This window comes from Paucibacter sp. B2R-40 (assembly GCF_025717555.1).
GTDB lineage: Bacteria > Pseudomonadota > Gammaproteobacteria > Burkholderiales > Burkholderiaceae_C > Paucibacter_A.
Map to the genome: position 1 here is coordinate 343,576 of NZ_JAJIRP010000004.1, position 97,824 is coordinate 441,399.

100 protein-coding genes, 1 tRNA gene, 1 other RNA gene and 1 riboswitch (1 of these 103 only partly in view) are annotated in these 97,824 nt (G+C 61.9%); of the genes, 55 read left to right on the top strand and 47 right to left on the bottom strand.

All coding sequences use genetic code 11. From position 1 onward, the window contains the following. Positions 1–4, top strand: the 3' portion of a protein-coding gene (gene recN / locus LNV09_RS10730) for a DNA repair protein RecN (RefSeq protein WP_263557082.1). 1,697 nt of this gene lie to the left of the window's left edge; 4 of the gene's 1,701 nt are visible here — the last part of the coding sequence; its start codon lies off the left edge, out of view; the stop codon is at positions 2–4. Then, a complete protein-coding gene (gene rapZ, locus LNV09_RS10735) occupies positions 1–912 on the top strand; it encodes an RNase adapter RapZ (RefSeq protein WP_263557083.1) in 912 nt (303 codons plus the stop codon). Before recN ends, rapZ begins: the two co-directional genes overlap by 4 nt. Before the next feature lie 4 nt (positions 913–916). Here the strand turns inward: rapZ and LNV09_RS10740 are convergent, their stop codons facing one another. From LNV09_RS10740 to mutM, 3 genes are read right to left on the bottom strand one after another with little or no spacing between them, the layout of a single operon-like run. Further along, positions 917–1,225: a hypothetical protein gene (locus LNV09_RS10740; protein ID WP_263557084.1), complete on the bottom strand. Its 309-nt coding sequence runs from the start codon at positions 1,223–1,225 to the stop codon at positions 917–919. A 15-nt stretch (positions 1,226–1,240) separates the two neighbouring features. Next, positions 1,241–2,272, bottom strand: coding sequence for an A/G-specific adenine glycosylase (gene mutY / locus LNV09_RS10745; protein ID WP_263557085.1), 1,032 nt, complete (start codon positions 2,270–2,272; stop codon positions 1,241–1,243). Then, positions 2,257–3,090 (bottom strand): bifunctional DNA-formamidopyrimidine glycosylase/DNA-(apurinic or apyrimidinic site) lyase, encoded by an 834-nt coding sequence (gene mutM, locus LNV09_RS10750; RefSeq protein ID WP_263557086.1) that lies wholly within the window; start codon positions 3,088–3,090, stop codon positions 2,257–2,259. The genes mutY and mutM overlap by 16 nt, the downstream gene beginning before the upstream one ends. 86 nt (positions 3,091–3,176) lie before the next feature. On the opposite strand from mutM, the gene LNV09_RS10755 reads away from it, so the two are divergent. The 24 genes from LNV09_RS10755 to LNV09_RS10870 all read left to right on the top strand — a co-directional run bounded on the left by LNV09_RS10755 (position 3,177) and on the right by LNV09_RS10870 (position 27,597). Continuing rightward, positions 3,177–4,967, top strand: a complete 1,791-nt coding sequence (locus LNV09_RS10755; RefSeq protein WP_263557087.1) for a tetratricopeptide repeat protein — start codon at positions 3,177–3,179, stop codon at positions 4,965–4,967. After that, complete coding sequence (locus LNV09_RS10760) at positions 4,964–5,503, top strand: outer membrane lipoprotein LolB (RefSeq protein WP_263557088.1); 540 nt, start codon at positions 4,964–4,966, stop codon at positions 5,501–5,503. The genes LNV09_RS10755 and LNV09_RS10760 overlap by 4 nt, the downstream gene beginning before the upstream one ends. A gap of 25 nt (positions 5,504–5,528) precedes the next feature. After that, complete coding sequence (gene ispE / locus LNV09_RS10765; RefSeq protein WP_263557089.1) at positions 5,529–6,521, top strand: 4-(cytidine 5'-diphospho)-2-C-methyl-D-erythritol kinase; 993 nt, start codon at positions 5,529–5,531, stop codon at positions 6,519–6,521. 101 nt (positions 6,522–6,622) lie between these two features. Continuing rightward, positions 6,623–6,699: transfer RNA gene (locus tag LNV09_RS10770), tRNA-Gln, on the top strand. 93 nt (positions 6,700–6,792) lie between these two features. After that, positions 6,793–7,755, top strand: coding sequence for a ribose-phosphate pyrophosphokinase (locus LNV09_RS10775; RefSeq protein ID WP_263557090.1), 963 nt, complete (start codon positions 6,793–6,795; stop codon positions 7,753–7,755). A gap of 180 nt (positions 7,756–7,935) precedes the next feature. Then, positions 7,936–8,556, top strand: a complete 621-nt coding sequence (locus LNV09_RS10780) for a 50S ribosomal protein L25/general stress protein Ctc (RefSeq protein ID WP_263557091.1) — start codon at positions 7,936–7,938, stop codon at positions 8,554–8,556. 99 nt (positions 8,557–8,655) lie between these two features. Beyond that, the gene (pth, locus tag LNV09_RS10785) at positions 8,656–9,321 is read left to right on the top strand and encodes an aminoacyl-tRNA hydrolase (protein WP_263557092.1); all 666 of its coding nucleotides are present in this window, start codon (positions 8,656–8,658) and stop codon (positions 9,319–9,321) included. A 59-nt stretch (positions 9,322–9,380) separates the two neighbouring features. After that, positions 9,381–9,803 (top strand): hypothetical protein, encoded by a 423-nt coding sequence (locus tag LNV09_RS10790; RefSeq protein WP_263557093.1) that lies wholly within the window; start codon positions 9,381–9,383, stop codon positions 9,801–9,803. Beyond that, positions 9,800–10,034, top strand: a riboswitch (cobalamin riboswitch). Its footprint overlaps the gene before it by 4 nt. 160 nt (positions 10,035–10,194) lie before the next feature. Further along, positions 10,195–12,024, top strand: coding sequence for a TonB-dependent receptor domain-containing protein (locus LNV09_RS10795; RefSeq protein WP_263557094.1), 1,830 nt, complete (start codon positions 10,195–10,197; stop codon positions 12,022–12,024). Positions 12,025–12,049: 25 nt separating this feature from the next. Further along, positions 12,050–12,613: a bifunctional adenosylcobinamide kinase/adenosylcobinamide-phosphate guanylyltransferase gene (gene cobU, locus LNV09_RS10800; RefSeq protein WP_263557095.1), complete on the top strand. Its 564-nt coding sequence runs from the start codon at positions 12,050–12,052 to the stop codon at positions 12,611–12,613. Beyond that, entirely contained in the window at positions 12,610–13,524 is a 915-nt protein-coding gene (locus tag LNV09_RS10805) for an ABC transporter substrate-binding protein (protein WP_263557096.1), read from the top strand. The genes cobU and LNV09_RS10805 overlap by 4 nt, the downstream gene beginning before the upstream one ends. 10 nt (positions 13,525–13,534) lie before the next feature. Then, on the top strand, positions 13,535–14,539 hold the full coding sequence (locus tag LNV09_RS10810) for a FecCD family ABC transporter permease (RefSeq protein ID WP_263557097.1): 1,005 nt from the start codon (positions 13,535–13,537) through the stop codon (positions 14,537–14,539). Further along, positions 14,536–15,408: an ABC transporter ATP-binding protein gene (locus LNV09_RS10815; RefSeq protein WP_263557098.1), complete on the top strand. Its 873-nt coding sequence runs from the start codon at positions 14,536–14,538 to the stop codon at positions 15,406–15,408. The genes LNV09_RS10810 and LNV09_RS10815 overlap by 4 nt, the downstream gene beginning before the upstream one ends. Continuing rightward, entirely contained in the window at positions 15,405–16,706 is a 1,302-nt protein-coding gene (locus LNV09_RS10820; protein WP_263557099.1) for a cobyrinic acid a,c-diamide synthase CobB, read from the top strand. Before LNV09_RS10815 ends, LNV09_RS10820 begins: the two co-directional genes overlap by 4 nt. 17 nt (positions 16,707–16,723) lie before the next feature. Beyond that, entirely contained in the window at positions 16,724–17,293 is a 570-nt protein-coding gene (cobO, locus tag LNV09_RS10825; RefSeq protein ID WP_263557100.1) for a cob(I)yrinic acid a,c-diamide adenosyltransferase, read from the top strand. Between the two features lie 32 nt (positions 17,294–17,325). After that, positions 17,326–18,261, top strand: a complete 936-nt coding sequence (gene cbiB, locus LNV09_RS10830) for an adenosylcobinamide-phosphate synthase CbiB (protein WP_411969263.1) — start codon at positions 17,326–17,328, stop codon at positions 18,259–18,261. Continuing rightward, positions 18,258–19,271 (top strand): aminotransferase class I/II-fold pyridoxal phosphate-dependent enzyme, encoded by a 1,014-nt coding sequence (locus LNV09_RS10835; protein WP_263557102.1) that lies wholly within the window; start codon positions 18,258–18,260, stop codon positions 19,269–19,271. The genes cbiB and LNV09_RS10835 overlap by 4 nt, the downstream gene beginning before the upstream one ends. Further along, positions 19,268–20,809 carry a cobyric acid synthase gene (locus LNV09_RS10840; RefSeq protein ID WP_263557103.1) on the top strand — a complete coding sequence of 514 codons (1,542 nt, stop codon included), beginning with the start codon at positions 19,268–19,270 and terminating at the stop codon, positions 20,807–20,809. Before LNV09_RS10835 ends, LNV09_RS10840 begins: the two co-directional genes overlap by 4 nt. Continuing rightward, positions 20,806–21,606 (top strand): ABC transporter substrate-binding protein, encoded by an 801-nt coding sequence (locus tag LNV09_RS10845; protein ID WP_263557104.1) that lies wholly within the window; start codon positions 20,806–20,808, stop codon positions 21,604–21,606. The genes LNV09_RS10840 and LNV09_RS10845 overlap by 4 nt, the downstream gene beginning before the upstream one ends. Next, positions 21,594–22,631 carry a nicotinate-nucleotide--dimethylbenzimidazole phosphoribosyltransferase gene (gene cobT / locus LNV09_RS10850; protein ID WP_263557105.1) on the top strand — a complete coding sequence of 346 codons (1,038 nt, stop codon included), beginning with the start codon at positions 21,594–21,596 and terminating at the stop codon, positions 22,629–22,631. Before LNV09_RS10845 ends, cobT begins: the two co-directional genes overlap by 13 nt. A 150-nt stretch (positions 22,632–22,781) precedes the next feature. Beyond that, a complete protein-coding gene (locus tag LNV09_RS10855) occupies positions 22,782–24,332 on the top strand; it encodes a DUF3369 domain-containing protein (RefSeq protein WP_263557106.1) in 1,551 nt (516 codons plus the stop codon). A 73-nt stretch (positions 24,333–24,405) separates the two neighbouring features. Next, positions 24,406–25,203, top strand: coding sequence for an adenosylcobinamide-GDP ribazoletransferase (locus LNV09_RS10860; protein WP_263557107.1), 798 nt, complete (start codon positions 24,406–24,408; stop codon positions 25,201–25,203). Next, positions 25,193–25,735 carry a histidine phosphatase family protein gene (locus LNV09_RS10865; protein WP_263557108.1) on the top strand — a complete coding sequence of 181 codons (543 nt, stop codon included), beginning with the start codon at positions 25,193–25,195 and terminating at the stop codon, positions 25,733–25,735. Before LNV09_RS10860 ends, LNV09_RS10865 begins: the two co-directional genes overlap by 11 nt. Before the next feature lie 119 nt (positions 25,736–25,854). Then, positions 25,855–27,597: an SUMF1/EgtB/PvdO family nonheme iron enzyme gene (locus tag LNV09_RS10870; protein ID WP_263557109.1), complete on the top strand. Its 1,743-nt coding sequence runs from the start codon at positions 25,855–25,857 to the stop codon at positions 27,595–27,597. Between the two features lie 112 nt (positions 27,598–27,709). On the opposite strand, the gene LNV09_RS10875 is transcribed toward LNV09_RS10870, so the two are convergent. Then, complete coding sequence (locus tag LNV09_RS10875; protein ID WP_263557110.1) at positions 27,710–28,339, bottom strand: PEP-CTERM sorting domain-containing protein; 630 nt, start codon at positions 28,337–28,339, stop codon at positions 27,710–27,712. Positions 28,340–28,458: 119 nt separating this feature from the next. Next, a complete protein-coding gene (locus LNV09_RS10880; protein ID WP_263557111.1) occupies positions 28,459–28,926 on the bottom strand; it encodes an Lrp/AsnC family transcriptional regulator in 468 nt (155 codons plus the stop codon). 164 nt (positions 28,927–29,090) lie between these two features. Between LNV09_RS10880 and LNV09_RS10885 the strand changes: the two genes are divergently transcribed. The 7 genes from LNV09_RS10885 to kce are packed head-to-tail and all read left to right on the top strand — an operon-like array spanning position 29,091 to position 35,976. Further along, on the top strand, positions 29,091–30,305 hold the full coding sequence (locus LNV09_RS10885) for a KamA family radical SAM protein (protein WP_263557112.1): 1,215 nt from the start codon (positions 29,091–29,093) through the stop codon (positions 30,303–30,305). Positions 30,306–30,320: 15 nt separating this feature from the next. Further along, positions 30,321–31,361 (top strand): L-erythro-3,5-diaminohexanoate dehydrogenase, encoded by a 1,041-nt coding sequence (kdd, locus tag LNV09_RS10890; RefSeq protein WP_263557113.1) that lies wholly within the window; start codon positions 30,321–30,323, stop codon positions 31,359–31,361. Continuing rightward, positions 31,354–32,466 (top strand): lysine 5,6-aminomutase reactivase subunit KamB, encoded by a 1,113-nt coding sequence (gene kamB, locus LNV09_RS10895; protein WP_263557114.1) that lies wholly within the window; start codon positions 31,354–31,356, stop codon positions 32,464–32,466. The genes kdd and kamB overlap by 8 nt, the downstream gene beginning before the upstream one ends. Then, entirely contained in the window at positions 32,447–33,997 is a 1,551-nt protein-coding gene (gene kamD / locus LNV09_RS10900; protein WP_263557115.1) for a lysine 5,6-aminomutase subunit alpha, read from the top strand. The genes kamB and kamD overlap by 20 nt, the downstream gene beginning before the upstream one ends. Before the next feature lies 1 nt (position 33,998). Further along, entirely contained in the window at positions 33,999–34,769 is a 771-nt protein-coding gene (gene kamE, locus LNV09_RS10905; RefSeq protein WP_263557116.1) for a lysine 5,6-aminomutase subunit beta, read from the top strand. Beyond that, a complete protein-coding gene (kal, locus tag LNV09_RS10910; protein WP_263557117.1) occupies positions 34,766–35,161 on the top strand; it encodes a 3-aminobutyryl-CoA ammonia lyase in 396 nt (131 codons plus the stop codon). The genes kamE and kal overlap by 4 nt, the downstream gene beginning before the upstream one ends. Beyond that, on the top strand, positions 35,158–35,976 hold the full coding sequence (gene kce / locus LNV09_RS10915) for a 3-keto-5-aminohexanoate cleavage enzyme (RefSeq protein ID WP_263557118.1): 819 nt from the start codon (positions 35,158–35,160) through the stop codon (positions 35,974–35,976). The genes kal and kce overlap by 4 nt, the downstream gene beginning before the upstream one ends. Positions 35,977–35,979: 3 nt before the next feature. On the opposite strand, the gene LNV09_RS10920 is transcribed toward kce, so the two are convergent. The 12 genes from LNV09_RS10920 to LNV09_RS10975 form a co-directional block, all read right to left on the bottom strand. Then, entirely contained in the window at positions 35,980–36,438 is a 459-nt protein-coding gene (locus LNV09_RS10920; RefSeq protein ID WP_263557119.1) for a DoxX family protein, read from the bottom strand. A 238-nt stretch (positions 36,439–36,676) separates the two neighbouring features. Beyond that, positions 36,677–38,557, bottom strand: a complete 1,881-nt coding sequence (locus tag LNV09_RS10925) for a sensor histidine kinase (protein ID WP_263557120.1) — start codon at positions 38,555–38,557, stop codon at positions 36,677–36,679. Positions 38,558–38,678: 121 nt separating this feature from the next. Next, positions 38,679–38,930 carry a YfhL family 4Fe-4S dicluster ferredoxin gene (locus LNV09_RS10930; protein ID WP_263557121.1) on the bottom strand — a complete coding sequence of 84 codons (252 nt, stop codon included), beginning with the start codon at positions 38,928–38,930 and terminating at the stop codon, positions 38,679–38,681. A gap of 10 nt (positions 38,931–38,940) precedes the next feature. Beyond that, the gene (gene coaD, locus LNV09_RS10935; protein ID WP_263533826.1) at positions 38,941–39,441 is read right to left on the bottom strand and encodes a pantetheine-phosphate adenylyltransferase; all 501 of its coding nucleotides are present in this window, start codon (positions 39,439–39,441) and stop codon (positions 38,941–38,943) included. A 42-nt stretch (positions 39,442–39,483) separates the two neighbouring features. After that, entirely contained in the window at positions 39,484–40,032 is a 549-nt protein-coding gene (rsmD, locus tag LNV09_RS10940; protein ID WP_263557185.1) for a 16S rRNA (guanine(966)-N(2))-methyltransferase RsmD, read from the bottom strand. A 71-nt stretch (positions 40,033–40,103) separates the two neighbouring features. Beyond that, positions 40,104–40,883: an imidazole glycerol phosphate synthase subunit HisF gene (gene hisF, locus LNV09_RS10945; protein ID WP_263557122.1), complete on the bottom strand. Its 780-nt coding sequence runs from the start codon at positions 40,881–40,883 to the stop codon at positions 40,104–40,106. 14 nt (positions 40,884–40,897) lie between these two features. Further along, positions 40,898–41,641, bottom strand: a complete 744-nt coding sequence (hisA, locus tag LNV09_RS10950) for a 1-(5-phosphoribosyl)-5-[(5-phosphoribosylamino)methylideneamino]imidazole-4-carboxamide isomerase (RefSeq protein WP_263533823.1) — start codon at positions 41,639–41,641, stop codon at positions 40,898–40,900. Between the two features lie 22 nt (positions 41,642–41,663). Continuing rightward, positions 41,664–42,311: an imidazole glycerol phosphate synthase subunit HisH gene (gene hisH, locus LNV09_RS10955; protein ID WP_263557123.1), complete on the bottom strand. Its 648-nt coding sequence runs from the start codon at positions 42,309–42,311 to the stop codon at positions 41,664–41,666. 2 nt (positions 42,312–42,313) lie between these two features. Continuing rightward, on the bottom strand, positions 42,314–42,913 hold the full coding sequence (gene hisB, locus LNV09_RS10960) for an imidazoleglycerol-phosphate dehydratase HisB (protein ID WP_263557124.1): 600 nt from the start codon (positions 42,911–42,913) through the stop codon (positions 42,314–42,316). Next, complete coding sequence (hisC, locus tag LNV09_RS10965; protein ID WP_263557125.1) at positions 42,910–44,073, bottom strand: histidinol-phosphate transaminase; 1,164 nt, start codon at positions 44,071–44,073, stop codon at positions 42,910–42,912. Before hisC ends, hisB begins: the two co-directional genes overlap by 4 nt. Further along, a complete protein-coding gene (locus LNV09_RS10970) occupies positions 44,070–44,513 on the bottom strand; it encodes a PIN domain-containing protein (RefSeq protein ID WP_263557126.1) in 444 nt (147 codons plus the stop codon). The genes hisC and LNV09_RS10970 overlap by 4 nt, the downstream gene beginning before the upstream one ends. Next, positions 44,510–44,734 carry a CopG family transcriptional regulator gene (locus LNV09_RS10975; protein ID WP_318023287.1) on the bottom strand — a complete coding sequence of 75 codons (225 nt, stop codon included), beginning with the start codon at positions 44,732–44,734 and terminating at the stop codon, positions 44,510–44,512. Before LNV09_RS10975 ends, LNV09_RS10970 begins: the two co-directional genes overlap by 4 nt. Before the next feature lie 179 nt (positions 44,735–44,913). Between LNV09_RS10975 and LNV09_RS10980 the strand changes: the two genes are divergently transcribed. Further along, complete coding sequence (locus LNV09_RS10980) at positions 44,914–46,479, top strand: methyl-accepting chemotaxis protein (protein ID WP_263557127.1); 1,566 nt, start codon at positions 44,914–44,916, stop codon at positions 46,477–46,479. Positions 46,480–46,532: 53 nt separating this feature from the next. Here LNV09_RS10980 and LNV09_RS10985 read toward each other — a convergent pair whose 3' ends face one another. From LNV09_RS10985 to LNV09_RS11010, 6 genes are read right to left on the bottom strand one after another with little or no spacing between them, the layout of a single operon-like run. Continuing rightward, entirely contained in the window at positions 46,533–47,402 is an 870-nt protein-coding gene (locus tag LNV09_RS10985; protein WP_263557128.1) for a substrate-binding periplasmic protein, read from the bottom strand. Then, positions 47,399–48,727, bottom strand: coding sequence for a histidinol dehydrogenase (gene hisD, locus LNV09_RS10990; RefSeq protein WP_263557129.1), 1,329 nt, complete (start codon positions 48,725–48,727; stop codon positions 47,399–47,401). Before hisD ends, LNV09_RS10985 begins: the two co-directional genes overlap by 4 nt. 12 nt (positions 48,728–48,739) lie before the next feature. Then, positions 48,740–49,378, bottom strand: a complete 639-nt coding sequence (gene hisG / locus LNV09_RS10995) for an ATP phosphoribosyltransferase (RefSeq protein ID WP_263557130.1) — start codon at positions 49,376–49,378, stop codon at positions 48,740–48,742. Between the two features lie 57 nt (positions 49,379–49,435). Continuing rightward, positions 49,436–49,702 (bottom strand): BolA family protein, encoded by a 267-nt coding sequence (locus LNV09_RS11000; RefSeq protein WP_263557131.1) that lies wholly within the window; start codon positions 49,700–49,702, stop codon positions 49,436–49,438. A gap of 37 nt (positions 49,703–49,739) precedes the next feature. After that, entirely contained in the window at positions 49,740–50,513 is a 774-nt protein-coding gene (locus LNV09_RS11005) for an ABC transporter permease (protein ID WP_263557132.1), read from the bottom strand. After that, entirely contained in the window at positions 50,510–51,427 is a 918-nt protein-coding gene (locus LNV09_RS11010) for an ABC transporter ATP-binding protein (protein ID WP_263557187.1), read from the bottom strand. Before LNV09_RS11010 ends, LNV09_RS11005 begins: the two co-directional genes overlap by 4 nt. A gap of 171 nt (positions 51,428–51,598) precedes the next feature. Here LNV09_RS11010 and LNV09_RS11015 point away from each other — a divergent pair, with 171 nt between their 5' ends. The 3 genes from LNV09_RS11015 to LNV09_RS11025 all read left to right on the top strand — a co-directional run bounded on the left by LNV09_RS11015 (position 51,599) and on the right by LNV09_RS11025 (position 53,597). Then, the gene (locus LNV09_RS11015; RefSeq protein ID WP_263557133.1) at positions 51,599–52,252 is read left to right on the top strand and encodes a TetR/AcrR family transcriptional regulator; all 654 of its coding nucleotides are present in this window, start codon (positions 51,599–51,601) and stop codon (positions 52,250–52,252) included. Positions 52,253–52,269: 17 nt separating this feature from the next. Further along, positions 52,270–53,043, top strand: coding sequence for a hypothetical protein (locus tag LNV09_RS11020; protein ID WP_263557134.1), 774 nt, complete (start codon positions 52,270–52,272; stop codon positions 53,041–53,043). Between the two features lie 203 nt (positions 53,044–53,246). Next, on the top strand, positions 53,247–53,597 hold the full coding sequence (locus tag LNV09_RS11025) for a hypothetical protein (RefSeq protein ID WP_263557135.1): 351 nt from the start codon (positions 53,247–53,249) through the stop codon (positions 53,595–53,597). A gap of 8 nt (positions 53,598–53,605) precedes the next feature. On the opposite strand, the gene LNV09_RS11030 is transcribed toward LNV09_RS11025, so the two are convergent. After that, the gene (locus LNV09_RS11030; RefSeq protein WP_263557136.1) at positions 53,606–55,024 is read right to left on the bottom strand and encodes a wax ester/triacylglycerol synthase family O-acyltransferase; all 1,419 of its coding nucleotides are present in this window, start codon (positions 55,022–55,024) and stop codon (positions 53,606–53,608) included. Between the two features lie 116 nt (positions 55,025–55,140). Here LNV09_RS11030 and LNV09_RS11035 point away from each other — a divergent pair, with 116 nt between their 5' ends. Further along, entirely contained in the window at positions 55,141–55,392 is a 252-nt protein-coding gene (locus LNV09_RS11035) for an acyl-CoA-binding protein (RefSeq protein WP_263533809.1), read from the top strand. Positions 55,393–55,445: 53 nt separating this feature from the next. Here LNV09_RS11035 and LNV09_RS11040 read toward each other — a convergent pair whose 3' ends face one another. The 3 genes from LNV09_RS11040 to LNV09_RS11050 are packed head-to-tail and all read right to left on the bottom strand — an operon-like array spanning position 55,446 to position 58,868. Further along, a complete protein-coding gene (locus LNV09_RS11040; RefSeq protein ID WP_263557137.1) occupies positions 55,446–55,766 on the bottom strand; it encodes a polyhydroxyalkanoic acid system family protein in 321 nt (106 codons plus the stop codon). 4 nt (positions 55,767–55,770) lie between these two features. Continuing rightward, the gene (locus LNV09_RS11045) at positions 55,771–56,829 is read right to left on the bottom strand and encodes an aminopeptidase (protein ID WP_263557138.1); all 1,059 of its coding nucleotides are present in this window, start codon (positions 56,827–56,829) and stop codon (positions 55,771–55,773) included. Continuing rightward, positions 56,826–58,868 carry a molybdopterin-containing oxidoreductase family protein gene (locus LNV09_RS11050; RefSeq protein ID WP_263557139.1) on the bottom strand — a complete coding sequence of 681 codons (2,043 nt, stop codon included), beginning with the start codon at positions 58,866–58,868 and terminating at the stop codon, positions 56,826–56,828. The genes LNV09_RS11045 and LNV09_RS11050 overlap by 4 nt, the downstream gene beginning before the upstream one ends. A gap of 167 nt (positions 58,869–59,035) precedes the next feature. On the opposite strand from LNV09_RS11050, the gene LNV09_RS11055 reads away from it, so the two are divergent. The 5 genes from LNV09_RS11055 to LNV09_RS11075 all read left to right on the top strand — a co-directional run bounded on the left by LNV09_RS11055 (position 59,036) and on the right by LNV09_RS11075 (position 65,088). Continuing rightward, entirely contained in the window at positions 59,036–60,232 is a 1,197-nt protein-coding gene (locus LNV09_RS11055) for a M20 aminoacylase family protein (protein ID WP_263557140.1), read from the top strand. Beyond that, positions 60,229–61,317 (top strand): M14 family metallopeptidase, encoded by a 1,089-nt coding sequence (locus LNV09_RS11060; RefSeq protein ID WP_263557141.1) that lies wholly within the window; start codon positions 60,229–60,231, stop codon positions 61,315–61,317. Before LNV09_RS11055 ends, LNV09_RS11060 begins: the two co-directional genes overlap by 4 nt. Then, positions 61,310–61,879, top strand: a complete 570-nt coding sequence (locus tag LNV09_RS11065; protein WP_263557142.1) for a DUF1415 domain-containing protein — start codon at positions 61,310–61,312, stop codon at positions 61,877–61,879. The genes LNV09_RS11060 and LNV09_RS11065 overlap by 8 nt, the downstream gene beginning before the upstream one ends. Positions 61,880–62,012: 133 nt before the next feature. Next, positions 62,013–64,322, top strand: a complete 2,310-nt coding sequence (locus LNV09_RS11070) for an ATP-binding protein (protein WP_263557143.1) — start codon at positions 62,013–62,015, stop codon at positions 64,320–64,322. 31 nt (positions 64,323–64,353) lie between these two features. Next, entirely contained in the window at positions 64,354–65,088 is a 735-nt protein-coding gene (locus LNV09_RS11075) for a substrate-binding periplasmic protein (RefSeq protein WP_263557144.1), read from the top strand. Positions 65,089–65,108: 20 nt separating this feature from the next. Here the strand turns inward: LNV09_RS11075 and LNV09_RS11080 are convergent, their stop codons facing one another. Next, positions 65,109–66,113: a carbonic anhydrase gene (locus LNV09_RS11080; RefSeq protein WP_263557145.1), complete on the bottom strand. Its 1,005-nt coding sequence runs from the start codon at positions 66,111–66,113 to the stop codon at positions 65,109–65,111. 75 nt (positions 66,114–66,188) lie between these two features. Next, positions 66,189–67,394, bottom strand: coding sequence for a multidrug effflux MFS transporter (locus LNV09_RS11085; protein ID WP_263557146.1), 1,206 nt, complete (start codon positions 67,392–67,394; stop codon positions 66,189–66,191). Between the two features lie 104 nt (positions 67,395–67,498). Here LNV09_RS11085 and LNV09_RS11090 point away from each other — a divergent pair, with 104 nt between their 5' ends. After that, complete coding sequence (locus tag LNV09_RS11090) at positions 67,499–68,503, top strand: Gfo/Idh/MocA family protein (RefSeq protein ID WP_263557147.1); 1,005 nt, start codon at positions 67,499–67,501, stop codon at positions 68,501–68,503. 53 nt (positions 68,504–68,556) lie between these two features. Here LNV09_RS11090 and rnpB read toward each other — a convergent pair. Continuing rightward, positions 68,557–68,934, bottom strand: an RNA gene (gene rnpB, locus LNV09_RS11095) — RNase P RNA component class A. A gap of 50 nt (positions 68,935–68,984) precedes the next feature. Between rnpB and LNV09_RS11100 the strand changes: the two genes are divergently transcribed. Together LNV09_RS11100 and cysK are read left to right on the top strand one after the other, a co-directional pair. Next, positions 68,985–69,284, top strand: a complete 300-nt coding sequence (locus tag LNV09_RS11100) for a helix-turn-helix domain-containing protein (RefSeq protein WP_263557148.1) — start codon at positions 68,985–68,987, stop codon at positions 69,282–69,284. After that, positions 69,274–70,191: a cysteine synthase A gene (gene cysK, locus LNV09_RS11105; RefSeq protein ID WP_263557149.1), complete on the top strand. Its 918-nt coding sequence runs from the start codon at positions 69,274–69,276 to the stop codon at positions 70,189–70,191. The genes LNV09_RS11100 and cysK overlap by 11 nt, the downstream gene beginning before the upstream one ends. 4 nt (positions 70,192–70,195) lie before the next feature. Here cysK and LNV09_RS11110 read toward each other — a convergent pair whose 3' ends face one another. From LNV09_RS11110 to LNV09_RS11150, 9 genes are all read right to left on the bottom strand, one after another. Further along, complete coding sequence (locus LNV09_RS11110; protein WP_263557150.1) at positions 70,196–71,212, bottom strand: FHA domain-containing protein; 1,017 nt, start codon at positions 71,210–71,212, stop codon at positions 70,196–70,198. Further along, positions 71,179–72,567, bottom strand: coding sequence for a S1 family peptidase (locus tag LNV09_RS11115; protein WP_263557151.1), 1,389 nt, complete (start codon positions 72,565–72,567; stop codon positions 71,179–71,181). Before LNV09_RS11115 ends, LNV09_RS11110 begins: the two co-directional genes overlap by 34 nt. Positions 72,568–72,599: 32 nt before the next feature. Further along, positions 72,600–73,322, bottom strand: coding sequence for a DUF3025 domain-containing protein (locus LNV09_RS11120; RefSeq protein WP_263557152.1), 723 nt, complete (start codon positions 73,320–73,322; stop codon positions 72,600–72,602). A 32-nt stretch (positions 73,323–73,354) separates the two neighbouring features. Next, on the bottom strand, positions 73,355–74,413 hold the full coding sequence (gene pyrC / locus LNV09_RS11125; RefSeq protein ID WP_263557153.1) for a dihydroorotase: 1,059 nt from the start codon (positions 74,411–74,413) through the stop codon (positions 73,355–73,357). Between the two features lie 63 nt (positions 74,414–74,476). Continuing rightward, on the bottom strand, positions 74,477–75,211 hold the full coding sequence (locus LNV09_RS11130) for an amino acid ABC transporter ATP-binding protein (RefSeq protein ID WP_263557154.1): 735 nt from the start codon (positions 75,209–75,211) through the stop codon (positions 74,477–74,479). A gap of 22 nt (positions 75,212–75,233) precedes the next feature. Further along, positions 75,234–75,899, bottom strand: a complete 666-nt coding sequence (locus LNV09_RS11135) for an amino acid ABC transporter permease (protein WP_263557155.1) — start codon at positions 75,897–75,899, stop codon at positions 75,234–75,236. Beyond that, positions 75,899–76,642, bottom strand: coding sequence for an amino acid ABC transporter permease (locus LNV09_RS11140; RefSeq protein ID WP_263557156.1), 744 nt, complete (start codon positions 76,640–76,642; stop codon positions 75,899–75,901). Before LNV09_RS11140 ends, LNV09_RS11135 begins: the two co-directional genes overlap by 1 nt. A 95-nt stretch (positions 76,643–76,737) precedes the next feature. Further along, positions 76,738–77,634: a transporter substrate-binding domain-containing protein gene (locus tag LNV09_RS11145; protein WP_263557157.1), complete on the bottom strand. Its 897-nt coding sequence runs from the start codon at positions 77,632–77,634 to the stop codon at positions 76,738–76,740. Positions 77,635–77,751: 117 nt separating this feature from the next. Beyond that, positions 77,752–78,663 (bottom strand): LysR substrate-binding domain-containing protein, encoded by a 912-nt coding sequence (locus LNV09_RS11150; RefSeq protein ID WP_263557158.1) that lies wholly within the window; start codon positions 78,661–78,663, stop codon positions 77,752–77,754. A 160-nt stretch (positions 78,664–78,823) separates the two neighbouring features. On the opposite strand from LNV09_RS11150, the gene LNV09_RS11155 reads away from it, so the two are divergent. Next, positions 78,824–79,528 carry a hypothetical protein gene (locus tag LNV09_RS11155; RefSeq protein WP_263557159.1) on the top strand — a complete coding sequence of 235 codons (705 nt, stop codon included), beginning with the start codon at positions 78,824–78,826 and terminating at the stop codon, positions 79,526–79,528. Between the two features lie 91 nt (positions 79,529–79,619). Here the strand turns inward: LNV09_RS11155 and LNV09_RS11160 are convergent, their stop codons facing one another. Beyond that, positions 79,620–81,437 carry an ABCB family ABC transporter ATP-binding protein/permease gene (locus LNV09_RS11160; RefSeq protein ID WP_263557160.1) on the bottom strand — a complete coding sequence of 606 codons (1,818 nt, stop codon included), beginning with the start codon at positions 81,435–81,437 and terminating at the stop codon, positions 79,620–79,622. 118 nt (positions 81,438–81,555) lie between these two features. Here LNV09_RS11160 and LNV09_RS11165 point away from each other — a divergent pair, with 118 nt between their 5' ends. Next, entirely contained in the window at positions 81,556–81,930 is a 375-nt protein-coding gene (locus LNV09_RS11165) for an acyl-CoA thioesterase (protein ID WP_411969265.1), read from the top strand. On the opposite strand, the gene LNV09_RS11170 is transcribed toward LNV09_RS11165, so the two are convergent. The 7 genes from LNV09_RS11170 to LNV09_RS11200 all read right to left on the bottom strand — a co-directional run bounded on the left by LNV09_RS11170 (position 81,914) and on the right by LNV09_RS11200 (position 90,147). Further along, positions 81,914–82,678, bottom strand: a complete 765-nt coding sequence (locus LNV09_RS11170) for an enoyl-CoA hydratase (protein WP_263557162.1) — start codon at positions 82,676–82,678, stop codon at positions 81,914–81,916. The genes LNV09_RS11165 and LNV09_RS11170 overlap by 17 nt on opposite strands. Positions 82,679–82,728: 50 nt before the next feature. Then, a complete protein-coding gene (locus LNV09_RS11175; protein ID WP_263557163.1) occupies positions 82,729–83,259 on the bottom strand; it encodes a DUF1569 domain-containing protein in 531 nt (176 codons plus the stop codon). A gap of 83 nt (positions 83,260–83,342) precedes the next feature. Beyond that, on the bottom strand, positions 83,343–84,557 hold the full coding sequence (locus tag LNV09_RS11180; RefSeq protein WP_263557164.1) for an acetyl-CoA C-acyltransferase: 1,215 nt from the start codon (positions 84,555–84,557) through the stop codon (positions 83,343–83,345). Between the two features lie 66 nt (positions 84,558–84,623). Then, on the bottom strand, positions 84,624–87,020 hold the full coding sequence (locus LNV09_RS11185) for a 3-hydroxyacyl-CoA dehydrogenase/enoyl-CoA hydratase family protein (protein ID WP_263557165.1): 2,397 nt from the start codon (positions 87,018–87,020) through the stop codon (positions 84,624–84,626). Positions 87,021–87,079: 59 nt separating this feature from the next. Next, positions 87,080–87,517 carry a DUF2147 domain-containing protein gene (locus LNV09_RS11190; RefSeq protein WP_263557166.1) on the bottom strand — a complete coding sequence of 146 codons (438 nt, stop codon included), beginning with the start codon at positions 87,515–87,517 and terminating at the stop codon, positions 87,080–87,082. 55 nt (positions 87,518–87,572) lie between these two features. Continuing rightward, complete coding sequence (locus LNV09_RS11195; RefSeq protein ID WP_263557167.1) at positions 87,573–89,363, bottom strand: acyl-CoA dehydrogenase C-terminal domain-containing protein; 1,791 nt, start codon at positions 89,361–89,363, stop codon at positions 87,573–87,575. A gap of 28 nt (positions 89,364–89,391) precedes the next feature. Next, positions 89,392–90,147, bottom strand: a complete 756-nt coding sequence (locus LNV09_RS11200; RefSeq protein WP_411969261.1) for a TetR/AcrR family transcriptional regulator — start codon at positions 90,145–90,147, stop codon at positions 89,392–89,394. A gap of 283 nt (positions 90,148–90,430) precedes the next feature. On the opposite strand from LNV09_RS11200, the gene LNV09_RS11205 reads away from it, so the two are divergent. From LNV09_RS11205 to LNV09_RS11235, 7 genes are all read left to right on the top strand, one after another. Further along, on the top strand, positions 90,431–90,988 hold the full coding sequence (locus LNV09_RS11205; protein ID WP_263557168.1) for an HNH endonuclease: 558 nt from the start codon (positions 90,431–90,433) through the stop codon (positions 90,986–90,988). 90 nt (positions 90,989–91,078) lie between these two features. Continuing rightward, positions 91,079–91,600 carry an outer membrane lipoprotein gene (locus LNV09_RS11210; RefSeq protein WP_263557169.1) on the top strand — a complete coding sequence of 174 codons (522 nt, stop codon included), beginning with the start codon at positions 91,079–91,081 and terminating at the stop codon, positions 91,598–91,600. 557 nt (positions 91,601–92,157) lie between these two features. Then, positions 92,158–92,664, top strand: a complete 507-nt coding sequence (locus LNV09_RS11215) for a hypothetical protein (protein ID WP_263557170.1) — start codon at positions 92,158–92,160, stop codon at positions 92,662–92,664. Positions 92,665–92,701: 37 nt separating this feature from the next. Next, a complete protein-coding gene (locus tag LNV09_RS11220; protein WP_263533773.1) occupies positions 92,702–93,064 on the top strand; it encodes a response regulator in 363 nt (120 codons plus the stop codon). A 39-nt stretch (positions 93,065–93,103) separates the two neighbouring features. Continuing rightward, positions 93,104–93,478, top strand: a complete 375-nt coding sequence (locus tag LNV09_RS11225; protein WP_263557171.1) for an STAS domain-containing protein — start codon at positions 93,104–93,106, stop codon at positions 93,476–93,478. After that, positions 93,469–95,709 (top strand): chemotaxis protein CheA, encoded by a 2,241-nt coding sequence (locus LNV09_RS11230; protein WP_263557172.1) that lies wholly within the window; start codon positions 93,469–93,471, stop codon positions 95,707–95,709. The genes LNV09_RS11225 and LNV09_RS11230 overlap by 10 nt, the downstream gene beginning before the upstream one ends. Before the next feature lie 18 nt (positions 95,710–95,727). Further along, on the top strand, positions 95,728–97,824 hold a 2,097-nt coding region (locus tag LNV09_RS11235; protein ID WP_263557173.1), incomplete at its 3' end, for a methyl-accepting chemotaxis protein.

Sequence of the window (97,824 nt, forward strand, 5' to 3'; positions counted from 1 at the left end):
ATGAGCAGCACCTCGGCCCAGCCCCATGAGCCAGTGACAAAGAGCAATGTCGTGCTGGTCACCGGCATGTCCGGTGGCGGCAAATCAGAGGCCATGCACGCGCTTGAAGATGCCGGGTTCTTCTGCGTCGATAACCTGCCCGCCGACTTGCTGATGGACTTCTTGCGTCTGGAGCAACAGCGCGGCGAGCGGCGCGTTGCCATTGCAGTGGATGTACGCAGCGCCGGCTCCTTGCCGCTCTTGTTGCCGCTATTCAAACAATTGCGCGCCGACGGCGTCGCGGTACGGTCGATCTTTTTTGACGCAAATACCGAGACCTTGATGCGGCGCTTCTCCGAGACGCGCCGGCCTCACCCCTTGCGCCAAGATCAATCACCGTCGAGCGACGACGACGGGCACCGGGCTCTATTGGAAGCCATCACGCTGGAACGCGAGCTGCTGGCCGCGCTGCGGGTCGAGTCCACGGTATTGGATACCAGCCAACTGCGCCCGGCTCAACTGCGCGCCTGGGTGCGTGACTTGGTGGTGGTGGAGGGGCATTCGCTGACGCTGGTGTTTGAGTCCTTTGCTTTCAAGCATGGCGTGCCCAGCGACGCGGACTTTGTATTTGACGTGCGCGTGCTGCCCAACCCCTATTACGACCGGGCATTGCGCCCACTCAGTGGCCGCGACCAGCCAGTTGCCGACTATCTCGTCGCGCAGCCCGAGGTCGGATTGATGTTGAGCCAGATCAGTGCCTTCTTGACCCAGTGGCTACCGAAATTTGCCGCCGATCAACGCAGTTATTTGACGGTGGCCATTGGCTGCACTGGCGGTCAGCATCGCTCGGTCTATCTGGTGGAAGCTTTGGCGCGCCATTTCGCTCATCATGGCCAGGTGCTCAAAAGGCACCGCGAGTTGGACGCCAAATAGGGGCTCAAGCCTGCGGCTGCTTGTCTTCAGCCGAGTACAGCAGCACCAAGAGCGCCACACTGCCCAGCGGAGCGAGCAGCACCAAGGCCAACATCCAAGGTAGCAAGCCGCGGCCGCTGCGCTTCAAAGCTTGGCCCATGAAGACCCAGTGCGCCATCAAGCCGGCAGCGATGCCCAGGCTCAAAAAAGTCAGCAGCGCAGCCGAGGGTTCGCCTTCGGCATTGGCCGCCGAAATCAAAAACCACAGGCAGCAGGCCGCTGCCAAAAGGGCAACCAGCGCGGATTCGACAGCATTTTTGGTAGCAGCATTCATAGCGTCAAGCTTGGTTCAAGCAATCATTTTTTTCAACGGCGCCGGCAAAGCGTACTCGGCCAAACGCTCACGTGCCACCCACACACCCCCAGGCCCGGCTTCGCCGGCCTCGGTGAGCACATCGGCTCGGCGGGTGTGCAGTATCCAATCAAAATGGGTCAAGGCATGCGCGATCCGCGGCATCACTTCCAACTTGGCGCCCAAGCGCTCGGCGGCCACTTGCAAGGCTGCCTCGTCGTCATAAAGAGGCAGACTCCACAAGCCCGCCCACACGCCAGTCGACGGGCGCTGCTGCAACAACACATGACCCTCGCGCTCCAGCCAGAGCCACCAGTTCTCGCGCCGGCCGCGCTTGAGCTTGCGGGTCTTGATGGGGTAGCGCGTGGGCTCACCTTCCATTCGGCCCGCGCACAAATCGGCCACTGGGCAGAGCAGGCATTGCGGCGAGCGCGTGCTGCAAATCGAGGAGCCCAGGTCCATCAAGCCCTGCGTGTAAGCAGTTATGCCCTCGGCAGGAGCCAACTCGGTGGCCAAGGCCCAGAGGCGCTTTTCTTCGGCGCTGCTGGCCAGGTCGCCATCAAAAGCCAGCAAGCGACCCAGCACTCGCTTGACATTGCCGTCCAGAATTGCCACACGCTCACCGAAGCAAAACACCGCCACCGCGGCCGCTGTCGAGCGACCGATGCCGGGCAGGGTCTGCAGCGCGGCCGCATTGCCTGGAAATTGCCCGCCATGCAACTGCACCACCGCCTGCGCGCAAGCATGCAGATTGCGCGCTCGGCTGTAATAGCCCAGGCCGGCCCACAGTGCCAACACCTCGTCCAAGCTGGCCGCAGCAAGATCACCGACCTCTGGAAAGCGCTCCAAAAACCGCTGGTAGTAGCCCAGCACCGTCGTCACCTGCGTTTGTTGCAACATGATTTCGGAGAGCCAGACGCGGTAGGGGTCGCGGGTGTTTTGCCAAGGCAAGGCATGGCGGCCATGGCTGCGCTGCCAAGCGACCAGGGTGGGCGCGAACTGCTGAGGAAGAACTATCGCTTTTGACATTGAGGGCAGAAAAAAGTGGAACGCTGGCCTTGCACGATGCGCCGGATCGGCGTGCTACAGCTCAGGCAGGGCTGACCCTCGCGGCCGTAGACGCGCGCTTGCATCTGAAAGCTACCGGCCACGCCATGCGCATCTTTGAAATCTCGCAAGGTCGTACCGCCCGCCTCCAAGGCCTGTGCCAGCACCGAGCGGACCGCTTGAGCCAAGCGTTCGGCTCGCGGGCGGCTCAGCTTGGCGGCAGCCAGACGCGGATCGATGCCGGCCAGAAACAAGGCCTCGCACGCATAGATATTGCCAGCGCCGACGACGATATCGCCGGCCAGCAAGGCCAGCTTGACGGCAACCCGCCGCCCATGCAAACCTGCGTGCAGATGCGCGCCGTCGAAACGCGGATCAAACGGTTCCAACCCCAAGCCACTCAGCAGCTTGGCCGCCGGGTTGGCCGCCACAGCCTCGGACCAGACCACCGCCCCGAAGCGGCGCGGGTCGGTCAGGCGCAGCAGGCCGCGGTCGGTCTGCAGGTCGAAATGATCATGAATACCGGCTGCCGGGGTCGCTGAGCCGGGCGTAAAGGCCAGCGAGCCCGACATACCCAGGTGCAAGAGCAGGCCCCCGCTGACAGCAGGCCGCGACAAGGGCAACCACAAATATTTGCCACGCCGGCTGACCGCGCCGACGCGCGCGCCTACCAAACGCTCTGGACTCAAGCCCAGCGGCCAGCGCAGCGGCTTGCCCAGGCGCGCCTGCAAGACAGTGGCGCCCTCAATGGCGTCGGCAAAACTGCGGCGGGTGACTTCGACTTCGGGGAGCTCAGGCATGGCTTGCATGATATCGGGGCAGAATGTCCCCTCACCGCCTCGGTTGTTCAGCATTGTTCGGGGTTTGTATTCATGCAGGAGCCTTCATGCCCGAGAAATTTCGCCGCAAGCTAGCCGGGGCACTCGCCGTCGGCGCCGCGGTGCTGCTAGCCAATCTGGCGATAGCCGGCCCTACAGCCGCTGCGGCAGAGGGCACACCCCTCAACTCGCAGATGGATGCGCCGCTGTTCTACCAATTATTGGTCGGCGAGATGGAGCTCAATACCGGCCAGCCCGGTGTCGCCTACCAAGTGTTGCTGGACGCGGCACGCCGCACCGGTGACGAAGCCTTGTTCCAGCGCGTCATCAATATCGCCCTGCAAGCACGCGCCGGCGACCAAGCCTTGATTGCGGCCAAGGCCTGGCGTGAGTCGCAGCCAAACTCCGCCGCCGCGCATCAAATGGTGGTCCAACTGCTGGCCTTGTTGAACCGCCCGGCCGATGCCGTGGAGCCGCTTCGTTCGCTGCTGGCCATCACGCCGCCGGCGCAGCAAGCTGTTGTGCTGGAGTCGCTGCCCCGGCTGTTTCAACGCGCCGCCGAGCCCAAGCGCGTGCTGGCCGCCCTTGAACCTATCCTGAACACCGCCACACAACAAGCCGAAACCAAATTGGCCGCAAAAATGGTCTTGGCCAGACTGAGTTTTGCGGCCGGCGACAGCCAAAGCGCGCTTGTGCTGGCTCAGGAAATCGAAGCGTTTGCCCCCGAGTCCGATGAGGCCATGCAACTGGCCTTGGAGCTATTGCCGCAGCAGGCCGAGGCCGAAGCCTTGATCACCCGGCGCCTGCAATCCAAGCCCGACAACTTAGGCCTGTGTCTGGCCTACGGCCGTGCGCTGGCTCGCGCCCAAAGGCCGGCCGAAGCAGCGCGTGAGTTTCGCGCCATCACCTTGGCGTCACCCAACACCAGCAGCGCCTGGTTTGCGCTCGGCACCTTGGAGCTGGAGTTACGACACGCAGAGGCGGCCGACGCGGCCTTGCGCGAGTATTTGAAGCAACTCGACAACAGCACATCTGCCCAAGCAAACACACGCAGCGATGGCGAAGACGAAGGCGAGCAACAAACCAACAACGAAGCCCGGCAACAAACTTGGCTCTTGCTGGCCCAAGCGGCCGAATTGCGCGGTGACTTGAACGCGGCGCAAGCATGGTTGCTCAAGGTGGACTCGCCGCAACGGCAACTAGAGGCTCAGTTCCGACGCGCCTCCTTGATGGCCCGCCAGGGCAAATTGGCCGAGGCACGCAAGCTGCTGCAGACGCTTCCTGAAACCAGTCCGGAAGAATTGCGCTCCAAACTGCTGGCCGAGTCGCAATTGCTGCGCGATGCGCAGGACTGGCAGGCCGCACATCAGGTACTGGCAAAAGCCAACGAACGCCTGCCAAACGACCCCGACCTCATCTACGAACAGGCCATGATGGCCGAGAAGCTCGACCGACTCGACGAGATGGAGATCCTCTTGCGCCGGGTGATCGCGATCAAGCCCGACCATCATCACGCCTACAACGCGCTGGGCTACTCGCTGGCCGAGCGCAATCTGAGGCTGGATGAAGCCAAGGCCTTGATCACCAAGGCGCTCAGCTTCGTGCCCTCGGAACCCTTCATTCTTGACAGCTTGGGTTGGGTGGAATATCGCCTCGGCAACAACGCCGAAGCCTTGCGACTGCTAGGTCAGAGTTATGCGGCACGACCCGACGCCGAGATCGCCGCGCACTTGGGCGAGGTACTTTGGATCAGCGGCCACCGCACGCAAGCACAGCGCATCTGGGGCGAAGGCTTGACGCGTGATCCCAAGAACGAGGCCCTGCGCGAAACCATGCACCGCTTGAAAGCCCAACCATGAGAAGCCTGCTCTACTTGTTTTTGGCGGCGGCCTCATTGTTGCTGAGCGGATGCACCAGCGTGGCACCCAGGCCCACCGAGATCAGGGCCGAAGGCGATGTACGCATCAGCGGCAGACTCAGCGTACAGGTCGCCGGCAGCACCGGCCGCGCCTCGGGCGGCAATGCTGGCTTCGAGCTCAGCGGCAACCCACGCGCCGGTCAACTTGAACTGAGCACGCCGCTGGGCAGCCTGCTCGCCCGTGCGACTTGGGGGCCGGCCGAAGCAGTACTGCAAACCCCAGGCGCCGAGCGCAGCTTTGCCGACCTCGACGCCCTGACACGCGAACTCTTGGGCGAAGCCATTCCCGTGGCGGCGCTGTTTGATTGGTTGCGCGGCCGCCCTTGGCCACAGACACCCAGCGACACCTGGCAAGACGGTGTCGGCTTCAGCCAGCTCGGGTGGCGTATTGACCTGGCCGGCCTCCAGGACGGCCTGATCGTGGCAACCCGTTCGGCCGAGCCTGCGGTGACGCTGCGCGCCCGGGTCGAGCCCTGAACAGAACCCCCTCACTTTTTCTTTCATGCAAGCCATCTACGACGTCCTCGCCCCTGCCAAGCTCAATCTCTTCTTGCATGTCGTGGGCAAAAGGCCGGATGGCTACCACCTCTTGCAGTCCATCTTCGCGTTGATCGACTGGGCCGACACCCTGCATTTCGAGCGCCGCAGCGACGGCCAACTGCTGCGCCACGACCACGGCGCCGCCCTTCCCCCCGACGACTTATGCCTGCGCGCAGCGCGCCTGCTGCAGGCCCAAAGCGGCTGCACTTATGGCGTCGACATACAAATTGAAAAACGCGTGCCGGCAGGAGCCGGCATGGGCGGCGGCTCAAGTGATGCGGCCTCTACCTTGCTCGCCTTGAACCGGCTTTGGGGGCTGAATTGGCCGCTCGCCAAGCTCCTGCCGCTGGGGCTCAAGCTCGGCGCCGATGTGCCGTTTTTTCTCGGCGGCAGCCATGCCTTCGTGGAAGGCATCGGCGAAATCCTGCATCCGATCGAGCTGCCACCGCTGACATTTGCGGTCCTCAAACCGAGCCAAAGCATCTCCACGCAAGAAATTTTTTCGAGCCCCCTCTTGGCAAGATCAAAAAACGTGGCTATAGTAGCGGGCTTTCCTGCAAACAATTCTTCAGGCGAAAAAACGGGCGAAAGCTCGCTGAATCACCAAAAGGTGAGCCACGAAGAATTGATAAGTTTGGACAGCGAAGGCATTGCGAAGTTACTCGGCGGCTCACCAAGAAGTTTCGGTAGAAACGACTTGCAAAAACCAGCCGAAGAAAATTGCACCGAAGTTGTTCAAGCACTGCACATATTGGAATCCGAGTTTGGCAATAGTCGAATGACGGGCTCCGGAAGCGCAGTATTCGCTAGAGTTAAAACTCCAGCGAATGAACAGGAAGAAAATCTGTTAAATCAGATAATTTTTTCGAAGTTGCAGGGTTTACCTGCAGATTGGTCTGGTAGAATTTGCCGCAGCTTAGATAGGCACCCACTGCAAGGTTGGGCAGCCGATTGAAAGATAAGCTGAAGTAGTTTCTTAGATTGATTTTCGAAGAAATTACTGGTAAGCAAGTACAGACAAGTTATAGGGTGCAGCAGCTCTGCTGTGTCCTGTGTAGGGGAGTCGCCAAGTTGGTTAAGGCAACGGATTTTGATTCCGTCATGCGAAGGTTCGAATCCTTCTTCCCCTGCCAAAGTTATTTGCACTGAGACGCTAAGACGCTGCGTCGTAAAGATATTACCCGGACACGCTGGCTGGCCACGGGTCCTTTTAAAAAGGATGGCTCGTGCTACTCAATACCGTCCTCTTCACCGGCAACGCAAACCCGGTTCTCTCCCAAGAAATTGCAACGCACCTGGGCCTCGATCTCGGCAAAGCGCTGGTCGGCCGCTTCTCCGATGGTGAAGTCACCGTCGAGATTCAGCAGAACGTTCGCGCTCGCGACGTCTTCGTCATTCAGCCCACCTGCGCGCCGACGAACGAGAACCTGATGGAATTGCTGATCATGGTTGATGCCCTGAAGCGCGCCAGCGCTCGCCGCATCACCGCCGTGATCCCCTACTACGGTTACGCCCGCCAAGACCGCCGCCCACGCTCGACCCGTGTGCCGATCAGCGCAAAGGTGGTGGCCGACCTGCTGGAAAAAGTCGGCGTCGAGCGCGTCTTAACGATGGACTTGCACGCCGACCAGATCCAGGGCTTCTTCAATATCCCGGTCGACAATATTTATGCCTCGCCAGTGCTGCTGTCGGACCTGAAGGCGCGCAATTATTCGAACCTGGTGGTCGTCAGCCCCGACGTTGGCGGCGTGGTCCGTGCGCGCGCCCTAGCCAAGCAACTCGGTTGCGATTTGGCCATCATCGACAAACGCCGTCCGGCCGCCAATGTGTCCGAAGTGATGCATGTGATCGGTGAGATAGACGGCCGCAACTGCGTGATCATGGACGACATGATCGACACGGCAGGCACCTTGGTGAAAGCCGCCGAAGTGCTGAAGGATCGAGGCGCCAAGAGCGTATTCGCTTATTGCACCCACCCGATTCTGTCGGGCCCGGCGATCGAGCGCATCTCCAAGTCCATGCTCGATGAAGTCGTCATCAGCAACACGATTCCGCTCAACGATGCGGCCAAGGCCTGCGGCAAGATTCGCCAACTGTCGGTGGCCTTCTTGTTCGCCGAGACGATCCGCCGGATTTCGGACGGTGAGTCGGTGACGTCCTTGTTCTCGGAGCAAAACAACAACTTTTGAACTGGGCTCCGCGCGCTAAAAGCGCGAACGGAACAAAACAACAACTTCTAAACCGCCGCCAAGTTTAGCCTTGGCGAGGGTTTGAATCGCAATCGCAAGATTGCACATGCCGAGCAGCCTGGTCGCGGGCGCTCAAAACCATGAACACCCACGAGGGTGTTCAGCCTTTTTGGAGTCACTATGAAATTCACAGCTTTTGACCGCAAGTTGCAGGGGACCGGAGCGAGCCGCCGCCTGCGAGTTGCTGGCCGCGTCCCAGGTATCGTGTTTGCCGCCGGCGAACCAGCGATGATCGAAATGGATCACAACGCCTTGTTCCACGCCTTGAAGAAGGAAGCCTTCCACAGCACCATCCTCGAGATGGAACTGAACGGCGCCGTTTCGCAAGTGCTGTTGCGCGATTTCCAGATGCACCCGTACAAGCCGCAAGTTCTGCACGCAGACTTCCAGCGCGTTGACAACACGACCAAGATCACCAAGAAGGTGCCTTTGCACTTCGTGGGCGAAGAGACCTCGGCCGCTGTCAAGACCGACTCTTGCACCGTCAACCACGTGATCACCGAATTGCTGATCACTTGCTTGGCCCAGCAGTTGCCTGAGTTCATCGAAGTGAACCTGTCTGGCCTGACCAAGGGTCACTCGGTGCACGTCAATGACTTGACACTGCCAGCCGGCATCAAGGTCGTCACACACGGCAAGCCAAACCCAGTGGTTGCTACGCCGGTTGATCCAGCCGCCGAAGAAATCATCGTCGTCGCAGCAGCGCCTGTGGATGACGGCAAGAAGAAGAAGAAGAAGTAATTCTTCCTCCTCCTTGTGTGTTCAAAAGGCCCTGCTCTGCGGGGCCTTTTTGCATTGAAAAACTCGTCAAAGGCTTGGCTACGGCCATAAACTCGCACCATGATTCGACTCTTTGTTGGCCTTGGCAATCCAGGCAGTGAATACGAGCACACGCGCCACAACGCCGGCTTTTGGTGGGTAGATGAGTTGGCCCGCAAGCTCGGCGCATCGATGCAGGTCGAGCGCAATTACTACGGCCTGTGCGCCCGCGTGAACAACGCACCCGGTGCGCCGGGGCCGATCTGGCTGCTGCAGCCGATGACCTTCATGAACCTATCCGGCAAGTCGGTCGCGCCCTTGGCCAGATTTTTCAAAATTGCCCCCGAAGAAATTCTTGCCATCCATGACGAGCTTGACCTGGAGCCGGGCCAGATGAAGTTCAAGCAAGGCGGAGGCAACGGCGGCCACAACGGTTTGAAGGATATGCAGGCACAGCTAGGTTCGGCCAATTTCTGGCGCCTGCGTCTGGGTATCGGGCATCCGGGGCACAAAGACGAGGTCGCCGGCTATGTGCTGCGCAAGCCGCCATTGGCAGAACGACAAATGCTGGAAGACTGCATAGATAAATCGATGCAGTCGGTGGAGCTGATGCTGTCGGGCCAAATGGACAAGGCGCTGACCAAGATTCACGCCAAACCGCCCCGGCCAAAAGCCGAGAAGCCGCCGCAACAAGAAGCCAAACCGGTCAGCTCTGAGCTTCCAGCCAGCGCGCAAGAAAGCAGCTGATGAAGTTTGCGCCGACACTGCTTTTGACAGTCGTGATCACGGCTTATGTCGGAGCAAGCTTGGCCCAAACAAAGCCTCGAACCATACCCATCTACCGTTGCGGCCCAGATGGCCGCGATCTGCGCGACTCCCCTTGCCCAAGCCAACAGCCGGCGAGCGCGTCACCGCTGGTATTTGACCAGCCCAGTGCCGGTCAAGCCCAGGCCAGCAAGGACAATGCGATAGCCGACGCCAAGCGCGCCAATGAGCTGGAACGAGACAGGCTGAAGAAAGAGGCCGAGGCCGGTCGGCGCAATAGCAAGGTCGTCGGCATAGACGGGCTCAAGCCCATCGGACCAGCGCCGGTGGCAGCAAGTGCAGGCAAGGCACACGCGCCAGATTCGGTCAAAGCACCGAAGGCGCCCAAGCAGCCCAAGCCCCCCAAAGCTCCCAAAACGCCGGCAAGTCCAAAGCCAGCCAAGACTGCTGCGCAAGCCGGTTAGAATCCTGCGCTGTTGGTGCTCGTGCAGAACCTCAAATCTGCACAGTTAAACGGGAATCAGAACGGCAAGCTCCCACGGAGCAAGCCCAAACTGAGCTGTCCCCGCAACGGTAAGTGGACGAAACGCATCCGCGTTTCAAGACCTGTCATTACTCCACTGGTGCTTTTGCACTGGGAAGGACACAGGCCTCGTTCCACCAGCCCGGATACCGGCCAACAACGTGGAGAGCCGCGACCTTTTTTTGGTCAAGGCATTCCGTTCCACAGGTAATCAGCGGGTGAGCTGATGCCTGGTTGTTTTGTTTGGCCTATCCCTGATGACTTCTTCTGCACGGCGTCTTGCACGCCCCGCCTTTCACGCGACCTACTGCTCCGTGAAGGCTCCCTTCGCCATGGCTGCACTGGCCACTGCAAGCTCCCTCCTATCGACCAGCGCCATGGCACAAATGGCCGGCCCAAGCAGCAAGCTTGAGCCCATCGTCGTGTCAGCCACTCGCACTGCCAGCCGGGTCGACCAGTTGGTCGCCGATGTAACGGTGCTGAGCCGCTCCGATATCGAAAAGACCGAAGGCCGCACCCTGGTTGAGCTGCTGTCGCAACAGCCCGGCATTCAGTTTTCCAGCAATGGTGGCCTTGGCAAGAGCGCATCGCTCTTCATTCGCGGCCTGGAAGCCCGGCACACCCTGCTCTTGATTGACGGTGTACGCGTCAGCTCAGCGACCGTCGGCACAGCTTCGCTCGATAACTTGCCGATGGAAATCATCGAACGCATCGAGATCGTGCGCGGCCCGATGTCTGCGCTCTACGGCAGCAATGCGATGGGCGGCGTGATCCAGATCTTCACCCGCAGCGGCCGCGCCGGCCTGCACCCCAATGCCAGCGCGGTGGTCGGCACCAACGCCTATGGCAAATTATCCGGCGGCTTGGCCTATGGTCATCAAGGCCTGGATGTCGCAGTACAGGTGCAGCACACCGACACCGATGGCTTTTCGACCACCAATGAAAGCGCCCAGTTCGGCAACTACAACTCAGACAAGGACGGCTTTCGCCAGACCGGCGGTAGTCTGAATGTCGGCTGGCAAATCGCGCAGGGCTGGCGCCTGGAAGGTCTCGCCATCAGTTCCACCGGAAACACGGCTTTTGACGATGGTCCCAAGGTTGACTCGCGTGCCAAGCTCAGCAACAGCTTGCAAAGCCTGCGCCTGCAAGGCCAGCTGATGCCGACTTGGCAAAGCAAACTGTCGGCGTCCAGGTCCACCGACAAGTACGACACGCTTTCCAGCGCCAGCGAATTCACTCAGCTTGGCGCGATCGAAACCGAACAGCGCCAGTTCAGCTGGGAAAACTCGCTGGACACGCCCGTGGGCACGGCACTCGCGCTGCTCGAGCGACTGGAGCAAAAGGTCAGCCGCCCGGGCGACGCCTTCACAGTCAGCGAGCGCAATATCAATGGTCTGGGCCTGGGCCTGAATGGCAGCAGCGGCGACCACAGCTGGCAAGCCAGCTTGCGCATGGATGACAACTCGCAGTTCGGCAAGCAAAACACCGGCGCCTTGGGCTGGGGCTATGCCTTGACGCCGGCGCTGCGCCTGGGCGCCAGCTACGGCACGAGCTTCACAGCACCCAGCTTCAACCAACTCTACTACCCCGGCTTTGGTACCCCCACCTTGCTGCCTGAAGAAGGCAAACATGCGGAGCTGAGCCTGCGCTGGAAGCAAGGCACACAAAGCCTCAAAGCCGCGCTGTTTGACAACCGCTACCGCAACTTCATCTCCAGCGGCCCGGCGCCCGTCAACACGCCACGCGCGCGCTCGGAAGGCATTTCGCTGGCCTACGAGCTCAGCCTGCAAACCGTCAAATTGAGCGCATCGCTGGATCACGTTAACCCGCACAACGCCACCAATGGCGTAGCCACCAGCGGCAATCTGCTGCCACGTCGCGCCAAAGACAGCTTCAAGCTGCAAGGCGACTGGGAGCTCGGCAATAGCGTCAATTTGGGCGCCTCCTTGAACAGCTTCTCGCAGCGCTTTGACGATGCGGCCAACAAGTACAAGCTGGCCGGCTATGCCACGCTCGATCTGCGCAGCGATTGGCAATTCGCCCCGGCCTGGAGCTTGAACGCCCGCGTCAACAATGTGGCCGACAAGCAGTATGAAACCGCACGCGGCTTCAATCAGCCAGGGCGCGAGTTCTTCCTCGGACTGCGCTACGAGCCGCAGTAAGCCTGTAGCAAGCAGGAGCAGCACCATGGCACAGCACCATTTGATCGTCGGCGGCCAACGCAGCGGCAAGTCGCGCCAGGCCGAGCGGCTGGCACTGGCCTGGCAGGCCGCTGCCAGCGGCCATCAAGTGACGGTGCTTGCCACCGCGCTGGCCTTGGACAGTGAGATGCAAGCGCGCATCTCGCGCCACCAGCAAGACCGGCCCGCCGGTTTTGCTTGCGTGGAGTCGCCCTTGCTGCTGGCTGAAGCTTTGCAAGCTAATGCTGCACCCCATCGGCTCTTGCTGGTCGACTGCCTGACCCTGTGGCTGACCAACTGGCTGATGCCCATGTCGGGTCCGCCCGATCTGGCGGGCTGGAAGGCCGAGCTGCAAGCGCTGCTGGATGTCTTGCCAAAGCTGGCTTCACCGGTGCTGTTTGTCTCCAACGAAGTTGGCTGGGGCGTCTCGCCAATGTCCAGCGAGGCGCGTTTTTATGTCGACGAGTTGGGTCGCTTGAACCAGCAAGTGGCGCAAGCCTGTCAAGACCTGACCCTGATGGTGGCCGGCCAAGCCTGGACGCGGCCAGTGGAGCAAAGAAACAAGCCATGAAGAAAAACATCCACGCCGTTTTCGCTACGGCCACACTTGTAATGCTGGCCGCGCTGTGCGCAGGCGCAACAGCCGCGCCCATCAAAATTGTCGATGACGCCGGCCACACCCTGCAACTGAGCGAGCCGCCGCGCCGCATCATCACGCTGCTGCCCTCGCTGACCGAGACGGTCTGCGCACTCGGTGCCTGCGACCGGCTGGTCGGCGTTGACCGCTATTCCAACTACCCCGAGTCGGTCAACAAGCTGCCCAAGCTGGGCGGCCTGGACGACACGCAAATCGAAACCGTGGTGGCGCTGCGCCCCGATGTGGTGATCGTGGCGCCATCCTCGCGCGTACAAGACCGCCTCGCCAGCTTGGGGCTCAAGGTGCTGGTGCTGGAGACGCGCAGCCAAGAGGATGTGCGGCGGGTGCTGGGCAAGATCGGTGAGCTGCTGGCCGTGGCCGAGCCGCAAAAGGTCTGGCTGAATATCGACGCGGCGATCACCCAGGCCGCCGCCAGCGTGCCCCCCGAGATCAAGGGCATGAGCGTCTACTACGAGGTCGACAGCGCACCCTTTGCGGCCGGCGAATCCTCCTTTATTGGCGAGACGCTGACTCGACTGGGCCTGAAAAACATCGTCGGCAAGGAGCTCGGCCCTTTTCCGAAGTTGAACCCCGAATTCATCGTGCGCGCCGATCCGCAAATCATCATGGTGGCGCAGCGCAGCGCCGTCAATTTGCCCAGCCGCCCCGGCTGGGCCGGCATCCGCGCGCTGCGCGAACAGCGTCTTTGCGTCTTCCCGAAGGAAGAGTCCGAAGTGATGGGCCGCCCCGGCCCCCGCATGGGCGAGGCTGCCGGCTGGATGGCGCGCTGTCTGCGTCGTTTGGCCGCTGAACCTAGCAAGACCAAGGCAGTCGCAAAACCATGAGCCGCCCCCTATGAATCGCCATAGCAAGCCGCTGACCTTGCTGCTGGCGCTAACGCTGATCAGCAGCGCATTGCTGTTGATTGGCGTGACGGTGGGCAGCACCGGCTTTGGCCTGAGCTGGTTGAACAGCGACGACGCCATTCAACAGCAAATCCTCTGGCAGATTCGCCTGCCGCGCTCCAGCGGAGCCTGGGTGGCTGGCGCTTTGCTGGGCCTGGCCGGAGCGGTGGCGCAAGGTCTTTTTCGCAATGCCCTGGCCGACCCTTATTTGCTCGGCGCCTCCTCTGGCGCGGGCCTGGGCGTGGCCCTGCTCTTGGTGCTGGCAGGCACATCTCCGGCGGCAGCCTCGCTTTGGCTGCGCGTGGGCCTGACCGGCGCGGCCTTCTGCGGCGCGGTCGGCGCGGTGCTCTTGACCTTGGTGTTGGCACGCGGGGTGGAACAAACCATGCGCTTGCTGCTGGCCGGGGTCATCGTCGGCGTGGTGCTGGGTTCGGCCACCACCTTGATGATCATGCTGGCACCCGACATCATGCGGCCCATGCAAGCCTTTGTGATGGGCAGCACCGGCTTCTTGGGCTGGAACAGCGTGCTGATCATGGCGCCGCTCTTGCTGCTGTGTCTGCTTGCGGCCATGGGATGCAGCCGTGCACTCGATGCGATGACGCTGGGCGAATCGACCGCGGCCTCACTGGGGGTGCGCTTGCAGACGATCCGCTTGCTCTTGATTGGCGTGCTGGCATTGGCAACCGGTGCGGCGGTGGCGCAGGCCGGCTTGATTGGCTTTGTCGGCTTGGTAGCACCCCATCTGGTGCGCAGCCGCCTGCATTGCACACACAGCTGGCTACTGCTGCTTTCGGCCCTGACCGGCGGGGCGCTGCTCTTGGCGGCCGATATCCTGGCGCGCTGGTTGGTGGCCCCGCAAGAGCTGCCGGTCGGCGTGGTCACCACGGTCCTGGGCGGCGCCTATTTGCTTTGGTTGATGCACCGCAAACCGCTCTTGGAGAGTCGCGCATGATGCTGAATTCAACGCCGAACCCAACACTGCCGCCTGCCTTGCAGGCGCAAATCGAATCCGTGCATTTGCAGGGTCAGCCCATCCTGGCTGCCATCGACTTGCAATTGCAGACAGGCCAATGGACCGCCATCGTCGGCCCCAACGGCGCCGGCAAATCCACGCTCTTGCGCGCGCTGGCCGGCCTGCTGCCGATGAGCGGCCGGGTGCAGCTTTTTGGGCAGGACTGGACCCAGATTCCCGCCCGTGAACGGGCTCGTCAATTAGCCTGGTTGGGCCAAAACGAAACCAGCTCTGACGTGCTGAGCGCCTATGAAGTGGTGATGCTGGGCCGTTTGCCGCACCAGGCATGGCTGGCGCCGCCCAGCAGCGCCGACCATGCGGCCGTGGTGCAGGCGATGCAGCAAACCCAAAGTTGGGACTGGCGTGAACGTCCACTCGGGCGCCTCTCGGGTGGCGAGCGTCAGCGCGTCCTCCTGGCCCGTGCGCTCGCCGTGCAAGCCAAGGTGCTGTTGATGGATGAGCCGCTGGCTCATCTGGACCCGCCCCATCAAGCCGACTGGTTAGGCCTGGTGCGCGAACTTGTTGCCTCAGGGGTTGCCGTTGTGAGCGTGCTGCACGAACTCAATATGGCCTTGCAGGCCGACAGCCTGGTGGTGATGCAGGCGGGCCGCGTCAGCTGCCACGGCGCACCGCAGCGGGCCGACACCAGGGCGGCGCTGCAAACGGTGTTTGATGATCGCTTGCACCTGATCGAGGTCCAGGGCCAATGGTTGGCCCTGCCGGCGGCATTGCCCACAGCAATGCCCGAAAGCAGACCGATAGCCAAGACCACCGGCAATGTGCTGCCACTGAAGCGGGCAGGCGAATGAAAGCGTCTCACTGTCAGGCGCTGCTGATCAGTGCGCCGTCTTCCGGCTCGGGCAAGACCAGCATCACCGCAGCGATTGCCCGCTGGCATGCGCGGATTGGCTTGAAGGTGCGCGTATTCAAGACCGGGCCTGACTATCTGGACCCGATGATCTTGCAGCGGGCCAGCGGCCACGCCGTTTACCAGCTCGACCTCTTTATGGGCGGCTTGGAGCATTGCCGCGCTTTGCTGGCGTCAGCCGCAGGCGAGGCAGACCTGATCCTGGTCGAAGGCGTGATGGGCTTGTTCGACGGCGATCCAAGCAGCGCCGATCTTGCCGCCGCTTTCGGTCTGCCCGTGCTGGCGGTCATCGACGCGTCGGCCATGGCACAGACCTTTGGCGCCTTGGCGCTGGGTCTGCAGCAATACCGCCACGATATCAAGTTATGCGGCGTGGTTGCCAATCGCGTCGGCAGCGCCGCGCATGGCTGCATGGTCAGCGAAGGTCTGCCCGCCGATCTGCCCTTGATCGCCGCCCTGCCCCGTGACGCCTCGCTGACGTTGCCCGAGCGCCATCTCGGCCTGGTGCAGGCGATAGAGCTGCCGGACCTGGATGCGCTTCTGGACGGCTGGGCCGATGCTTGGGGCTCGGCCGTGAAGCCGGGCTTCGAGTTTGCCTCGGTACGCTTTGAGCCAGCGGACCTGCCCGTCACCACGCCCACCCTGCCCTTGCAAGGCCGTCGCATTGCTGTGGCCCAAGACGCCGCCTTCAGCTTCATCTATCCGGCCAATCTGGACTGCCTGCGCGCCCTCGGCGCCGAGGTTTTGCTCTTCTCGCCATTGCAGGGTCAGGTCTTGCCCGACTGCGACGCGCTATGGCTGCCAGGCGGCTACCCGGAGTTGCATGCCCAGGCGCTGCGCAGCCACCCAAGCTTGTTTGACGACATCCATGCACATTTGACGGCAGGCAAACCTCTGCTGGCCGAATGCGGCGGCATGCTCTGCCTGAGCATTTCTTTGACCGATATCGAAGGCCGCACCCACCCAATGGCCAGCGTCATGCCGGGGCAAGCGGTGATGCAAAAAAAGCTCTCGGCCTTGGGACTGCAAAGCATAGAGTGGCCGGAAGGCAGTTTGCGCGGCCACACTTTTCACTACTCCAGCCTGGCCACACCGCTGACGCCGGTCGCCGTCGCCAGCAATCCCAACGCCGGCCGGACCACCGAAGCCCTGTATCAACATGGCAGCCTGCGCGCCAGCTATATACATCATTACTTCCCCTCCAACCCGGCAGCGATCGCGGCCTTCTTTGCCGGCTGAACCGGTTCTGCACCCTTATGGAAATCATCCCACCCCCGGTTGATCGCGAGCGCGTGATCCCGACTGCCGAGCGCCGCGGCCTTGTGTTCGTCCACACCGGCGACGGCAAGGGCAAGAGCACCGCAGCCTTTGGCCTCGCGCTACGCGCCCATGGCCGAGGCAAGGCGGTCAAAATCTATCAATTCATGAAGGTGCCCAGCGCCCGCTTTGGCGAACACCGCATGTTTGAGCAATTGGGTGTTCCGATCGAAGGTCTGGGCGACGGCTTCTCCTGGAAGAGCAAGGATCTGGAGCACTCCGCGCAATTGGCGCGCGACGGCTGGGCGCGCGCCGAAACGACCATACGGGCCGGCGAGCATTTCCTCGTCGTGCTGGACGAGATCATGTATCCGCTGCGCTATGGCTGGCTGCCTCTGGAGCCGGTCTTGCAAGCGCTGCGCGAGCGGCCCGCCCATGTGCATGTGGTCTTGACCGGACGTAACGCGCCGGACGAGCTGATCGAGTTGGCCGATACCGTCACCGAGATGAGCCTGGTGAAGCACCATTTCAAGGCCGGTGTGCCGGCGCAGCGCGGCATAGAAGATTGACTGACTGACAAATTGACTGCTTGATGGATCTGATGCCCTGGCTACTGCCTCTCGCCATGCTGGTCGCGCTGGGCGTCGATCGCGCCTGGGGCGAGCCGCCGCCGCGCTGGCATCCGGTCGTGGCGATGGGCTCGTTCCTGGGCCTGTTCTCAAAGCACCTGTTGACGCTGGCACCGCGTGCTGCCTTCAGCGCTGGCGCCTTGATCTGGTGCGTCGGTGCGCTCAATGTCGGCCTGCTGGCAGCGTTTTTGGAAACATCGCTGATCTACGCCTTCAAGCCCTGGCAAGGCTGGCCCGGTCTGCTGGGCGCCGGCCTGCTCTTGGGTCTGATCTTGAAGCCGATGCTCGCTTGGAGAATGCTCAGCGATGAGGTCGGCGCGGTAGAGATGGCCTTGGCTGAATCGCTGCCGGCCGGACGTGCGCGCTTGGCGCGGTTGGTCAGCCGCGACACCAGCAATTTGAGTGAATCTCAAGTGCGCGAGGCAGCCACCGAAACCTTGGCCGAGAACCTCAACGACTCGGTCGTGGCGCCGCTGTTCTGGTTCATGCTGGCGGGCCTGCCGGGTGCGGCGATTTACCGCTTCGCCAACACGGCGGATGCGATGTGGGGCTATCGCGGTCAGTGGGAATGGGCCGGCAAATGGGCGGCGCGTGCCGATGATTTACTGTCTTGGGTGCCTGCGCGCATCACCGCTTTGGCCATGCTGGGCTTCAAGTTCAATTTGCTGCCCGCGCTCTGGCAGCAAGCCAGGCGCACGCCCTCACCGAACAGCGGCTGGCCGATGGCGGCGATGGCATTGCGGCTGAACGTGCGGCTGGCCAAACCGGGCGTCTTTATGCTGAACGAGGCCGGCGCGGAAGTGACGCCGGCCGACATCAGCCGGGCGCAAGTCTTGGCGTTGAAGGCGATGCTCGCGTCCGCTATGTGCTTGATGGTCGGCGCTGCGGCCCTGCGAGGTGGCTTGTGATCTCTGAACATGGTGGCAGCGACAGCGGGCCGGCAATTCGCCATGATTTCTCCAGCAATGCCAGCCCGCTGGGCGCGCCGCCAGCGTTGTTGCGAGCGGTCTTGGCGGCAGACCGTGGCAGCTATCCCGATCCCGACTATCAGCGCCTGCGCGAGCATCTGGGCTCGGCCGAATCCGTCCATGCCGCGCGCGTGCTGCCCGCCTCGGGAGGCGCCGAGGCCATTCGGCGCCTGAGCCTGGCAGCGCTGCTTTCAGGTCTGCGCGCGGTCTGGGTGCCGCACCCGGGCTTTGGTGACTATGCGGCGGCGGCCTTGGCACTGGGTCTGCAAGTACAGCGCTATGCCAGCGTGCCGGCGCTGTGTGCGGCTTTGCAAGAACCCGCCCTGGTCTGGGTGTGCGAGCCCTGCAACCCGACCGGCGACAGCCTCAGCCGCCCCGACTGGCTGGCCTTGGACGCCGCGCTGCAAGCCAGCGCCTCGGTCTTGGCTGTCGACTGCGCCTATGAACCGCTGCGCTTGGACGGCAGCAGCCAAATGCCGGCGAGCTTGGCAGAGCAGGCTTGGCGTCTTATTTGCCCCAATAAAGCATTGAGCCTGACCGGCGTGCGCGCTGCCTATCTGCTGGCACCAGCGTCTGGTCGTTTGGCCGACTGCGCAACGCGCCTCGCCCCAAGCTGGGTACTGTCCAGCGAGGGTGTCAACTTATTGATGCATTGGCACAGCGCCGAGACCCGCCATCATTTGCACCAAGTCTGGCAGCAAGTGATTGCCTGGCGCGCCAGCCAAATAGCGCTGCTGGCCGAATTGGGCTGGCAGCAGCGGCCCAGCTGCACAAACTTCTGGTTGGCACAGCCTTCTTGCCAAGCGGACTGGCTGGTTCGGCTGCGCGAGCGCGGCGTCAAGCTGCGCGACGCGACTTCTTTTGCCCTGCCCGGCTGGGTGCGGCTCTCCACTCAATCACCCCAGGCTCAACAAGCTTTGCGCCTGGCGATCAAGGAACTACAGACATGACAGCCAAGGCAGTGATGGTGCTGGGCACAACCAGCGGCGCGGGCAAGAGCTGGCTGGCCACAGCGCTATGCCGCTACTACGCCCGCCGAGGCCTCAAAGTCGCCCCCTACAAGGCGCAAAACATGAGCAATAACGCACGTGTGGTCATGAGCCCCTCGCCCGCGGGTACGCAGGCGGCCCCCCGAGGGGGCGCGGCGGAGCTTGGGAGCGGCCCTGCGCTCCGCCCGGGTTTGTACGGCACCATGGGCGAAATCGGCTCCGCACAATACTTCCAAGCGCTGGCCGCCCGTCGAATCCCCGAGGTACGCATGAACCCGGTCTTGCTCAAGCCCGAGAAAGACACCGCCTCGCAGGTGATCGTGTTGGGCGAGGTGGACAGCGAGTTGACCGATATGCCTTGGCGCGAGCGCAGTGAAAAACTCTGGCTGCGCGCGCGCCCGCCGCTGCACGAGCTGCTGGCCGAGAACGATGTTGTGGTGATCGAGGGCGCCGGCTCGCCGGCCGAGATCAATCTGCACAGCAGCGACTACGTCAATATGCGCACCGCGCTGGAGGCCAAGGCCGCCTGCTTGCTGGTCACCGATATCGACCGCGGCGGCGCCTTTGCCCATCTCTTCGGCACGCATCAATTGCTGCCCGCCCACGAGCGCGCTTTGATCAAGGGCTATGTGCTGAACCGCTTTCGCGGCGATGCCTCTTTGTTGGCGCCCGGCCCGGAGCAATTGCAGGCGCTGACCGGTGTGCCCACCGTTGCCGTGCTGCCGATGTGGCGCGGCCACGGCTTGCCGGAAGAAGACGGGGTGTTTGACGACAGCGTCAGCGGCTCAGGACTCAAGATCGCCATCGTCGCCTACCCCCGCATGTCCAATCTCGATGAGTTCCAGCCCTTGCGCAGCTTGGCCGATGTGCGCCTGAGCTGGGCCCGCTCGCCGGCGCAGCTGGAAGTCGCCGACTGGATCATCTTGCCGGGCTCGAAAGCCGTCGCGGCCGACCTCGCCTGGCTGCGCGCTCAGAAGCTCGATCTGGTGATCGCCCGGCATGCGGCGGCAGGCAAACCGCTGCTGGGCATTTGCGGCGGCTTGCAGATGCTGGGCGAAAGCCTGCTCGACCCACATGGCCTGGACGGCAATGCGCCTGGCCTGGGTCTGCTGCCACTGGTAACGCAGTTCGAGAAAGACAAGCTCCTCAAGCCTTGCTCGCTGCGCTTCGAAGCGCTGACCGAGCCCTGGAGCGCGCTTGCGGGCATTGAGACTGAAGGTTATGAAATTCACCACGGCCGTACGGTCCAACATCCGGCCATGGCGGCCGCGCGGGTCGCCGTCCGCAACGAACTCGGTGAGGCCATAGGCTGGAGCCACGGCTCGGTGCTGGGCTGCTATGCCCATGGCCTGTTCGAACAGACCCGCGTGATGCAAGCCTTGTTCGGCGCCGAGCAGCCGGGCCTGGACGCGGTATTTGAGGGCCTGGCCGATTTCATTGAGGCCCATTTTGAGCCCGGCGTGTTGATGGGTTTGCTCCAGCAGGACGGCGCGCAATGAGTGTTCCTCAGCGCATCGCATGCCTGTCCACCGAGGCGGTGGACACGCTCTACCGCATCGGCGCCCAAGACCATATCGCCGGCATCTCCGGCTACACCGTCTACCCGCCCGAGGCGCGCCAGCACAAGCCCAAAATCAGCGGCTTCACCAGCATGAAGATAGAAAAGATCCTGGCCGTGCAGCCGGATCTGGTGATTGGATTCTCCGATCTGCAGCGCCCTCTGCTGGATGAATGCGAGCGCGCCGGCTTGGCCACGCTATGGTTCAACCACCGCGACCTGGCTGGCATCCATGCCATGGTGCGGCGGCTCGGGGCCTTGGTTGAGAAAGAGCTTGCTGCCGAGACCTTGTGCGAGCAGTTGCAGGCCTGCCAGGACCGCATTGCCGCTGCGGCCGCGCAGCTGGCGCGGCGGCCACGGGTGTGTTTTGAAGAATGGGACGAGCCCATCATCTGCGGCATTGGCTGGGTCAGCGAAATCATCGAATTGGCCGGCGGCATCGACATCTTTGCCGACAAGGCTCGCGCCGGCTTGGCGCGTGATCGCATCGTCAGCGCCGAAGACATCCTGGCCCGCAGGCCTGAGCTGATCCTGGGCAGTTGGTGCGGCAAGCGCTTTGTGCCGGACAAGGTGCTGGCTCGACCCGGCTTTGCCGGTTTGGGCGCGCAACTGCTTGAAATCAAGTCGGCCGACATCCTGGCACCCGGCCCTACCGCGATCGAACGCGGCGCCGCCCAAGTGCAGGCGGCCATCCAAACCTTTATCGCGAACTCATCAAACTCAATATGCAAAACCTGATTCCAGTAATCCCCACCTTGCAAAATCCGGCGCTGGCAAGCGCGCTGCAGCGCCGCATCGATGGCAAGACCAAGCCGCTGGGCTCGCTGGGGCAGCTGGAAGCCTTGATGTTGCGCATCGGTCTGATCCTGGGCAGCGACACACCCGTTTTGCGCGAGCCGCAACTGATGGTGTTTGCCGGCGATCATGGCCTGGCGCGGCGCGGCGTGTCGGCCTACCCCAGCGATGTGACCTGGCAGATGGTGGAGAACTTTCTGGCCGGCGGCGCGGCGGTCAGCGTGCTGGCGCGCCAGCATGGCCTGGCCCTGACGGTGGTGGATGCCGGCGTCGCGCATGATTTCGCTCCGCGTGCCGGTCTGGTCATCGCCAAGATCGCCGCAGGCACGGCCGACTGCGCCGAGCAGGCGGCAATGACAAGCGATCAATGTGCCACCGCAATAGCTGCAGGCAAGAACTTGCTGACCAAGCGCCCCGGCAATGCCTTGCTGCTGGGCGAGATGGGCATTGGCAACACCTCCAGCGCCGCTTTGCTGCTGGCGCGCTTGCAGAATTTGCCGGTCGAGGCCTGCACGGGCCGCGGCACCGGCCTGGATGACGCCGGCTTGCAGCGCAAGATCGCCACGCTGAGCGCCGTGCTGCAGCGCCATGCCGAGGCCACCGAGCCGCTGCAGGCCTTGGCGGCCATGGGCGGCTTCGAAATTGCGATGATGGTGGGCGCAGTGCTGCAAGCGGCACTGGAGCGGCGCGTCATCGTGGTGGATGGTTTCATCGCCAGCGCTGCCGTTTTGGTGGCGGCGCGCTTGCAGCCGGCCGTGCTGGAGCGCTGCGTGTTCGCGCACCGCTCGATGGAATCGGGTCACCGCCTGATGCTGGAAGCACTGGAAGCCGAGCCGCTGTTGGACCTGGGCATGCGTCTGGGCGAAGGCTCGGGTGCCGCAATGGCTTGGCCGCTGCTGGCCTCGGCTTGCCTGATTCTGCGGGAGATGGCCAGCTTTGAATCGGCCGGGGTCAGTCAACAAGGCTGAGCAAGCCTCATTCTGCACGGGATTCCTGGCAGATGATTGTTTACTTCGCCCAAAGCATGGCCATAATCAGCGCAAGAGCTTTCGCACAATCCCTAGGTTTGGAGCCGCTGCCTGCAAACAGCTCCGCCCCGCTAAGACAAAAGGCGTCCCATGACAGACTTGGTTTTTGCAGACGAATTGCCGGCCCCGGGCAGCGACGAGACGGCGCCCAAACCGCTTGAGCCATGGGTGGTGATGATTGTGGACGACGATGTCGCCGTCCATCAGGTGACGCAGCTGGTGATGGCGGACTTCGAGTTTTCTGGCCGACGCCTGCAGTTTCTGGACGCCTATAGCGGCGTCGAAGCGCGCGAGTTGCTGAAGTCTCGCAATGATGTGGCGCTGATTTTGCTCGACGTGGTGATGGAGTCGGAGCACGCCGGGCTGGACGTGGCCCGCTATATCCGCGATGAATTGAAGAACAACCATGTGCGCATCGTGCTGCGCACTGGCCAGCCGGGTCAGGCGCCGGAAGAGCATGTCATCAAGACCTATGACATCAATGACTACAAAGAAAAAACCGAGCTGACCAAGCGCAAGCTGATCACGGTGTTTTACGCCGCTTTGCGCAGCTACCGCGACATCATGATCATCGAGCAGTCGCGCCAGGCGTTGCGCCGCTCGATCGACGCGATCACGCGCGTCTACGACTCACAAAATCTGCGCCGCTTTGCCTCCGCCGTCCTGGAGCAAGTGACCCATTTGCTGGGCATGGACGCGCGCGCCCTGTGTGCCAGCCGAGTCTCGGCCTATGCAGCCAGTAACTGCGAAGGCCATCTGAAGGTGCTGGCCGCCACGGCCGACTATTCGCGCCTGCTGGTTGATGACGAAATCAGCAATCTGCCGCCCGAAGTCAAGACCGCCTTGGACCGCGCACTGATTGATCAATGCGGCTATTTCGACGCCCACCATTTCATCGGCTACTACCGCAGCAGCACCGATAACGAGACCTTGCTCTATATGCAGTTCTCGGACCCGGTCGATGCGCAGGCGCGCGAGTTGCTGGAGATTTTTTGCGCCAACGTCGCCATCACTTACGAGTCACTGCTGCTGCGCGAAGAGATTCAAGAAACCCAGCGCTCCACCGTTTTCATACTCGGCGAAGCGGTCGAGCGACGCTCCAAGGAGACCGGCGCCCATGTACGGCGGGTCGGCGAAATCTCCGCGCTGCTGGCCGAAACCTCCGGCATGCGGGCTGCTGACGTCGAATTCATGCGGCAGGCCTCGCCGCTGCATGATGTGGGCAAGATCGGCATCCCGGACCGGGTCTTGAACAAGCCCGGCAAGCTCGACGCCGAAGAATGGGAAATCATGCAAACCCATGCGCGCATCGGCTTTGAGCTGCTCAGCAAGTCCGATAAACGCATCCTGCAGCTTGGCGCCATCATTGCGCATGAGCACCATGAACGCTGGGACGGCGCCGGCTATCCGCGCGGCCTGATCGGCGATCAAATCAATATCGCCGGCCGCATCGTGGCGCTGGCCGATGTATTGGATGCGCTGGTCAGCGGGCGTTGCTACAAAGAAGCCTGGGAGTTTGATGCCGCGCTGGCCTACATCACCGAACAGTCCGGCAAGCAATTCGACCCCGATCTGGTGAAGCAGTTGTTTGACAACTTGGAAGCAGTGCACGAGATCTACAGGCGCTATCCGGACGCCTGAGCTCATCCAAGTCCAAGCAGCAAGGTAGAGTGCGGGGCTCGCTGCTCCGCCTCCTTAGGCCCTCTTTTCTGCCATGAGCCTTTTGCTGCACGAATTGCGCCTGTTCTTCATCGCCTTGCAATTTTTCAGCCGTTGCCCGACGCCTGGCTGGGTGGGCTTTGAGCCCATCTGGCTGCAGCAATGCGCGCGCTACTTCCCGGCCGTCGGCCTGTTCATAGGCGGCTTCGCAGGCCTGGTGCTCTGGCTCGGTTTGTGGATCTGGCCGCCCGCAGTTGCCGTGGGCTTGAGCATGGCGGCCAGCGTCTGGCTGACCGGTGGCTTCCACGAGGACGGTTGGGCCGACACCTGCGACGGTCTCGGCGGCACGGTCAGCCGCGAGCGGGCGCTGACCATCATGAAAGACTCGCGCATTGGCAGCTACGGCTCACTGGGCCTGATCCTGCTACTGGGCCTGAAGGCCGCGTCGCTGTTGGCGCTGGCCGAGGCCAGCCCCGAATTGGCCGTGCTGCTGACGATCTGGGCGCACACCGCCTCGCGCGCGGCACCGGTTTGGCTGATGCACAGCCTGAGCTATGCCGGCGACGCCGACCATGCAAAAGCCAAGCCGCTGGCCACGCAAGCCGATGGCCTCACCTTGAGCGTCGCCTTCGGCTGGGTCTGGGCAGCGGGCGCTACTTTGCTCTGGTTGATGCCGGCCTTGTTGCCGAGCTTGCTGTTGGCCCTGCTGAGCGCTGCCGGCCTGACGCTTTATATGCAGGCTTGGCTGGACCGCCGCCTGGGCGGCTACACCGGCGACAACCTCGGCGCCACCCAGCAAGTGGTGGAGCTGGGCATCTTGTTGAGCTTTTTGGCGCTTTTGAATGTCTTCTGATCGCTTGCGGGTTTGGCGTCATCCAAGCCCAGAAGGCGCCGCGGGCCGCTGTATCGGCGCCGGCACCGATCTGCCGGTGCATTGGCGGCGCAGCAAATGCTTGGCCCGTCGAATTCAAAAGTTGGCGCGGCGTGAGCGGCTGCCCAAAATCATCTACAGCTCGCCGCTGCGCCGCTGTGCCGAGGTCGGCGCTTGGCTGAAGGCCTGGGGCTGGCAGCACCATCAAGACCCGGCCTTGCTGGAACTGGACTTCGGCGCCTGGGATGGCCGCGCCTGGGCAGAGATCGCGCGCGCCGAGGTGGATGCCTGGATGGACGACTTTGTGGCCTACGCGCCGGGCGGTGGCGAGTCGCTCGCCAATTTGCTGGCGCGCGCCGGCAACTGGCGCCCGCCAGCTGGTGGCTGTTTGGTGATCAGCCATGGTGGTTGGATGCTGGCGCGGCAATGGCGGGTCGAGCAGGGTCAGGTCTTGCTGCCGACTGCCGCGCTTTGGCCCAAGCCACCGCGCTATGGGAACTTGTGGCAGTTATAGCGTTTACAGCGGCCCTGCCTTGCGCCGAACTCGTCGCCGCCTGAACGACTTCAGCGGCGGATAGGGCGCCTTCGTCGCTTGGCCCAGCAGGCCGGTCGACGAATTCGCAGAATGAGGCCATGAACACACCCCACATCCTGGCCCTATCGCTCCTTGGCCTGAGCATCCAACAAGCCCTTGCTGCGCCTCCTGCACCGGCTGCCTACATCGAACCCCCGATGGTGACCGTCTCCGGCGGCGAGTTCCAAATGGGCGGCGGCAAACCCTATATGGGCGAGGCCGCGCAAGACGCCAGCGCCCTGCCCATCCACAAGGTCAAGATCAAAGCCTTCAAACTGGCCAAGTACGAAGTGACCGTGGCCGAGTACCGGCGCTTTGTCCAATCGACTGGCTACAAGGCACCTGACAGCTGCGTGCATCAGCCGATCCAGGGCTGGTTCGGGCTGGGCGCCACGCCGGGCTCCTGGGACAAGAACGAGCTGACCAGCAGCGAGTTCCAACCGGCGGTCTGCATAGGTTGGGCTGGCGCCGACGCCTATGCCAAATGGCTATCCCAGCAAACCGGCAAGAGCTACCGCCTGGCCAGCGAGGCCGAGTGGGAGTACGCGGCCAGCGCGGGCAAAGGCAAGGCTGGCTTTCCCTTCGGTGACGACATCGACCAAAAGCGCATCTGCGAGTTCGCGAATGTATCCGACCAGTCGGCCGAGCATGCCGGCATGGAACGTTTTGGCGCCACCTACAAGGGCTTCATGGGCGGCATTTCGCCCTGCGATGACGGGGCGGGTTTCGCCAGCATCGTCGGGATGTACAAGCCCAATCCGCTGGGGCTGCATGACCTGATCGGCAATGCGGCCGAGTTTTTGCAAGACTGCTGGAGCGAGAACTACCAGGGCGCGCCGGCGGACGGCAGTGCGCGTTTAGATGGTGATTGCAAGATGCATGTATTGCGCGGCGGCGCCTGGCATTGGCGAGGCAACACGGCCACACAGCGTAACGCCATGCCGCTCGATTGGGTGGGAGTGATCGAAGGCTTCCGCCTGGCCCAGAGTCTGGACAAGCCCGCCGACAAGCGCTCGGCACCAACCGCCTTGGCATTCGAGAAAGAGCTGGCGCAAGCGCAAGCCGCAGAGCGAGCACGCCGCGCGAGCTTGCAGCCTTTTCCGCAACCGCCGCAAGGCTTGCAGCTGACCCAGGCCGGCGGCAAGGCGGCCGTTCAGCTGACTTGGGCTGCCAGCCCCGATCCCAAGGTACTCGGCTACCACGTCTACCGCAGTGACAGCGTCGGCGGCGACTTTGTGCGGATTGCTTCAGACGTCAAGGCGCAGCCTTATGTGGACGAGGCCGCCCAGGCGCGCAAGCACAGCTATGCCGTGGTGGCCGTCAACCGCGATCGTTTCAGCGAGTTCAGTGCGCCGGTGTTGACGGCCGACCAGGTGCACGCGCTGCCCGGACGGGTCCAGGCGGAAGATTTCAACCGAATGGACAATGTCAGCGTCGGCAAAGTCGCGCCGCAAGAGGATATGGAAGATGCTGGCGGTCAAGCTGGCTTGAACTTGACGGGTTCCGCACCCGGCATAGCCAAGGACAGTTGGACCGAATACAGCGTCGAGGTCCAGCGGGCCGGCAACTACCGAATCGCTTTCCGCGTAGCCAGCCTGGCCGGCAGCAAGGGTCTGGCTTTGAGCATGGACGGGCAGCCCGTGCTGGAGCTGGCCGTGCCCGCAACGGGGGGCTTCAAGAGCTGGCAGACTATGGCCGGGGCTGGCCCGGTTCGACTGGAGGCTGGCCGCCATGTGCTGCGCATCCGGGCGGTCGACGGGGGCTGGAAGCTCAACTGGTTCGCGGTAGAGCTCGCTGATTGACGAGGCAAAAGATCTTTCGCCTTGCCATCACTGGCCGGCGAAAGACCGGTCAGGTCTCGCCGGTATTTCGAAGACCTGTTCCGACCCGCTTTGGCTTGGCGGGTCGGCGCGCTCAGGTCCGGCGGGCGCGCGTCGCGGCTCCAACAGCCGCCAGGCCGGCAAGCAGCAGTGCCACCGTAGCCGGCTCGGGCACAGCTGCAGCGGTGAAGGAGATATTGTCGATGCCGACGTTGTAGCCTTCCGGGCCGAAAGCGATTGAGAAGCCGGCGCTCGAAGTTGCGTTGATGGCGAAATGGCTAGGCGCAGCACCGAATATCGTTATCGCGCCGGTATTGAGCAAGATCGTGCCACCGGCCAGATCAGTCACCGTGACCTGAGAAATCAGGTCCGCATTTGGCCAGGAGCCAAGATCAAAGCCGGCAAGCGTCACCGTATTGCCGGCGGTCGGCACGATCAGGATCGTCGGCGTATTGTTGGTGTCGCCAAAGGCCACATCGTTCATGCCACTGTAGGAGTCGGCCCAGTAGTACATCGAGTTTGCCGATCCCGGGCTGGCCTGGTAGCTCACATCGGCGCCAGCGGAGTCGCCATAAGCCTGATTGATGGGGCTGAAGTTGCTGCAAGACTGAAAGGCGCCCGAACCATCATCGGCTGCCGAACAAATCGCACCCGAGAAATCAAGCGTGTCTGCCTGGGCGGCCAAGGCAAAGAAAGCTAAACCTGCTGCGGCGATGTAGCGCATGAAATTCTCCTGGTGAATGGTCAAGTGACAGCATCTCACGCCTGACTGTTCGCCGGCAATCCCGGGAATACGGGGGTGCGCACGTCAAAGCAACGAGTCACGTGATCTGGCGTCGGGTGCTACTCCGGCCTGTCCAACTTATTGCTCAACAATATCGTCGACACTGTGTCGACCACGCCTTTGATCGCCCGAATTCGGTCCAAGAGCGTATCCAGCTCCTCGGTCGACTCGGTCGTCAGCATCGCGCATAAATCAAAACGCCCGCTGACTGCATAGAGCTTGTGGATCTCATGCCGGCGCGTCAGCTCGCGCGCCACCTCGGGCTCCAGCTTGGAATCGACCGTGATCAAGACCATGGCCCGGATGCCCGGCCGAGCCCGGCTTTGGGCGACGCTGATGGTGTAACCGGTAATGTGACCGCCATCTTCCAAGGCTTTCAGACGCAGCTGAACCGTGCTGCGGGCACAGCCCAAGGCCTTGGCCAGCTTGACGACCGGCAGCCGCGCATTGACACGCAACAACTCCAAAAGCTGCCTGTCCAGCTCGTCCAGACCCGCTACGGGTTCTCCCGAATATTCTGTTGCCACTTGCGGACCACCAGTCACTTTGTCTTTGTGTCAGTCATTATGACCGACGGATACCCACCCGCAACGTCACTTTGTGCGTAGGCATCGGCCGAACTGATTTCTAGAATTCCTGCAATACCCTCAGGCCGCGCATGGGCAATCAGGGGACCACCAGGAGACATCACATGTTGCAAAAAGTCGTCGAGATCAAAGCCCCTTCCAGCGCGACCACAAGCGCTAGCGCCAGCGGCAAGCTCCTCACCCGCCCCGAGTTGGACGCCTATGACCCGCGCGCCGAGTCCTGGCAAAAGCAGTTCGCCCGTCGCTATACGCACCATTCGGAGCTGAACGGCGTTCTGGACGGCGTCGAGAACGTCGACGAGACGGTCTACAGCAAGTTCGCCGTGGCCTTGACGCCATATATGGCGCAGCTGATGGACAAGAGCGATCCGGCCTGCCCGATCCGCCTGCAATACCTGCCTAGCCATCACGAGCAAACCATACCCGGCTTCGCCACCATGCTGGACCAACTCGGCGAAGAAGGCGACACCATTCCCGGCACCAGCATCGTGCACCGCTACCCGCGCCGCGTGCTGTTCCTGGTCTCCAATACCTGCGCGACGCTGTGCCGCTTTTGCACCCGCAAGCGCATGGTCTCGCAGCCGGCTGGCTCGGTGCACAAGGACGAGATCGAAGCCTCGATCGACTACATCGCTGGCAACCCGCTGATCCAGGACGTGCTGCTGTCCGGCGGCGACCCGCTGACCTTCACCGACGAGCGCCTGGACTACATCCTCGGCGAGCTGCGCCGCCGCGCCCCGCATGTGCGCTTCCTGCGCATGGGCTCGCGCATGGTGGTGCAGCTGCCCACCCGCATCACGCCTGAGCTCTGCGCGGTGCTGGAAAAGCACCGGGTGCAGATGATCAATATTCACATCAACCACCCCAAGGAAATCACCCCGCTGCTGCGCGAGCGGGTCAAGATGATCCAAAAGGCCGGCATCATGATGGGCCTGCAAACGGTCTGCCTGAAGGGTGTCAATGATGACGTCGAGGTGATGCGTGAGCTGTTCATGCAGTCGATCGAAATGGGCGTGCGCCCTTACTACGTCTACTCGACCGATATGGTCGAGGGCGCGCACCATTTCATCGTGCCGCATCACCGCATGATCGAACTGTACGAAGGCCTGCGTGGCTGGATCAGCGGCCCCGCAGTGCCGACCTTCATCGTCGACGGCCTGGGCGGCCTGGGCAAGCTGCCCATCATCCCGAGCTATGTCAAAGAGGAAGTGCTGGATGACGGCACCGGCACCACGATCAAATGTCGCAACTACGCCGGCAAGACGGTCGAGATGCCCGGGCTGGGTCAGAACTACAGTCTGCCTACCCGTAGCAACTGAGCGAGCATTTGCGATATGACTTTGATTGCTTCGCCTTACGGCATTCACCGTGTCATCGAACCCAAGGGCGTGCTGCCGCAACCCGCCTGGAAGATCGACAACGCTATGGAGATTTTCGACAACGAAATCCTCATCGACGTGTCGGCGCTGAACATCGATTCGGCCAGCTTCACGCAAATCAAAAAAGAGGCCGCGGGTGATGTGGCCCGCGTCGAGGCGATCGTGCGGCGCACCGTCGCCGAGCGCGGCAAGATGCACAACCCGGTGACCGGCTCGGGCGGCATGTTGATCGGCACGGTGCTGCAAATCGGCGCCAAGTTGGCGGGCAGGATCGACCTTGAGGTGGGCGACAAGATCGCCACACTGGTGTCGCTGTCGCTGACGCCGCTGCGCATCGATGCGGTCAAGAAAATTCATCTGGACAAGGATCAGATCGAGATCAGCGGCCGCGCCGTGTTGTTTGAAACCGGCCTGTTCGCCAAGCTGCCGGCCGACATCCCCGAAAACGTGGCACTGGCGATTCTGGACGTGGCCGGTGCGCCGGCGCAAACCGCGCGGCTGGTGCAGGCCGGCAACACCGTGGTCGTGATCGGCGGCGGCGGCAAGTCGGGCACGCTGTGCGTGTACGAGGCCAAGAAGCGCGTCGGCCCGGCCGGCATGGTGATCGGCGTGTCGCCGTTCGCCAAAGACTGCGAACGCATGCGCGAGTTGGGCTGGGTTGACCACGCCCTTCAAGTCGACGCGACCGACGCGGTGGCGCTGATGGAAGCCGTTAGCGGCGTGACCGGCGGCCGGATGGCCGATGTGGTGATCAACTGCGTCAATATTCAGAACACCGAGATGGCCAGCATCCTGGCCACGCGCGATGGCGGCAAGATCTACTTCTTCTCGATGGCCACCAGCTTCACCGCCGCCGCCCTGGGCGCCGAGGGTGTGGGCAAGGACATCGAGATGATCGTCGGCAATGGCTATGCGCGCGACCACGCCAAGTTCGCCTTGGCGCTGCTGCGCGAGAGCCCTAGGCTGCGAACGCTGTTTGAAGAGCTTTATGTCTAAATTTGCTAGCGTGTCGCCGCTCTGGCAACGCATCAGGAACAGCCGGATCGAGACGCTGGCCGTGATGGGCATGGCCAAGAACACCGGCAAGACCGTCGCCTTGAACCATGTGCTGGCGCAGGCCCACGCCGCGCAGATAGCGGTCGGCGTGACCTCGATTGGCCGCGACGGTGAGGACCGCGATCAGGTCTTTTTGTTCCCAAAGCCGCCGGTGCTGATCTGGCCCGGCAGCCTGGTCGCCACCGCGCGCGACACCTTGGTACGCTCCAAACTGCGTTTCAAGCTGCTGGGCAATACCGGCATCGATTCGCCTATGGGCGAGATCGTCATCGTCAAGGCGCTGGAATACGGCGAGATGGAGATCGCCGGCGCCTCGCGCAGCAGCGATCAACTGAAAGTCATTCAACGCCTGCGCCAGGCCGGCTGCGAGTTGGTGGTCTTGGATGGCGCCTTGGGCCGCAGCCACCATGCCTCGCCGGCGATTGCCGATGGCGTGATCCTGGCCACAGGAGCTGCGATTGGCGGCGGCATTCAAGATGTGATCCGCAAGACTCGTGACCGCTTAGCGATTTTGGGCATCGCACGCGTGCCGGCCGAGCTGGGTGCGCGCGTGCAGGACTTATTCAACCAGGGCGGCGTGGCGATCTGGGCGCGCGACGGCAAGCCGCTGTTCCAAGCCGAGATTGCCAGCCTGAACGCGGCCTCAGTGCTGATGGGTTTCGCCGAACAAGACGTGGGCACGATCGCGGTCAGTGGTGCGGTGGGCCGCCAGCTCTGGCGCGCGATGTCCAGCCTTGGGGCTATGAAGCCAGGCCTGAACATCGTCGTGGCCGACGGCACCAAGCTCTTTGTCGATGCGCTCGATGTGCAGGCCTTTTGCAAGCAAGGCGGCAGCCTCTATGGCTACCGCAGCATCCGCATCCTGGGCCTGACGCTGAACCCCTTCTCACCGATGGGCGGCAGCTTCGACGGCGCCGAGTTCCTCGCCGACGCCGAGGCGGCTTTGCCCGGCTACGACGTCTGCGATGTGCTGCTGTCGGAACAGAAGAAACAACAACTACAACTAAAACAAGGAGCCGACCGCGATGTCGCAACTTCAACTTGATAGCGCGCAAATAGACCGCGCCCGCGAATCGGCGCGGCGCATTGCGCGCAATGTGTTCGACGAGATGAGCCAGTTCACCACCACCACGGTGGAGCGCGCCACGCTGCGTTTGCTGGGCGTGGACGGTGTTGACGAAAACTATGTGCCGCTGCCGAACCGCCTGGTCAGCCATTTGCAGGAGCAAAACCTGTTGCAGCATGGTTCCGCCTGGATCGTGGCAGGCGCGATGTTGGAGCAGGGTTTGAGCGCCCAAGGCGTGGCCGAGGCGGTAGCCGCCGGCACGCTGACGCTAACTTCGCCTAAGGACGGCGCGGCCGCTCGCTGCAAGGCCGAGGCCGAGGCGCAAAGCCGCTGCGAGCAGATCGCCGGCCAGCGCAACTACCGTGCCGCCGAGATCAAGAGTAATGGCGGTGAAGCGCCCACGCCCTGGCTCTACCTGATCGTTGCCACCGGCAATATCTATGAAGACGTGACGCAGGCCTGCGCCGCCGCCGAGCAGGGCGCCGACATCATCGCGGTGATCCGCTCCACCGGCCAGAGCCTCTTGGACTATGTGCCTTACGGCGCCACCACCGAAGGCTTCGGCGGTACGTATGCGACGCAGGAGAACTTCCGCCTGATGCGCACCGCGCTGGACGCGGTAGGCAAGAAGCTCAACCGCTACATCCGACTGACCAATTACTGCTCCGGCCTGTGCATGCCCGAGATCGCCGCCATGGGCGCGATGGAGCGGCTGGACATGATGTTGAACGACTCGATGTACGGCATCATCTTCCGCGACATCAATATGAAGCGCACCTTCATTGACCAGTTCTTCTCGCGCATGGTCAATGCCTACGCCGGCATCATCATCAACACCGGCGAAGACAATTACCTGACCACGGCCGATGCCTATGAGGCCGCACACACGGTCCTGGCTTCGCAGCTGATCAACGAGCAGTTCGCCTACCTGTCGGGCTTGCAGCCCGATCAGATGGGCTTGGGCCATGCGTTCGAGATTCACCCCGAGTTGGAGAACGGCTTTTTGTGGGAGATCGCGCATGCGCAGCTGGTGCGTCAAGTCTTCCCCGATGCCTGCCTGAAGTACATGCCGCCGACCAAACATATGACCGGCAATATCTTCAAGGGCCATGTGCAGGACACCTTGTTCAATGTGGTCAGCACGCTGACGAACCAGAACATCCATCTGCTGGGCATGATGACCGAGGCGATCCACACGCCCTTTATTCAGGACCGTTTCCTGGCCATACAGAATGCGCGTTATGTGTTCGGCACCATGAAGGATCTGAATTCAGAGATCGAATTCAAGCGCGGCGGCAAGATCGAGCTGCGGGCGCAGGAAGTGCTGGCCGAAACCGAAGCCATCCTCGCGCAGATCGAGCAGACGGGCTTGCCCGCTGCGATCAGCAAGGGGACGTTTGCCGAAATCTCGCGCACACCGACCGGCGGCAAGGGCCTGGACGGTGTGATCGCCAAAGCGGCCGACTACTTCAACCCCTTCCCTGCTTTGATGTTGAAGGGAGGGCTGTGAGATGTCTGAACAAATCATGATCAACGACCAGATCCCCGAGCAATGGGTCAAGCCCTACGGCGACACGCTGGACGACGGCCGCGTGCAGCTGTCCTTCACGCTGCCGGTGCCCTTGGACGAAACCGCCAAAGAAGGCGCCAAGATGCTGGCGCTGCAGATGGGCCTGGAAGAGCCGGCCGTCGTGCATGCCGAGGCGATGGGCAGCGGCTTCTCCTTCTTCGTCGTTTATGGCCAGAGCAAGCACCGGGTAGACCTGAGCAAGCTCAAAGTCGCCAAGCCCGAGTTCGAAGTGCTGGACAAGGCCGGCGTCGACGCGCTGATCGCCGAGAAAATGGGCCGCCGCATGGTGGTGGTGGGTGCCTGCATCGAGACCGATGCGCACACCGTCGGCATCGACGCCATCATGAATATGAAGGGCTACAACGGCCACAAGGGTTTGGAGAGCTATCACGAGATCCGCGCCATCAACCTCGGCGCGCAGGTCGACTCAGAAGATCTGATCAGCCGCGTGATCGAAGAAAAAGCCGATGTGATCCTGGTCTCGCAGGTGGTGACGCAAAAGAACATCCACCTCGACAATCTGACCAAGCTTTCCGATTTGCTCGAAGCCGAAGGCCTGCGCGACAAAGTGATCTTGATCGTCGGCGGCCCACGCATCAGCCATGAGTTGGCCAAGGAGCTGGGCTACGACGCCGGCTTCGGCACCAAGACCTATGCGGAAGACGTCGCGTCTTTTGCGATTCACGAATGGATCAAGAGGAAAGCAGCATGACTGAGCAAATTACGAGCTTGATTCGGCTTCGCATGAGCGCCCACGACGCGCATTACGCCGGCGATCTGGTCGACGGCTCGCGCATGTTGGGCCTGTTCGGCGATGTTGCCACCGAGCTTCTGATCCGCAGCGATGGCGATGAAGGTCTGTTCGTTGCCTATGACAAGGTTGAGTTTTTGGCGCCGGTGTTTGCAGGAGACTTTATCGAAGCCGTCGGGCATATCGTGTCCATGGGCAAGTCCTCGCGAAAGATGGTGTTCGAAGCCCGCAAGGTGATCAGCGCCGCCAACATCCCTGGCCAAGTCTCGGCCGCCGATGTCTTGGCCGAGCCCATCGTGGTCTGCCGCGCGTCGGGCACTTGTGTGGTGCCGGTCGGCTTCCAAAGAAAATGAATAGCAAGCTGATCATCACCGCCGCGCTGACCGGCGCCGAGGTCACACGCGAGCAGCAGCCGGCGCTGCCGATCACGCCGGACGAGATCGCCGACGCTGCGGCCGAGTGCGCACTCAAGGGCGCGGCTATCGTCCATGTGCATGGCCGCTTGGCCGACGGCAGCTCGACGCAGGACAAAGAGATCTACCGCCAGATCATCGAGAAAACGCGCGAGCGCTGCAATGTGATCGTGCAGGTCTCCACCGGCGGCGCGGTCGGCATGACGCCGCAAGAGCGGCTGGCGCCGGTGACGCTGCGCCCGGAGATGGCGACGCTGTCGATGGGCACGGTCAACTTCGGCGGCGATGTGTTCATGAACCATCCGGCCGATATGGAAGTGTTTGCCGCCGCGATGACTGAATACGGCGTCAAGCCCGAGTTCGAAATCTTCGACAGCGGCATGCTGACGACGACGCTGCGCTGGCTCAAAAAAGGCATTGTTCAGGGCCCGCTGCACTTCGACTTCGTGCTGGGCATCCCCGGCGGCATGGCCGGCACGCCAGAAGCCTTGATGTATTTACGCTCGCAGTTACCGCCAGACAGCAGCTGGACGGTGGCCGGCATTGGTGCAGCCCAACTGCCCTTGGCCACCTTGGCCATGGTGCTGGGCGGCCATGTGCGGGTCGGCTTTGAGGACAATATCTACTTCCGCAAGGGCGAACTGGCCCGCAGCAATGCGCAGTTAGTCGAGCGCATCGCCTTGATCGCGCAGCAGCTGGACCGGCCGGTGGCCACGCCTGACGAGGCCCGGGCCATGCTGGGGATCAAACGCTAAGGGTTAAGGGTTGAGGGTTGAGGGTTTGACCCAACCGGCTTCGCCGAGCGGCCAGAACCGGTCGCTGCGGTTGTCCCACGCCACCACCACAAAGCAGGTGATCAGCAGCGCGCTGTATTCCCAGCCGTCCGTTCCCGGCCCGACCACAAAGAAGCCGGCTTGAGCATGGAAGATGACGATGCCGATGAAGTAAATCACCGAGAAGGCCGCGCACAGCGGCCACACCATGATGCGCAGCGCCAAAAACAACGCGCCAAAGGTTTCTACCAGGTTCACAAGGCAGGCCAGGAAGTAGCCGCTACCCTTGGGAAAGCCGCCGAGTTCCAACAGCTTGCCCATGATGGGCAGGCTGCCTTCGTCATAACGATAGATGCCGTGGACAAAGACGATGGCGCACAAGACCAGCCGCAGCAGATCGGGCCCAAAGCGTGCGGGCGAGATGATTCGGTTCAAGAAACTCATATTCGTAGCCAAGGTTTTGTTAGCAAAGACCAGCGCATGCTAAAGACGCAAGGTCGCGCCAACCAGTCCCTTTGCGATGAGCGACGGTTTTTTAGCGTCCAATTGGCACCAAAGCAAAGCCAGCGGTTCAGGCTATTTTTTGGTTAAGCGCATGTACTTGCCCGCCCCCGCATCAGCTTCTCTTTGCATTCCAGATGGGCCGGTTTGACCGGGTTGCAGACCAGGGCAATGCTGGCGATCAAGCGCTAGATGACGCTTCGGCATCGCTCGCCACCTGCGCAAAGCGCAAGGTGAAGACGCTGCCCTCACCCAGTCGGGACTCCACCGACAGCTTGCCATTCAGCTTGCCTGTGGCCAAGCGATGCGAAACCGACAGGCCCAGCCCCGAGCCCCCTTGGCCGAGGCGGGTGGTGAAAAAGGGATCAAAAGCATGTTTCATGACATGCTCGCTCATGCCGACTCCGTCATCGCTAACGAGCAAGAGCATCTGAGCCGATCCTGGGCCGTCTAGTAGCGAGGCCGATATCGCAATGTGTCCCGCTGCCATGCCGCCAAATGCATGTTTGGCCGCGTTTTGCACCAAGTTGCTCAAGACCTGCCCCAGCGGCCCAGGGTAGCTATCGCAAATCAGACCTTCAGCCACGTCCACAGCAATGCTGATGGGAACATTGGCCTTGCGCAAGGCGGGCTGCATTGAGCCCACAATGTCTGCCACCACGGCCTTCAAATCAAACACGCGGCGGCGCCCCGAGGCTCGGTCCACCGCCACCTCCTTGAAGCTGTCAATCAGCTCGGCGGCTCTTTGCGACGAACGCAAAATGAGCCCGGCCATTTCCCCCGTGGCGGCTACGAATGATGCCAATTCCGCCTTTCGCAAAAGACCAGAGTCAACCAGGTTTTTGAATTCCTGCACCTGGTGTTGAAGCGTACTGGAGACTGTGACCGTATTGCCAATCGGTGTATTGAGCTCATGGGAAATTCCGGCCACCATGGCGCCCAGGGAGGCGAGTTTTTCGGACTGAACCAGCACTTCTTGGGCCGACTTGACCGCATCAAGCGCGTTGGAAAGCTCGATCGTGCGCTCCGCCACCCGTTGCTCCAGGCCTTCGTGGATAGCCCGTTGGGCGGCCTCGGCAGCCAGGCGGTCGGTCTGATCTAGCAGCGAACAAACCAGGCGTTGGCTGCCGGCGAAATCGACCGTGGCCACATAGAGCAGCAGCGGTCGCACGCCGTTGGCCGTCTTGAAGTGCACCAGCACACCGTCCAGGCAGCCCTTGCTTGCGAATTCGGCCATCACCGCCTCGCGCTCGACGGGATCATGCCAAAGACCTAACTCCTGGGCGTTCTTGTTGAGCGCCTCGGTGGCTGTGATGCCGAACAAGGCAGCCCATGCGTCGTTCACGGCCAGATTGCGGCCTGTTGCATCGACCGTGGAGGATGGCACTGGATTGGCCCGAAACAGGGCCGCGAAACGCTCCTCGGAGAGTCTGAGGGCCTCCAGTTGCTGCTGCTGTTGCAGAGTCAACAAGGTGATGCTGTCAATCTTGTCCTGAAAGCTGCGCAACGCCGCCCGCGTGACCAGCAAGGCCATCAACATAGACCCGACCAGCACCAAGCCATGCGACACCGACTTGCGGGCCAAGTTGGGTGGGACGTAGCCGAAATTTTCCGCGACGACCATGCCGCCGACCACCACGCTGGTTGCCAGCACCACCAGTCCGGCCGCACGGGTGCCCAGCAACCAGCCCGCCGCCACACAGATCGAGGGCAAGGCCAGTAAGACCGGTGTGCGTACACCGGCAACAGCAAAAGGCAAGCCCAGGCCTATCGCCACCAAGCCCCAAATGAGGACTTGCACCGCCAAGCGTTGCCGTCCATTTCGCATCAAACAATACCCGACCAGCGCTTGCAAGATCAAGGAACATGCGGCAAGGCTGCTCAATCCAAAACCATAGTTCCACCAAGAGAACCCTGAGAAAGCAAGCCCCAGCCCAAACACCAAGACAAGCACATTGCGTAGCATCTCGGTGCCTTGTGCGCCCAGAACGGACGCGCTCTCGACCATCTCGGTCGAATTTGAAGCGATGTCCGGGTCCAGCTGCGGCGATTCAAGTGGCATGTTTCGCTAACGGTCAACAAGGCCAAATGCCTTTGGGCCAGTATGCCTAACTTCATGCTGGATCGGAAGAAAACAGGATCGCCCTAAAAGCATGGCGCCCACATTTCGGTCGCCTTGAAGCTCAAGCCAGCTGGGTCAATCGCAAATACTTGCCCATCAAGGTTTCTTTGCTTTCGACATGGGCCGGGTTGACCGGGATACAGGCTACCGGGCAAAGCTGCACGCATTGCGGCTCGTCAAAATGGCCGACGCATTCGGTGCATTTGCTGTGGTCGATCTGGTAGAACTCCTCGCCCATCGAGATCGCCTCGTTCGGGCATTCGGGCTCGCAGACGTCGCAGTTAATGCACTCATCAGTGATCATCAAAGCCATATCAGCCCCTTCAACTTTCCGCCTGCAAGCGCTTCTTCAAGCGCTGCAGCACCGAGGCCGACACGAACTTGGAAACATCACCGCCGAGGCTGGCAATCTCGCGCACAAAGGTGCTCGATATAAATTGATATTGGTCTGAAGGCAGCATGAACACCGTCTCCACATCGGCCATCAGTTGGCGATTCATGCCTGCCATCTGGAACTCGTAGTCGAAATCGCTGGCGGCACGCAGGCCACGCACCAGCACCTTGCCGCCTTGGCTCGCCACAAAACTGCTCAACAGTCCATTGAAGGGCAGCACCTCAACATTGGGATATTTGGCCGCCAATTCACGTGCAATTTCCAAGCGCTCTTCGGTGGAGAACATGGTCTTTTTATGGTGCCCGGCCGCCACTGCAATGATCAAGCGCTCAAACAAACGGCTGGCGCGGCGCATCAGATCTTCGTGACCCAAGGTCATCGGGTCGAAGGTGCCGGGATAGACGGCGGTGAGAGGGGTCACAGAGGTCAATCGAGGCTCCTGGATTCAGTGGCCCCGATTATCCCTTGTCACTCAAACCTTGCGCAGCAGCTGGAATTGCACCGCGCCGGCTTTACCGGAACGCCAGGCCTCCAGGCCCAACTCGGCCGGCGCCGCGATCAAGTCGGGCGCCTCCAGATAGACAAAACCACCCGGCACCAACAAGGGCGCCGCCGCCCGCAAAGCCGGCAAGAACAGCTCTTGCTGGAACGGTGGGTCGAGCAAGATCAGCTCGAAGCGGGCCGGCGCACAGCGACCCATCCAGCCCAAGGCATCGCTGCATTCAACACGTAGATGGTCGGCCTTCAACCTGAGTTTGCTGGCACCCAGGCTGCGCGCCAACTCCGCGTCGCGCTCCAGCAGCAAGACCTCGGTGGCGCCGCGCGAGGCAGCCTCAAAGCCCAAAGCGCCGCTGCCGGCGAAGGCGTCCAGCACGCGCCAGCCGTCCAGGTCTTGGCCCAGCCAATTGAACAGCGTTTCGCGCACGCGATCGGGTGTGGGGCGCAGGCCGGGCTTGTCCGCCACCGGCAGTTTGGAGCGTTTCCACTGCCCGCCAATGATGCGTACCTCGCGGGCGCCCATGCGCGGTGCGCCCGCAGCTTTTTGTGTTTGCGCCGAAATCGCCTTGGCCGCAGCGCTGGAACGCGGCCGATTCACAAGCGCACCGGAATGCCGCGCGCCGCCATCAAGGCCTTGGCCTCGGCAACGGTGTGGTGGCCGTAATGAAAAATGCTGGCGGCCAAGACCGCATCGGCGCCGCCGATCTGCACGCCGTCGGCCAAGTCTTCGAGCGAGCCGACGCCGCCCGAGGCGATCACCGCCACCGCCACCGCGTCGCTGACGGCGCGGGTCAATTCCAAGTCAAAACCGCTGCGGGTGCCGTCGCGGTCCATGCTGGTCAGCAATATCTCGCCGGCACCGTACTCGGCCATCTGGCGCGCCCAGGCCACTGCGTCCAGGCCGACATTCTTGCGGCCGCCATGGCTGTAGATATCCCAACCGGGACCGCGCGCAACCAGGTCTTCACCTTGCCGACGCTTGGCGTCGATCGCGACGACGATGCACTGTGCGCCGTATTTTTCGGACGAATCCCGTATGACTTGCGGGTTAGCGATTGCGGCCGAATTGAACGACACCTTGTCGGCGCCGGCATTCAGCAAGCGCCGCACATCGGCGACCTCGCGCACGCCGCCACCGACCGTCAGCGGGATGAAGACCTGCGAGGCCACCGCTTCGATGATGTGCAGGATCAGATCGCGCCCGTCGCTGGTCGCGGTGATGTCCAAAAAGGTCAGCTCATCGGCCCCCTGCTCGTTGTAGCGGGCGGCGATCTCTACGGGATCGCCGGCGTCACGCAGTTCGGTGAAGTTGATGCCCTTGACGACCCGACCACCGGTCACGTCAAGGCAGGGAATGATGCGTTTAGCCAGCATGGAACAGGGCCGACTCAGCCGAGGCCGAGTTCGTCAGCGCGCGCTTGGCCGGCCGTAAAGTCCAGATCGCCGGTATAGATCGCACGGCCGCAGATCACGCCCTCAATGCCCTCTTCCTCGACCGCACAGAGCGCGTCGATATCGGCCAAATTGGCCAGGCCGCCCGAGGCGATGACGGGAATGGTCAGCGCCTGAGCCAGCTTGACCGTCGCTTCGATATTGATGCCGCTGAGCATGCCGTCACGGCCGATGTCGGTGTAGATCACGCCTTCGATGCCGTAGCCCTCGAACTTGCGCGCCAGGTCGATCACCTCGTGGCCGGTCAGCTTGCTCCAACCGTCAGTCGCGACCTTGCCGTCTTTGGCATCCAGGCCGACGATGATGTGGCCGCCAAAAGCCGTCGCCGCGTCTTGCAAAAAGCCTGGGTTCTTCACCGCAGCGGTGCCGATGATGATGTAGCTCAGGCCCGCGTCCAGATAGCGCTCGATGGTGTCGAGGTCGCGGATACCGCCACCCAGTTGCACAGGGATCTCGCCATTCACTTCCCGCAGGATCGCCTTGATTGCGCCCTCATTGACCGGCTTGCCGGCGAAGGCGCCGTTCAGATCGACCAAGTGCAGGCGCCGCGCACCCGCATCGATCCAGCGCCGGGCCATCGCGGCCGGGTCCTCGCCGAAGGTCGTGGAGTCATTCATATCGCCTTGCTTGAGGCGGACACAGCGACCATCTTTCAGGTCAATAGCGGGGATCAGCAACATGACGGGAGCAAGCTATAAGTTATCAAGGTTTCCAGAGAAGGAAATTCCGGTACAGCGCCAAGCCGTGCGCGGCGCTCTTCTCGGGGTGAAATTGTGTGGCAAAAATATTATCCCGGGCGATGGCCGAGGTAAAGCGAGCGCCGTAATCGGTTTCACCGACACTGTGGCGCGCTTCTAACGGCTGGGCATAAAAGCTGTGGACGAAATAGAAGTAGCTCTCATCCGGCACATCACCCCAGACAGGATGCTTCAGCGTCTGGCGAACCCGGTTCCAGCCCATCTGCGGCACTTTGTAGCGGCTGCCATCGGCCTGCACTTGCCCTTCCAACTGAAAGCGCTTCACAAGGCCAGGAATCAAGCCCAGGCCCGGCGTGTCCTGCTCTTCGCTATGGTCCAAGAGCATTTGCATGCCTACACAGACGCCCATCAAGGGCTTGTTGGAGGCGGCGTGCAGCACCGCTTCTTGGAGGCCAGATTCACGCAGCTCACGCATGCATTCCTGCATCGCGCCCTGGCCCGGCAGCACCACCCGCTCGGCCGCCATGACGTCGTCCGGATTGGCCGTTATGACGACCTCCAGGCCGGTGCCCGCAGCCACATGCAGCACCGCCTGCGAGACCGAGCGCAGATTGCCCATGCCGTAGTCGACGACGGCGACTGTTCTTGCCATGACTAGAGGCTTCCTTTGGTGGAAGGAATCATGCCGATGGAGCGCGGATCTAGCGTCATTGCCATCCGCAGCGCCCGACCGAAGGCCTTAAAAATCGTCTCGCACTGGTGGTGGGCGTTATGACCCTTCAGATTGTCGATATGCAGGGACACCAGCGCATGGTTCGAAAAGCCCTGGAAAAACTCGAAGGCCAGCTGCGTATCGAAGGCACCGATGGACCCAGCCGTGAATTTGACATCCATCTCCAAGCCCGGCCGGCCGGAGAAATCGATCACCACGCGGGACAGCGCCTCGTCCAGCGGTACATAGCTGTGGCCATAACGGGTCAAACCTTTTTTATCGCCAACCGCCTGCGCGACAGCCAGGCCCAAGGTGATGCCGACGTCTTCAACCGTGTGGTGGCCATCGATATGCAAATCACCCACCGCCTGAATGTCCAAGTCGATCAGGCCATGGCGGGCGATCTGGTCCAGCATATGGTCGAAGAAACCGATACCGGTATTGAGCCTGGCCTCGCCGCTGCCGTCCAGATTGACGCGGACGGTGATTTGCGTTTCTTTGGTGTTGCGGCTGACCTCGGCAATGCGTTGGACTTCGCTCATGACAATGATTCCTTTAGTTGACCCCCAAGGCCGCCTTCCGGCTCCCGCCCCCCCGGGGGGGAGCAAGGAAGCTCGGGGCGGCTCAGCGCTTCCTTGAGTGCGGCCAGCATGGCCTGGTTTTCTTCGGCCGTGCCGATGGTGATGCGCAGGCAATTGTTCAGCAGTGGATGCGCCGTGGATGAGTTCTTGATCAGCACGCCGCAAGCCTTCATGCCAGCGAAGGTGCGCGCCGCATCGCTCACGCGGACCAAAATCATATTGCCCTGGCTTGGAAAAGCCTGCACACCGGCCATCGCTTGCAGCGCCGTGTAGACCCGCTCGCGCTGCGCCCGCAGCTCGGCGGCTTGGGCGGCGTAGACATCGGCATGCTCGAGCGCGAACAGCCCGGCTTCAGCATTCAGCACGCTGATATTGAACGGCGGACGCAGCTTGTCGATCTCGGCAATCAAGGCCGCCTGCCCGATCAAGTAACCAATACGCACACCGGCCAGGCCAAACTTGCTCATCGTGCGCATCACCAGCACTTGCGGGTAACGTGCCAGCAAGGCCATCGAATCACTGGAAGCAAAGGGTTGATAAGCCTCGTCCATCACCACCAAGCCGGGAGCCGCTTGGATGATCTGCTCGATCACAGCAGAGTCCCAGAGATTGCCGGTCGGATTATTTGGGAAAGACAGATAAACCAGCGCCGGCTGATGCTCAGCAATCGCCGCCAGCATGGCCGGGCCATCAAGTTCAAAATCATCAGCGCGCAGCGGCACGCCGACAAACTGCAGGTTCTGATAGCGCGCCGACAGCTCGTACATCACAAAGCTGGGCAGCGGTGACAGCACCTTGGCGCCGGGCCGACTGACCGCCATGCTGAGCATGGTGATCAACTCGTCGGAGCCATTGCCCAGCATGATCGCGCAGCCGGCCGGCATGCCGGCATGCAGCGCCAGCGCGGCCGCCAATTTGGCCGTGCTTTCGGCCGGATAACGGTTGATCGCAACGGCGCCCAGGCGCGCACCCAATTCCGCTTGCAATTCGATGGATAGCCGAAACGGGTTCTCCATCACGTCGAGTTTGACCATGCCGGCGCTGGACGCGACCGGGTAGGCCTGCGAGCCGCGCACGTCTTCGCGAATACAGGCCAGCGCTTGGTTCAGGGCAGTCTTCATGGCTTGAGACGATCCACATCGATGAGTTTGGGGTTCAGCACGGTGACGCTGTCAAACACCGCCTCGTGCGGCAGCTCCAGGCTCAAGAGCAGCGTGCAGCCTTGCGCCTTGGCGGCGGCGACGATCAAGGCGTCGGCGTAGAGCAGGCCAAAACGGCTCTCGATCGACCAGGCGCTCTCCACCGTCGCATGATCAATCGCCCAGGGTTGCCAACGCTGATAACGGCGAACTTCGGCGCGCGCATCGCCGTTGGGCATGGGCGGCTGGATGCGCGTGGTGACCGAGGCATAAAAATCGTTCAAGACCTGGGTCGAGAGCCGGCCGCTGCGGCGCAGCCAGAGCTCGCGCAGCCAGTTCATCGCTTGATCGCGGGCGCCACGGTCGGCACCGTCCTCGCTGAGGATCAAGACCGAGGTGTCGACAAAGACCAGTTCAGTCATTTGGCCAACTCGCTGCGCTGCGGGTAGGCCGCGCCGTCCGAGGCCCAGGTGCGCTCGCGGTGCACCCAGTCTTGCAGCGCTCGCTCATAGGCATCGTCGTGGCGCATCTTCTCGGCCAGCATCTCGCCGACCAGGCGAGAGACGCTGGTATTGCGGCGGGCCGCCTCCAAGCGAGCCCATTCGGCGACGCTGTCTTCCATACTGACCGTTACGTTTTTCACGAACTCGAGTCTACACGAACTTCGTGCAACACGAAGTTCGTGTCACTGATAAAAAGTCCGGGTATAGAAAGCAGCCAAATGGCCGACAACGATCCTTGAGTAAGTGGCACTTTGAACGAGGGCTCGGCCTCATTCGTCTTCAAGGCCTCATGCAGCACTCCAACACAATAGGAATCGCCATGCCTTGGTTTGATCTTTCGGCCCAGTCGCTGCGCACCCGTTTTGCCTTGATGATTGGCGCCAATGTGCTCGCCACAGCACTGCTGCTGCTGCAGGCTGTCTACAGTTTTGAGCGCTTGCACCGCGACGCCGAACGCAGCTTTGTTGCCAAAGACTTGGTAGCCGATGTCTTGCCGCCACCCATGTATTTGATCGAGTTGCGCCTGCTCTTGTCCGAGGCGGTGGAAGGCAGCATCAGCAAGGACGAAGCGGCCAAGCAGTTCAAGCGCCTGCAATCGGAATATGACGCCCGCGTGCAGTACTGGAGCAGCAATCCGCCATACGGCCTGGAGAAATCGCTGCTGGGTGAACAACATCATTTAGCCCAGCAAATGCTGGAACTCGCCCGCAACCAGGTCTTGGAGCCCTTGATTCGCGATGACACCGAGGCCGCCAAAGCGGGCCTGCAGCGCGCTCATCAGAGCTACCTGGCCCACCGCCATGCTGTCGATGCGACGGTCAGCGCAGGCAACGCATTTGCCGAGGAGGCCACCCAAAGCTTCAACCAAGCCCGGGAAAACGGCATCTTGGCCTTGCTGCTGGTCGGCTGTGTTGCCGCAATGGGCGTGGGAGGTAGCATGTGGGCGCTGCAAAAAGCCATCATGGGCTCGGTGCTGCAGGCCTCCGAAGTGGCGCGCACCGTGGCCGCCGGCGATCTGCGCGCCCAGCTAACGCTCGACAGTGCCGAGGCCGGCACAACTCAGCATCGCAATGAACTGCGGGGCTTGAGCCGCGACATCAGCCTGATGGTCATCAGGCTGCGTGAATTGATCGCCCGGGTGCAGCAAGGCGCAAGCCGCATCGACGGTAATTCACACAGCATCTCGCAAGCCAATGCCGAGCTCTCCGCCCGGGCGCTGCTGGAGGTGTACGACCTGGAGCAGGCCAGCGAAGCGCTGCAAGCCATGGACGGTCAAGCCAAACAAGGTGCGAGCTCGGCTGCGCAGGCCAATGAACGCTCCGCCCAAGCGGCAGAGTTGGCGCGCCAAGGCAGCGCCGATATGCAAGCCGTCGTGGCCGCGATGCAGGAAATCGAACAAAGCAGCCGCCGCATTGCCGACATCACAGGCGTGATCGACAGCATTGCCTTTCAGACCAATATCTTGGCGCTCAACGCCGCCGTCGAGGCCGCCAGGGCCGGCGAAGCCGGGCGCGGTTTCGCGGTGGTCGCCAGCGAAGTGCGCATGCTGGCCAAACGCAGTGCCGATGCGGCGCTGGAAATCAAGCAACTGATCCAGGGCAGCAGCACGCAAGTCGAACGCGGGTCCGGCGCGGTTCAGCATACCCGCAGCACGATTGATGAAATGGTCGATCAAGTCGCCGAGGTCAGCCGCTTGATCCAAGGCAGCAGCCATGAGTTGCAACAGCAACTGGGCTCGATCGCGGCCCTTCATCAACTGCTGGACGGCATCTCCACCCGCATCCGAGAGAACAGCGGCATGGTGGACCGCACCGCCGCCGAATCTGCGGAACTGCAGACCGAAGGGGCCGACTTGCACTCGGCAGCCCAACGCTTCAAGCTCTGAGCGACGGACCCAATCGGCGGGACTACAGGCGCGGCCCCGCCCCTCAGAGCCTGTCAGGGCCAGCGCCAAAGCTCTTTGCGCGCCAAGGGCGTCAGTTCAGGCAGTAAGGGGTTGCGCAACTCAATCAAACGGCGCATATGCAGGCCCGCCTTGTTAATCGACTCCGAATGGTAAGTGTCGAACAAACGGTCAAAGCCACCATTGGCCAGCAAGCGATTGAGGCCCAATTCAACCAGCCCGGCCAAGCGCTGGTCGCCTGGGCGCACAAAAAAGTAGACCGCCGTCGGGTAGTGCAAGACCAGACTGGGTTCGATGGCGAACAACTGCTTTTGCCCCTCCTGCTCCCATCCGACTTCCAGTACCGATCTCGGAAATCCTTGGGCGCGGCCGACATCGAGCATCTTGAACAAGGCCGCAAAAGAAGTTCCCGTGGTCACGGTCAAGCCATTGGCACGCAGGATCTCGGTGTCGGGCCAATCATGACCCTGCACCAAGGCAAATCGCTTCAGGCTGTCCAGCCCGGTCACATCCTTCCACGCGCCCTGCTGCCCTTGCTTGATCAAGAGCAGGCGCCACCCGTAAAGCCCTTTGAAGATCGGAATGCGCACCGGCAACAAGTTTTGCTCGCGCTGCACGCTGGTCATTGACCAAGCAATATGCAAATGATCCTGCTGCGCCTCCAACTCCTTCAGCGCGCGGCTTTGTACCATCACGTCCTTGGAGGCGCTCAGCTCACAACGCACGCCGGAAGCGTCCAGGGCCAGTTTCAAGAGTTGCAGCGGGAACCAGGTGCTGGGGTCGATATCGCGCATTGGGCGCGGAAACACCACCCGCAGCGCCGGCGCCAAGGCCGGCGCCGCTGTGGCTTCCGCCGTCAAAAGCACTGACAGCGCCGGCAAAAACTGACGGCGCTGCAGACTCATTCGGAGCGAGACTTCAGCGCCGTCTGCAACCTCATTTCCGCTGCCCGGGCATGGCCTTGCAGCCCCTCACCGTAGGCCAACTCGGCCGCAATAGGTCCCAGCTTTTGCGCGCCGGCCTCGCTGACTTCGATCAGGCTGCTGCGCTTTTGGAAGTCGTAGACACCCAGCGGTGACGAGAAACGCGCGGTGCCCGCCGTCGGCAGGACATGGTTAGGCCCGGCGCAATAGTCGCCCAGCGACTCGCTCGTATAAGCGCCCAAAAAGATCGCACCGGCGTGGCGCAACAACGGCTCCCAGGCATGGGGATTGGCGCTGGACACCTCCAGATGCTCGGGCGCGATGCGGTTGGAGATCTCGCAAGCCTCTTCCATCGAGCGTGTCAGGATCAGCGCACCGCGCCCTTCCAGCGAGGCGCGGATGACTTCGTGCCTGGGCATCTCGGGCAGCAGCTTGTCGATAGCCGCGCGGACCAGCGCAATGTATTCAGCGTCCGGGCATAGCAGAATGCTTTGCGCCATCTCGTCATGCTCGGCTTGGCTGAACAAATCCATCGCCACCCAAACGGGCGGTGTCGTGCCATCGGCCAAGACCAAAATCTCGCTGGGCCCGGCGATCATGTCGATGCCGACTTGGCCGAACACATGCTTTTTGGCGCTGGCTACATAGGCATTGCCGGGGCCGGTGATCTTGTCGACCTTGGGCACCGTTGCCGTGCCGTAGGCCAGCGCCGCCACCGCCTGCGCGCCGCCCAAAGTGAAGACGCGGTGGACGCCTGCGATATAGGCGGCGGCGAGCACCAGCGGGTTCTTCTCGCCGCGCGGCGTCGGCACCACCATGATGATCTCGGGCACACCGGCCACCTGAGCCGGAATCGCGTTCATCAAGACGCTGCTCGGATAGGCTGCCTTGCCGCCCGGCACATAAATGCCGACGCGGTCCAGCGGCGTGACTTTCTGGCCCAAGAGCGTGCCGTCTTCATCACGGTAGCTCCAGCTCAAGCCACTGGCTTGCTTTTGGCGCTCGTGATAGCTGCGCACCCGCTCGGCCGCAGCTTGCAAGGCGTGACGCTGCGCCGGGGTGATGGCCTCGAACGCGGCCTTCAATTCTTCGCGCGTCAGCTCCAGCTCGCTGACGCTGGCGGCCTGCAGCTGGTCGAAGCGGGCGGTGTAGTCGAGCAGCGCCGCGTCGCCGCGCTCGCGCACATCGGCCAGGATCTCGGCCACGCGCAACTCGATCGCCGAGTCGGTCTCGGCCGACCAATGCAGCACGCGCTGAAACTCGGCTTCAAAGTCGGCGGCGGCGGTGCTGAGGTGGCGGAGCTTCATAACGGTTTGAACTTATGAGGTGGTAGCGGCGGCAAAAGCGTCGATCATGCGGCGCAGCGGTTCGCGCTTGAGCTTGAGTGCGGCCTGGTTGACGACCAGGCGGGATGAAATTTCCATCACCTTCTCGACCTCGACCAAGTGGTTGGCCTTCAAGGTATTGCCGGTCGAAACCAGGTCGACGATGGCGTCGGCCAGGCCGGTCAAAGGCGCCAGCTCCATCGAGCCATAGAGCTTGATCAGGTCGACATGCACGCCCTTGTCGGCAAAATGCTGACGCGCAATCTGCGTGTACTTGGTGGCGACGCGGATGCGCGAGCCCTGCTTGATGGCGGCGGCGTAATCAAAATCATCACGCACCGCCACGCTCATGCGGCAACGGGCGATGTTCAGGTCCAGCGGCTGATACATGCCGTCCAGGCCATGCTCGATCAGCACGTCGCGGCCGGCCACGCCGAGGTCGGCGCCGCCGTACTGCACATAGGTCGGCACGTCGCTGGCGCGCACCAGCACGACCTGCACCTCGGGGCTGTTGGTGGCCAGGATCAGCTTGCGCGAGGTTTCCGGGTTGTCCAGCACCTCAATGCCTGCGGCTTTGAGCAGCGGCAGGGTTTCTTCAAAGATGCGGCCTTTGGACAGGGCAAGGGTGATCATGGGGGAGGCACTCATTGGCATTCAGGGCTATCCGGCATGCCGGAAAGTGAGGAGCGATCAGCGCGCCGACGACTGCGGCGTCGGGTCGGCGGCCCATTCGGCGGGCGTCAGCGTCTTCATCGACAGCGCATGGATTTGCTCGCGCATGCGCTCACCCAAGGCCTGATAGACGCGCTGGTGGCGGCGCACGCGGCTCAAAGCCTCGAACTCGGCCGACACGATGGTGGCAAAGAAATGCCGCCCGTCGCCCTCGACTTCACAGTGTTTGCAGGGCAGCCCGGAGGCAATGAATTGCTGAACTTCAGCTGGAGTAGGGTCGGCCATAGTGGGAGGATTCTAGTTTGTGAAGGATTGGGCCAACTCAGCTGCGGATCTTGTAGCCGCGCCGCAGCAGTTCCAGGGCCAGGCCCGCCACCAGCAAAAAGCTGCCGCCGACCACAGCCAGACTCAGCCAGGGCGAGGCATCGCTGACGCCGAAAAAGCCGTGCCGAAAGCCATCAATCATGTAGAAAAACGGATTCAGATGGCTGACGCCCTGCCAGAACGGTGGCAGCGAGCCGACCGAATAGAACACGCCGGACAAAAACGTCATCGGCATGATGATGAAGTTCTGGAAGCCCGCCAATTGATCAAACTTCTCGGCCCACAGGCCTGCAATCAGGCCCAAGGTGCCCATCATCGCCGCGCCCAGCAGCGCAAACAGCAAGATCCAGATCGGCTCACTGAGGCCCGGCGGCGCGAACCAGACCGTCACCAACATCACGCCCAGGCCGACCGCCATACCGCGCACCATGGCCGCGCCCACATAGGCGACAAACCAGGCCCAGTGCGACAGCGGCGTCACCAGCAAAAAGACCAAATTGCCGGTCACCTTGCTCTGAATCAGGCTGGAGGAGGAGTTGGCAAAGGAATTCTGCAAGATGCTCATCATCACCAGGCCGGGGATCAAAAAGCTGGTGTAGCCGACCGTGCCGTAGACCTTTACATGGTCTTCCAGCACATGGCCGAACACCAGCAGATAAAGCACCGCCGTCAGCACCGGCGCCGCGACGGTCTGAAAGCTAACCTTCCAAAAACGCAGCACTTCTTTGTAAAACAGCGTGCCGGCGCCTTTCAATTGAATCGCGCCGCTCATGCTCGCACCCCTTTTTCTTGTTCTTCTTGCATGATTTCCAGGAACACGTCTTCCAGATCGGCGCGGCCGATCTCCAGGTCTTCGACCGGGCAATTGGCCGCCCGCAGCTTGGTCAAAATCGTCTCGACCTCGGCCGCGTCATGCGCCTTGATCTGCACAATGCGGCCGGTCAGGCGGGCCTGCCCGCTCAGGCTCTCAGGCAGCGCGGCATCGGTCTTGAAGCGCAGCATCGTCGATGCGCGGCCCTTGAGCAGCTCCGAGGTGCGCTCCAGCGCCACCACCCGGCCCTGCTTGAGCATGGCGATGCGCCCGCACAGCGCCTCGGCCTCTTCCAGGTAATGGGTGGTCAGCAAGACGGTGTGGCCTTCGCGGTTCAGGCGTGCAATGAATTGCCACAAGGTTTGGCGCAACTCCACATCGACACCGGCCGTGGGCTCGTCCAGCACGATCACCGGCGGGCGGTGCACCAGCGCTTGCGCCACCAGCACGCGCCGCTTCATGCCGCCCGAGAGTTGGCGCATATTGGCATTGGCCTTGTCGGCCAGCCCTAAGTTCTCCAGCAACTCATCGATCCAGGCCTCGTTGTTATGCACGCCGAAGTAGCCACCCTGGAAGCGCAGCGCCTCACGCACATTGAAGAAAGGGTCGAACACCAGCTCCTGCGGCACGATGCCCAAGGCCCGGCGCGCAGCGGCAAAATCGCTGACCACATCATGGCCTTGCACCAGCACGCGACCGCCGCTGGCTTGCGACAAGCCGGCCAAGATGCTGATCAAGCTGGTCTTGCCAGCGCCATTGGGGCCGAGCAGCCCAAAGAACTCACCCTGTGCGATATCAAATGAAACACCGTCCAAGGCCTTGACCTGACCCCCACGATAAGTTTTGCTGACGTTCTGAAACGAAATGGCCGGCATGGTGCCGGCATGGGGGGAAGCTGGTGATTGCATGATGCGATTGTAGGAACTGCCAGCAAGGCTCGCTCGGCCAGGGTTGTTGCCCGCCCACGAACGCATCGATATGGAGCCAATTACCTAGAGCAATTGACAAGCTTGATGCCAGAATCAAGCCAGGAGACAAGCAGACCCATGGCCACAAAAAAACCGCCGCGCCGCACCGCCGAACGCATTCTTGAAGTCACGCTTGATCTGTTCAACCGTTTTGGTGAGCCCAATGTTTCGACCACGCTGATCTCGGCCGAGCTGGGCATCAGCCCCGGCAACCTCTACTACCACTACCCGGCCAAAGACGAGCTGATCAACTCGCTGTTCAACCGCTATGAGCGCGAGTTGATCGATTTGCTGGCTGCGGCAGAGAATGTGGCTAACGTCGAAGATGCATGGCTGTTTTTTCACATGCTTTATGAATTGATCTGGAAGCATCGCTTTCTCTACCGCGACTTGAACGATCTGCTGTCCAAGAACCGGCGTTTGGAAATGCACTTCCAAACCGTGTTGACGCACAAAGCCCAGGCCATGCGCCAGGTGCTTGCTGGCCTGCAGCGAGGCGGCGCGCTCAAGATGGAAGCAAGAGAGGCTCTGCCCACCGCCAATGCGATGGTGGTGCTCTTGAGCTATTGGCTCAGTTTCGAGTATGTACGTGACCCCCGCCATGCGCTGGAGCCCGACCAAGCAGGGCCGGCCCTGATGCGCGGCGCCTTCCATGTCTTGAGCTTGTTGCTGCCCTATTTGGAGCCGGCTTCAAAAGAGCATCTGTTCGCACTCGCCAATCAGTACCAATAGAACCAACGGAGACAAAAATGGCCAAATGGACCGCTTTCCCGCATGACAACAGCGCCTTTCAATACAGCCCAGCCTCACTGAAGAAGCACTGGGCGCGGCTGCATACCGGCGACGCCGAGCCTTGGCCCAAGGACGCGGCCGTGGTCGCGGCCTGGATCCACTTCCATGCGGGTGAGTTTCAGCAGGCCTACGAGGCTGGTTTGGCGGCGGGAGGCGCCGGCATCAGCGTTGCCAACAAGGCGCAGGCAATCTACGCCAACTACCTGGAGAAGAAGGAGAAGGTCAAGCTGGAGATGTTCCTGGAAGTGGCCGAGCGCGCCGCCGCTCAGCAAGCCGAAGAACCCAAGAACGCCAACGCCTATTACTGGCAAGCCTATGCAATTGGCCGCTACGGCCAGGGCATCAGCGTCGCCAAGGCCTTGGCGCAGGGTTTGGGCAGCAAGGTCAAGCATGCGCTGGAAACCACGATAGCGCTGGCCCCCAAGCATGCCGACGCGCATATCGCGCTGGGCGCTTTTCACGCCGAGGTGATTGACAAGGTGGGCAAGCTGCTGGGCCGCACCCAGGGCGCCGACACCGCCACCGGGCTCAAGATGTTCGAGCAGGCCTTGAAGCTCAACCCCAGCAGCGCCATCGCGATGATTGAGCGCGCCAACGGCCTGGTGATGCTGGAAGGCGACAAACGCATGAAGGAGGCCGAGGCACTCTATGCTGAAGCGGCCGCTTGCGAAGCCATGGATGCCATGGAATGCCTGGACGTTGAAATGGCCCGCGAAGAACTCGAAGAGTGAGCAGCTGAATCGCCACAGGACCGATGACCGCCGTGCCGTTTTTCACGTTTAGCGGCGGAAATAGCCCGCTTACCCCCCGCACTCGCGCGTGGCAAGACGAGTCTACTGTGGTTAAGCTGTGCACCCTGAGCTGCCGAATTGGCTCGGCCCCACGGTCCGATCATTCAGCCCCACCCTGCAATTTTTCACCGAGGATTGACATCATGAAACGCACAGTATTGGCCCTGATCCTGACACCTTTGGCCGCCTTGTCTTGGGCGCAATCGCCGGAAGCCACCGCGCTACGGGTTGAATGTGCCGCCAAGATGGCACCGGTCACCGAAGCCAAGGCCGGCGCGGCCAGCGAGTACCAATTTGTCTACAGCAAGGGCGAGTACCGCGGTGAGAAGCAAAACGGCAAGCTGATCGGCTGCACCGACGCGCAATACAGCGGCTACCTGGCCAGCGTGGACCCAAGCCGAGTGATGTCGGCCTACCCGACAGCCGCTGGCCGCCCCAATATCAAGCCCAATATCAAGCCAAACTTGGCTGACCAAGCCGTCAAGACCAAGTAATTCGCGCTCTATTCAACCCAGGGCAACATCATCGTCAGCAGCAGGAGTTTGTTGAACTCCGGCTCAAAGCGGTCGATGATGCCCTCGGGGTCGGGGCATAGCGTGCTGTCGGTAATCAAACCGAATTGCACCCGACCGGCGTAGGTCAGGATACTGACGCCAACACCAATGTCGCCCGACTGCGGCACCCAAAACATCAGCCGCTCGACCTGCGAGCCCAGCATCTGCAGCGGCTGGGTCGGGCCGGGCACATTGGTCATCACCGCCGTGGCCTTTTTGGCGAATATATTCAACATCGCCGTCTGCACCGGCTTGATCAACAAGCCCGCCACCGCCAACAACCCAAAAGCCAGCACCGGCTGAAAGCTGCCCTTGAGCTCATTCATGCGCGCCTTGACCGCATACAAGCGCTCGATGGGATTGTCGATGCCGATCGGCAGCACCAGCGGCACCAAACCGAAGCGATTGCCCAGCTGGTAACTATTGGCCAGCGGCCGCAGATTGACCGGCACCATCGCGCGAATTTCCTTGCCCGCCACATCCTCGCCCTTGCTCTGCAGGTAACTGCCTATCGCACCGGCCACACAGCTGAGCAAGACATCATTGATGGAAGCCCCCAGGCCCTTGCCGACGGCCTTGACCGCGTCGAGCGGCAGATCATTGCTCCAGGCCACGCATTTGCGCTTGCCGGGCTTGCCCTTCAACTGCGTGTGGGAGTCGTCCGGCATGAAGGCAAAGGCGGCCACATCATTGACCGCTTGATAGCCCATCCGCGCCATGTCCACCGAAGCATCGAGCGGGTGATGGGGGTGGCCCCAGGCCTCGACCGACTTGGCCACACCGGACCCCGCCGCCCCGATCGCCTTGATCGCCAAGTCGGCCATCGGGCGCAACAAGCTGTCGGTCAACCAATCTTTGTCATCGCGGGGCTGCTGCTGGCGCTTCGGCGGCGTGCGGCCGCCGTCGGTGATGGACATCATCACGGACGTCAGGGCAATGCCGTCGCCAATGCAGTGGTGAATGCGCATGATCAGGCCGCTGCAGCCCTGCTCCTCGTCACCGCCCAAATCCTCGATCAAATGAAACTGCCACAGCGGATGGGCCGCGTTCAGCGGCTCCATCGCCAACTCCGCCACCCGGGCTTTCAAGGCATCCTGCCCCACTTGGCCCGGCTTGCCGCGCACGGGCATCAAGACCTCGGCCACCACATGGCGGTCAATATCAAAGTCCTCGTCGTCGACCCATTGCGCGCCCAGCGCATCCTCAACCACGCGCTGGTGAAAGCGGGTGTATTGGAGCAGCCTGGCCTGCACCCGCTCCTTCAAGGCCTCCAGGGTGATGGACGGGCGGATATACCAAACGCCCACAATCATCATCAAATTGGACTCGGTGTCCATGCGTAGCCAAGCGGTGTCTACCTTGGACATGCGTTCAATCGCTTGCGACAAAACCGTCTCCTAGAATTTGGTGTGTGCTGCCTACACAATGCTGGTTAACATCAAGGCTGTCTATCCCGATTGTTACTACTACTCAAGGAGAATTCATGAGCCTTCAGGACCAATTCGACGCCGCCGTTGCTGGATCGAAGCAACTGCCCGAGCGCCCGGACAATATGACTTTGCTCAAGCTCTATGCCTTGTTCAAGCAAGGCAGCAGCGGCGATGTGGAAGGCTCACGCCCCGGATTCACCGACATGGTGGGCCGCGCCAAATGGGATGCCTGGAATGAGCTCAAAGGCCAAAGCCAGGACGAAGCCAAGCAAAGCTATATCGACTTGATCGAGTCGCTGAAGTAAGACGGTCCTTCAGCTCTTCCGAGCCAAGCCGAGCCGAGCCCGCCAGCTCGGCTCTATTTTTTGGCTTTGGGCTTTTTCGGTGCTTCGGCACTCAGCAAGGCGTCGAGTTCCTTTTGAATCTCGGCCTCAATCGTGCCCCGAAAGGCACCCAGCAAGAAGCCCAGCTTGGCGCTCAAGTCGAAATGCTTGGCCGCTACGATCAGCTGGCCTTTCACGCCTGAGCGGCTGAACTCCACGGTGTCACTGGTCTCGCCCTCCAGCACGGTGCACTCCATATCGAACTTGGCCTCGACTTGCTCGGCCCAGGCCCAAGCGATCTCGCGCGCGCGCTTCAAGCCCAGTTCATGATCACGGTGGATGCAGATGTCAGCCATATTGTTAGTCTCCTGTTTGCTTCAATAACTCAGATCGACGCTCGGTCTTGGGCAGGGCAGCGAGGCGCTTGACCTCGGCATAAAAATGCGGCCAGTCATGGCCCTGACGCGCCAGCAAGGCATCAAAGGCCGGGGTCAGGTCCGTATAGGCGGCCAGCAGCGCAAAACTGGCATTGTTGGCGCGCGCAAACCAGCCGTCATAGGATGCGTCCCCCCCCCAGGCCTCGGCCTTGAGCCGCCCATAGTCCTCGCGCAGGCTTTGCAGCAGCTTGGCCTTGCCCGCTCGTTTGCTGTCCTCGCTCTGAGGCGAGCCATACAGCTCGGCCAAGCGCTGGCGGTAGTCGCCGGTCAGGGCCCGGAACTGCTCGCGCCGCTGCATGCGCAGCCTATAAGCCGCGCGCTCCGCCGGGCTGCCCTGCGCCTGCAACCAAGCGTCGGCACCGCGCCGTTCAACCAAGGTGGCGAAAGATTCATTGAACTGGGTGTCGTCGGCGGAATAGGCGACCTGATGCGCCAATTCGTGAAACACCATGCCCGCCAATTCGCCCGGCGGGTATTTGATGAAGGTATTGAGCAGCGGGTCGCCGCCAAAAAAATTACTCCAGCCCAAAGTCGAGTAAGCGGGCACCCCGTAAACCAGAACCTCCAAGCCTTCGGCACGCAGCTGCGCCGCATAGGCGTCCGCCTCGGCACGGTCAAAATAACCCCGATAGCCGACGCAACCCATCACGGGGTAGCACCAGGTCTTCAAGGTCAAACCGAGCTCAGGCGTGGCCACCACATTCCAGACCGCCGCCGAGCGGCCCAGATCGGCATAGCGGCGATAGCTGTCGTTATCCGGCAGCTTCAGCGTGTCGACCGAATAGGCCCGCAGGCGCTGGCTCAGCAGCAGGCGTTCGCGCAAGTCGGCGGCCAGCTCAGGCTCGGCCAAAAGCTTGTCGACCGGCTGCGCCGCCGCCATCAGGCTCAGGTGCCCGCCGATCGATTGGCTCAGATACGCGGTCTGCGTGCAGGCCGTCAACAAGGCCAATGTCGCGACGAGGCCCCAGCTTGCCAGCTTCACTCGGCGCTCGCTCCGGCCCATGCTTCGATCTCCACCAGGCAGTCGTAAAAACTGGGCGCGCGGCCCATATCGGTCAGGCGCTGGTGCGTGACTTCATTGACATTGCTGCCCGCCACACCGAGCTTGCGCCACCACACACCCAGGCCGTTGACAACGCCGGGCCTTGCCCTGGCGCTGACGCGGGCACGGCAGGGGTAGCTGCCCCGGTCATTGAAGATGCGCACCATCGCGCCGTCGGCCAACCCGCGCGCGGCGGCGTCTGCCGCGTGAATCTCTACCAAAGGCTCACCCTCGATATCGCGCAAACTCTTCACATTGACGAAGCTGGAATTGAGGAAATTGCGCGCCGGCGGAGAAATCATCGCCAGCGGAAAGCGCGCCGCCAGAGCCGGGCTGGAGGCGACACTTTCATAATTGGCCAGATGATCCGCATCGCCACATTGGGCCCGGCCGTTGGCGGTCAGGAAGCCCCCGTTGGCAAACGGCGCCTCGGCCAGCGGCAAGCTTTGCCAGCCTTGCGCGCGCAAGGCGTCAAAGTCGATGTCTTTGCTAAAGGCCTGGCGGGCCAGTTGTTCATCGCTGTCGGCAAAACAAGCGTCGGTGAAACCCATCGCGGCGGCCAGCTCACGGAATATCTGCGTATTGGGCTTGGCCTCGCCCAGTGGCGCCACCGCCTGCTCATTGATCAAGACATCGGTGTGACCATAGCTGGTGTGGACGTCCAGATGCTCCATCTGCGTCGTCGCTGGCAAAACGTAATCCGCCAGATCGGCGGTGTCGGTCATGAAATGTTCCAGCACCACGGTAAACAGATCGGCGCGCTGAAAGCCGCGGACCACCTTGGGCGACTCGGGTGCTACGGCGACCGGGTTGCTGTTGTAGACGATCAGCGCCGCTATCTGCGGGCCAAACTCTGGGCCGGCGGGGCGCAGCAAATCATCGCCAATCGTGCTCATATTGATGGTGCGCGAGGACCTGCTGGCGCGCAGCTCGGGCCGCTCAAGATCACTGTTTTTGAACGGTGCGAACCAGCCCGAACTGGACAAGAGCAGCCCGCCGGCGCGGTGCCGCCAAGCACCCGTCAAGCAAGGCAACAAGGCGATCAAACGAACCGCATTGCCGCCGCCACGCACCCGCTGCATGCCGTAGTTGAGACGAATCGCGGCCGGCGCGGTCTGCGCGTAGTCACGCGCCAAGTCGCGCACCTCGTCAGCGCTGATGCCGCAAACCTCGGCCACCCGCTCGGGCGGCCAGGCCAGCGCCCGCTCGCGCAGGCCCCCGGCCCCCTCCCAGCCATCGACATGCTCGCGCAGATAAGCATCGTCGAGCCAGTCATGCACGATCAGCTGCTGCATCAGCCCCAGCGCCAAGGCGCCGTCGGTGCCGGGCATCAGCGCAATGTGTTGATGGCATTTGTCAGCCGTCTCGGTTTTGCGCGGGTCGATGCAAATCAGCTTGGCACCAGCGCGCTTGGCCTGGTTGGCATAGGTCCAGAAATGCAGATTCGAGGCGATCGAATTGCTGCCCCAAATCAGGATCAAGCGGCTCTCGGCGAAGAACGGCAAGTGCATGCCGAGCTTGTGGCCGTAGGTCGCTGTCAGCGCGGCGGCGCCGGCCGAAGCACAGATCGTGCGGTCCAGCTGCGAAGCGCCCAGGCGGTTGAAAAACCGCCCGGCCATCGCCTCGCCCTGCAGCAGACCCATGGTGCCGGCATAGCTGTAGGGCAGGATCGCTTGCGGGTCGCGCTGGGCAATATTGCTCAAGCGGGAGGCGATATCGGCCAGCGCAGCGCCCCAGGTGACGGCCTCGAAACGCGGCGCCTCGTGCTTGGCGCTGATGCGCTTCAGCGGCTGCAGGACCCGCTCGGCGTGATAGGTCCGCTCGGCATAGCGCGAGACCTTGGTGCACAGAGCGCCGTGGGTGCTGGGATGATCGGCGCGGCCCTGCACCTTGATGACCCGGCCGTTCTCAACCGTCAGCGCCAAGGCGCAGGTATCGGGGCAGTCGTGCGGGCAGGCACCCTTGATGATGGTTTGCATGAGCGAACTATTGCACATTGGCCGCTCACACTGGCGCAAAGGGCAATCAATGCGCAAGCAGCCTCGCGGCACCTGCGGCATTAAACTGCCAGGCAACTGCTAGAAAACTTCTAAACAGTGGCTGCTGGCTCGGTCCGCGACCGCTATGCACCCCTCACGGAGACACCATGAAGCTGATCGATTCCATCTTAGCCGACGCGCCCGGCATTGCCGCCTTGCGGCGCGATATCCACGCACATCCAGAGCTATGCTTTCAGGAGCAGCGCACCTCCGATTTGATTGCAAAAGCCTTGAGCGACTGGGGCATTCCGGTGCACCGGGGCCTGGGCACGACCGGCGTGGTCGGCATCATCAAAAACGGCAGCTCCGCGCGCGCTGTTGGCTTGCGCGCCGACATAGACGCCTTGCCGATGACCGAGCACAACCAGTTCGCCCATGCCAGCACCTATGCCGGCAAGATGCACGCCTGCGGCCATGACGGCCATACCGCCATGCTGCTGGCCGCGGCCAAGCATTTGTCGACCGAACGCAATTTCGACGGCACGATTTATCTGGTCTTCCAGCCCGCCGAGGAAGGCGGCGGTGGCGCCCGCGAAATGATCAAGGACGGTTTGTTCAAGCTGTTCCCGATGGAGGCGATGTTTGGTGCCCACAACTGGCCCGGCATGGCGGCCGGCCAGTTTGCCGTCAAGAGCGGGCCGGTGTTTGCGTCCAGCAATGAATTCAAAATCACCCTGCACGGCAAGGGCGCCCACGCGGCGATGCCGCACCTGGGGCTCGACCCGGTACCAGCCGCTTGCCAGCTGGTGCAAGGCTTTCAGACCATCATCAGCCGCAACAAGCGGCCCAGCGACGCCGGCGTTATTTCCGTCACCATGATCCACACCGGCGAGGCCACCAATGTGATCCCGGACAGCTGCGTGATCGAAGGCACGGTGCGCACCTTCACGCTGGAGGTGCTGGACCTGATACAGCGGCGCATGCAGCAGATGGCCGAAGCGACGGCGCAAGCCTACGAGTTGCGCTGCGAGTTTGAATTCAAGCGCAACTACCCGCCCACCATCAATCACCCAGTGGAGACCGAGTTCGTGCGCCAAAGCCTGACGGCCATGGTGGGGGCCGCCAATGTGCAGGAATTCGAGCCGACGATGGGCGCCGAGGACTTCAGCTTCTTCCTGCAAGAAAAACCCGGCTGCTATTTTTTGATCGGCAATGGCGACGGCAGCCACCGCGACGGCGGCCATGGCATGGGGCCTTGCACCTTGCACAACCCCAGCTATGACTTCAATGACGACTTGATTCCGCTCGGCGGCTCGACCTGGGTGCGGCTGGCGGAAAACTGGTTGAACAGCCCCAGGCCATGAGCGCCAGCGATTTCTTTTCGCAAAGCTATGCCCAAGCGCGGGCCAAGTTTTTGGCCGCGGCCGAAGCTGCAGGCCTGGACCCTGAGCCCCATTGGCATCCCTTGCTGGGTCGCGACGGTGAACGACTGGCGCTGGATGTGCTGCGCCACGGTCCCAGCAAAGCAAGGCGCTTGCTGATCATCAGCAGCGCCTGCCACGGTGTGGAAGGTTTTGCCGGCAGCGGCATACAGACCGGGCTGCTGAATGATCCCTCGTGGCTGGCCGAGGTCGCCGCCCAGGACGTGTGCGTGCTCTACCTACATGCGCTCAACCCGCACGGCTTTTCCTGGTGGCGCAGGGTCACGCAAGAAGGCGTTGATCTGAACCGCAACTGGCACGACTTTCACCAGCCGCTGCCGCACAACGCCGGCTATGACGAGATCGCGGCCGCCTTGCTGCCGGCGCAATGGCCACCGAACGCAGCCAGCGAGGCGGTGCTGGCCGACTATGCCGCGCGCCATGGTGACAAGGGCCAGCAGCAGGCCATAACCGGCGGTCAATATGAACATGAGTTGGGCCTTTTTTATGGTGGCCGCGCCCCGACCTGGAGCCAGCAAACCTTGCGCCATGTGTTGCAAGAACAGGCCGCAGGAGCCGAGTCCATCGCCTGGATAGACCTGCATACCGGCCTGGGCCCCAGCGGCCACGGCGAGCGTATTTTTGCCGGCCAAGACGATGGGCGTTCACTGACCCGCGCGCGCCTTTGGTGGGGTAAGGAAGTCACTTCTTTGTTGGATGGCAGCTCCAGCTCGGCGCCTTTGGTCGGTTTGATGTGGAGCGTGGTGCCTGAGCTATTCCCGACGGCCGAGTACACCGGCATCGCGCTCGAATTTGGCACGCTGCCGCTGCCTGAAATGCTGAACGCCTTGCGCGCCGACCATTGGCTGGAAGCGCACCCCGAAGCGCCGGAAACGCTGGCCCAGGCCATCAAACGCCAAATTCGCGATGCCTTCTATGTCGACACCGCCGACTGGAAGCAGCAACTGCTGACCCAAGCCCGCCAGGCTTGCGGTCAAGCCTTGAAAGGATTGACAAGCGATGATTGAACTCGACCCCACCCGTAGCGCCAGCATCCAGCAAGAAACCCAAGCCTGGCTGGAAAAAGCCGTCATCGGTTTGAACCTCTGCCCCTTCGCCAAGAGCGTGCATGTCAACCAACGCCTGCGTTATGTGGTCAGCGATGCGGCCACGCCGGAAGCACTGCTGAAAGAGCTGGCCCATGAGTTGCTGAGCCTGATGCGCGCCGACCCGGACGAGATCGAGACGACGCTGGTGATTCACCCCCTGGTACTGACCGATTTTCTCGACTTCAATGACTTCCTGGGCGCAGCCGATGCGCTGGTCGAAGACTTGGAGTTAGACGGAATCTTGCAAATCGCCAGCTTTCATCCCGACTATCAGTTCGGCGGCACGGCGCCCGAGGACATCAGCAACTACACCAACCGCTCGCCCTACCCCACCTTGCATCTCCTGCGTGAATCGAGTATCGAGCGCGCCACCGAGACCATGGCCGATACCGATGCAATCTACGAGGCCAATATGGTGACGCTGGAGAAATTGGGCCTGGAAGGCTGGCGCGCCCTGGGTCTGAAAGTCAGCCCGGCATGAACTTTTTCGTATGAGCGCCAATTCAAGCCAGAATGCAGCTCATATCGACGCACCACGAAATGACTAAGGCTTTGAAAATCAACGCACACTGAGCAAGCACGCTGCGGCGTCCGACGAGACTGAAGAGGCCCTATTGAGCAGAACAAAATCCAGCTCACTGTTTGTCGCGATCGCGCTCGGCGCCAGCATAGGCTTGTTGCTGCCGGCCTTGATCGTAGGCGGACTGTTGATTGGCCTGCGCGAACCGCAGGCGGCCGAGGCGGCGCTGCAGCGCGAGCTCGAAGCAAAACTTGACGTGCTGGTCAGCAGCCTGCCCGAGCTGCTGTGGAATCTGGACACAGTGGCCGCACGCGAGGTGGTGGCCGCCGTGATGAAGTCCCCGGATGTGGTGCGGGTGACGGTGCGCGACGCCTCGCAGGGTGCGCCCTTCATCGAAATGAGCTTCCCCGAACGCCAAAAAGGCCTCAGCGTCAAAGGCGAGCGCGAAATCTTTCGCGGCGTGGCGCGCATCGGGCATTTGCGCATCGAGGTTGACGACCACCTCAGTACCGCAGCCTTGACCCGTCAGCGCTGGCTTTACGGCGCCACGGTAGGCGGCCAATTGCTGGCTTCCTTGGCTTTGATCCTGGCCTTGTTGAACTCCCGCTTGATGCGCCCATTGCGCGAGTTGGGTGGATTCGCCAACGATCTCGCGCAAGGCCGCTTCTCGGCTCAGTTGCCGCCAGGCCGAAAAGACGAGATTGGCCTGCTAGGTGGCCACCTCGAACATATGCGTGACGCGCTGCAGCAGCAGTTCGATGCACAGCGCGCGCTGATCGAACGCCTGCGCGGCATGGCCGAGACGGTGCCCGGCGTGGTCTACCAGCTGCGCTTGGGACAGGACGGCCAATTCTCCTTCGCCTATGTCAGCGAGGCGGTGAAGGACTATTTCAATCTTTCTGGCGCCAAACTTGAGTTGAGCGCCGAGCCTTGGTTCGAGCAAATTGCAGCACCAGATCGCACCTTGGTGCGCGAGTCCTTGCTGGCTTCAGCGCGCGCATTGACGCCTTGGCAGCAAGAGTTCAGAGCGCATCAAGACGACGGCAGCGAACGCTGGATCTATGGCAATGCCATTGCCCAGCTGGAGCCGGGCGGCAGCGTGCTGTGGCACGGCTTCTTGACCGATATCTCGCACCAACGCCGTGACGCGCTGGAGTTGGTGCGGTACCGTCTGCATCTGGAGGAATTGGTCGAGGCGCGCACCGCCGAGCTGGCCGAGGCCACCAAGGCCGCTCAAGCGGCCAGCCTGGCCAAGAGCGCCTTCCTGGCCAATATGAGCCATGAAATTCGCACGCCTATGAACGCCATCATCGGCCTGACCTATTTGGTGCAAAGCGAAGCCACCGAGCCGCCCCAGCAGCAGCGGCTGCAAAAGGTCGCCGATGCAGCGGAGCATTTGCTCAGCATCATCAACAACGTGCTGGATTTCTCAAAGATCGAGGCGGGCAAGTTGCAACTCGCCCACAGCGATTTCAACGTCGCCCAAGTGCTCGACAACGTATCCAGCATGTTGGCCCAGCGCGCCAGCGAAAAGGGCCTGCAAGTCGTGGTCGAGGTGGATGAGTTGCTGGCGACCCAAATCTTGGCCGGCGACGCGCAACGCGTGACCGAGATTTTGCTGAACTTCGCCGGCAATGCGGTCAAATTCACGGACCAGGGCAGCGTCAAATTGGCGGCCAACATCGAGGCCGATTTGGGCAAGGCATTGCAGCTACGCTTTGAGGTGCAAGACAGCGGCATAGGCATCAGCCAAGAGGCGCAAGCCCGGTTGTTTCAAGATTTCGAGCAGGCCGACAGCTCCACCACACGCCGCTATGGCGGCACCGGTCTAGGCCTGGCCATTTGCAGGCGTTTGGCCGACTTGATGCATGGCGAGGTCGGTGTGCAGAGTAGCCCTGGGGCGGGTAGCCGGTTCTGGTTCACGCTCAAGGTCGACAAGAGCAGCGAGCCCTCGCTGGCCGCTCCTGCGCAAGCCTCGCGCGGCATGGCGGCACGGGAGTTGCTGCAGCAATTCAAGGGCACGCGCGTGCTGCTGGCCGAAGACAATGCGGTCAACCAAGAGGTGGCGGTGGCGATGCTGGGCAGCGCCGGCCTGATCGTTGACGTCGCCGGCGATGGGCAAGAAGCGCTGCGCATGGCCAGTGAGTTCGACTACGCCTTGATTCTGATGGACGTGCAAATGCCGCTGATGGATGGTCTGGCCGCCACCCGCGCTATCCGCGGCAGTGCGCGGGGCAAGCACACGCCCATTTTGGCCATGACGGCCAACGCCTTTGCCGAAGAGCGCCAGCGCTGCCTGGATGCCGGCATGAACGACCATGTGGCCAAGCCAGTGGTCGCGGAGCAGCTTTTTGCCACCTTGCATATGTGGTTGAGTCGCAGCGAGAAAAATCGCACACTCTGAGTTCACGCCATCACGGATCAGGAGCTTGGCAATGCGCAAGTCCATCGTTACCGCTCTGAGCTTGCTGGGCCTGGGTTTGATGGCGCCGGCCATGGCCCAGCATCTCAGCCTGGTCACCGAGGAATACCCACCCTACAACATGAGCGACGCAAAAGGGCAAGTCGGCGGCATCTCGACTCAGATCGTCAAAGCCTTGATGGCCGAGGCCGGGCTGGCTCATGATGTGACCATCTTCCCCTGGGCGCGTGCGATCTCCATGGCACGCGCCCAGCCCAACACCTGCGTTTACTCGATGTCACGCACGCCAGAGAGGGAGGCGCACTACAAATGGATCGGTCCGCTGGTCTATAACGACTGGGCCTTGTTCGCACTGACAGACACCGTCCCAGAGCCACGACCCACCCGGCTGGAGGAGTTGATGGAGGCCCGCATAGGCAGCTACCAAGGCGACGCCATCGTCAGTTATCTGCAGGCGCGCGGCCATCGGGTAGATGTGGCGTCGTCGGATGATGTCAACCCTAAGAAGCTACAAATGGGCCGGATTGACTACTGGGCCACTGGCCGCCTGATTGGTCAGTACCGACTGCAGCAGCAGGGCATTCAAGGGATCGCGCCGATGCTCAATTTCAACCGCAGCGATATGTACCTGGCCTGCAACGCGCAAATGCCAGATGCCTTGGTCAAACGCCTCAATGCCAGCTTGATCAGCCTGGACAAACAAGGTGTGATCAAGAAGATCTACGCTGGGTTTGGCTACACGCCTTAGCCTGCGCATGCCAACAGGCATCAAGGACCTCCGGATGACTCCTTGATCAGGCGCCCAGAGCCGGACTGTATCGGCCGCGCATTCATCGGATACAAGCGCGAGAAGATGGAAATCTGATTGGCCGAGAGCTGCACGGGGCTGCGCATCACCATCCACAGCACGCCTTCGGAGCAAGGCGGCGTCGTCAGCGAACCCATATACGTGAAATAGCTGCGGTCATCGGGCAGGAGCTGATTCAAATCCAGCAAGCCCGGCGCCGCCAAAGCCTCGCCTTTTTCAAGCGGCAGGTTGTTCCAAATGTTTTGAATCAAAGCCTGATCGCGCCCCCGCTCGAGCAGCACGGCCACCACAGCCAATTTGCCGTCGGCATCCTTGTGCACCAGGTGCGCGACCATATCGTATTGGCGGCCGTTGATGCGCTCCTCGCTGGGGCGATGAAAGTGAAACTGCAGCAGCTCAAAGCGCCGCCCCATCACCTGCAGGGCATTGCCGGGCGCGACATTGACTTGAATCGTGTGGCCATTGTCCAGCACCGCGAAATTGCTGGGCCGGTAGTCAAAATTGATCTTCTCCAACTCGACCCGTATGCCCTCGCGGATATCGATCGGGCTTTGCCTGGTGCCGATTGCGCATTGACGGTTCTCCGGACTCAGCTCGGCCCAACGCTCGGGCGCTCCTTCGCCGACATAACCCCAATGTGCGGCATGCTCAGTGGCAGCATGGGCGGCTGGCTCGGCTTTCTTGCCGGCCTTATTGCCAGCCTTGGCGGACTTGCCCGCTTCCTCATGGCCGCCGGTGGCCGTCACCTTCATGCCCGGCGCAGGTCCGTCGGCCTTGTTGCTCAGGCGCTCGGCCAGGCGCTGCCGCAAGACATCCAGCGACTCCTCCCCGGCCACAGGCGTTGCAGGGGCTGCGGCCTTGGGCTTGGCTTCGTTGGCCGACGCCAGGCTGATGGCGCCGCAGACAAGACCTAGCAAGACCAGGCGAACCCAGGGTCGCCGACAAACAGTGATTTTTTCTTCCATGCGATGCTCCCGCACCTCGGTGCGCCTTGACGCCCAAGTCTTCGGTCGAATTGGCGCAAGCTTGAGCCGGCGAGGCTATTTGAGCTGCCGTTTGACCGCCAGCCAGGCCAGCAGACCAATGCTCATCAGCCCCATCGACGTCAGCGCCAGCGCCAAGGTGGAGTGCATCACCAGGGGTGCCACCACGCCGGCCACCACGCCGTTGGCGGCGCTGCCAATGCAGGCCTGCAGCGAGGAGGCCATGCCGCGCCGCTCGGGCACCTCGTCCAGCGCCAGCAGCGTCACGACCGGCACCATCAAGGCCCAGCCGAAGGAGAAGGCCCCGATCACCGGTAAGGCCCAGAACGGGCTTGGCGGCAGGAGCAAATTCAGACACACATTGAGCGAGGAGAACACGAACATGATGATGAAGCCACGCCGAATCTGCTGCTTGGGCTTGATCCTGCCGGCCAAGCGTCCACTCAACCAAGCGCCGGCCATGATGCCGCCAATCGCAAAGCAGAAGAACCAGAAGAACTGAGTCGGCGCCAGCTTCAAATGCTCGCCGACAAACACCGGCGCAGCCAAGACGTAGAGAAACATGCCATTGAATGGAATACCGCTGGCCAGCGCCAGCAGGATAAAGCGCCGGTTCGAGCAGAGCTGCCAATAGCCGCGCAGCAGGGGCCGCACATGAAAGGGCTGCACCATATCCGCGCGCAAGGTCTCGGGCAGCAGGCGCCAATTGGCCATGAAGAGAATCACGCCGACCAGGACCAGAAACCAGAAGATCGCGTGCCAGTCGGTGTGCACAAACAAAAAGCCACCAATCATCGGTGCGATGGCCGGCGCGACGCCGAAGAAAATCGTCACCTGCGACATCACCCGCTGCGCCTCGGACGGCGGGAACATATCGCGAATGATGGCGCGCGACACCACCATGCCAGCACCCGCCGACATGCCCTGCACCGTACGCCAGAACACCAACTGCCCGATGCTGCCCGACAAAGCGCAACCGACCGAAGCCAGCGTGAACACCGCCATGCCCCACAGCACCACCGGCCGGCGCCCGAAGCTGTCGGACAAGGCGCCATGGAACAGATTCATCACCGCAAAGCCGAACAAATAGCTCGACAGCGTTTGCTGCATCTCGACCGGCGTGGCGTGCAAGGCCGCCGCGATACCGGCGAAAGCAGGCAAATAGGTGTCGATCGAAAACGGCCCGATCATGCCCAGGCCCGCCAACAAAACGGCCAAGGCCCAACGCGGGGCGCGCCACAAATGACCGGCTTCTGGATTCATAGAGGATGGGTGTGGCGCGAACAAACGGCCGAACTGAGCAGTCTGTCAGTGTAAGCGTGGCCCTAAACTCGCACGCTTCAAGGCTATTGCTCTGCGAACAAACCATGACTCTTCCGCAACTGAACATCGGCGTGATCGGCCTGGGTGTGATGGGGCAGCGCATGCTGGCGCGCTTGGCCGCACACGCTAGGCTGAACCCGGTCCTTGTATGGGATGCCAATCCGGCGGCCATTGCGCAGACCTTGCAGCAATACCCGGCGCTGCAGGCCGCCACCAGCGCGGCGCAATTGATCGCCGCGCCCGGCCTGCACAGCCTCTACATCGCCACGCCACCGGCACCGCATATGGCGCTGTCTGAGCTGGCGTTTGACGCCGGGCTGGCAGTGTTTTGCGAAAAGCCCCTGACGGTGGATTTTGAGGCCGCGCGACGCTGTATCGATCGCATCGAGGCCCGAGGCCATAGAGCGGCGGTCAACTTTGCCTTGGCCTCCTCACCGGGGCTGGCCTTGCTGCAGCAGCATTTCGGTTCTGGCAGGGCCAGTGAGCTGGGCAGCTTGCAAACGGTGGAGCTGGCGCTGGCTTTTGCCGCTTGGCCCAGGCCTTGGCAGGCGGGCGCCGGTGCTTGGCTGAGCGAGCGCATCGAAGGCGGCTTCAGCCGCGAAGTTTTGTCGCACTTCATCTTTGCCCTGCAGCGCGTGCTGGGGCCGGCGACGCTGGTCCGCAGCCAAGTCGACTACCCCAGCGACGGCCACCGCGCCGAAACCGGGCTGCAGGCCGAGCTGCAAGCCGGCAGCGTCAAGATACACATCCAGGGTCTGGTGGGCGGCGCCCAAGCTGACCATAACGCCATGCGCTGGTGCGCCGACGCAGGCGAAATCTCAATGAGCGAATGGTTCAGCCGCATTGAACAGCGCCGCGCTGATGGCCAGTTACTTGCAGGGCCAACGAATGATGCGAGTGAGCTGCGCCAAGCCGGCCAGCTTGATCAACTCGACCAGTGGGTCGCCCTGATCGAAGGCCGCCCGCATGGTCTGCCGGGATATACCGAAGCCTTGGCCGTGCAGCAGACCATTGAGGCCATGCTGCAAACCCGCTCAAACAGTTGGTGACCGAGCTACTCGGGACCAGCCCTCGGGCGGTCCGTCAAACAAGAAAATAAAAAGAGTGAAGCAAGCCGATAGGCCGGATTCTGTGCAGCGCCCTCGGCCCTTGCGGGCTTGGGCGCTGTGACCGCCATTCCTCTTGGCCGGGCATCACTGCCCGGCTCGGTGCCACCTACCCGCCAGCTCTGCGAGCCGCATCAATACTGGCCTACTTGGTGTTGCTGCGCGTAGAGATTGCCCGTTTCACCCGATCCCGCAGGCTGCGCTTGCGGTCCCGCCGAGTTTTGACACCCGGCACGTTTGATCGACTCGTCTCTGTTGCTCTGATCCTCGGCTCACGCCGGACAGCCGTTAACTGCTACGCCGCTCTATGCAGTCCGGACCTTCCTCCAGCCCCATGTTTCCATGATCGGGCCAGCGGCGGTCTGGCTTACTTCACGGCGTGCATTATCGCCTACGATTCGAGCTTCGTTTGCTAAGCCCCGCCATGCCAAAGATCACCCACATCGACATGCCCTCGCCCAGCGGCGACGAACTCAAAGCTGCCCGCCTGGCCGCCGGCCTGAGCCAAGTTGAAGCCGCGCAGCTCATGGCTTACCCGGTGCAGCCGGGCAGCCGTGGCGGTCTGCAATCGCGCACCTGGCAGGCGCTCGAGAGTGCCGGCGACCCGCGCAATATGCCTGGGCCTATATTTGCCCTGTTTCAGCTTTTGACCCAACAACATCCGAGCTTGAAACTGCTCGGCCAAGATTCATCGTCCCCAAGGAGTGATTCCCATGAAAGTTGACAACGTTCTCGCCACCATAGGCAACACCCCCCATATCCGTATGCAGCGCCTGTTCGGCGCACAGGCGCAGGTCTGGATCAAGTCCGAGCGCAGCAATCCGGGTGGCTCGATCAAGGACCGCATCGCGCTGGCCATGGTCGAAGACGCCGAAGCGCGCGGCCTGCTCAAGCCGGGTGCGACCATCATCGAACCGACCTCGGGCAACACCGGCGTTGGCCTGGCCATGGTGGCCGCCGTCAAGGGCTACAAACTGATTCTGGTGATGCCGGACAGCATGTCGGTCGAGCGCCGCCGCCTGATGCTGGCCTATGGCGCCAGCTTTGATTTGACCCCGCGCGAAAAAGGCATGAAGGGCGCGATCGCCCGCGCCCAGGAACTGGTGGCCGAAAACCCAGGCTCGTGGATGCCACAGCAATTCGAGAACCCCGCCAATATCGCCGTTCATGTGCGCAGCACGGCGGAAGAAATCCTGCGCGACTTCCCAGACGGCCTGGACGCCTTGATCACCGGCGTGGGCACCGGCGGCCACATCACCGGCTGCGCACAGGTGCTGAAAAAGGCCTGGCCGAAGTTGCAGGTGTTTGCGGTGGAACCCAGCGCCTCGCCGGTCATCAGCGGCGGCGCGCCGGCGCCGCACCCGATCCAGGGCATTGGCGCCGGTTTCATCCCGACCAATCTTCATACCGATCTGCTCGACGGCGTGATCCAGGTCGAGGCCGAGGAAGCGCGCGAATATGCGCGCCGCAGCGCCGCCCAAGAAGGCTTGCTGGTCGGCATCTCCAGCGGCGCCACCTTGGCCGCCATCGCCAAGAAGCTCGCCGAGCTGCCCGCCGGCGCGCGGGTGCTGGGCTTCAACTACGACACCGGCGAGCGCTATTTGTCGATTGAGGGTTTCTTGCCCGTTTGAGCCGCTATTCCTCGCCCCCACCCTCGACGCTGGGTGAGTCGTTGTCCTTGTTGGCTTGGCGAGCCAACTCGGCCTCCAAGGGCCGCAAGGCATCGATCAAGGCTTGCGGGGGTTTCGGCTCAACCAAGCGCAAGGCGGGCGGCGGCAAGCTGCTCAGATAGGCCGGGCCTAGCCAATACTGCTGCTCCTGGCGGCGCGCCACGGTCAACACCAACAAGGTCGCCAGGCCGGACATCGCTGCCAGCGCCAACCAGCGCCGGGCGCGCGGCCAGACCAGGCAGGCATGCCACCAGAACAAGCCCGCCAAACCACAAGGAAAGAGGATGGCATCCAGCACCATCAAGCGCGGCCAAGACAAGGCATAGGCCAGCAAGGGCAAGACCATCTCGATCAACTGCAAAGCAGTCAAAACAATCAAGGCACGGCGCAAATGCGTGGTGAAGGGGAAGCGGTGCTGGAACAACTGCGTCACCAGCGACCATAGCGCCGTCCAGCCCAGCACCATCACCAAGGGCCCCAGGACCGCGCCGCTGTAGTCGACCCAGGGCGAGCCCGGATTGAGCTCCGACCAGCGGCCAAACCACAGCAAGCCCAACCAGAGCAGCAGCAAGCCAGGCACCCAGGCCGCGCCGACCTTGGCAGCACGCTGTTGATGCTGCTGCATAGGCAGCTCGGGCGCCAAGGCCTCGGCATTGCTGCGCCAGCGCAGATGGCTGGCACCCAACTGAAAGTTGACCACGCCGCCCAAGGCAGCAGCGTCCCCCGCACTCAAGCGCTGCTCACCCATCCAGCCGCCGTTGAGACTCGGCGCTAACAAGATACTGGCCGCGCCGCCTTCGGGCCACTGCAGCAGCGCATGCTCGGCCGCCAAATGCACATCGTCGAGCACCACCTCGCACTGTGGCGAGCGACCAATACGCGCCGGCCAGTGCGCAATGCGCTGCACTTGGCGCACCAAGCCATCACGACCGAGGACTTCGATGACCGCTATTCGCGCGATTCTTTGCTCTTGCTGATCCATGCGAAGCCCTCCAGGTAATGTGCGCTCAACTTCAAGGCGTTATCAAAGCTGACGCCACGGGCATCAAAGCGACCCAGCGCACCTTCGGTGGCGCCGTCAACAGTCGTCACCAGCACACTCAGATCATGCAGACCGGCGAGCTTGCGGTAGGCGCGCAGGCAAACAACCGCGCGCAGTGGCAGACCTTCTCGCGAGATAAAATCCTCCTTGCAAAAGGGCGCGGTGCGGTACTTGTCCTCGCGGCCCAGCCGTTCATTGCGAAAACTGCCCGAATATTGTTTGGCAAAGCGGATCGCCCCGAGCTTGGCGCCGTCATAGGCCTCATGCGACATGTCCAGATAGCCGGTTTGTATCGCGCCGCTGATGAACAAGGCATGCTCCATCCGACATTGCGAACGCTGAAACTCCAGGCCCTTGGTGTCGGCCGGCGTGCCGCGGCCCCAGCAACGCATGAACTGCTCTTGCGGCACAGGTAACTGGTAATGTGCATGGCCGGCGGTGGCCCAAGGCTGAGCCAAGAAACGTTTCGTCAACTCATCTTGATAGACCATCAATTGCTCGCGCAACCTCGGCCAGGCCGGCTCGGTCATCGGTTTGGCATTGCGGCTACGCTCGAACAAAGCTTGAGCGTACTGACCCGGCACCAAGAAACTCATCTGCTGCGCAAACGACATCACCGACACATTGACGCCGACCACGCGCCCCTCTTCATCCACCACGGGCCCGCCGCTCATGCCCGGGTTGATACCGCCCGAAAAATAGATCAGCGGATCAAAACTGCGCTCGACCAAGCCGTTGTAATTGCCTTCGACGACGGCAAAAGCAATGTCATGCGGATTGCCCATCGAGTAGATGCGGTCGCCCTTGGACAGCGGCGAGGAGGCCGGCCGAAAGCTCAAGGCCCCACGCCCCTTCAAGCCACCTGGCACGACACGCAACAAAGCCAAGTCACGGCGCACATCAAAGTCGAGCAATTCCAGCTGACCTTCTTGCCCATCGGTACTGGCGAATCGCAGGCGATAGCGCTCAGGCTCCAGTGCGAACTGGCTGATGACGTGATAGTTGCTCAGCACATGGCCGTCCTCGCTGACCAGAAACCCTGAGCCGACCGAGGCCTGGCTGTTCTGCGTCTTGAGCAAGGTGCGGATCTGCAGCAGCTGCGAGCGCGCGTCTTCATAAATCCGGCGCGCGCTGGCAGACACGGCCGCCGGCGGTGCCGAAGCGGCCGAGGCAGCAGGAGTGGGTACGCCGGCTGAGCCTGGGGCCGTCTGGGCCTGAGCGCCAGCCAGCAGCATCAAGAGCATGACCGCACAGCAACGCTGGCGGGCCTTCAAAACAGATAGAAAAATCAGCAAGGATTCCTCCCGAATTTCATATGAGGGCGATGCTAGCCGGTTTGCTGCTGCGCCTTAGGGCGAAAGACACCGGTGTCTGCATAGAAGTTCTCATCTTCATTGCCTGCCCACCAGCCAGGCACGCCCAGCACCGGCAAGGGGTAGAAGGGCTTACCGGCCAAGCGGGAGCTATCAAGCGCGGCATCCATCGGTGGCATGGCCGCGTCGTCAAACGGCAAAATCAAGACATGGGCGCAGATCGGCTTGCGTGGCTGCATCAATTTTTCAAGCAAGGCATGGCCGATCAAGTGCAACTGAGCCTGGGCCCACAGTGGCCGCAAGGTGATGAATAAGCGCTGCCAGTCGCGCGCAACCAGGGCCTCGCACAAGGCTGCCGGCGCCTGCAACAAGGCCGCGTTCTCATCGACCACCGTCAAGGCATCGCGCAAGGCGCCGCGCCGCGACTGCACACCGCCGCTGAGCCTCAGTGCTTCGATGTGCGCCGCATTCAGGCCGGTCTTGAGTACCGGCCAATGCAGCCAGATCAGGCCGTTCAGCAGGTCATGCAAATTGTCGCGGCTTGGCACGCAGGCGCTGCGATGGATGAAGGCCTCATAGGCCTCGCCCGCCGGCAGCTCGGTCTGCGCAACAAAGCGCAAATCGCCGTGACTGAGCCGAATCGGCCGGGCTTGCAGCTGCCGATTGAGCGCCTGCGCCACCGTTGCGCCCGCCAGCAAATCGGCCGACAAGGCTTGGCCGGTTTGCCGGTAGGGCATCAGCCAGGCCGCACTCCAATCCAGATTCCAGTTCAGAGCAGCTTCCAGCTCAAGGTCTCGCCGCCGCGCAAGGGCTTCAATTGCGCCTCACCGAAGGGGACGGCGCTGGGCAGCGTCCAGTCTTGCTTGCGCAAGGTGACGCGCTCGCTATTGCGCGGCAGGCCGTAAAAATCGGCCCCGTTGAAACTGGCGAAGGCTTCAAGCTGGTCCAATGCGCCCATTGCCTCGAAGGCCTCAGCATACAACTCCAAGGCTGATGCGGCAGTGAAGCAGCCGGCACCACAGACCGAGTTCTCCTTCATCTGCGAGGCATGCGGCGCGCTGTCGGTACCGAGGAAGAACTTTTTGCTCCCTGAGGTGGCGGCCTTGAGCAGGGCCTGGCGATGGATTTCGCGTTTCAAAACCGGCAGGCAGTAGTAATGCGGACGCAGGCCACCGGTGAAGATGGCATTGCGGTTGTAAAGCAGGTGCTGCGGCGTCAAGGTCGCGGCGGTGAAGGCATCCGCGCCGGCCACAAATTGCGCAGCCTCCAGCGTGGTGATGTGTTCGAACACCACCTTCAGCTCGGGCATATCGCGACGCAGCGGCTGCATCACGCGGTCGATGAACACGGCCTCGCGGTCGAACACATCGATGTCGGGGTCGGTGACCTCGCCGTGCACCAGCAGCAGCAGCCCTTCGCGCTGCATCGCCTCCAGCGTCTTGTAAGTCTTGCGGATATCGGTCACGCCGGCATCGCTGTTGGTGGTGGCACCGGCCGGATAGAGCTTCAACGCCACCACACCGGCATCCTTGGCCCGCTTGATCTCGTCAACCGGGGTCAGATCGGTCAGGTACAGCGTCATCAAGGGCTGAAAGCTCAGCCCCTCGGGCACCGCCGCGCTGATGCGCTCGCGATAAGCCACCGCCTGCGCGGCGCTGGTCACCGGGGGCCGCAAGTTAGGCATGATGATGGCGCGGCCAAACTGGCGCGCCGTGAAAGGGATGACGCTTTGCATCGCCCCTTCGTCGCGCACATGCAAATGCCAGTCGTCGGGGCGGGTGATGCTCAGCTCTAGCGGAGCCACGGTGGAGGTAGATGTATTGGCCATGGGGGGATTGTCCCAAATCTCGCGCTCTGTGGCCGGCCCCCAGGGGTAGCTACCCTGCCAAGCTCAATGCTGCAGAATTTTGTCCAAAAACTCCCGCGCCCGCGCCGAGCGCTGCTCGGGATGGCCGAAGAACTCCTCGCGCTTGCAGTCCTCGACGATCTTGCCGGCGTCCATGAAGATGACCCGGTGACTGACCTTCTTGGCGAAGCCCATTTCATGGGTCACGCACATCATGGTCATGCCCTCTTCGGCCAGCTTGACCATCACGTCCAGCACTTCGCCGACCATTTCGGGGTCAAGCGCCGAGGTCGGCTCGTCAAACAGCATCACGATCGGGTCCATGGACAGCGCACGTGCGATGGCCACACGCTGCTGCTGGCCGCCGGACAGCTGACCCGGGAACTTGTCCTTGTGCGCCGACAGGCCCACCCGGTCCAGCATTTTCAAGCCACGCACCTTGGCCTCGTCGGGCGTGCGGCCCAAGACCTTGATCTGCGCGATGGTCAGGTTCTCGGTCACGCTCAGGTGCGGGAACAGCTCGAAATGCTGGAACACCATGCCGACGCGCGAGCGCAGCTTGGGCAGATTGGTCTTGGGGTCGGCCAGGGAGATCCCGTCAACGATGATGTCGCCCTTCTGGAAAGGTTCCAGCGCATTGACGGTCTTGATCAAGGTGGACTTGCCCGAGCCCGACGGGCCGCAGACCACCACGACCTCGCCCTTTTGGATAGTGGTCGTGCAGTCGGTCAGCACCTGGAACGTGCCGTACCATTTGTTGACGTTTTTGATGTCTATCATTTGATGATTCTCCGGGCCCGCATCAGCGGATGATGGCAATCTTCTTTTGCAGTCGGCGCACCAGCATCGACATGCCAAAACAGATGGCGAAGTAAACGGCGGCGGCGACCAAATAGGTTTCGATTGGCCGGTTGAAATTGCGCCCCGCCGTCTCAAAGCCCTTCAGCAAGTCGTAGGCCCCGATGGCATAGACCAGCGAAGTGTCTTGAAACAAGATGATGGTTTGCGTCAACAGCACCGGCAACATATTGCGAAAAGCCTGCGGCAGCACCACCAGTTGCATGGTCTGGCCGTAGCTCATGCCGACCGCATAACCGGCGTAGGTCTGCCCCTTGGGCACGCTTTGGATGCCGGCCCGCATGATCTCGGCGTAGTAAGCGGCCTCGAACAGCGTGAAGGTCACGATGGCCGAGATTTCGGCACCGAGCGGGCGACCGATCAGAAATGGGATCAGCAAGAAGAACCACAAAATCACCATCACCAGCGGAATGCTGCGCATGGTGTTGATATAGGCGGCCGCCGGCAGCGCCAGCATCGGCTTGCCCGACAAACGCATCAGCGCCAACAAAGTGCCCAAAGCGATGCCGCCAACCATCGCGATCAAGGTCAGTTGGAGCGAGAAATAGAAGCCCTGCAGCACATAGCTGCCCAGCACGCCCCAAGTGAGAAAAGCAAAATCGAGATTCATTATTGGCTGCTCCCCACCATGCCGGGCACACGCGCACGCAACTCGATAAAGCGGGCGACCGCAAAGATCGCAATCGAGGAGATGAAGTACAGCCCCGTCACCGCCAGATAGATCTCGATGCCTTTGGAGGTCTCTTCCTGCGCCTGGCGGGCAAACATGATCAGCTCCGGCACCGACACCGCAAACGCAACCGCCGAGTTCTTGACGATGCCCATGGCCTCACTGGTCAAGGGCGGGATCACGATGCGTAGCGCCACCGGCAGCAACACGTACCGGTAGGTCTGGGGCAGCGTCATGCCGACCGCCAAGCCGGCGTAGGTCTGACCCTTGGGTAGGCTCTGGATACCGGCCTTGACTTGCTCCGAAATCCGCGCCGAAGTGAAGAAGCCCAGCCCCAGCACCACCAACAAGAAGCTCGGCACTTGCTTCATCACCGGCAGCAATTCGGGCACGACAAAATACCAAAGAAACACCTGCACGAGCACGGGGATATTGCGGAAAAGCTCGGTCCAGGCATCGCCCAAAAATACTAGTTTCTTGTTCGGTGTGGTGCGCAAAATGCCCATCAAGACGCCAAAAAACAAGGCCAAAATCAATGCCAAACCCGACACCGACATGGTCCAGCCCCAGGCCGACATCATCCAATCCAGATAGGTAATCTCGCCACCGCTGCCAAAGCAGCGCGGCACGTCCTGCTGATCTATGGTGTCCTTGCAGAACACCTGCCAATCCCAAGTTGCCAAGGCAGCTCTCCTGTCGAATAAAACACAAGGCCGCCCGAGCGATTGCCGGGCGGCCTGTTCGATGCTTGTGGTCAGCGTACTAAAGCGCCAAGGCCTTACTTCTTGGCGTAGTCTTCGGCCGGCTTGTCGTTCGGATTGGCCCAAGCGTGCTTGGTGTTTTCGTTGGGAGCCATGCCGACCTTGGTATTGGTCGGCGGGATGGGCTGCTCAAACCATTTGTTCCAAGTCTTGGCAATGTCGCCCGACTTCATCTGCGCCTTGATGCTGTCGTCCACCGCCTTCTTGAAGGCCGGATCATCCTTGCGGATCATGATGGCGATAGGCTCAACCGACAGCACTTCCCCGACCACTTTAAAGTCGGCCGGATTCTTGGACTTGGCGGTCAGACCGGCAAGAATGGCGCCGTCCATCACGAAGGCATCGGCGCGGCCCGACTCCAGCAGCAAGAAGCTGTCAGCATGGTCCTTGCCGAAGACTTCTTTGAAATCAACTCCGGTGGCACGCTCGTTCTTGCGCAGCGTCTGCACCGAGGTGGTACCGGTGGTGGTGGCCACGTTCTTGCCGTTCAACTGGGCAATCGCGGTGATGCCGGAGTTGGCCTTGACCAAAATACGGACTTCTTCAACAAAGGTGGTGACGGCAAAGGCCACATCTTTTTGCCGAGTCGCGTTATTCGTTGTGGAACCGCACTCGATATCGACCGTACCGTTTTGAACCAAAGGGATGCGGTTTTGCGAGGTCACCGGCTGGTACTTGACGGCCAAGGCGCTCATACCCAATTGTTTGCGAACATCGCGCAACACGTTCTCGCAGATCTCGACGTGATAGCCCACAAACTTGCCGTCACCCAAGGTGTAGGACAAGGCACCCGAGGACTCACGCACGCCCATGGTGACGCTGCCGCTGTCCTTGATTTTCTTCAAGGTATCTTCAGCCTGGGCCATGCCTGTGACGGCAGCCAGGGCCAGGACGAGCAATGTCTTCTTGGTCATAAACACTCCGGAATGAAAGAGGAATTCGGTGTAAATCTCAGGCCTCATCTTAGGGGCTCGGCCGCTCCGGTGAGGCCTGTGTCGAATACGTGTTTTCACGCATGTACGCGGCTCGCACTATTCGGTCAAAAAATCCCACAAGGCTTGGGCTGCTGGCTTGCTGCGCCGGGTGAGCTCGGGGCGCTCGCGGTAAATACGCAACTCCATGGTCAGTTCGAACTCTCCGGCGGCGGCAGCGCGCACCAGATTTTTGGCGGCCAGCTCTTTCTTGACCGAACTGGCTGGCAAAAAGGTCAGCCCATGTCCCTCCAGGGCCATGGCCTTCAAGCCTTCCGCCATATCGGTCTCATAGATAGCGTCGAGGTTGAGCGGCACCGTCGAGGCCTTGGCGATCAACTCGACCAAACGCCCAAGATAAGCGCCCGAGGCATAGCTGAGGAAGGGGATCTTTTGCCCTGCCCGGCCCGGCAGGCGAAACATCGGCTCGCCGTTGGCATCGGCCTTGGCATAGGCAGCCAGCGTCTCTTGCCCCAGCGAGGCCATCTGGTAGCGCTCCGGGTCCAGTTGCAAGGGCTGGCTGGCGTGGTGATAAACAATCAGCAGATCGCAATTGCCCTCGCTCAGCTGCAACATCGCGTCATGCACATTGAGTGCATTGAGCCGGCATTTAAGGGCACCGAACCGCTGACGCAGATCCATCAGCCAATGCGGAAAGAAGCTGAAGGCAAGCGAATGCGGCACCGCGAACTCGATCATGTCTTGACCGGCCGACTGGTGGCTGCGCAGCATATTGCGCGTTGCCTGTAGGTTGCTCAGTATCTCTACCGCCTGGCCGAGCAGCGTCTCGCCGGCACCGGTCAAACGCGTTGGGTAAGAGGAGCGGTCCACCAGGTCCACGCCCGCCCAAGCCTCCAGCGCCTGGATGCGGCGCGAGAACGCCGGTTGGGTCACATGCCGGACTTGGGCGGAGCGCGAAAAACTGCGCGTCTCGGCCAAGCTGACGAAATCTTCAAGCCATTTGGTTTCCACGCTTTCAGTGTAGCCGCCCTGCCGTTTGGATAAGCACATACCCTGAACCAGGGGTGCTAACCCCCCGATTGCAGGGGGTTGACGGGGCACTTTTCGAGTTTCGAGTGTTTACAGTCGCCTCAAGTACCTTTCAACTCCATGACTCGAACGGAACCAGCCCATGCTTGCAGCAAAAACCCTGATCGCCAGCGCCTTGCTGGGCCTGGCCTCGTCAGCGATGACAGCGCCGACCACGCTTGACTTTGAAAAGGTGGATGCGAAAACCACGCTCCTGTCGACGACCCAGCTTTACAAAGACCTGGGCGTCAGCTTCAGCGGCGGCGGCTTTGGCGTAGCCAGCTCGATCGCCAAAACCGACCCCGGAGACGGCAACTTCTATCGAGGGAAAATTGACGCTCCCAACCAAAGCCCACCGTTTTACAGCGCCAACAGGGGTGCCGTGATCTTGTGGGACGGCGGCACATCGACCGAGGCCACTTTCGTCATCAATGTCAAGGATGGATTCAACGATGACTTCTTCCTCAGCTACTCGTCGGCCGATTTCGCAACTTCTGGCGCCGTGAAGATTTTTAGCGAAGCGAATGGCGGCGGCGATAACTTGGGTGGCATTGATTTGCAGTTGACTGGTCAGCAAGGCTGCGCAGGCTTTCTTTGCAATTGGAACGATGCGCATTCGACAATTGCAAACGGGAAAATCGGCAAATCCATCGTCATCACCGGCGGCAACGGTCTGTTCTACCTGGACGATTTCAAGTTGAATCTGCTCGGAGATGGCACACATGTTCCCGAACCCGGTGGCGTGGCCCTGAGCTTGGCGGCCCTCGCCGCCTTGGCTTGGAGCCGGACCAAGCGCCAGGCAATTTGAAAGTTAGACTTTCCAACTAGAAGAGCCGTGCAATCCCAAGTTGCATGGCTCTTTTGTGTTTTGTTCTGTGAATTGCGGCGCCATTCGGTACCTAGTCACCGCTTTGCTGCAAACGCCACATCCGGGCGTAAGTGCCCTGCAGCGCCAGCAAGGCTTCATGATGGCCGCGCTCAACGATGCGGCCGGCCTCCAGCACCAAAATCTCATGCGCATCGACGATGGTGGACAGCCGATGAGCAATCACCAGCACCGTCTTGTTCTGCGCTGCCGACTCCAACTCGCCTTGAATGGCGCGCTCATTGGTCGAATCCAGCGCCGAGGTCGCCTCATCAAAAATCAGCAGCGGCGGATTCTTCAGCAGTGTGCGGGCAATTGCCACGCGCTGCTTTTCCCCGCCGCTGAGCTTGAGCCCGCGCTCGCCGACCATGGTGTCGTAGCCTTTGGGCATGCCAGCGATGAAGGCATGGATATGCGCGGCGCGCGCCGCAGCTTCCACGTCCTCTTGACTCGCACCCGGTCGGCCATAGGCGATGTTGTAGGCCACAGTGTCATTGAACAAGACCGTGTCTTGCGGCACGATGCCAATCGAGCGGCGCAAGCTGCTTTGCGTGACAGCGCGCAGCTCTTGGCCGTCGATGGTGATGCGGCCACTGTCGATGTCATAAAAGCGATAGAGCAGACGAGCCAGCGTGCTCTTGCCCGAGCCGCTGGGCCCGACGACGGCGACCTTTTTGCCGGCCGGTATCTCGAAGCTCACCTCATGCAGAATCGGCCTCGCTTTGTCATAAGAAAAACTGACGGACTCGAAACGCACCGCAGCACCGTCAATAGCTAACTCCACGGCTCCCGGCACATCGGCCACCTCGCGCTCGCGCTCCAGCAGGCCGAACATCTTGTCCAGATCGGTCAGGCTTTGCTTGATTTCACGGTAGATCACACCGAGAAAATTGAGCGGAATATAGAGCTGGATCATGAAGGCATTGACCATCACCAGATCGCCCAGGCTCATGCTGCCTGACACCACGCCCACCGTCGCCCGCCACAGCATCAAGACCAGGGCGGTGGCGATGATCAATTGCTGGCCGGTGTTGAGCAGCGACAGCGTCGACTGTGCTTTGAGCTGCGCGCGGCGCAGCTTCTCCAGGCTCTCGTCGTAGCGCGCCGTTTCAAAGTCTTCGTTATTGAAGTACTTGACCGTTTCATAGTTCAACAAGGAGTCGATCGCCCGGCTGTGCGCGACCGAATCCAGCTCATTGAGCTGCTTGCGGAACTTGGTACGCCACTCGGTCACCGTGATGGTGAAGCTGATGTAAAGCACCAAGGCCGCCAGCGTGATGTAGGCAAACCAGGCATCGAACTTGACCGCCAGCAACGTCAGCACCAGCGTCACCTCGATCAGCGTGGGCACGATGCTGTAGAGCGAATAGGAGATCAGCGAATGCACGGCGCGCGTGCCGCGCTCGATGTCGCGCGTCATGCCGCCCGTTTGGCGCTCCAAGTGGAAGCGCAGGCTGAGTGCGTGCAAGTGCCGAAATACCTGCAGGGAGATGCTGCGCGCCGTGCCCTCGGTCGCCTTGGCGAAGATCAGTTCTCGCAACTCGGTGAACAGCGAAGTCATCAAGCGCAGGGCGCCGTAAGCGACCAGCAGCCCCAAGGGCACCACCGCCACGCTGGCAGCCGAGCCGGGCTTGATGGCCAGGCTGTCGACCAGCGATTTCAAAAGCAGCGGCACAGCCACATTGCTGAGCTTGGCAAACAACATAAAGCTCAGCGCAATACCGACGCGCCAGCGATAGCGCCACAGATAGGGCAAGAGCTTGTTGATCGTGGCCCAGTCGCTGCGCGGGGCCGCCGGCGCGCCCTGCACGCTGCCGTTTAAAGAAGGGGTAAGCGCAGGGCTGCTTCGCATGTGTTGTTTAGATTCTTGAGCTGTGACCGAGAATGGCATAGCAATTCTCTCAGGAACCCACATGACCGACATCCAGCCCGCTGCAAGCCCATCGAACTCAAGCGCCAATCCAAGCGCCATGCCGCGCGAGCTGGTCTTGCGCGTGATGCCGATGCCGGCCGACGCCAATCACAACGGCGACGTCTTCGGCGGCTGGATCATGGCGCAGGTGGACATTGCCGGCTCCATCCTGCCGGCGCGCATTTCCAAGGGCCGCGTCGCCACGGTGGCGGTGAAGGAGTTCTTATTCAAGCAGCCGGTCTCGATCGGCGACTTGCTGTCCTTTTACTCTCAGGTCACCCGCGTCGGACGCACCTCGATCACCGTGCAGGTCGAGGTGGTGGCCGAGCGCAACCCGGCCAATCCGGAAGTGGTCAAGGTGACCGAGGCGCAGCTGACCTATGTGGCGATTGACCACGAAGGCAAGCCGCGGCCCTTCAGTCAAATTTCGTAAAGTCCGGCTGGCGTTTCTGGAAGAAGGCCTGAAAGGCCTCCATCGCCTCGGGTGAACGCAGGCGGGCGCCAAAAATCTCGGCCTCGACCTTGATCGTCTCGATCACCTGCGCGGCGCTGTGCCGGCGCATCAGGCGCTTGCTCTCGCGCACCGCACTCGGCGCCAAGGCATTGAAGCGCTCGGCCACGCGGCGCGCATAAGCCACCACTTCGCCGGCAGCCAGCACGCCATTGGCGATGCCGCACTCGACCGCATCGGCGCCAGTGAAGGGGTCGCCGAGCAATAACTTTTCGGCCGCCTTGGCGTGACCCATCAAGCTGGGCACGATCAGGCTGGAACCAAACTCGGGCACCAGGCCCAGGCCCACAAAAGGCATGGCCAGGCGCGAATCGTCGGCCACATAGACAAAGTCGCAATGCAAGAGCATGGTGGTGCCGATGCCGATCGCCGCGCCGTTGACGGCCGCGATGACGGGCTTTTCGCAACCCAGCAGCGCGCGCATGAACTGGAACACCGGCGCGTCTTCATCGCGTGGCGGGCTGCTCATGAAGTCTTCGATGTCATTGCCCGAGGTGAAGACCGTGGGCTGACCCTGGATCAAGACCGCGCGCACCGTCTTGTCGGTGTTGGCAGCGATCAGCGCATCGGCCATCTCCTGGTACATCACGCGGGTCAAGGCATTTTTCTTTTCGGGGCGGGCGATTTCAATCGTGGCCACACCGTTGACGACGGCAGTTTTGATGCTCATGGGGCAGTCTCCAATTTCTTCAAATTTCGGGGCGATTGTGACGCAAGCGCTCAGGATGCACGGCCGAGTTGTTGCCAATGATTGGCCAAATGCATCAGGTGTGCGCGCTCATATTCTTCGCGGCTCAGCGGGCCATAGGCGAAATGCGGCGCCAAGGGCCCCTTGTGCGCCGCAAATGCATCCATCGCATCGAGCAGGCGCTGCACCGAAAACTTCAGGCTGCGCTCGACGTCCAGCGCCGGCGCGCCGGGAATCGGCTCGTCCAGGCTGTGCGACATCTTGCCGCGGGCGTTGAACAAGGCCCAGGCCGCAGCACCCACGCTGGAGCGGAACCAAGCCGGTTTCAGCTCGGGGAATCCGCTGATGGAGAACTCGATGCTTTGCGCCAGATGCTGCAGCAGCTGCGCCAAGGTCCAGGCGTTGTCCTGCACCTTGGGCGGGCTGAACAGCAACTCGAACACCGCCTTGCGCGCCTGTTTCCAGGTCGCGAAGGCGGGGCTCAAGTCGCCCTGACAACCGACGAGCAGAGCCGGCGCGGCCAGCAAGACCGCGCCGCGTAAAACCGTTCGCCGGGTCGTCATCTCACAAGAAAGCGCCGGGCCGTCCCAAGCTTTCTTGCGCCCCCTCGGGGGGTGGGCGACGTATGGCGTCGACCTGGGGGCTATCACAATCGCTCGATGATGCCGGCAGCACCTTGACCGGCGCCGACGCACATCGTCACCATGCCGTACTTCTCACCGGTGCGGCGCAGGCCGTGGATCACCGAGGCGGCACGGATGGCGCCGGTGGCACCCAGCGGGTGACCCAAGGCGATCGCGCCGCCATTCGGGTTCACCTTGCTGCGGTCCAGCACGATGCCCTTGCTGTCGAGGTCATTCAAAACGGCCAGCGACTGCGCGGCAAAGGCTTCGTTCAACTCGATCCAGCCCAAGTCCTGTGCCTTCAGGCCGGCCAACTTCAGGGCGGCAGGGATCGCCTCGATCGGGCCAATGCCCATGATCTCGGGCGGCACGCCGCGCACCGCAAAGCTAACGAAGCGCGCCAGCGGTGTCAAACCGAAACGCTTGACCGCCGCTTCGGACGCGACGATCAGGGCGCCGGAACCGTCCGAAGTTTGCGAGCTGTTGCCGGCAGTGACCGAGCCCTTGGCGGCGAACACCGCGCGCAGCTTGGCCAGGCCTTCCAGCGTGGTGTCGCGGCGTGGGCCTTCGTCGATCTCAACCATGCGACGACGCTCGTTGATCGAGCCGTCCGCCAGATTCGGCAGGCGCTCGATAATCTCGAACGGCGTCATCTCGTCCTTGAAGGCGCCGGACTCGATCGCGGCCAAGGCACGCAGATGCGATTGCAGCGCGAACTCGTCTTGCGCTTCGCGGCTGATCTTCCACTGCTGCGCGACCTTCTCGGCCGTCAGGCCCATGCCGTAGGCCAGGCCCAGGTTCTCGTCACGCTCGAAGATGGCGGGCGACAAGGAAGGCTTGTAGCCACCCATGGGTACCATGCTCATCGACTCGACGCCGGCGGCGATCATCACCTCGGCCTCACCGACGCGGATGCGGTCGGCGGCCATTTGCAAGGCGGTGATACCGGAGGCGCAGTAGCGATTGACGGTGACGCCGCCGACCGTGTTGGGCAGGCCGGCCAGCACCGCGCCAACGCGGGCGATATTCATGCCCTGCTCGCCTTCGGGGAAGGAGCAGCCGACGATGGCATCCTCGATGGCGGACGGGTCAAGGCCCGGCACTTGCGCCAAAGCGGCTTGAATAACACGCGCCAGCATTTCGTCCGGACGGGTGTTTTTGTAATAGCCCCGGCCCGACTTGCCGATAGGCAGACGGGTGGCGGCGCAGATATACGCTTCTTGAACTTGCTTGCTCATGATGTTCTTTCCAATTCTCTTGATCGGTAGGTGACGGAGCCATCCGAGCCCCGTCACATGAAGCCGTTAGTTGCGAACTGGCTTGCCGGTTTGCAACATGCCCATGATTCGCTCTTGCGTCTTGGGGTGCTCCAGCAAGCTGCAGAAATGCTTGCGCTCCAGCGACATCAAATACTCTTCCGACACCAGCGAGCCGGCCTCGACCGCGCCGCCGCAGACCACATCGGCGATCAGGCTGGCGAGGTAGAAGTCATGCGCACTGATGAAGCCACCGTCACGCATATTGGCCAACTGGCCCTTGATGGTGGCGATGCCGGAGCGGCCCGCGACCGGGAACAAGGCCCGCAGCGGCGCGCGGTAGCCGGACTCGGCCATCGCCTTGACTTGCGCCGTGGCGACATGCAGCAACTCATCCTTGTTCGGCACGATCACATCGCTGTCGAGCAAGAAACCGTTCTTGCGTGCTTCCAAGGCGGAGGTCGCGACCTTGGCCGTGGCGGCGGTCGTGAAGCCGTCTTTCAAGAAGGCGAAGATGTCGGCATTGGCATTGCCGGCCGCTGCCATCTCGGCCGCACGGCGAGCGATATAGGTCAGGCCGCCGGCGCCGGGAATCAGGCCCACACCAACTTCGACCAGACCGACATAACTCTCCATATGCGCGACACGGCGTGCGCAATGCACAGCCAACTCGCAGCCGCCGCCCAGCGCCAAGCCGCGCATTGCAGCCACCACCGGCACGCTCGCGTAACGGATGCGCAGCATCGCGTCTTGCAGCTTCTTCTCTTCGGGCGCAATGCCCTTGGCGCCCGACTTCATGAAGACAGGCATCAGCGCTTCGAGGTTGGCGCCGGCCGAGAACACATCGTCCGGCGACCAGATCACCAAGCCCTTGTAAGAGCTTTCAGCGATCTCGACCGCCTTCAGCAGCCCTTCGGTCACGGTCGGGCTGATCAGGTGCAACTTGGCGGTGATCGAGGCGATCACGACCTCGTTGTCCAAGGTCCAGACGCGCAGCTCTTCGTTCTTGAACAGTTCGGTACCGGCCTTCAATGGATCGACTGCACCTTCGCCGAACAAGGCCTCGGGGAAGGCTTGGCGCTGATACACCGGCAGCTCGGTGCGGGGCTTGAATTTGCCCTCAGCCGCGCTCCAGGAACCGGCGGCGCTGTGCACGCCGCCGTTGTCGGCCACCGGGCCGGTGAAGACCCAGGCCGGCAAAGCCGCGCTGGACAAGGTCTTGCCAGCGGCGATGTCTTCGGCCACCCAGTCAGCCACTTGCTTCCAACCGGCTTGTTGCCACAGCTCGAACGGGCCTTGGGACGAGCCGAAGCCCCAGCGCATCGCGAAGTCGATCTCGCGCGCGGTGTCTGCCACGGTGTCAAGATGCACGGCGCAGTAGTGGAAGCTGTCGCGCAGGATGGCCCACAGGAACTGGGCCTGTGGATTGGTCGACTCGCGCAGCAGCTTGATGCGATCGGCGGCAGGTTTTTTAAGCATGCGGGCGACGATCTCGTCGGCCTTTTTGCCGCCGGCCACGTATTCGCCAGTGGCCGTGTCCAGACGCATGATGTCCTTGCCGACCTTTTTGTAGAAACCGGCACCGGTCTTCTGACCCAAAGCACCCTTTTCGATCAAACCGGCCAGCACAGCCGGGGTCGCATAGGTCGAATAGAAGGGGTCATCCTTCAGATTCTCTTGCATGGTCTTGACGACATGGGCCATCGTGTCCAGGCCCACCACGTCCGCGGTGCGGAAGGTGCCGCTGGAGGCGCGGCCGAGTTTCTTGCCGGTCAAATCATCAACCAGATCGACGCTCAGGCCAAACTTCTCGGCTTCGATCATCGTGGCCATCATGCCGGCGATGCCGACCCGGTTGGCGACGAAGTTAGGTGTGTCATTGGCGCGCACAACGCCCTTGCCCAGACCCGAAGTCACGAAGGATTCCAGCTGATCGATCACGGCCGGCAATGTGGTCGGCGTATTGATCAACTCGACCAGATACATATAGCGCGGTGGGTTGAAGAAATGGATGCCGCAAAAACGCGGCTTGATTTCTTCCGGCAGCGCTTCTGCCAGCTTGGTGATGGAGAGGCCTGATGTGTTCGACGCGACGATGGCGTGGCCGGCAACGAAAGGCGCGATCTTCTTGTAGAGATCAAGCTTCCAGTCCATGCGCTCGGCAATCGCCTCGATGATCAGATCGCACTCGCCCAACAGCGCCAGATGCTCTTCGTAGTTGGCGGCCTGGATCAGCGCGGCGTCTTCGACCACGCCCAGCGGCGCGGGCTTGAGTTTCTTCAGGCCCTCGATGGCCTTGGTGACGATGCCATTCTTGGCACCTTCTTTGGCCGGCAGATCAAACAGGATCACCGGGACTTTGAGGTTGACCAGATGGGCGGCGATTTGCGCGCCCATCACGCCAGCGCCGAGTACGGCGACTTTACGAACTTGAAAACGACTCACAGAATTCTCCTGACAAATACGGATAACGAGCCCCGCAGGACTCGTCAAAAACCCAAGCCTTACTCGACACGAATCCAGGTTTGCGTGCGGCCCAACATCGGCATGCCGATATAGCCACGCACTTCCATCTTCTTGCCGCCATCCACCGGCTTCAGGCGCACCTTGTAGACCTTGCCATTATTGGGATCGAGGATGTCACCACCATCCCAAACTTCGGCGTCGCTGCTCTGCTTGACGTTACGCAAAATGGTCATGCCCATCACCGGCTTGTCCTTGCGCTCATCGCTGCATTTATCGCATTTGGCGTCCGCCTTGGCCGGGTCCAACAGCTTCTCGATCACCGCAGAGTACACACCCCCTGTGTCACTGACCCGCACCAAGGACTTTTCGACCTTGGTTTCATCATCAATCGTTTTCCACAAGCCTGCCGGACTGGCTTGAGCCATGGCGAGGTTGGCAACAAGACTCAAAACAGCAGCAGCAATCAATGACTTCATGGTGTCTCCAATAGGTTTATGTGAACTCAATACGGGATTGGCAAGGCTTGGTGAATCAGAACAGCTCTTCTTCCATTTCCATCAGCGATGGCAGACCGGCACGCGCGGTGCGGATCAGCATCGCGGTTTCGGGCAGAAGCTTCGCAAAATAGAAGCGCGCTGTCGAGAGCTTGGCGGTGTAGAACTTGTCGCCGCTGCCCTGCTTCTCCAGCGCCACCTTGGCCATACGGGCCCAGAAGTAGGCAAAAGTCAGGTGCCCGACCACGCGCAAATAGTCCACCGCGGCAGCTCCAACTTCATCCGGATTGGCGAAGGCCTTCATGCCGATCTCGGTCGTCAGCTTGGTGACCTTGTCGCCCAAGTCGGCCAGCGGGTTGATGAACTCCTGCATCGCCTCATTGGTGCCTTCGGCTTCGACAAAAGCGGCAATCTTGGCGCCGAATTTGCGCAGCTTGGCGCCGTTGTCGCCCAAGACCTTGCGGCCCAACAGGTCCAGCGACTGGATGGTGTTGGTGCCTTCATAAATCATATTGATGCGCGCATCGCGCACGAACTGCTCCATGCCCCACTCGTGGATGAAGCCGTGGCCGCCAAACACCTGCATGCAGTGCGAAGTGGCGATCCAACCGTTGTCGGTGATGAAGGCCTTGATGATGGGCGTCAGCAGCGAGACTTCGGCCTCGGCTTCCTTGCGCTCGTCTTCGTCGTCCGAGGCCAGCGCTTTGTCCAGCGTCATCGCCACATAGGTCGACAAGGCGCGGCCACCCTCGGCATAAGCGCGTGCGGTCAGCAACATCTTGCGCACGTCGGGGTGCACGATGATGGAGTCGGCCGCCTTCTCGGGCGATTTAGGGCCGGACAAGGCGCGCATCTGGATGCGATCTTTGGCGTAGGCGGCGGCGTTTTGGTAGGCCACTTCGGTCAGTCCGAGTGACTGGTTACCCACGCCGAGGCGGGCCGCGTTCATCATCACAAACATCGCCGCCAGACCCTTGTTGGGTGCGCCGACCATGGTGCCGACCGCATCTTCCAAGACCATCTGGCAAGTCGAGTTGGCGTGGATGCCCATCTTGTGCTCAAGACCGCCGCAGAACACGCCGTTGCGCGCTCCCAGGCTGCCGTCGGCATTGACATTGAACTTGGGCACGATGAAGAGCGAAATGCCTTTCGAGCCTTCCGGTGCATCGGGCAGACGCGCCAACACCAGATGGACGATGTTCTCGACCATGTCATGCTCGCCGGCCGAGATGAAGATCTTCGCGCCGGTGATTTTGTAGCTGCCATCGGCCTGAGGTTCGGCCTTGCTGCGCAGCAGCCCCAGATCGGTGCCGCAGTGCGACTCGGTCAGGCACATGGTGCCGGTCCACTCGCCGCTGGTCAGCTTGGGCAAATAGGTCGCCTTTTGCTCGGGCGTGCCATGGGCATGCAGGCATTCGTAGGCGCCATGACTCAGGCCCGGATACATGGTCCAAGCCTGGTTGGCCGAGTTCATCATCTCGTAAAACGCCTGGTTGATCACCAACGGCAGACCTTGGCCGCCGTAAGCGGGATCGCAACCCAGCGCCGGCCAGCCGCCTTCCACGTACTTGGCGTAGGCTTCCTTGAAGCCCTTGGGCGGCGTCACCTCATGGCTGGTTTTGTCCAGCTTGCAACCTTCGGCGTCACCGCTCAAGTTCAGCGGCGCCAGGACCTCGGCTGCGAACTTGCCGCCTTCTTCCAACACCGCATTGATGGTGTCGGCGTCGATGTCGGCGTGCGCCGGCAGCATCTTGAGTTCGTCGACCACACTCAATACTTCGTGCATCACAAATTGCATGTCGCGCAGTGGGGGGTTGTAGATCGGCATTGCTTGCTCCAGGTTGAAACGAGTGAAATCAGGCGCGCTTCTTGGCGACGGCCCGAGGTTTGGTTGATTTGGATTTGGGTTTGGTCTGCGCGTCAATTTGCAGACCCAGCGGCGTGGCGTAGTACTGAATCGTGCGCTCGAAGCCCAGGCCGGCGCGACTCACCGCGCCCGGGTTGCGCATGAAACGGGCATCGTGGTGCAGGGACAGAATCAGCCCATGCAACTCGAACAAAATTTGGTAGACATCGGCGTCGGCGTGCAAGTGCCCGGCCTCTTGAGCCAGCACGATCGCCTTGTGCAGCGCGCCATGCCAGTCACGCACCATCGCCACCAAGGCGTCGCGCACCGGGCCGGGTCGGTCGTCGAACTCCACGGCGCCGCTGATATAGATGCAGCCCGAATCGACCTCGACCGAGACACGGCGCACCCAGCGCTCGTACAAGGCGCGCAAGCGCGGCAGGCCGCGTTCCTCGCGGATGGCGGTGAAGAACACTTCTTCCTCGAACTTGGCGTGATATTCCTTCACCACCGCAATCTGCAATTCCTCGCGTGAGCCGAAATGCGCGAACACGCCCGACTTGCTCATCTTGGTGACGTCGGCCAGCGCGCCGATGGACAGCCCTTCCAGGCCCATATGCGAGGCCAGGCCGAGGGCTGCGTCCAAAATGATGGCACGCGTGTGCATACCTTTTTGCAGCGAGCGCACCACCCGCGCAGGCTTGAGCTGCGACTGCGCAGCAGACTCAGGCTGGGGAACAAAAGGTGCGGATGCAGTCACAGGCATTTTTCGGCTAGGCCAAGCAAAAGGCTCGGCGGGCAAGATCAGGTTCGCCATAATAAAACGAACGATCGTTCTATTTTGCAGAATCTTGGAGAAGAACGCCTAACTATTTGCAGGGAATTTTTAGGGGCCGCCGCCTAGAAAATCACGCAAGCGCAATAGTTTGGGCGGCATTGATGACCAAGCGTTGACAGCGTGGCGTGGCGCCCACCTTGCGGCTCGCGCGCGCATTGCACTTGAGTCGGTGCGCATTAATGAAGTACGCTCTGCCTCGGAGGTCATCACCTTGGACGTGCTTCAACTGGATATTTCTGGTCGACCGCAAGCTTGGATCACGACGCGTGAGGCGGCCGTGATCTACGCCAGCGACGGCGTGGCTTGGACCTTGGGCGACCCCTGCCAGGTGATGCGCGGCGGCTTTCAGCGCCGCACCGGCACGCAGTCTCGCATCGAGGTACACCCCATCATCGCCGTGCGCGGCAGCGTGCCCAGCCGAGCTTGGCGTCAAGCGCCGGCGCTGTCGAATGCCAAGTTATTCGCACGGGATCGTTATGTCTGTGCCTATTGCGGCCACAGCTTTCATGCCGATGACCTGACCTGCGAACATATCCAGCCCAGCTCGCGCGGCGGCTCCGACAGCTGGATGAATTGCATCACGGCCTGCCGCAGCTGCAATGGCCGCAAGGGTAGCCGCCTGCCCGAGGAGGCGCATATGAGCCTGCTTTTCTTGCCCTATGTACCAAGCTTGCATGAAGACATGATTCTGCGCGGGCGCCGAATCCTGGCCGATCAAATGGAGTTTTTGCTGGCCAGTGTGCCCCGCTCAAGCCGCTTGCACGCCTGAGCGCCTTGGCCCATGGCGACAATAGGCGGCTGTCAACGACGGATCGAAGCGCCGCGTTGAGTTCTTTCAAGTTCCCAGGAGTACCGTGAGATGAAGAAATTTGCACTAGCCGCCAGCCTGATTGCCTTGGCGGCTTTGAGCGCTTGCTCGACCAGCAGCCCCGACATGATCCAGCGCCACGACACGCAATCCATGTCCCAGGTGCTTGACGCCAGCGTTTTGTCGGTCCGCAACGTGACGGTCGACGGCTCGCAAAGCGGCGGCGGTGCCGTCGCAGGCGGCGTGGTCGGCGGCATCGCTGGTGCCACGGTCGGCGGGCGTGTAGAGGGCCAGATCATTGGCGTGCTCGGCGCCGTCGCGGGCGCCATGATTGGCAATGCAATCGAACGCAACAGCACCCAAGAGCAAGCGGTCGAAATTCTGTTGCAACTGCGCAATGGCGAGCGACGTGCAGTCGTCCAAGCCAAGGGTGCCGACAGCTTCAAGCCCGGTGATGCGGTCATTTTGATCACCACCGGCGGCAAAACCCGCGTTACTCGGGCGCCCGAGTTGGCCGCCAGCGCAACTGCGCCACGCACTGCGCCTGCTGCTGGTACAGCGTCTCATCAGTAAGCTTACATAAGGAATTGATGAATCGTTCGTTCGTTCGTCCGGCTAGGCACAAACCACAGCCATAGCCGTCGCTATGGCGAGGATTTGCAAGCAAGCATGGCGGACGAAGGGGGGATTCTCGTCAATGTTTTGGTGGAACGATGTACTCGCCACTGATCAAACCGCCCCTTTGACGCCAGCCCTCTCCCCGCCCGCGCACTGCAGGGCGAGGAGTTTGCGCGACATAGCAGGGTCGTAACCGGCGCGGGATGCGCCGAGTTCCCTTGCCCTCAGGTGTTTTGACAGGCCGCCTCAGGTGTGCGGCCGATTTCAGCCGCACGGCGCCCCTCCTACAGTCACTCTAGAAAGCCGAGCAAACCGCTCGGCGCGGGCACCGCATTCCAGCGAACAAGTCGCCTGGGTTCAAGAAGTTTTTTGAATGCATACGGCCTATTGCTTGTTAAATTGATCACATTTCCAGGCTTCACCGCCTCACGCAAGCGGTGAAACTTGTGATCTCATGCGGTGTTGTGCCAACCGCAAACGACAAGTCATGGTCTGTCCTTGAAAGGCAGTGAATGAGTCATAGCCCCGCAGCGGCATTGCATCCTGATTCGGATCGGGCAGCCCATGGTGTGGCGCTGATGGCCGAGCACATTGCGCCGATCTGGGCTCGTCAGCTGGAGGCAATTCAGTCAACGCTGCAAATTGGCTCGGTCGAGTTGCTGAGCAACTTCGCCAGTATTTTTGAGCTGCAGGATCAACTGCACAGCAAGTTCGCTGACCTGCAAGCCGACGGGGCGCACACCGAAGCCTTGCGGCAAATCGACGCCGATTTGCAAGCCCAGTGCGAGCGCGCCTTGCATGGCCTGCAGTTCACCGACCGCCTATCCCAGATGGTCGACATCTTGCACAAGAACATCGACCGATTCAGCGCTGAGCTCCCCCAAATGGCCGGCGCCGGCGAGGCCGAGCGGCAAGCTTGGACCGCTGCCTTCGTGGCCTGTTTCACGACCGAAGAACAACATCTGTTTCACCACGGCAAGTCTGCCCCGCCGCGGCAAGACCAGGTCGAGTATTTCTGATTTAGCACCGCAACCACAGGACAGAAGAGGACCCACCATGAGCAAAACCATTTTGGTCGTAGACGATTCCGGCAGCTTCCGCACCGTCGTGAAGCTGGCACTGATGAAGGCCGGCTACACCGTCATCGAAGCGGTTGACGGCAAAGACGCTTGCACCAAGCTCGACGGCAAGATCAATCTGATCGTCTGCGACGTCAATATGCCCAATATGGACGGCCTGGAGTTCCTGCGCCATGTCAAGACGATTGCCGCTTACAAATTCACCCCTGTGATCATGCTGACGACCGAGTCGCAAGAGGCAAAAAAGGCCGAAGGCCGCGCAGCCGGCGCCAAGGCTTGGATCACCAAGCCCTTCCAGCCCTCGCAGCTGGTTGATGCCGTGAACAAACTGTGTGTGTAGGCGTGGCCAAGCACCTCTTTATTTCCAGCGGAGCCAGCCATGCCGGACTCGATTGTTGAAGGTGATGATGTTGATCTTGCTCCAGTTCTGTGCCTAGCCCTTGGCCCTGAGCTGACGATAGCCCAGGCGGCTGACACCCACGCCTTGCTGCTCGAAACGCTGAGCCGACTTGACGGGCGCCAGCTCAGCCTCGATCTGAGTGGCGTCAGTGACTTTGACAGCTCCGCTGTGCAGTTGCTGCTGGCCACGCAGCGCAGCATGCGCGAACGCGCGGCGCAGTTGACGCTGCAGGACCCGAGTGCGGTGGTCCTGGCAGCATTGCGCTGCTATGGCCTGGACGCCGAAATGAAGGCCTTCCGCCCCGCCAACGAGGCGGAAGTTGGGGAAGCAAGTGAGGAACTCCCATGTCAATGAGCGACGATGATGCCGAGATCTTGGCCGTCGCCAGGGCCGGTTTTCTGGACGAGGCGCAGGCAATGCTGCACCAGTTCGAAGAGGGTTTGCTGGTCCTGGAGAACAACCCAGACGACGCGGAGAGCCTGAACTCGGCCTTCCGCGCCGCCCACACCATCAAGGGCACGGCCGGCATGTTCGGCTGCGACGCGGTCGTCACCTTTACCCATGAGGCCGAGACCTTGCTGGAGGCCTTGCGCTCCAACCAGCGCCAGCTGGACGGCGATGTCGTTGCCGCCCTGCTGGAGAGCCGCGACCAGATCGAGTTGCTGCTGGGCGAGGTGCAAAGTGGCGCGAACGACCCAGCAGTCGCCGCCAGCAGCGCTGCGCTGGCCAGCCGCCTGCGTGCGCTCTTGGGTGCGCCAGATCCCGCCCCTGCGGCGCCAGTGGTCGAAACACCTGTTGCTGCGCCGCCGGCACTCAGCCCGCAGTTTTGGCATTTATCACTGCGCTTCTTCCCAGATGCGCTGCGCAACGGTCTCGACCCCCTGTCCTTCTTGCGCTATCTGGCCACCCTGGGCGAGGTCAAGGCGATCACCTGCTTGACCGCCAATGTGCCGGCGCTGGAGGCCCTCGATGCCGAAGCCTGCTATCTGGGTTTTGAACTGCGCTTTGACAGCCGGGCCACGCTGGAAGAGATCAGCCGCGTGTTTGAGTTCGCGGCAGAGGACAGCAGCATCCAAATTCTGGCGCCTGACGCCGCACCGGCCGCCTTCGAGACCCTCGCCTCCTTGCGCTGCGACGCAGACGCCGAGGCTCGCGCAGCCTTGTTCGATTGCTGGCGCGCCATGGGCATGCATTTCGACCTGCGGGTTGAAGTGGTCGGAACACCGGCCAGTGAGGCCGCACCGGTCTTGGTGCCGCATATCGAGCGCCGCGCCGCCGCGGCCGAGGGCAGCGACCCCACAAAAAGAAAAGTCAGCGACCGCCGCAGCGGCGAAGGCGAGCGCCGCGAAGGCGGCCGCGACCGCCGCGCCGGCGATGAAACCCGCTTTGTGCGCGTGCGCGCCGACAAGCTCGACAAGCTGATCGACCTGATCGGTGAGCTGGTCATCGCCGGCTCCGGCGCTCAAATGATTGCCCATCAGGAGGGCGCCGAAGTCTTGCTCGAAGCAACCCAGCGCGTCATGGACCTGGTGCAGGAAACCCGCGACGGCACGTTGGCGCTGCGCATGGTGCCGATAGGCGAGACCTTCGGGCGCTTCCAGCGTGTGGTGCGCGATGTCTCCAAGCAGCTCGGCAAGGAAGTTGATCTGGTCGTCAGCGGCGGCGACACCGAGATGGACAAGTCCATGGTGGACTCGATCGCCGACCCGCTGATGCACCTGGTGCGCAACAGCATGGACCATGGCCTGGAGACCTTCGATGAGCGCCTGGCCACCGGCAAGCCCGCCGCCGGCCGCCTGGCACTGAACGCTTATCACGAAGCGGGTGCAGTGGTGATTGAAGTCAGTGATGATGGGCGCGGCTTGGCGCGCGAGCGCATCCTCAAGAAGGCGGTCGAGCGCGAGCTGATCGCGCCCGGCCAAGTCTTGTCCGACCATGAGGTCTGGCAGCTGATCTTCCTGCCCGGCTTCTCCACCGCCGAGCAAATCACCGATCTGTCGGGGCGAGGCGTCGGCATGGATGTGGTCAAACGCAGCATCGAGTCGCTGCGCGGCACCATCACCTTGACCAGCAGCGCCGGCCTTGGCACTTTGACGCAGATCCGACTGCCGCTGACGCTGGCCATGATCGACGGCTTCTTGACCATGGTCGGCGGTGTCAATTATGTGTTGCCGCTGGCGGCGGTGTCCGAATGCATCGATGTGCCGGCCGAATGCGCCAAGCAAAACGGTCGCGTCAGCGGCACCTTTGATCTGCGCGGCGAGATTCTGCCTTGGCTGGATCTGGCACGCTTTTACGGCATCAGCACCAGTGGTCACGAGGCCGAACTCAGCCGCCGCCGCAGCGTGGTGGTGGTGCGCGACGGACCGACACGCATCGGCCTGATCGTCGACCGCTTGCTGGGCGAGCACCAGACCGTCATCAAGCCTTTGTCAGGGATCTTTCAGCACCTGAAAGCGCTGGCCGGCTCAACCATTCTGGGTTCGGGCGAAGTCGCCCTTTTGTTAGATGTATCGGGGCTGTTTGCGGCCGCCATCAAGGGCGGTCAACGCCAACAACAAGCTGGCTCAACGCGGCAGCACTAAACATAGCAAGGAAGCATCATGGTTTTGAAGAACATGAAAGTCGGCCAAAGGCTGGGACTGGCATTTGCACTTGTACTGGCATTCTTTGCGGCCACGTCCATCTTGGCGATACGTGACCTGGCGGCCTCCAACCATGCGTTGGAGCATGTGATCGACGAGAACTTCAGCCGCATGGTGGAGCTCAACACCTTGTCGGAACAAAGCCATATCGAGCAGCGCGTGGTGCGCAGCATGATTCTTTACACCGACAAAGAGGCCATTGCCGGTGAGCGCAAAAAGATCATGGAAGCACGCAAGCTGTTTGACGAGGCTGAGCGCGCCTTGGTGAAAAACTCGATCCGCGATGAAGACAAGCAAGTCTTGGAGTTGGCCCGAAGCCAAGCCGCCAAGGCGCGAGGCTTGGTCGACCAGGTGATGGACTTGGCTGCACTGAACAAAGATGAAGAGGCCTCCAAGCTGTTACTGGAGCAAGCCAGTCCGGCCGGCAAAGCCTTGCAAGCCACCGTGGACAAAGCGGTCAAACTGCAAGTCGATGACGCCCGTGCCGATGCGGATGACTCGTCCAAAGAATATGCATCGACACGAACATTGCTGATCGGCTTGACCGTGCTGTCCTTCGCTATCGGCATCGCCGCAGCCTGGGCCGTCACCCGCAGCATCACGCAGCCCTTGAGTCGCGCCATCAAAACCGCCGCAGCCGTCGGCCAAGGCGACTTGGACAACGACATCCCCACCGAAGGTCAGGACGAACCCGGTCGTCTGCTGGCTTCGCTGGCCGAAATGCAAGACCAATTGCGCGCCCGCAATGAGCGCGACGTGCGCCTGCTGGCCGAAAACGGCCGCATCAAGCAAGCGTTGGATGTGTGCTCCACCAATGTAATGATTGCCGACACCGATCTCAACATCGTCTATATGAATCGCTCGGTCACGCAGATGATGCAGGCCAACGAAGCTGAGTTGAAGAAGTCCTTGCCCAACTTCAATGCCCGGCAGCTGATTGGCGCCAATATCGACGGTTTCCACAAAAACCCCGGCCACCAGCGCGGCATGCTGGCCAAATTGCAGACCGAATACAGAACGCAAATTCAAGTCTCCAAGCTGGACTTCACCCTGATGGCCAACCCCATCATCGATGCCGACGGTCAGCGCCTGGGCACGGTGGTCGAGTGGCGCGATATCACGCAAGAACTGGCCGCCAGAAAGCAAGAGCTGGAACTGGCGGCAGACAACGCCCGCATCAAGCAAGCGCTCGATGTAGCGGCCATGCCGGTGCGGATCTCGGCGGCGGACGGCACCATCGTCTACGTCAACGACGCGCTGATGACGGTGCTGCGCCGTGACGAGGCGGCCTTCCGCAATGAGCTGCCTGGTTTCGATGTCAATCGGGTACTCGGCGGCTCGATCGGCATGTTCTACCGCGACTCGGCGGCCGCCATTGAGCGCCTGCGCGGCCTGCGCGAAACCGTGCAAAGCGCCATGCTGCTGGGCGGCCGTAACTACGAGGTGACCACCTCGCCAATTCGCGACGCCGAAGGCCAGACCATAGGCACCGTGGGCCAATGGTCGGACCGTACCGATCAGCTCGCGGCCGAAGCCGAGTTCGACAGCCTGACCAGCGCGGCCACCGGCGGTGACCTGAGCCAGCGCATTGCGCTGGACGGCAAACAGGGCTTTTTCCGCCAGATCGGCGAGAAGTTCAACGGCCTGATCGACACCATCAGTGGCACCATCCAGGAAGTGCGCACCGCCGCCGATCAGCTCGGCGGCGCCTCCGACCAAGTCTCACAGACCTCGCAAAGCCTGTCGCACTCGGCCTCCCAACAAGCCGCCAGCGTCGAAGAAACCACCGCAAGCCTGCAAGAGATGGCGGCTTCGGTGAAGCAAAACGCCGACAGCGCCAACCTCACCGATGGCATGGCCACCAAGGCCGCGCGTGAAGCGCTGGAAGGCGGGCAAGCGGTCAGCCAGACGGTAGATGCGATGAAGCAAATCGCCACCAAGATTTCCATCATTGACGACATCGCTTATCAGACCAATCTGCTGGCGCTGAACGCAGCGATCGAAGCGGCCAGAGCGGGCGAGCATGGCAAGGGCTTCGCGGTGGTGGCGGCCGAA

What these genes read in the sequence shown, in the direction of transcription:
- rapZ (WP_263557083.1), top strand. Translation starts at nt 1, where the DNA reads ATGAGCAGCACCTCGGCCCAGCCCCATGAGCCAGTGACAAAGAGCAAT.
- LNV09_RS10740 (WP_263557084.1), bottom strand. Translation starts at nt 1,225, where the DNA reads ATGAATGCTGCTACCAAAAATGCTGTCGAATCCGCGCTGGTTGCCCTT.
- mutY (WP_263557085.1), bottom strand. Translation starts at nt 2,272, where the DNA reads ATGTCAAAAGCGATAGTTCTTCCTCAGCAGTTCGCGCCCACCCTGGTC.
- mutM (WP_263557086.1), bottom strand. Translation starts at nt 3,090, where the DNA reads ATGCCTGAGCTCCCCGAAGTCGAAGTCACCCGCCGCAGTTTTGCCGAC.
- LNV09_RS10755 (WP_263557087.1), top strand. Translation starts at nt 3,177, where the DNA reads ATGCCCGAGAAATTTCGCCGCAAGCTAGCCGGGGCACTCGCCGTCGGC.
- LNV09_RS10760 (WP_263557088.1), top strand. Translation starts at nt 4,964, where the DNA reads ATGAGAAGCCTGCTCTACTTGTTTTTGGCGGCGGCCTCATTGTTGCTG.
- ispE (WP_263557089.1), top strand. Translation starts at nt 5,529, where the DNA reads ATGCAAGCCATCTACGACGTCCTCGCCCCTGCCAAGCTCAATCTCTTC.
- LNV09_RS10780 (WP_263557091.1), top strand. Translation starts at nt 7,936, where the DNA reads ATGAAATTCACAGCTTTTGACCGCAAGTTGCAGGGGACCGGAGCGAGC.
- pth (WP_263557092.1), top strand. Translation starts at nt 8,656, where the DNA reads ATGATTCGACTCTTTGTTGGCCTTGGCAATCCAGGCAGTGAATACGAG.
- LNV09_RS10795 (WP_263557094.1), top strand. Translation starts at nt 10,195, where the DNA reads ATGGCTGCACTGGCCACTGCAAGCTCCCTCCTATCGACCAGCGCCATG.
- cobU (WP_263557095.1), top strand. Translation starts at nt 12,050, where the DNA reads ATGGCACAGCACCATTTGATCGTCGGCGGCCAACGCAGCGGCAAGTCG.
- LNV09_RS10805 (WP_263557096.1), top strand. Translation starts at nt 12,610, where the DNA reads ATGAAGAAAAACATCCACGCCGTTTTCGCTACGGCCACACTTGTAATG.
- LNV09_RS10810 (WP_263557097.1), top strand. Translation starts at nt 13,535, where the DNA reads ATGAATCGCCATAGCAAGCCGCTGACCTTGCTGCTGGCGCTAACGCTG.
- LNV09_RS10815 (WP_263557098.1), top strand. Translation starts at nt 14,536, where the DNA reads ATGATGCTGAATTCAACGCCGAACCCAACACTGCCGCCTGCCTTGCAG.
- LNV09_RS10820 (WP_263557099.1), top strand. Translation starts at nt 15,405, where the DNA reads ATGAAAGCGTCTCACTGTCAGGCGCTGCTGATCAGTGCGCCGTCTTCC.
- cobO (WP_263557100.1), top strand. Translation starts at nt 16,724, where the DNA reads ATGGAAATCATCCCACCCCCGGTTGATCGCGAGCGCGTGATCCCGACT.
- cbiB (WP_411969263.1), top strand. Translation starts at nt 17,326, where the DNA reads ATGCCCTGGCTACTGCCTCTCGCCATGCTGGTCGCGCTGGGCGTCGAT.
- LNV09_RS10840 (WP_263557103.1), top strand. Translation starts at nt 19,268, where the DNA reads ATGACAGCCAAGGCAGTGATGGTGCTGGGCACAACCAGCGGCGCGGGC.
- LNV09_RS10845 (WP_263557104.1), top strand. Translation starts at nt 20,806, where the DNA reads ATGAGTGTTCCTCAGCGCATCGCATGCCTGTCCACCGAGGCGGTGGAC.
- cobT (WP_263557105.1), top strand. Translation starts at nt 21,594, where the DNA reads ATGCAAAACCTGATTCCAGTAATCCCCACCTTGCAAAATCCGGCGCTG.
- LNV09_RS10855 (WP_263557106.1), top strand. Translation starts at nt 22,782, where the DNA reads ATGACAGACTTGGTTTTTGCAGACGAATTGCCGGCCCCGGGCAGCGAC.
- LNV09_RS10860 (WP_263557107.1), top strand. Translation starts at nt 24,406, where the DNA reads ATGAGCCTTTTGCTGCACGAATTGCGCCTGTTCTTCATCGCCTTGCAA.
- LNV09_RS10865 (WP_263557108.1), top strand. Translation starts at nt 25,193, where the DNA reads ATGTCTTCTGATCGCTTGCGGGTTTGGCGTCATCCAAGCCCAGAAGGC.
- LNV09_RS10870 (WP_263557109.1), top strand. Translation starts at nt 25,855, where the DNA reads ATGAACACACCCCACATCCTGGCCCTATCGCTCCTTGGCCTGAGCATC.
- LNV09_RS10875 (WP_263557110.1), bottom strand. Translation starts at nt 28,339, where the DNA reads ATGCGCTACATCGCCGCAGCAGGTTTAGCTTTCTTTGCCTTGGCCGCC.
- LNV09_RS10885 (WP_263557112.1), top strand. Translation starts at nt 29,091, where the DNA reads ATGTTGCAAAAAGTCGTCGAGATCAAAGCCCCTTCCAGCGCGACCACA.
- kdd (WP_263557113.1), top strand. Translation starts at nt 30,321, where the DNA reads ATGACTTTGATTGCTTCGCCTTACGGCATTCACCGTGTCATCGAACCC.
- kamB (WP_263557114.1), top strand. Translation starts at nt 31,354, where the DNA reads ATGTCTAAATTTGCTAGCGTGTCGCCGCTCTGGCAACGCATCAGGAAC.
- kamD (WP_263557115.1), top strand. Translation starts at nt 32,447, where the DNA reads ATGTCGCAACTTCAACTTGATAGCGCGCAAATAGACCGCGCCCGCGAA.
- kamE (WP_263557116.1), top strand. Translation starts at nt 33,999, where the DNA reads ATGTCTGAACAAATCATGATCAACGACCAGATCCCCGAGCAATGGGTC.
- kal (WP_263557117.1), top strand. Translation starts at nt 34,766, where the DNA reads ATGACTGAGCAAATTACGAGCTTGATTCGGCTTCGCATGAGCGCCCAC.
- kce (WP_263557118.1), top strand. Translation starts at nt 35,158, where the DNA reads ATGAATAGCAAGCTGATCATCACCGCCGCGCTGACCGGCGCCGAGGTC.
- LNV09_RS10920 (WP_263557119.1), bottom strand. Translation starts at nt 36,438, where the DNA reads ATGAGTTTCTTGAACCGAATCATCTCGCCCGCACGCTTTGGGCCCGAT.
- LNV09_RS10925 (WP_263557120.1), bottom strand. Translation starts at nt 38,557, where the DNA reads ATGCCACTTGAATCGCCGCAGCTGGACCCGGACATCGCTTCAAATTCG.
- LNV09_RS10930 (WP_263557121.1), bottom strand. Translation starts at nt 38,930, where the DNA reads ATGGCTTTGATGATCACTGATGAGTGCATTAACTGCGACGTCTGCGAG.
- rsmD (WP_263557185.1), bottom strand. Translation starts at nt 40,032, where the DNA reads ATGGGCGCCCGCGAGGTACGCATCATTGGCGGGCAGTGGAAACGCTCC.
- hisF (WP_263557122.1), bottom strand. Translation starts at nt 40,883, where the DNA reads ATGCTGGCTAAACGCATCATTCCCTGCCTTGACGTGACCGGTGGTCGG.
- hisA (WP_263533823.1), bottom strand. Translation starts at nt 41,641, where the DNA reads ATGTTGCTGATCCCCGCTATTGACCTGAAAGATGGTCGCTGTGTCCGC.
- hisH (WP_263557123.1), bottom strand. Translation starts at nt 42,311, where the DNA reads ATGGCAAGAACAGTCGCCGTCGTCGACTACGGCATGGGCAATCTGCGC.
- hisB (WP_263557124.1), bottom strand. Translation starts at nt 42,913, where the DNA reads ATGAGCGAAGTCCAACGCATTGCCGAGGTCAGCCGCAACACCAAAGAA.
- hisC (WP_263557125.1), bottom strand. Translation starts at nt 44,073, where the DNA reads ATGAAGACTGCCCTGAACCAAGCGCTGGCCTGTATTCGCGAAGACGTG.
- LNV09_RS10970 (WP_263557126.1), bottom strand. Translation starts at nt 44,513, where the DNA reads ATGACTGAACTGGTCTTTGTCGACACCTCGGTCTTGATCCTCAGCGAG.
- LNV09_RS10980 (WP_263557127.1), top strand. Translation starts at nt 44,914, where the DNA reads ATGCCTTGGTTTGATCTTTCGGCCCAGTCGCTGCGCACCCGTTTTGCC.
- LNV09_RS10985 (WP_263557128.1), bottom strand. Translation starts at nt 47,402, where the DNA reads ATGAGTCTGCAGCGCCGTCAGTTTTTGCCGGCGCTGTCAGTGCTTTTG.
- hisD (WP_263557129.1), bottom strand. Translation starts at nt 48,727, where the DNA reads ATGAAGCTCCGCCACCTCAGCACCGCCGCCGCCGACTTTGAAGCCGAG.
- hisG (WP_263557130.1), bottom strand. Translation starts at nt 49,378, where the DNA reads ATGATCACCCTTGCCCTGTCCAAAGGCCGCATCTTTGAAGAAACCCTG.
- LNV09_RS11000 (WP_263557131.1), bottom strand. Translation starts at nt 49,702, where the DNA reads ATGGCCGACCCTACTCCAGCTGAAGTTCAGCAATTCATTGCCTCCGGG.
- LNV09_RS11005 (WP_263557132.1), bottom strand. Translation starts at nt 50,513, where the DNA reads ATGAGCGGCGCGATTCAATTGAAAGGCGCCGGCACGCTGTTTTACAAA.
- LNV09_RS11010 (WP_263557187.1), bottom strand. Translation starts at nt 51,427, where the DNA reads ATGCCGGCCATTTCGTTTCAGAACGTCAGCAAAACTTATCGTGGGGGT.
- LNV09_RS11015 (WP_263557133.1), top strand. Translation starts at nt 51,599, where the DNA reads ATGGCCACAAAAAAACCGCCGCGCCGCACCGCCGAACGCATTCTTGAA.
- LNV09_RS11020 (WP_263557134.1), top strand. Translation starts at nt 52,270, where the DNA reads ATGGCCAAATGGACCGCTTTCCCGCATGACAACAGCGCCTTTCAATAC.
- LNV09_RS11025 (WP_263557135.1), top strand. Translation starts at nt 53,247, where the DNA reads ATGAAACGCACAGTATTGGCCCTGATCCTGACACCTTTGGCCGCCTTG.
- LNV09_RS11030 (WP_263557136.1), bottom strand. Translation starts at nt 55,024, where the DNA reads ATGTCCAAGGTAGACACCGCTTGGCTACGCATGGACACCGAGTCCAAT.
- LNV09_RS11035 (WP_263533809.1), top strand. Translation starts at nt 55,141, where the DNA reads ATGAGCCTTCAGGACCAATTCGACGCCGCCGTTGCTGGATCGAAGCAA.
- LNV09_RS11040 (WP_263557137.1), bottom strand. Translation starts at nt 55,766, where the DNA reads ATGGCTGACATCTGCATCCACCGTGATCATGAACTGGGCTTGAAGCGC.
- LNV09_RS11050 (WP_263557139.1), bottom strand. Translation starts at nt 58,868, where the DNA reads ATGCAAACCATCATCAAGGGTGCCTGCCCGCACGACTGCCCCGATACC.
- LNV09_RS11055 (WP_263557140.1), top strand. Translation starts at nt 59,036, where the DNA reads ATGAAGCTGATCGATTCCATCTTAGCCGACGCGCCCGGCATTGCCGCC.
- LNV09_RS11060 (WP_263557141.1), top strand. Translation starts at nt 60,229, where the DNA reads ATGAGCGCCAGCGATTTCTTTTCGCAAAGCTATGCCCAAGCGCGGGCC.
- LNV09_RS11065 (WP_263557142.1), top strand. Translation starts at nt 61,310, where the DNA reads ATGATTGAACTCGACCCCACCCGTAGCGCCAGCATCCAGCAAGAAACC.
- LNV09_RS11075 (WP_263557144.1), top strand. Translation starts at nt 64,354, where the DNA reads ATGCGCAAGTCCATCGTTACCGCTCTGAGCTTGCTGGGCCTGGGTTTG.
- LNV09_RS11080 (WP_263557145.1), bottom strand. Translation starts at nt 66,113, where the DNA reads ATGGAAGAAAAAATCACTGTTTGTCGGCGACCCTGGGTTCGCCTGGTC.
- LNV09_RS11085 (WP_263557146.1), bottom strand. Translation starts at nt 67,394, where the DNA reads ATGAATCCAGAAGCCGGTCATTTGTGGCGCGCCCCGCGTTGGGCCTTG.
- LNV09_RS11090 (WP_263557147.1), top strand. Translation starts at nt 67,499, where the DNA reads ATGACTCTTCCGCAACTGAACATCGGCGTGATCGGCCTGGGTGTGATG.
- LNV09_RS11100 (WP_263557148.1), top strand. Translation starts at nt 68,985, where the DNA reads ATGCCAAAGATCACCCACATCGACATGCCCTCGCCCAGCGGCGACGAA.
- cysK (WP_263557149.1), top strand. Translation starts at nt 69,274, where the DNA reads ATGAAAGTTGACAACGTTCTCGCCACCATAGGCAACACCCCCCATATC.
- LNV09_RS11110 (WP_263557150.1), bottom strand. Translation starts at nt 71,212, where the DNA reads ATGGATCAGCAAGAGCAAAGAATCGCGCGAATAGCGGTCATCGAAGTC.
- LNV09_RS11120 (WP_263557152.1), bottom strand. Translation starts at nt 73,322, where the DNA reads ATGCCCTACCGGCAAACCGGCCAAGCCTTGTCGGCCGATTTGCTGGCG.
- pyrC (WP_263557153.1), bottom strand. Translation starts at nt 74,413, where the DNA reads ATGGCCAATACATCTACCTCCACCGTGGCTCCGCTAGAGCTGAGCATC.
- LNV09_RS11130 (WP_263557154.1), bottom strand. Translation starts at nt 75,211, where the DNA reads ATGATAGACATCAAAAACGTCAACAAATGGTACGGCACGTTCCAGGTG.
- LNV09_RS11135 (WP_263557155.1), bottom strand. Translation starts at nt 75,899, where the DNA reads ATGAATCTCGATTTTGCTTTTCTCACTTGGGGCGTGCTGGGCAGCTAT.
- LNV09_RS11145 (WP_263557157.1), bottom strand. Translation starts at nt 77,634, where the DNA reads ATGACCAAGAAGACATTGCTCGTCCTGGCCCTGGCTGCCGTCACAGGC.
- LNV09_RS11155 (WP_263557159.1), top strand. Translation starts at nt 78,824, where the DNA reads ATGCTTGCAGCAAAAACCCTGATCGCCAGCGCCTTGCTGGGCCTGGCC.
- LNV09_RS11160 (WP_263557160.1), bottom strand. Translation starts at nt 81,437, where the DNA reads ATGCGAAGCAGCCCTGCGCTTACCCCTTCTTTAAACGGCAGCGTGCAG.
- LNV09_RS11165 (WP_411969265.1), top strand. Translation starts at nt 81,556, where the DNA reads ATGCCGCGCGAGCTGGTCTTGCGCGTGATGCCGATGCCGGCCGACGCC.
- LNV09_RS11170 (WP_263557162.1), bottom strand. Translation starts at nt 82,678, where the DNA reads ATGAGCATCAAAACTGCCGTCGTCAACGGTGTGGCCACGATTGAAATC.
- LNV09_RS11175 (WP_263557163.1), bottom strand. Translation starts at nt 83,259, where the DNA reads ATGACGACCCGGCGAACGGTTTTACGCGGCGCGGTCTTGCTGGCCGCG.
- LNV09_RS11180 (WP_263557164.1), bottom strand. Translation starts at nt 84,557, where the DNA reads ATGAGCAAGCAAGTTCAAGAAGCGTATATCTGCGCCGCCACCCGTCTG.
- LNV09_RS11190 (WP_263557166.1), bottom strand. Translation starts at nt 87,517, where the DNA reads ATGAAGTCATTGATTGCTGCTGCTGTTTTGAGTCTTGTTGCCAACCTC.
- LNV09_RS11195 (WP_263557167.1), bottom strand. Translation starts at nt 89,363, where the DNA reads ATGCCGATCTACAACCCCCCACTGCGCGACATGCAATTTGTGATGCAC.
- LNV09_RS11200 (WP_411969261.1), bottom strand. Translation starts at nt 90,147, where the DNA reads ATGCCTGTGACTGCATCCGCACCTTTTGTTCCCCAGCCTGAGTCTGCT.
- LNV09_RS11210 (WP_263557169.1), top strand. Translation starts at nt 91,079, where the DNA reads ATGAAGAAATTTGCACTAGCCGCCAGCCTGATTGCCTTGGCGGCTTTG.
- LNV09_RS11215 (WP_263557170.1), top strand. Translation starts at nt 92,158, where the DNA reads ATGAGTCATAGCCCCGCAGCGGCATTGCATCCTGATTCGGATCGGGCA.
- LNV09_RS11220 (WP_263533773.1), top strand. Translation starts at nt 92,702, where the DNA reads ATGAGCAAAACCATTTTGGTCGTAGACGATTCCGGCAGCTTCCGCACC.
- LNV09_RS11225 (WP_263557171.1), top strand. Translation starts at nt 93,104, where the DNA reads ATGCCGGACTCGATTGTTGAAGGTGATGATGTTGATCTTGCTCCAGTT.
- LNV09_RS11230 (WP_263557172.1), top strand. Translation starts at nt 93,469, where the DNA reads ATGTCAATGAGCGACGATGATGCCGAGATCTTGGCCGTCGCCAGGGCC.